Annotated in this window: 73 protein-coding genes, 1 tRNA gene and 2 pseudogenes; 41 read left to right on the top strand and 35 right to left on the bottom strand. The window is 41.7% G+C overall.

The window, feature by feature from the left end:
* Positions 1 to 536: 536 nt before the first annotated feature.
* From JMY00_RS07825 to JMY00_RS13735, 3 genes and pseudogenes are all read right to left on the bottom strand, one after another.
* On the bottom strand, positions 537 to 1,277 hold the full coding sequence (locus JMY00_RS07825) for a peptidase (protein WP_179799172.1): 741 nt from the start codon (positions 1,275 to 1,277) through the stop codon (positions 537 to 539).
* Positions 1,278 to 1,319: 42 nt separating this feature from the next.
* Positions 1,320 to 2,105 (bottom strand): transglutaminase family protein, encoded by a 786-nt coding sequence (locus JMY00_RS07820; protein WP_201579743.1) that lies wholly within the window; start codon positions 2,103 to 2,105, stop codon positions 1,320 to 1,322.
* Positions 2,106 to 2,959: 854 nt separating this feature from the next.
* Positions 2,960 to 4,252 (bottom strand): annotated as a pseudogene (locus tag JMY00_RS13735) (circularly permuted type 2 ATP-grasp protein); the annotation flags it as partial.
* A gap of 512 nt (positions 4,253 to 4,764) precedes the next feature.
* On the opposite strand from JMY00_RS13735, the gene JMY00_RS07810 reads away from it, so the two are divergent.
* Complete coding sequence (locus JMY00_RS07810) at positions 4,765 to 5,403, top strand: GDSL-type esterase/lipase family protein (protein ID WP_201579741.1); 639 nt, start codon at positions 4,765 to 4,767, stop codon at positions 5,401 to 5,403.
* A gap of 175 nt (positions 5,404 to 5,578) precedes the next feature.
* Here the strand turns inward: JMY00_RS07810 and JMY00_RS07805 are convergent, their stop codons facing one another.
* Positions 5,579 to 6,679 carry a DUF2855 family protein gene (locus JMY00_RS07805; protein ID WP_201579740.1) on the bottom strand — a complete coding sequence of 367 codons (1,101 nt, stop codon included), beginning with the start codon at positions 6,677 to 6,679 and terminating at the stop codon, positions 5,579 to 5,581.
* Between the two features lie 33 nt (positions 6,680 to 6,712).
* On the bottom strand, positions 6,713 to 8,152 hold the full coding sequence (locus JMY00_RS07800; protein WP_201579739.1) for an FAD/NAD(P)-binding protein: 1,440 nt from the start codon (positions 8,150 to 8,152) through the stop codon (positions 6,713 to 6,715).
* 119 nt (positions 8,153 to 8,271) lie between these two features.
* On the opposite strand from JMY00_RS07800, the gene JMY00_RS07795 reads away from it, so the two are divergent.
* The 4 genes from JMY00_RS07795 (at position 8,272) to rhuM (ending at position 9,984) form a co-directional block, all read left to right on the top strand.
* Positions 8,272 to 8,844: a TetR/AcrR family transcriptional regulator gene (locus tag JMY00_RS07795; RefSeq protein ID WP_201579738.1), complete on the top strand. Its 573-nt coding sequence runs from the start codon at positions 8,272 to 8,274 to the stop codon at positions 8,842 to 8,844.
* Positions 8,845 to 8,927: 83 nt separating this feature from the next.
* Positions 8,928 to 9,419 (top strand): zinc-dependent peptidase, encoded by a 492-nt coding sequence (locus JMY00_RS07790; protein ID WP_240990695.1) that lies wholly within the window; start codon positions 8,928 to 8,930, stop codon positions 9,417 to 9,419.
* Positions 9,416 to 9,676: a zinc-dependent peptidase gene (locus JMY00_RS13620; protein ID WP_240990694.1), complete on the top strand. Its 261-nt coding sequence runs from the start codon at positions 9,416 to 9,418 to the stop codon at positions 9,674 to 9,676. Before JMY00_RS07790 ends, JMY00_RS13620 begins: the two co-directional genes overlap by 4 nt.
* 74 nt (positions 9,677 to 9,750) lie before the next feature.
* On the top strand, positions 9,751 to 9,984 hold the full coding sequence (gene rhuM, locus JMY00_RS07785) for a RhuM family protein (RefSeq protein ID WP_346765007.1): 234 nt from the start codon (positions 9,751 to 9,753) through the stop codon (positions 9,982 to 9,984).
* Positions 9,985 to 10,122: 138 nt separating this feature from the next.
* Here the strand turns inward: rhuM and JMY00_RS07780 are convergent, their stop codons facing one another.
* Positions 10,123 to 10,791, bottom strand: coding sequence for a hypothetical protein (locus JMY00_RS07780; protein ID WP_201579737.1), 669 nt, complete (start codon positions 10,789 to 10,791; stop codon positions 10,123 to 10,125).
* Positions 10,792 to 10,993: 202 nt separating this feature from the next.
* Between JMY00_RS07780 and JMY00_RS07775 the strand changes: the two genes are divergently transcribed.
* Positions 10,994 to 11,485: a hypothetical protein gene (locus tag JMY00_RS07775; RefSeq protein WP_240990692.1), complete on the top strand. Its 492-nt coding sequence runs from the start codon at positions 10,994 to 10,996 to the stop codon at positions 11,483 to 11,485.
* Between the two features lie 1,305 nt (positions 11,486 to 12,790).
* Entirely contained in the window at positions 12,791 to 14,056 is a 1,266-nt protein-coding gene (locus JMY00_RS07770) for an integrase arm-type DNA-binding domain-containing protein (protein WP_201579736.1), read from the top strand.
* 54 nt (positions 14,057 to 14,110) lie between these two features.
* Here JMY00_RS07770 and JMY00_RS07765 read toward each other — a convergent pair whose 3' ends face one another.
* Entirely contained in the window at positions 14,111 to 14,908 is a 798-nt protein-coding gene (locus tag JMY00_RS07765; protein ID WP_201579735.1) for a helix-turn-helix domain-containing protein, read from the bottom strand.
* A gap of 226 nt (positions 14,909 to 15,134) precedes the next feature.
* On the opposite strand from JMY00_RS07765, the gene JMY00_RS07760 reads away from it, so the two are divergent.
* The 7 genes from JMY00_RS07760 to JMY00_RS07730 all read left to right on the top strand — a co-directional run bounded on the left by JMY00_RS07760 (position 15,135) and on the right by JMY00_RS07730 (position 25,850).
* The gene (locus tag JMY00_RS07760) at positions 15,135 to 16,124 is read left to right on the top strand and encodes a proline racemase family protein (RefSeq protein WP_201579734.1); all 990 of its coding nucleotides are present in this window, start codon (positions 15,135 to 15,137) and stop codon (positions 16,122 to 16,124) included.
* A 69-nt stretch (positions 16,125 to 16,193) separates the two neighbouring features.
* Entirely contained in the window at positions 16,194 to 17,456 is a 1,263-nt protein-coding gene (locus tag JMY00_RS07755; RefSeq protein WP_201579733.1) for an FAD-dependent oxidoreductase, read from the top strand.
* Positions 17,457 to 17,556: 100 nt separating this feature from the next.
* Positions 17,557 to 18,420: a 4-hydroxy-tetrahydrodipicolinate synthase gene (gene dapA / locus JMY00_RS07750; protein WP_201579732.1), complete on the top strand. Its 864-nt coding sequence runs from the start codon at positions 17,557 to 17,559 to the stop codon at positions 18,418 to 18,420.
* Positions 18,421 to 18,472: 52 nt separating this feature from the next.
* Entirely contained in the window at positions 18,473 to 19,960 is a 1,488-nt protein-coding gene (locus tag JMY00_RS07745; protein ID WP_201579731.1) for an aldehyde dehydrogenase, read from the top strand.
* Between the two features lie 67 nt (positions 19,961 to 20,027).
* Positions 20,028 to 21,485 carry an alanine/glycine:cation symporter family protein gene (locus JMY00_RS07740; protein ID WP_201579730.1) on the top strand — a complete coding sequence of 486 codons (1,458 nt, stop codon included), beginning with the start codon at positions 20,028 to 20,030 and terminating at the stop codon, positions 21,483 to 21,485.
* A 160-nt stretch (positions 21,486 to 21,645) separates the two neighbouring features.
* Positions 21,646 to 24,426, top strand: a complete 2,781-nt coding sequence (gene ppc / locus JMY00_RS07735) for a phosphoenolpyruvate carboxylase (RefSeq protein ID WP_201579729.1) — start codon at positions 21,646 to 21,648, stop codon at positions 24,424 to 24,426.
* A gap of 257 nt (positions 24,427 to 24,683) precedes the next feature.
* The gene (locus tag JMY00_RS07730) at positions 24,684 to 25,850 is read left to right on the top strand and encodes a TauD/TfdA family dioxygenase (protein ID WP_201579728.1); all 1,167 of its coding nucleotides are present in this window, start codon (positions 24,684 to 24,686) and stop codon (positions 25,848 to 25,850) included.
* 154 nt (positions 25,851 to 26,004) lie between these two features.
* Here the strand turns inward: JMY00_RS07730 and JMY00_RS07725 are convergent, their stop codons facing one another.
* Both JMY00_RS07725 and JMY00_RS07720 read right to left on the bottom strand, forming a co-directional pair.
* A complete protein-coding gene (locus tag JMY00_RS07725; RefSeq protein WP_201579727.1) occupies positions 26,005 to 26,457 on the bottom strand; it encodes a hypothetical protein in 453 nt (150 codons plus the stop codon).
* 162 nt (positions 26,458 to 26,619) lie between these two features.
* Positions 26,620 to 27,639 (bottom strand): hypothetical protein, encoded by a 1,020-nt coding sequence (locus JMY00_RS07720; RefSeq protein WP_201579726.1) that lies wholly within the window; start codon positions 27,637 to 27,639, stop codon positions 26,620 to 26,622.
* A 233-nt stretch (positions 27,640 to 27,872) separates the two neighbouring features.
* On the opposite strand from JMY00_RS07720, the gene JMY00_RS07715 reads away from it, so the two are divergent.
* The 12 genes and pseudogenes from JMY00_RS07715 (at position 27,873) to JMY00_RS07660 (ending at position 43,156) form a co-directional block, all read left to right on the top strand.
* On the top strand, positions 27,873 to 28,898 hold the full coding sequence (locus JMY00_RS07715; RefSeq protein ID WP_201579725.1) for a LysR family transcriptional regulator: 1,026 nt from the start codon (positions 27,873 to 27,875) through the stop codon (positions 28,896 to 28,898).
* Positions 28,899 to 29,281: 383 nt separating this feature from the next.
* A complete protein-coding gene (locus tag JMY00_RS07710) occupies positions 29,282 to 30,469 on the top strand; it encodes a divalent metal cation transporter (protein WP_227677034.1) in 1,188 nt (395 codons plus the stop codon).
* 373 nt (positions 30,470 to 30,842) lie between these two features.
* Positions 30,843 to 31,736 carry a methylisocitrate lyase gene (prpB, locus tag JMY00_RS07705; protein WP_201579724.1) on the top strand — a complete coding sequence of 298 codons (894 nt, stop codon included), beginning with the start codon at positions 30,843 to 30,845 and terminating at the stop codon, positions 31,734 to 31,736.
* Between the two features lie 100 nt (positions 31,737 to 31,836).
* The gene (locus tag JMY00_RS07700) at positions 31,837 to 32,493 is read left to right on the top strand and encodes a DUF2059 domain-containing protein (protein WP_201579723.1); all 657 of its coding nucleotides are present in this window, start codon (positions 31,837 to 31,839) and stop codon (positions 32,491 to 32,493) included.
* 92 nt (positions 32,494 to 32,585) lie between these two features.
* Positions 32,586 to 33,713, top strand: coding sequence for a 2-methylcitrate synthase (prpC, locus tag JMY00_RS07695; protein ID WP_102090708.1), 1,128 nt, complete (start codon positions 32,586 to 32,588; stop codon positions 33,711 to 33,713).
* Positions 33,714 to 34,017: 304 nt separating this feature from the next.
* A complete protein-coding gene (acnD, locus tag JMY00_RS07690) occupies positions 34,018 to 36,651 on the top strand; it encodes a Fe/S-dependent 2-methylisocitrate dehydratase AcnD (protein WP_201579747.1) in 2,634 nt (877 codons plus the stop codon).
* Between the two features lie 259 nt (positions 36,652 to 36,910).
* Positions 36,911 to 37,159, top strand: a pseudogene (locus JMY00_RS07685) (type II toxin-antitoxin system prevent-host-death family antitoxin); the annotation flags it as partial.
* A gap of 119 nt (positions 37,160 to 37,278) precedes the next feature.
* Positions 37,279 to 37,539, top strand: a complete 261-nt coding sequence (locus JMY00_RS07680) for a Txe/YoeB family addiction module toxin (protein WP_037025847.1) — start codon at positions 37,279 to 37,281, stop codon at positions 37,537 to 37,539.
* A gap of 80 nt (positions 37,540 to 37,619) precedes the next feature.
* Complete coding sequence (prpF, locus tag JMY00_RS07675; RefSeq protein ID WP_201579721.1) at positions 37,620 to 38,885, top strand: 2-methylaconitate cis-trans isomerase PrpF; 1,266 nt, start codon at positions 37,620 to 37,622, stop codon at positions 38,883 to 38,885.
* A gap of 38 nt (positions 38,886 to 38,923) precedes the next feature.
* Positions 38,924 to 40,777: an ABC transporter ATP-binding protein gene (locus JMY00_RS07670; protein ID WP_240990691.1), complete on the top strand. Its 1,854-nt coding sequence runs from the start codon at positions 38,924 to 38,926 to the stop codon at positions 40,775 to 40,777.
* 71 nt (positions 40,778 to 40,848) lie between these two features.
* Positions 40,849 to 41,475 carry a GNAT family N-acetyltransferase gene (locus tag JMY00_RS07665; RefSeq protein ID WP_201579720.1) on the top strand — a complete coding sequence of 209 codons (627 nt, stop codon included), beginning with the start codon at positions 40,849 to 40,851 and terminating at the stop codon, positions 41,473 to 41,475.
* A 154-nt stretch (positions 41,476 to 41,629) separates the two neighbouring features.
* Positions 41,630 to 43,156: a bifunctional 2-methylcitrate dehydratase/aconitate hydratase gene (locus tag JMY00_RS07660; RefSeq protein WP_201579719.1), complete on the top strand. Its 1,527-nt coding sequence runs from the start codon at positions 41,630 to 41,632 to the stop codon at positions 43,154 to 43,156.
* Positions 43,157 to 43,194: 38 nt separating this feature from the next.
* On the opposite strand, the gene JMY00_RS07655 is transcribed toward JMY00_RS07660, so the two are convergent.
* Entirely contained in the window at positions 43,195 to 43,986 is a 792-nt protein-coding gene (locus tag JMY00_RS07655; protein ID WP_240990690.1) for an SDR family oxidoreductase, read from the bottom strand.
* 220 nt (positions 43,987 to 44,206) lie between these two features.
* Between JMY00_RS07655 and JMY00_RS07650 the strand changes: the two genes are divergently transcribed.
* The 3 genes from JMY00_RS07650 to JMY00_RS07640 all read left to right on the top strand — a co-directional run bounded on the left by JMY00_RS07650 (position 44,207) and on the right by JMY00_RS07640 (position 48,713).
* Positions 44,207 to 45,607 carry a DUF2868 domain-containing protein gene (locus tag JMY00_RS07650; protein ID WP_201579718.1) on the top strand — a complete coding sequence of 467 codons (1,401 nt, stop codon included), beginning with the start codon at positions 44,207 to 44,209 and terminating at the stop codon, positions 45,605 to 45,607.
* 218 nt (positions 45,608 to 45,825) lie between these two features.
* Complete coding sequence (locus JMY00_RS07645; RefSeq protein WP_201579717.1) at positions 45,826 to 46,797, top strand: sterol desaturase family protein; 972 nt, start codon at positions 45,826 to 45,828, stop codon at positions 46,795 to 46,797.
* Positions 46,798 to 47,216: 419 nt separating this feature from the next.
* Positions 47,217 to 48,713: a DUF3482 domain-containing protein gene (locus tag JMY00_RS07640; protein ID WP_201579744.1), complete on the top strand. Its 1,497-nt coding sequence runs from the start codon at positions 47,217 to 47,219 to the stop codon at positions 48,711 to 48,713.
* Between the two features lie 25 nt (positions 48,714 to 48,738).
* Here the strand turns inward: JMY00_RS07640 and JMY00_RS07635 are convergent, their stop codons facing one another.
* The 3 genes from JMY00_RS07635 to JMY00_RS07625 form a co-directional block, all read right to left on the bottom strand.
* Complete coding sequence (locus tag JMY00_RS07635) at positions 48,739 to 49,767, bottom strand: ArsA family ATPase (protein ID WP_201579716.1); 1,029 nt, start codon at positions 49,765 to 49,767, stop codon at positions 48,739 to 48,741.
* Positions 49,768 to 49,840: 73 nt separating this feature from the next.
* A complete protein-coding gene (locus JMY00_RS07630) occupies positions 49,841 to 50,152 on the bottom strand; it encodes a cory-CC-star protein (protein ID WP_201579715.1) in 312 nt (103 codons plus the stop codon).
* 115 nt (positions 50,153 to 50,267) lie between these two features.
* Entirely contained in the window at positions 50,268 to 51,950 is a 1,683-nt protein-coding gene (locus tag JMY00_RS07625) for a carbon starvation protein A (protein WP_057760164.1), read from the bottom strand.
* A gap of 302 nt (positions 51,951 to 52,252) precedes the next feature.
* Here JMY00_RS07625 and JMY00_RS07620 point away from each other — a divergent pair, with 302 nt between their 5' ends.
* Positions 52,253 to 52,921, top strand: coding sequence for a hypothetical protein (locus tag JMY00_RS07620; RefSeq protein WP_201579714.1), 669 nt, complete (start codon positions 52,253 to 52,255; stop codon positions 52,919 to 52,921).
* Between the two features lie 102 nt (positions 52,922 to 53,023).
* Positions 53,024 to 53,587, top strand: a complete 564-nt coding sequence (locus tag JMY00_RS07615; protein ID WP_057760160.1) for a hypoxanthine-guanine phosphoribosyltransferase — start codon at positions 53,024 to 53,026, stop codon at positions 53,585 to 53,587.
* A 105-nt stretch (positions 53,588 to 53,692) separates the two neighbouring features.
* Here JMY00_RS07615 and recD read toward each other — a convergent pair whose 3' ends face one another.
* From recD to JMY00_RS07600, 3 genes are all read right to left on the bottom strand, one after another.
* On the bottom strand, positions 53,693 to 55,903 hold the full coding sequence (recD, locus tag JMY00_RS07610; protein ID WP_201579713.1) for an exodeoxyribonuclease V subunit alpha: 2,211 nt from the start codon (positions 55,901 to 55,903) through the stop codon (positions 53,693 to 53,695).
* A 74-nt stretch (positions 55,904 to 55,977) separates the two neighbouring features.
* Positions 55,978 to 60,501 carry a UvrD-helicase domain-containing protein gene (locus JMY00_RS07605; protein ID WP_201579712.1) on the bottom strand — a complete coding sequence of 1,508 codons (4,524 nt, stop codon included), beginning with the start codon at positions 60,499 to 60,501 and terminating at the stop codon, positions 55,978 to 55,980.
* A gap of 76 nt (positions 60,502 to 60,577) precedes the next feature.
* The gene (locus JMY00_RS07600) at positions 60,578 to 65,074 is read right to left on the bottom strand and encodes an exodeoxyribonuclease V subunit gamma (protein ID WP_201579711.1); all 4,497 of its coding nucleotides are present in this window, start codon (positions 65,072 to 65,074) and stop codon (positions 60,578 to 60,580) included.
* A 440-nt stretch (positions 65,075 to 65,514) separates the two neighbouring features.
* Between JMY00_RS07600 and JMY00_RS07595 the strand changes: the two genes are divergently transcribed.
* The 7 genes from JMY00_RS07595 (at position 65,515) to JMY00_RS07565 (ending at position 72,156) form a co-directional block, all read left to right on the top strand.
* The gene (locus JMY00_RS07595) at positions 65,515 to 66,042 is read left to right on the top strand and encodes a hypothetical protein (RefSeq protein WP_201579710.1); all 528 of its coding nucleotides are present in this window, start codon (positions 65,515 to 65,517) and stop codon (positions 66,040 to 66,042) included.
* Positions 66,043 to 66,108: 66 nt separating this feature from the next.
* Positions 66,109 to 66,915, top strand: a complete 807-nt coding sequence (locus JMY00_RS07590; RefSeq protein WP_201579709.1) for a hypothetical protein — start codon at positions 66,109 to 66,111, stop codon at positions 66,913 to 66,915.
* A 73-nt stretch (positions 66,916 to 66,988) separates the two neighbouring features.
* Positions 66,989 to 67,064: transfer RNA gene (locus tag JMY00_RS07585), tRNA-Arg, on the top strand.
* Positions 67,065 to 67,276: 212 nt separating this feature from the next.
* A complete protein-coding gene (locus JMY00_RS07580; protein ID WP_201579708.1) occupies positions 67,277 to 68,743 on the top strand; it encodes a tyrosine-type recombinase/integrase in 1,467 nt (488 codons plus the stop codon).
* 29 nt (positions 68,744 to 68,772) lie between these two features.
* Positions 68,773 to 69,867, top strand: a complete 1,095-nt coding sequence (locus JMY00_RS07575; protein ID WP_201579707.1) for a hypothetical protein — start codon at positions 68,773 to 68,775, stop codon at positions 69,865 to 69,867.
* A 121-nt stretch (positions 69,868 to 69,988) separates the two neighbouring features.
* Positions 69,989 to 70,270 (top strand): AlpA family phage regulatory protein, encoded by a 282-nt coding sequence (locus tag JMY00_RS07570; protein ID WP_201579706.1) that lies wholly within the window; start codon positions 69,989 to 69,991, stop codon positions 70,268 to 70,270.
* 2 nt (positions 70,271 to 70,272) lie between these two features.
* The gene (locus tag JMY00_RS07565) at positions 70,273 to 72,156 is read left to right on the top strand and encodes a DUF927 domain-containing protein (RefSeq protein WP_201579705.1); all 1,884 of its coding nucleotides are present in this window, start codon (positions 70,273 to 70,275) and stop codon (positions 72,154 to 72,156) included.
* Positions 72,157 to 72,360: 204 nt separating this feature from the next.
* Here the strand turns inward: JMY00_RS07565 and JMY00_RS07560 are convergent, their stop codons facing one another.
* The 13 genes from JMY00_RS07560 to JMY00_RS07500 all read right to left on the bottom strand — a co-directional run bounded on the left by JMY00_RS07560 (position 72,361) and on the right by JMY00_RS07500 (position 94,759).
* Positions 72,361 to 72,801, bottom strand: a complete 441-nt coding sequence (locus tag JMY00_RS07560) for a hypothetical protein (protein WP_201579704.1) — start codon at positions 72,799 to 72,801, stop codon at positions 72,361 to 72,363.
* Positions 72,802 to 72,990: 189 nt separating this feature from the next.
* Entirely contained in the window at positions 72,991 to 73,923 is a 933-nt protein-coding gene (locus JMY00_RS07555; RefSeq protein WP_201579703.1) for a hypothetical protein, read from the bottom strand.
* A gap of 103 nt (positions 73,924 to 74,026) precedes the next feature.
* On the bottom strand, positions 74,027 to 76,693 hold the full coding sequence (gene pglZ / locus JMY00_RS07550) for a BREX-1 system phosphatase PglZ type A (protein WP_201579702.1): 2,667 nt from the start codon (positions 76,691 to 76,693) through the stop codon (positions 74,027 to 74,029).
* Positions 76,693 to 80,376, bottom strand: coding sequence for a BREX-1 system adenine-specific DNA-methyltransferase PglX (gene pglX / locus JMY00_RS07545; RefSeq protein ID WP_201579701.1), 3,684 nt, complete (start codon positions 80,374 to 80,376; stop codon positions 76,693 to 76,695). Before pglX ends, pglZ begins: the two co-directional genes overlap by 1 nt.
* 23 nt (positions 80,377 to 80,399) lie before the next feature.
* A complete protein-coding gene (locus JMY00_RS07540; protein WP_201579700.1) occupies positions 80,400 to 82,181 on the bottom strand; it encodes a DUF262 domain-containing protein in 1,782 nt (593 codons plus the stop codon).
* A 28-nt stretch (positions 82,182 to 82,209) separates the two neighbouring features.
* Entirely contained in the window at positions 82,210 to 85,881 is a 3,672-nt protein-coding gene (gene brxC / locus JMY00_RS07535; RefSeq protein WP_201579699.1) for a BREX system P-loop protein BrxC, read from the bottom strand.
* Positions 85,882 to 85,921: 40 nt separating this feature from the next.
* A complete protein-coding gene (locus tag JMY00_RS07530; protein WP_201579698.1) occupies positions 85,922 to 86,500 on the bottom strand; it encodes a DUF1788 domain-containing protein in 579 nt (192 codons plus the stop codon).
* Positions 86,497 to 87,096, bottom strand: coding sequence for a DUF1819 family protein (locus JMY00_RS07525; protein ID WP_201579697.1), 600 nt, complete (start codon positions 87,094 to 87,096; stop codon positions 86,497 to 86,499). The genes JMY00_RS07530 and JMY00_RS07525 overlap by 4 nt, the downstream gene beginning before the upstream one ends.
* A 359-nt stretch (positions 87,097 to 87,455) precedes the next feature.
* Complete coding sequence (locus tag JMY00_RS07520) at positions 87,456 to 87,980, bottom strand: hypothetical protein (protein WP_201579696.1); 525 nt, start codon at positions 87,978 to 87,980, stop codon at positions 87,456 to 87,458.
* A 303-nt stretch (positions 87,981 to 88,283) separates the two neighbouring features.
* Entirely contained in the window at positions 88,284 to 91,436 is a 3,153-nt protein-coding gene (locus JMY00_RS07515; protein WP_201579695.1) for a tyrosine-type recombinase/integrase, read from the bottom strand.
* Complete coding sequence (locus tag JMY00_RS07510; RefSeq protein WP_201579694.1) at positions 91,429 to 93,741, bottom strand: hypothetical protein; 2,313 nt, start codon at positions 93,739 to 93,741, stop codon at positions 91,429 to 91,431. The genes JMY00_RS07515 and JMY00_RS07510 overlap by 8 nt, the downstream gene beginning before the upstream one ends.
* Entirely contained in the window at positions 93,728 to 94,297 is a 570-nt protein-coding gene (locus tag JMY00_RS07505) for a hypothetical protein (RefSeq protein ID WP_201557828.1), read from the bottom strand. The genes JMY00_RS07510 and JMY00_RS07505 overlap by 14 nt, the downstream gene beginning before the upstream one ends.
* A 243-nt stretch (positions 94,298 to 94,540) precedes the next feature.
* Positions 94,541 to 94,759, bottom strand: coding sequence for a helix-turn-helix transcriptional regulator (locus tag JMY00_RS07500; protein ID WP_165597235.1), 219 nt, complete (start codon positions 94,757 to 94,759; stop codon positions 94,541 to 94,543).
* 250 nt (positions 94,760 to 95,009) lie between these two features.
* Here JMY00_RS07500 and JMY00_RS07495 point away from each other — a divergent pair, with 250 nt between their 5' ends.
* The gene (locus JMY00_RS07495) at positions 95,010 to 95,330 is read left to right on the top strand and encodes a hypothetical protein (protein WP_201579693.1); all 321 of its coding nucleotides are present in this window, start codon (positions 95,010 to 95,012) and stop codon (positions 95,328 to 95,330) included.
* Positions 95,331 to 95,516: 186 nt separating this feature from the next.
* Here JMY00_RS07495 and JMY00_RS07490 read toward each other — a convergent pair whose 3' ends face one another.
* The 6 genes from JMY00_RS07490 to JMY00_RS07465 form a co-directional block, all read right to left on the bottom strand.
* Positions 95,517 to 96,143, bottom strand: coding sequence for a hypothetical protein (locus tag JMY00_RS07490; RefSeq protein ID WP_201579692.1), 627 nt, complete (start codon positions 96,141 to 96,143; stop codon positions 95,517 to 95,519).
* 18 nt (positions 96,144 to 96,161) lie between these two features.
* Positions 96,162 to 97,406, bottom strand: a complete 1,245-nt coding sequence (locus JMY00_RS07485; RefSeq protein ID WP_201579691.1) for a PD-(D/E)XK nuclease family protein — start codon at positions 97,404 to 97,406, stop codon at positions 96,162 to 96,164.
* A 42-nt stretch (positions 97,407 to 97,448) separates the two neighbouring features.
* Positions 97,449 to 97,895 carry a DUF1810 domain-containing protein gene (locus JMY00_RS07480; RefSeq protein ID WP_201579690.1) on the bottom strand — a complete coding sequence of 149 codons (447 nt, stop codon included), beginning with the start codon at positions 97,893 to 97,895 and terminating at the stop codon, positions 97,449 to 97,451.
* Positions 97,896 to 97,986: 91 nt separating this feature from the next.
* Positions 97,987 to 98,661, bottom strand: coding sequence for a hypothetical protein (locus JMY00_RS07475; RefSeq protein ID WP_201579689.1), 675 nt, complete (start codon positions 98,659 to 98,661; stop codon positions 97,987 to 97,989).
* A 27-nt stretch (positions 98,662 to 98,688) separates the two neighbouring features.
* On the bottom strand, positions 98,689 to 99,780 hold the full coding sequence (locus JMY00_RS07470) for a WYL domain-containing protein (protein ID WP_201579688.1): 1,092 nt from the start codon (positions 99,778 to 99,780) through the stop codon (positions 98,689 to 98,691).
* A 54-nt stretch (positions 99,781 to 99,834) separates the two neighbouring features.
* Positions 99,835 to 100,692, bottom strand: a complete 858-nt coding sequence (locus JMY00_RS07465) for a protein phosphatase 2C domain-containing protein (protein WP_201579687.1) — start codon at positions 100,690 to 100,692, stop codon at positions 99,835 to 99,837.
* Positions 100,693 to 100,877: 185 nt separating this feature from the next.
* Between JMY00_RS07465 and JMY00_RS07460 the strand changes: the two genes are divergently transcribed.
* Positions 100,878 to 102,359, top strand: coding sequence for a DUF262 domain-containing protein (locus tag JMY00_RS07460; protein ID WP_201579686.1), 1,482 nt, complete (start codon positions 100,878 to 100,880; stop codon positions 102,357 to 102,359).
* A gap of 14 nt (positions 102,360 to 102,373) precedes the next feature.
* Complete coding sequence (locus JMY00_RS07455; protein WP_277350414.1) at positions 102,374 to 104,629, top strand: DUF262 domain-containing HNH endonuclease family protein; 2,256 nt, start codon at positions 102,374 to 102,376, stop codon at positions 104,627 to 104,629.
* Positions 104,630 to 104,903: the final 274 nt, after the last annotated feature.

Raw genomic sequence — 104,903 nt, 5'->3', positions numbered from 1 at the left:
CGCTATGATCTTAGAATGAAGCTATTCGCCGGTGTTGTTAATTTCGAGCTTAACCTATGACTTTTGCAAGAGGTCTATTGACAATAATAAATGTTATGAGGCAAACTTAACGAGTTGTGAGATTTAGCGTTTCACCGTTTACGGTGAGGGGCGACGTTGCGTCGTCCACGAGTCAAGCCATTACATTTTACCCAAGGAAGACTGTTTCAGTCCTGCTAATACCTAGATAAAGGCCCTAGTGTCATTAGCTCGCTGGCGCAATCACGCAATCGTGATTGAGCTAATGCACTAGGGCCTTTATCTAGGTGCAGTCCAGTGAGTCTTCCATGTACCAGGTCATGAGGTAGATTACACAACAATTGAGTGTGACATCATTATGATGGCACTCAAGGCCTTTAAAGCAAAACCGGAGTAGGGCTGTTTATTCAGCGCTACTCCGGTTTTTTATTGCCTGATTATTAGTTGATAATAAAAAAGCCCTTTGTGATAGACAAAGGGCTTTTTAGTACAGAAAATATGATTTTATACGGAACTATTTATCCCCAATAACCATCAGGACATTTAGGCAATTCAACTAACGTGCGACGTAACGCATCTGACCATTGATGACGGATGGTATTAAAATATTCATCACGCTCATCAATACGTCGGCCGTTTGGCAGAGCTAGGCTGTCATTGTTATAAAGTACAAAATCTATCGGCATACCGACTGATAGGTTTGAGTGAATCGTGGAATCAAATGATAGCATCAGCGCACGTGCCGCGTGTCTTACATCCGTGTTATAGCTGACAGAACGATCCAAAATAGGCTTACCATATTTGCTTTCGCCTAACTGAAAGAAGGGCGTATCTTCAGTGGCTTTGATGCAATTGCCTTCAGGATAAATCAGGTATAGCTCAGGTGGCTGTCCTTTGATTTGACCACCAAGCATAAACGAGCTGGTAAAGGCACCATCGCGAGTAGAGTTAGCGACTGCTTTTGCATGATTCATAACATCACGCATACATTCACCAACCATTTGCGCCGCATCAAACAACGTCGCTACTGTATTGAGGTTACTCTCAGCACGCTGGTCAATGTCGCTTTGTAGTTTATTGAACACTGCCTGCGATGTCGCTAAGCTGCCAGCTGTCTGTAATACCATAAAGCGCTCACCCTCAACGCCGTATTGATACAACTTTCTGAATGTCGATATGTGATCAACACCGGCATTCGTGCGCGTGTCACTGGCAAAGACCATACCGTCTTTTAGACGAATGGCAGCACAATAAGTCATAAGATACCCTTGATGAATAAACGTAATAAAAAATAGCAAACGCTATGATAGCTTTTTGACTAATACCAAACTGTAAAGATTTTCATAACCACCACCCATACGCACGCCGCGAACAGGCGCCGTATCTAGATAGTCTCGCCCAATAGCCACATACACATGTGAGTTTGGGGTAAATGCCTGATTTGAGATATCAAAAGTATACCAGTAACCATCCAGCCAAACCTCAGCCCATGCGTGACTGGCCATGTGATTTTCGGTATCGTCATACAGATAACCAGACACATAACGGGCTGGAATTTGTTGATCGCGCAAGATACTTAAAAATACATGCGTATGGTCTTGGCACACACCGGCACTTGTCGCAAACGCTTCAGCAGCGGTCGTACCCACATGCGTGACGTCTTTAACAAAAGGCATTTTCATAATAAGGGCATTCGCCATCGCCTTTAGGCTGTCATGAGTAGGCGTTTTTAGATACGGCGCTGCGAATTCTCGCATCTCTTGTGAGCATTTGGTCAACGGGGTTTGTACGGTAAATAGCAAGTAGGGAACATGATCCATATCCTCTAAACGTTCGGTTTCGGTATTGATCTCAACGATACCTGACGCCTGCATTTGTAAGTTGTTATGTGCCTCGTTACGACTGAGCGTGAGCCATGCATTACCAAAGCCGTCCTTTTGGTTGGTCGCCACTTTAGGGAGCATCACATCCCATTTATGAATGGTCTGGTGCGGCATTTGCATGGGGGTCATGCGTATATACTGTACACTGCGCTGCGCCAGCTCATCGTAATAATAGTTGGTTTGGTGACTGATTTGAAGTTTCATGGCATTTTCCTTATAGCATCTTTCTATTTTCTGTTTATTCCATATGTCTCATGAGCCATTGTTATTGGTTTTTGGCTAGACACCTTCTATACACCTTGACGCAATATGAGATTGAACTCTTTGCTAATCAGCGCAAAATCACTAAATTTCTTTGACCTGATCATCTGGTTGGTCAAGCGGATAAGCTCACGCCAGCGCGTGTTCTCCGGCAACTCATTAATCCAGTGTCTGAATTCAAAACTGACCTCTGTTGAATCCTCTCCCAACAAGACGGCACGCTCAAGCTGCTCAAAGTGACGCCCTAATTGCCAGAAGCAAGTCACTGTCGGATTTTCTTGTTTCATCGCAGCGTTACACGCGTGTAGCTGCAAGGTGGCCGCTCGATACGTGCCAGCACTTGATAAACGCTTGATCAAGTTATATAGCTCAGCGGTATCTTTACCAATAACACCTTTGGCCTCTTGAACATTGTCCTCAATCGATTGCACGATATTGGGTATGATGTTTTGTTCCAAATCAGCCATCATTTGTGCCTTCATGGTGGTCAGTGACACTTCACCATCAACGGCAAACCCCAAGTGACTGATTAAATGCCTAATCTGTGATTTTTTAAGATCGCCTTTGATGAGTTGTTTCATAACATCGTCGTAGTAATACAGACGCTCACTATATCGGCCTAGCCATATTAAGTGACTGGCGGTAGAGAGTAGCAGTATCATGGGCGCATCATCTAAACTCTCGTAACCTGTTTCTAAGGGTTGGACGCGATCATAGTAGTTTGCGTGCCCTGAAGCATTGACCCCTATTGATGATAAAGGCGAGCACTTGTCGGTTTGCTGGCTGTCTAAATCACTGTCATCAATAATCCAAGTGTCTTTGATACCGCCGCCTTGTGACGAATTGACGACCAAAGAGCCTTCAACCATGGCCACTCGTGTCAGACCACCGGGTACAATATCTACTGTGCCATCACCATGACTAAGGATAAAGGGACGCAAGTCAATATGACGCGGTGCGATACCATCGCTTACGGCAGTAGGATTGGTAGATAATGAGATAGTCGGCTGGGCAATAAAGCCGGCTGGGTTTTCAAGCAAGCGCAGGCGATATTCTTCGATTTCTTTTTTGGTTGATGTCGGACCAATAAGCATCCCGTAGCCGCCTGAGCCCTGCGTTTCTTTTACTACCAGCTTGTCTAGATTATCGAGCACATATTTGAGATCGTCAGGCTTACGGCACTGGTATGTCTCGATATTAGGTAAGATAGGCTCTTCATTTAAATAGAATTTAATCATATCTGGTACAAAAGGATATAAACTCTTATCATCGGCCACGCCCGTACCTGGGGCGTTAACAATCACCACGTTACCAGCACGATAAGCACTCATTAGCCCTGATACACCCAATATGGAGTCAGATTTAAAGGCTAACGGATCAATATATGGATCATCAATGCGGCGGTAGATCACATCGACTTGTACCTTGCCGCGAATGCCTTGCATATAGACTTTGCTATCCTCAACGACCAAATCATACCCATGGACGAGTGGTACATTCATCTCATGTGCTAAGAAAGCATGCTCATAATAGGCACTATTAAAGCGACCTGGCGTTAAAATGACGACTTGTGGATCATATTTGGATGTTGAGCTAGCAAGACAGGCTTTGAGACGGTGGGGATAATCACTGATGCCCATAATAGGCGTGTCAGAAAATATATCAGCCAAGAGCGTTTCTGATATATTGCGACTCTCAAGCATATATGAGACGCCTGAGGGGGTACGCAGGTTATCCTCTAACACACAAAATTTACCTGTCTCGTCTCGAATCAAATCAATACCGCTGATGTGCGAATAAATAGGTTTGTCGAGCTCAATGCCCATCATCCATGGCTCATAGCAGCCACTGGCATAGACGTAGCTGGCAGGTACAATATCTGCCTTCATGATGGCTTGGTCATGGTAAATATCATGTAAGAATGCATTGAGAGCGGTGATACGCTGTTTACAGCCTGCTTCTATTTGTTTCCATTCGCTTGCGGCAATAATGCGTGGAATGATATCAAACGGAATCATACGCTCGATGTTTTTGGCATCGCTATAGACGGTAAAGGTGACCCCTTTACGATAAAAGATATTTTCGGCTTGTTCGTTTAGATAATTAAGGGCATCCATGTTGATGTTATCAAGCCAATGACCAACGGCTTTTGCAACGGGACGATACTTACCCTTACTTATCTGCAATTCATCAAAACTTTGTGGTTTTTGCTCAGGTTTTTCTAAAATGTCTTTTATTAAGGTATCTTCGGTCGGTGTTGCCGCTGGACTTTTAGTATTATCATTGGGCACTTTGATGGATTGACTCTGATTTTGATTTGCAGTTTTTTCTTTGTCTGGGTTTCCATCCTTAGACTGACTTTGAGATGCTGTTTTATTCATAAATACCTCACGTATCCTTGGTAAAGTTATACTTTATGATGAATACACTGTCTATGCTAAGTAGAGTAGCACTTGTACTGCGCCCAACAGGTAGTCTATCTCCTGTATGGACTATACAACGGTTACTGAGCAATATACAACAAGAGTTAAATAATAGATTTTTAAAAACTTGAACCTAATTCCAATAAGTTTAACTCAATAAAAACAGGAGGAGAGAAGACATGAAGCTACGTGGTAGGTTTTTAATGCTGGCAGGTATAGGGTTGTCAGCGGCTATCAGTGTGACTGGCTGCGGTAGCGAACCACAACAAGATATCTTGCCCGCTGGTAGCACAGTGGTCGCACTTGGCGACTCTCTAACCTATGGTTATGGCGCAAATCCTGAAACAGCGTATCCTACGGTGCTAGCAGAGCTAAGCAAATGGAACGTTGTTAATGCGGGGGTCAATGGTGATACTTCTGCAGATGTACTGACTCGAGTGAATGAGATCACTAAGCAAAACCCAGATTTAGTTTTACTGGGTGTGGGTGGTAATGATGTATTGCAGCGCATTGCGCCTGATACGACGCGGGCTAATATCATCGCGACTATAGACACCTTACAATCCAACAATATTGATGTTGTCCTAATCGCTGAGCCGCATCTTAGTACCAGTGCATTATTTGGAAAGGCAAGTGATAATCCATTGTATGAAGATATTGCGGAAGCTGAAGGCATACCTCTGTATTCTGATGGTTGGTCCACTGTACTATCAGATGAGGCTCTAAAGTCTGATAAAATTCATGCCAATGCTGCAGGCTATAGACAGTTCGCTGAAGGGTTGCATGATTATCTAAAAGACGAAGGGTGGGTACGCTAGACCGCAATGTAAACTACAGTTTTTAAGTTTAAAAGTTATGAGTAAGGTGTCTGTCTGTAGTCAGTGTATAACGTGCAAAAAAAGCAGAGAGCTTACTGAATAGGCTCTCTGCTTTTTAATTTTTATTTTGTTAATGACAAATAGTCGATAAATTTTATAGTCAGACTTTTATAGCCTAGTTTCTTTCATTGTCACCCATGACGACTACCAAACCTTCGTCAGCGGCTATCTTACCTTCGCAGATATCTTTATAAACCTCTAGTAAGTCACTGACTCCATCAAGCTCCTGAATCTTTAACCACGCACTAGTTTTTGCAGTGCTATTCATGATGTAGTGCATAGAGCGTTTATTGAACTCTTCAGGGCCCCATTCTTTCATACGTTGCTGTACATGACTGGGCGCAAAAAACTGCTGGCTACGTTCTTGAATGATACCTTCGGCATGACGTGGCTCGTCCCAGTGCGTAAGGCCGACATTGCTGGTATAGCGCATGTTATCGCCTAAGTGCTTATGTAGACGGCTGAGCACGTCAGTATTGGCCGACATATCGACAATAACTGTCGGCTTAGCTGCATCAATTTGCTCAAGCGTGTCATAGCTAAGCACACTGTCATAAGCGTCAATTGACTGAACAAAATCTACATGACGGTTTGATGTGAGGCCGATAACGTGCGGCGCGTCTTTATCATCAGCGAGGCCATAGGCTAGGCCGATACTGGTTTTACTAGAGGCACTGATAATCAACACTTGCTCTGCACCAAACCAATCATTACCCTTCAATAGATCATGTAAGCAAAATGAGGTCAGGTGCAATACGAACAACAGCATACGCTGATCGTCATGAGCGCGGTCATAGCCTCGTTCATGATTGACGCGCTGGTATAAATTATAACCGGGTGGTAGCTCGGCACGATGGACACTACCATCAAGTAAACTGGTTTGGGTGACTCGCTTGGGTGTTATGATTAATTCATTGGCGGGCGGGAAGTAACCGAATAAGCGCTCACCAACAGGTAATGTATCACTATTTGATTCGATCACATCGCCAAATCCCCAGACTGGAATGATGCCCCATTTTTCAGGCTCGTCACCATTTGGCGGAAAAAACTGCCAATAGCGTAATTGGTCACCCATGACTGCATAAGTAATGTTGTTGGCGGTAAAGGCAAAGCGGTCGACTTTGACACGTACTTCGCCATTGCCTAGGGTATGTGCAGGCGTCTCTTGCAGGCGAGCTTGGGTTAAGTTTGCTTTATTGGTCTGAAATTCTTGCATAATTATTTCCTTTTTTATTTTATAGTTATCAGATTAAGCATTAGCAGTTTTGGCTTGACGCGCTGCCGTAATTTGCATGATTTCACTCATGAGCTTAGGCATGTTTGCAGCGGCTTTTGGTCCTGCTTCTTTTAGACGCTTAAGAATAGCAAGCTCTTCAGGTGGCATGTCCTCGCTGGCTCGTACCAATTTGGTGAAGCCATCTAAGCGATTGTTGATCATCCATTCACGTAGCACAGGCTCCTTTGACCAACGCATCTGATTCTGCATTTGTTTAACAAGGCCAACCAAAAAGTCCGTATCATGATTTGGAATTGGCACCACTTGGCACAACTCATTTTTGACAATTTCGTCATCGTAATTGGCCTCGATGTGGGCGATAAATGCGGCACTAAATACAGGTTGATAGGTACGTACGGTTTGCACCACCACGGTATCACCTTTGAATACATCGTACGTCTCTGTCACTGGTACTGCCCGTGCAGAGCAGTCGATATGCATGGTGTTGGGGGTGGTAGAAATGCTGTCCTCACCAAAATAAATCTTGTCAGTATCTAAGCGGGTCACGCGACCTTTACGTACAATGTTTTTAACACGGCGTAACTGCTTGAGCTCTTCACTGCTAATGGTAGCGCCATGGAACATTTGCGGGCGTACATTTGGATCAATACGCATTAATACGCCGCCTTTTTCTAAACGATTAAACAGGTCTTCGATGTTTTTAGCTTCAGCAATCGCTTCTGCCTGAGTGGCCTGTGCTCCAATAGTATGGGTGAAAAAATCACGAGAGGGTTGGGTGTTTTTACGATCGATTAGCCAAGCATCTCTTGGCATAATCCATGTAATATGATCTGGGTCAATTTGGTTTTCTAGTAACCATAAAACCGCGTCAATACCTGTTTTACCACCACCGATAATCACGTAACCGTCACGAGGTTTACTTAAACTCGGTAAATCATTTAGCGGGCCAAACTTAACACCTTTAGCAATCTCAAAGTTTGGGGTATGGGTCGCTGGTACTGAGGTTTTGAAATAAGTACCGTCAATGATTTTCTTATTGACCTTAACCTCATAGCTAGTATCAGACAGCAACGATGAAAACTTGCCGTCGCCTTTGTACTCACACATCGGGAAGTATTTCACGCGGCCACTTGGTAAAAACGTGTGCTTCATGACTTTATCAAAGTACGACATGACTTCTGCACCTGATGCCAGCTCGGATAAGCCTTTATTTAAACCAATCTTATCAATCATACCGCCGCAAAGCTCACGTGAGCTAACACCATAAAAAGACGATGGCTGATGCAGTGTGACAAACGAATAGGCATCGTTCCAATGACCACCTGGCTTATGATGTTTATCGACGATAATGATATTAGCATCGGTCTCTGTAAGTAGTACGTCGGCAAAAGCCATGCCCACCGCGCCACTACCAATGATTAGATAATCCGTTTCTAGCTGTTGAATACTCATAGCGTCCTTACTCTTAAGTTGAGTTTCTATCAACACAATCAATTCATAATCGTTTGTGCATAACAGTGTTATATACTAGAATAACACTGTTATAATTGTCAAGACATAGTGAGAATCTAATGGATGCCAGAACCAAAATACTAAACGCTGCATCTGAGCTTTTCTTAGAAGGGGGTGGGGAAGCCTTGAGTGTACGCGCCATATCCAAGCGGGCAGGACTGTCCACCATCGGTATATACAGTCACTTCCAAGGTAAGCAAGGCATACTAGATGCGCTGTACATAGAAGGATTTAATCTCGTCCGTGAAGCCATGGATGTCATTCCAGAAGGTAAGGCAAACAAAGAGCAAGTGCTAGAGGCGTGCCTAGGGTATCTCAATGTAGGCGAGAAATATGAAGCGCATTATCGGCTGATTTTTGGGGAATCTGATGCAGGATATCAGCCCTCAATCGAGGCCATTGCAGCAAGAGATAGCGCCTTTGCAAAATTGGTACGGGTGGCGGGTTCATATCTACCAGATGGTGCTACTATTGAGGAGCGCAGGCAAATAGCGCTAGATATCTGGGCCATCGTGCATGGGTACGTCAGTATCAGTCACCATGTGGTGTTCGCCGATGGATTGGAATTGGATTGGAAGACCATGGCACTTCGTGTGGTTGAAGTACAGCTGGATGCCATAAAGTCTTCTTAATAACGATATTGGTATATTTGTGGCAAGTGAGTGCATGCTAGGCTGAGTTATTTCAATATCGTAAGGTTTAAGGATAGCAAATTATGTTTGGCATCATAAAAGACTGGCGTGAACAGCGCATACTAGACAACAGTGAATTTACTCAGGCTGACTGGATGCAAGCGGCTGAGCGTATCGTGATACTTGATAGATTAAATGTTGACGAGATGAAACATTTATTTGAGTTAGCAACATTATTTTTAGCTGATAAATCTATCACTGGTGCACAAGGCTTTGAAATTACGAATGCTGTCAGACAGTCGATTGCACTGCAAGCATGTTTGCCGATCTTAAACTTAGGCCTTGATTGGTATGCTGGTTGGTCATCCATCATCATTTATCCGGGCTCGTACAAAAGCAACAGCACCACGGTAGATGAGTTTGGTATCGTCCACGAAGGCAGTCAACACCGTAGCGGGGAAGCATGGCTGCGAGGGCCTGTTATTCTCTCATGGAAGGACGCCAAGCACTCAGGTCAGGCGAACGTGACGGGCATAACGTTGTCATTCATGAGTTTGTTCATAAGCTCGATATGATGAATGGCCGTGCCAATGGCTTTCCGCCGATGCAACCTGATATGGATCCTGCAAACTGGACACAGATTATGAGCCGCGATTTTGAGGACTTTCAGACACATCGCAAGTCAGGGCTTGATCGTTATGGCGCAACCAATCCTGCTGAGTTTTTTGCGGTACTCAGTGAAGTGTTTTTTGAAACGCCGCAAAAGCTGGTTGATGCTTATCCGGATATTTATGAGATGATGGTAAAATTCTTTCGTCAGACGCCGTTATAAATGATATTTATAGGGATTGTGATAGCACGCTGTATTTAAGACAGCACAAGCATATTGCAAATTCAGACTGTCCGGTGACTTTTTATGACTTAGACGTGATTATATCAGTCGGTTATCGCATCAAATCTCCTCAAGACGTGCAATTTAGGCGTTGGGCAACGCAGCGACTACGTGAATACTTAGTACAAGGCTATACGCTCAATCAACAGCGCTTCTATAAAAACTCAAGCGAGCTACAACAAGCGCTAAAATTAATCAAAAAAACCGCACAAAGTCCCGAGCTTAAAACTGACAAAGCTTGTCATTAAAAACCATACCAAAAACTATTTAACACAAGTTGCGATATATATATTTATTTGAATATATATAGCATTTATATCCAGATAGAGTAAGCTGTCACTTTAAACAAGCCTTATAAAAGTTGTCGGGCAATCTTTCTCTACACCTTAAACCGTCCATTGGTCATTAATGATAGCCACTAGGTAACGCTTGCCTTGATACTCATCAAATACCAAGCGTAGTACCCGCCAGTCCATACCATCATACTCATCCGTGCCTTTATAATAAAATTCTACAACATCTGATGTTTGGTATATTTCTTTTAAATTATTGATAGAATTACCATTATTTTTGAATTCATTGACATTGATACTAGCATTATTGAACTTTTTGCCATCCACCCAAGTATCCAGATAAGCAGGCAACGGCGTGACCAATAGATCGCCAGTACCGTCTTTTTCGCCCCAAGTAAATTGAATGTTAGACTGCTGTAAATACTGTGCAAATTGCCCGCGGCTAAAGACTTTATCTGACTCAGGCCGTACATAAGCGTACATCGAAAAACGAACGCCACGTGTTGGATGGATATCATTAGTGATTCTAGAAAAGTCCTTATTTGCCAGTGCGCGCTGTATACGTAACGCTTGCTGCCTAAGGGTTTTCTGGCTGATATCAGCATTACTAGGTGTTGATGAGCTACTGGTTGGCTGAGATACAATGGCTTCACTGGACTCAGAAGCAGACTGACAACCCGTAGCAGCTAGCGTGAATAACAGAAGGCTGCTAGAGACTAATGTTGCAGATTTTTCCTTAAAAAAAGCAGGTAATGTCATCATAAAATTATCCTTAGCACAGTTATTAGCGAAAGAAACATCACTATAAATTGTCATGGGAACTGGTAAAAAATACCATAAAAGCGCTATGTAATCGATATTTTAGTAAGTAAACCTGAATGATACGATAATACAGCAGAGTCCGAATATAGGTATGATGTAATAGTCGGTAACACTTATAGGACAAAAGCTCGCAGAGAATAAAATGCCAACATATAAATCGCTGACATTACTATTAACCATAGGACTGATGCCTGTCGGTCACGCTATAGCGGATGTATCAAAAGTAGATCAGAAACAAAATGCCATGGCTAATATGAAGATTGCGACCATCACGAAAATGTACCAACAAGATATTGATGATCAAGGTATGAGTAATCCTGTAGTGCTGCAGCAATACGCTGATGCTGACTTGCAAGCAGCCATGCAACTTGAGCAAGAATATTTTGAGAAAACTCAGACGTCCTGCAATATAGATTACGATGTACTTTGGAACTCGCAAGATCCTGACTATACGCAAGACAAAAAGTTTTCAATAACTGATCAAGGATTGGTTCAAGTTAGCTTGGCACAAGGTAGCGATATTTATTATGAGCTGTCATGTGACGATAATGATAAAAATTGCCAAGTTGCAGATGTGGTTTTAGATCAGGATGACAAAACGTTACGTCAGCATTTGCTTGAAACTTGTCGTTAGTAGAAGTCTATAACTCAAACTCATATTAAATCTGATCTAAGGTATAAGAATGACATGGTATAAATGGTTTTTCGCCTAACTACTAAAACCGTTGGTTTGTTTTCGCATAATGTATATTATGTTAAATGAAGTCTATTAAGTAGTAGGATCAGGATTATCAGATATTTCTAATGCTACTGGATATAAACATCCTACCAAACTGTTTAGCTCTCGCCGACTAACTCTGTCTTGTTAATTCAATCGAATCTTTTGGATGATAGTTCACACCTGCTAAAATTTACTTTCCATAATTTTCATGGGCGCATCATTTAATCATTTAATCATTTAATCATTTAATCAGTTAATTTTAATTTTTGCTGAATGGTAAAACTTAAACTCACTATATAACTGGTTATCAATGCTCTATGCTTCTCTAAATACTAATGGCTATGTCCAAATATGTTCTTATCTTTTTATTCGAGATGATCATGGCTGCTCGTCTATGATAGTTTATTTGTTATCTATGTCCGCTGGTTAAATCCTTAATATAGATATGCTAATAGCCTATTTTTGACAACCATCGTTTGTATGGCTAGACATCGCTCAATATCACCAACTTATATCTAATTGCAAAAATTTAGCTAAACGTCATCCTTGCCTCTAATCTTATACAGCTGTTAATTGCCATACCCAAGTCATTACGTATAACCTTGTAAATTTAAATAACAGACAAATTGTTAAATCATTAGAGCTGACTATATTTTCTTTTGCGTAGCGATAAATTTTATCTACCCACAAACAGCAGTCCTCTATTTATTGTTACCAAGGCAACTTTAGGATGAATGAGCTATCTATTGATATTTTTTAATATATTTAGTATTTCGTTATATATTTTCTATAAATCTCTTAAAGTTGATGCATTCCAAATTTGCATAGAGCAGTACTATGACCCTGATTTTTATATTCTGTGCGAGTACAGGAGCACGTGTTTTGTGGAAAATATGTTCAACTCCTTACCAAATCAATCATGAACACCATAATTGCATTTAATTATGTATCGAAATAACTAGTAAAAATGCCGTGTAACCCTTTCAGCGCATAACCTACTCAATATTTGGTCACTATGCTATAATTATCCCCAAGGTTCACTTGGGGATAATTAAGTGTTAAAACCATTACTCTATAAGGTTTTACTAAAAATACTAGCGAATATCAGTGTCCATGACAGTGTCCAATACTTCTATATTTTTTACAGAAGAGACTTTTTATAAGTCATTAATCATAAACCTATCATTAACCTTAATTATCATATGACGGATATACATTATGGCTATCGACACTGCAAACGATATCAATAGGCTCGAATGCCGAGACAAAGATTATTCTGTCAGCGTCTCAGGTGTGGCTGGCCTAAGTCTGCGTATTTATCCAAATGGCAAAAAGGAATACTACTTACGTTATTCCCATCCGCATATCGAGGGCAAACGCCCTAGGATGATGTTGGGTAAGATTGAGGATGTCAGTCTACATGAGGTTAAGTATAAAGCAGACACCATTCTTGATATGGTCGCCAAAGGCTCTGACCCTAAAGCTATCCAGCAAAAAGAGCAAACCAATAAATATACTCACCTAAAAAACGCACCATTTTCTGAGATTGCTCAAGCATGGCGAGAACACAAAACAGCAGGTCGCAATCAAAGTAAATCTAAAAAACTGTCATACAGTGAGTCAACCCTTAAGTTCTGGGATTTATGCCTAGGATATATGTGCCAAGAAATTGGTGATTTAAGAATGGACGATATCACCAGCGAGATGATACTAAGTGTGTGTGAGTCGATTCAAAACAATGAAAACCAAGCGACTTTCGTTGGTGCAAGCACTCGTCTGTATACTGAAAAGGTATTTTCATTCGCTGTTGCTCGAGGGTTGTGCGATAGAAATGTGGCAATTGATACCCGTGGTGAGCTTGCACCTGCCAATTCAGGCAATCACTTGCCTGCCATCACCAAGCCAGACCAATTTGCGACTCTCTTAAAGGATATGTCGAATTTTAGAGGTGCAAGTAAGATCACATTAGAGGCAATGAACTTATTACCTTACGTGTTTGTACGTAGCATCGATCTGCGCTCAATGCGTTGGAATGACATCGATTGGGACAACAATACATGGGCATTCTCCCCGACTAAGGGCGAAGGTCGTGACGATATGGTCTCGCACTTAGTTGTTCCCTTAGCCACGCAAGTAATTGCGCGATTACGAAACATCCAATCAATTACTGGGCATAAGGAACATGTATTTGCGTCGATGCGCGGTTCAAGCAATGCTTATATTAGTAAAGCGACGTTGGTGCAGATATTCCACCGGCTTGGATACAAAGACGTGCAATGTGCGCATGGATTTCGAGCATCGGCGAAAACCTTACTCATGGAACAGCCTGAGCTACGCTATTCAGATATCGTCACAGAATTACAGCTAGGTCACAGGATAAAAGACACACATGGCGGGGCTTACAACAGACTTGATGAAATCGATACTAGGGTGCAGATGATGCAAGATTGGGCAGATTATATAGATGAGCTTCGGAGTCGTTAGTTGGAGTCGTTAGAGAGTTATTTTAGAGTCAAGAACCATATTTTTTGCTTTTATTTATGGCTCTTTGAAATGTATTTTACGAAAGTTCACAGGAGACATGCCAGTAAACTGCTTAAACTGTCGACTAAAGGCACTATGATCACCATATCCACAATTTAAGGAGACTTGAGTCACTGTTAGCTTATGATTCGCTAATAGTCGAATGGCATGCTCTAGACGCATTTTTTGTACAAACTGAATGGGTGACATATTGAGTACTGCTTTGAAGGTACGCTCCAATTGCGATTGACTAAGATTTGCCAATTTCGCCAATTGACCAATATTAATCTTTTGATCAAGATTGTCTCGTACGTATTGATCTACGCTTGCCAATCGAGCGTGTTTGCGTAATATCCGCTCGTTATCTTCATCAATATCTACTGATATACCTACCATTGCTACAATATGATTTTTTACATCATAGACGGGGATTTTTTGCGTGATACACCATCCCAGCTGTCCTGATGCATAGCTATGAAGTTCTAGTTTATCAACAATTTCCCTACCTTCCCTTAACACTCTCAGATCCTGATTGAGATAATCCTTGCCTTGAGACTTCAAAAATACTTGCTCTGTAGTCAGTCCTATTAGTGCTTTTTTGTTTTTAAGCCCGCTGCGTCTAATGAGCGTTTTACTGACTAATCGATAGCATGCTTGGTCATCTTTAACAAAGAACACCACATTTTTCATAGTGTCAAACAGAGGCATCAATAACGATATATTGCCAACAAACTCATCAAAATTGGCTGGTTGATAAGTCTGTAGGTGTTTTGACAGTTGTTCTGTAGGTGTTTCTAATACTAACGGCCGCATCGGTATATTCCCATATAGCATCTCAAGCTTGTCGTTGAGCTTTTCAGGTATTTTAGGGTGCTACACAATATTTATACTCCTAAATATCCTTATAACCTGTACAGAAATGCGCATTTATTCATATAAAAACATCAAGACTGCTTTTCTGAAAAACGTCATTCTATATTTACGCCTTGTTCATTTATGAATAACGCTATTAACTCACGGATGAATCAGGTAGGCAATCATGTTTGATACGCTTTTCACTCTTAAGATTATTGATTCCCATACTGGCGGTGAACCTACTCGTATGGTGTATGAAGGATTTCCTGAGCTTAGTGGACTAACGATTCAAGAAAAACTTCAAGACTTCAAACAGAATTTCGATCATTTACGTCAAAGTATTATCCTAGAACCCCGTGGTAATGACGTGCTTGTCGGAGCGCTTTTGTGCCCGCCTTCCGATCCTCGTGCCACGGCTGGCGTGATCTTCTTTAATAATCATGGCTATTTAGGTATGTGTGGCCATGGCACTATCGGCGTTATTGCATCTCTAGCTTATCAACAAAAAATAACCGCTGGTGATCACTATCTAGAAACAAGCGTAGGCCTAGTTAAAGCAACCTTGCATGATGATGGTAGTTGTAGCGTCCAGAATGTACCCTCTTACCGCTACCAAAAACAAGTAGAAGTTCAAGTACCCAATATCGGTCCTGTCTATGGAGATATCGCTTGGGGTGGTAATTGGTTTTTCTTAGTCAACGATCATAAGCAAGCTATTGAAGCCAATAATGTTGAGGCGCTTACTCAATTTAGCATACAGATTAAAAAAGCACTTCATAAGTCTGGAATTATGGGTGCTAACAATGGCGAAATTGATCATATAGAACTGTTTAGCAAGAGCGATCTCGCCGGCACTAACAGCAAAAACTTCGTATTATGCCCTGGATCTGCCTACGATCGCTCTCCTTGTGGTACTGGAACCAGTGCCAAATTGGCTTGCTTAGCCGCAGATAATGTACTCGCACCTGGTGAGACTTGGTATCAGCAAAGCATCATTGGCAGTGTCTTTAGTGCCAGCTATCAGCCTATTGATGTGCTTAGTAATCATAGCCCTCTTCATAACTACCCTATCAATACTATTATCCCCACGATTCGAGGGTACGCCTACGTATGTGCAGAGACCTCTCTCATCGTTCAAGACAGCGATCCGTTCAAATGGGGTATTTCTTTATAGATACCAGTTTGTATGGCTTCTAGAACGCAACCAATCACTGCTCAGTAAGGTCAGAAAAGCGAGACTCTCATGGACACACAAGTGTTTGATATACATATCATCGGTGGTGGCATTATCGGGCTATGTGCTGCGGTTACTCTACAGTCTCGTGGGGTAAAAGTTGCGATTTTGGAAGCGGATAAAATCGGTCGCGGTGCAACTTATGGCAACGCAGGTCACATTGCCACTGAACAGGTTTTCCCTATTGCTGATGCCAGTATCTTACGACATGTTCCTGCCATGCTACTCAACCCTGAAGGGCCTCTGCGTATAGATTGGCGCTACCTTCCACGCTTAGCACCATGGGCATTCAAGTTATTACTTAATATGCGTACCGAACCATTTGCACGCAGTCACCAAGCGCTTTTGGCATTAAATGCACAGAGCCTTCAAGCTTGGCAAGATTTTGCCAAAGAGTGGCAGTTACATTCTTGGGTGCAAATACAAGGCTCTGTATTAACTGCAGAGACGCCCAACAGTCTAAAAGTGCTGACTGAACATGGTCAACGCTTAAATAGTTTAGGGGTTTCTAACAACCTACTCTCACAGTCAGCACTGACAGATCTTGAGCCTGCGTTAAAAGACAATCAACTGGGTGCTTTGTTTTTTCCAGAGACAGGTCATATCACCAATATAGAAGCCATTACCCATAAATTAAGTACTATTTTTAGATCGCTTGGTGGTCAAATTTATGAGAATTGCCGTGTTCTGAGCGCGGAAGTAATAACTGATGGTATTCGTTTGACGACGACACAAAAGCAGCTTCATGCCAGCAAAGTTATGCTCGCCGCAGGAGCTCATTCCAAAGCCTTAGCCAAACAGCTAACAGGCGTCTCAGTACCAATGGATACAGAGCGAGGCTATCACCTGATGCTTCCTAACGAAAGTCAGCGTTTCAACATCCCTATTTCTAGCATGGATCGCCGCTTTATTATGACACCAATGGAAAAAGGGCTGCGCTTGGCTGGTACTGTTGAGTATGCAGGACTTGAGGCGCCGGCAAATATGAACCGTGCGAATATGCTGTTGAAACAAGCTCAAGCAATGCTAAAGACCCCACTAGATAGTGATAGCAATACGCAATGGATGGGGTTTAGACCTTCTACAGCAGACTCGCTACCCATCATAGATAAACATAACTCAGTCTTTTTAAACTTTGGTCATCAGCATCTAGGTCTGACCCAAGCTGTGGTAAGCGCACAGATGATCGCGGCTTTGTATTTTGGCGATACTGCCATGGTAGATCCTACTGCCTATCGTCTAAATCGCTTCAAACGTAAGTCTTTTAAATAATAATCGAACATCTTATCTCTATGACAATTCATAGAACCAACAACGTCGCTAATAGCTCATGGCTTACTAACGGCTTTTACTTCCAAATAAGGATATTTATATGAACATTCATGGCGTTTTAGTCCCTATCGTTACTCCTTTCGATGTTAATGGAGATATTGATACTCAAAAGTTAACCAAACTGGTCAATGTATTCATAGAGAAAGGCGTTACCGGAATCGTAGCTTGCGGTACAACGGGGGAATACTACACGTTCTCGCCTGCAGAGCGTGAGCTGGTTTTGACCACTATCGCTGACGCTGCCAAAGGCAAAGTCACTCTGATTGCAGGTATCAACAGTTTATCGACTAATCATTCTATCGAACTTGCTCATCAAGCCAAAAATTTGGGCTACGACGGTTTAATGTTATCAGCCAATCCGTATAGCCTACCAGACCAAGACGGTATTATTGCGCACTTTGAAACCGTCGCTGATGCCACTGACCTGCCTATCATTATGTACAATTTTCCAGCACGCGTCGGTGTGAGCATTGAGTTTGAAACCGTCGCGCATTTATCCAAACATCCTCATATTGTAGGCGTCAAGGAGAGCAGTGGCGATTTTAGCCATGCATTACGTATGCTACAGGCTGATTTTGAAAACTTTGAAGTGGTCTGTGGTTGTGACGATCAACCAGTAGATTTCTTCTTTTGGGGTGCTAAGAGCTGGATCGCTGGTGCGGCTAACGTATTTCCAGCAGAACAAGTCGCATTGTTTGAAGCCACACAAAAAGGCGATTGGAACCGTGCTAAAGAGCTGATGACAGCCATGTATCCTGCTATCCACTCTATGGAGTCTGGAAACTATAACCAAAAAGCCAAAGCAGGCTGCATTAACGGGAGCATCAATGTTGGGTCAGTACGACTACCTTTGACTGATATGTCAAAAGAAGAGACTCAGTCATTTTTAGCACTTCTGTCTTGATACATCGCACCATTCTTATCGTTCCTACCATTGTATAGAAAAGGACAGTCTAATGAGTATGACCACAGCACAAGTCTTCGAACTCGCCAGCAACCAACAGCTTTGGGCAGGCCATTTAATAGATACCACAGCACCAGTACCTGAGACAACACTCCCTAACTACAGCCCTATTGATAATACCTGCATAGGTAGCATTGCTAATGGAAGTCGGCAAGATGTTAATACGGCGGTCGCGGCAGCCCGAGACGCTTTTGAACATGGCGAGTGGCGACGGATGTCTCCTGCAGAGCGCAAAGCTATCATGCAGCGCTGGTGTCAATTGATGCATGAGCATATGGATGAGTTAGCTGCCCTAGATTGCGTCGATGCAGGCAAGCCTATTACAGAATGTCTCAACACTGACCTGCCCGCTACGATTGAAACCTTTGAATGGTACGCCGAAACGGCTGATAAAGTTTTTGGCAAGGTTGCTCCTACTGGCGCAGATGCACTAGGCCTTGTGGTACAAGAGCCTATCGGTGTAGTGGGTGCAGTACTACCATGGAACTTCCCAGCACAAATGTATGCATGGAAAGTTGCACCCGCATTAATAACTGGCAATTCAGTCATTGTTAAACCTGCTGAATTGACTTCGCTCTCAGCATATCGATTAACACAATTGGCGTACGAGGCTGGCGTGCCAAAAGCGGCGTTGCAGTTAGTCTGTGGGCTTGGTGAAGAAGTAGGTGTGGCACTCGGTCAGCATATGGATGTTGATATGGTTTCTTTTACAGGATCAACCGAAGTCGGTCGACTGTTTTTACAGTACTCTGCACAAAGCAACCTCAAGGAAGTCGTCTTAGAGTGTGGTGGCAAAAGCCCTCAAATCGTCTTTGCAGATGCCATTATCAATGAACAAACCATAGAGCATATTTTATCCGCTGCCTTTTGGAATATGAGCGAAAACTGTAGCTGTGGTTCACGTCTACTTGTCCACTCTAGCCAAAAAGAAGCCTTGTTCACGCTATTAAAAGAAGGTCTTCAGTCTTGGAAGGTTGGTCATCCTTACGATCCCGAGGTCGCTATTGGCCCAATGATCGAAAAAGCACATTTTGAGAAAGTAATATCACATCTCAATACTGCAAAAACGGAGGGTGCTCGTTTGATCGCAGGTGGACGTATCCACGATGAACTCGGTAGTGGCTGGTATATTGAGCCTACCATCTTTGACAATGTCAGCCCAGACATGACGCTGTTTAAAGAAGAGGTTTTTGGCCCACTTTTAGCTGTCACTAGTTTTGAAACCGAAGAGGAAGCTATTCAGCTCGCCAATCAGAGTAATTACGGTCTTGCCGCTTCCTTCTATACACAAAACATCCATCGCGCATTCCGCGTGGCATCCGCTATTAAAGCTGGTACCGTCTCGATTAATGGTTTCTCTGAAGGCAACATTACGACACCTTTTGGTGGTTATAAACAATCTGGCTTCGGTGGTCGTGACAATGGCTTAGAGGCGTTGTCCCAGTATACCCAAACCAAAACTATCTGGTTGGTGAACTAAAAACTGACATTGTCCGCTATCCACGCCCAAGTCAGCATAACCAAAAACATTACAAGGAAGTAAAGTTATGGAAAATATCATCAATACTATCGTCGGGTATATTTGGAGTGACGCCCTAGTCTATCTTGCGTTAGGTGTCGGCATATATTTTACGATTATGACTCGTGCTGTACAAATCCGTTATTTCAAAGAAATGATTAGGCTGTTGTTCGACAAACAAAGCTCATCAGCTGGGATTAGCTCCTTCCAAGCTTTCTGTATGGCGCTATCAGGACGTATTGGTGTGGGTAATATTGCTGGGGTTGCAACAGCCATTGCAGCAGGTGGCCCTGGGGCAGTATTTTGGATGATTGTCATGGGTGTGTTAGGTGGTGCTAGCGCTTTTATTGAGTCTACCTTAGCGCAGGTATACAAACATAAGGTCGGTGATCAATATCGTGGCGGCTCCCCGTTCTATATTGAAAGAGGATTGAAGCTAAAACCTTTTGCTATCATCGTCGCTATCGTGACCTGTCTATCTTACGGCGTGTTAGTGCCTGGCGTTCAGGCCAATACCATTGCGGACTCTTTTAATACAGCATTTAATATACCGCCCGTTGTAACAGGGATTATCCTAGTCGTACTCTTAGGTATCATTATATTTGGCGGTGTAAAGCGTATTGCTAATTTTGCAGGAAAAGTCGTACCTGTCATGGCAATCGGTTATATCCTCATGATGGTAATTGTATTGGCATTTAACGCTCAAAATATCCCTGCAATGTTTGCACTTATCTTTAAAAGCGCTTTTGGTATGGATGCAGTGTTTGGTGGTATGGTTGGGACCGCAATCTCTTGGGGCGTACGCCGTGCTGTTTTCTCAAACGTTGCGGGTGCTGGTGAGGCGACCTTTAGCTCAGCGGCAGCCGAAGTATCACATCCTGCCAAACAAGGCTTAGTGCAAAGCTTCTCTATCTACATCGATACGGTGCTTGTCTGTACGGCAACAGCACTAATGATTCTATCAACTGGCATGTATAACGTAGTGACCCCTGAAGGTATAACCCTAGTTAATAATATGCCTGGTGTTGAAGCTGGTACGGCATTTACCCAAGCGGCTGTCTCTACTGTCTTTAGCCAGTATGGAAGTGGTTTTGTTGCGATTGCTATCTTTTTATTCGCCTTCACCTGCTTGGTTGCTTATTACTATATTGCCGAAACTACGTTGGTCTATTTGGACAATAAACTGCGCTACCCCATTCTCAAGCATGTACTCAAACTGGTCTTTTTAATCGTTTGTTTCACTGGTAGTGTCCAGTCAATCGGTATGATGTGGGCGTTAGGTGATATAGGGTTTGGCAGTATGTGCTACTTAAATTTCATTGCCATTTTACTTCTAAGTAAAGTTGCTCTAAAAGTTCTAAAAGACTACGACGAGCAGATGAAATTAGGTATAAACCCTGTCTTTGACCCTAGAAAGGCTGGAGTGGATAATGCGGACTTTTGGATAGAATATAGCAATGAGCATGGTCATAAAAAATCGCTTTAATAATAGTGCATTAGAGGTCTGCTAATATCTACTAGTAAAAAAGTTGTTATCAACATCAAGCAGGCCTCACCTATTTATGTTAAATTGCAAAAAACCATAAGGATATTACGTATAAGATAACCATAGTATTGTATCCATTCATTTGATAGGAAGGTTGAAGATGACACTAGATAACAACGTACTACGTAGACGCACCAGCTTATTGGGTTCATTATTAGGTGATGCTATTTCTCGCCAATCTGGTGAGCAGACGCTAGATACGATTGAGACGCTGCGCAAAGGCTTTATTCAACAGCGTCGTGAGCCGAATGAGGCACATAAACAGCAGCTTATCGATTTTATTGCTTCTTTGGACAATCAAACCTTAAAAAACGTCATACGCGGCTTTTCTATCTATTTTTTCCTAGCCAATCTAAGCGAAGAGAACTATTTGCGTGAGCAGCGTCATGAGCTGCGTATGCAATCTGAGCAAAGCTGGGAAGGATCATTTCGTCGTACCTTACTTGAGTGTCGTGAACGCAATATCGAGCCTGCTCAAATGCAAGAGCTGATTGATCAGCTAAAGTTTACACCTGTATTTACGGCGCATCCTACCGAAGCGCGTCGCCGTACAACGATGAATATCTTACAAAGTCTATTCACGCATAGCGACGCTTTAAACAACGTGTCTGAAAACAGCTTTGCTTATGAGCAAGCCAAAGAGCAAACGGCGCAAACGATTGACTTGTTATGGTCGTCTGACGAAGTACGCACTCGTAAGCCATTGGTATATGATGAGATTAACAATGGCTTGCATTACTTTAATGCCAGTTTGTTCAATGCCATTCCTAAAGTGTATCGTAATATCAAAAAAGCCATTGTCGATATCTATCCAGAGCTCACAGACTATCCACTGCCTGCGTTTATGAGCTTTGGTTCTTGGATTGGTGGCGATAGAGATGGCAATCCTTTTGTGACTTTTGAGACCACAGAGCGTGCCGTGTTGATGCATGCTGATACCGTGCTGCGTCACTACCAAGTATTGATCAAAAAACTGCGCCGACAGCTTATTCATAGCGACACTATCGTGACGGTATCTTCTGACGTATATAACAAAATAAAAAGCTACGATGAGCTCGATCAGCGGGTATTTGACTATAACCTCGATGACTATCGCAATGAGCCATATCGTCGACTACTCTCTATTATTCTGACTAAAGTCAAAGCCACCAATCGCCGCATTCAAAGCAAAGGCACGGATATCGAGGCCGAAAAAGATGCGTATACCAACCCAGAAGAATTACTAGAAGACCTACGCATTATCCGTCATAGCGTGAATACTCATGACACAGCACATGCAGATGGGTTATTACTCGATGTGATTCGTCTGGTCAAAACCTGTGGTTTCCATCTAGCTGCGCTCGATATCCGTCAGGAATCGTCTTATCATGGCGAAGTCATTGCTGATATTTTTGCCAGTGCCTCTAACCTGCCAGATTATCAAACGCTCAATGAAGTAGAGCGTCGAGAGTGGCTAACACGCTTGCTAGAAAAACCGGGCACACCACTCATCTATACTGACAACCTAGCAGACAAAACACGCGAGCAGTTGGCACTGATGAATTCAGTTGCCACCCTACGCAAACTGGTTGGCCAAGACACCTTTGGCAGTTACGTCATTTCAATGACTAATAATGCCAGTCAGCTACTAGAAGTATTGCTGCTCATGCGGTTTGCAGGCTTATGCAGAATTGATGACGAAGGTCAGTTGTCTGCTGACCTACCTGTCGCACCGTTGTTTGAGACCATCGAAGATCTCAAAAATATCGATAAAATCTTGCCTGCCGTGCTAGACAATCCGCTGTATCGTGGACTGCTACAGAACACGGACAACACGCAAGAGATTATGCTAGGTTATTCAGACTCATCAAAAGACGGCGGTATTATCACCTCTGCATGGCAGCTTTATAGTGCACAGCAAACCATTAATAACATTGCTGAGCAATATGGTATAAAAACACGCTTGTTCCATGGTCGAGGCGGCTCTGTGAGCCGTGGTGGTGGATCAACACACAAAGCCATTGCTGCACAGCCGGCAGGCACGCTGCATGGGCAGATTAAAGTAACCGAACAAGGCGAAGTGCTCTATGCCAAGTATGCCAATACAGATACCGCTGTGTTTGAGCTGACCATGGCTATTACAGGTACACTCAAAGCCTGCTCTACAAGGTTTGTGGTACAACCGACTGAGTTGCCAGAGTATGAAGCGCTGTTTGCACGCTTAGCAGATGCAGGTGAACAACGTTATCGAGAGCTGACCGATCATACCGAAGGGTTTTATAAATTCTACTCCGAGGTCACCCCAGTACAAGAAATATCTCTGTTAAACATTGGCTCACGTCCTGCCCATCGCAAAAAAGGCCTGCCAAGTAAGACCACCTTGCGAGCGATTCCTTGGGTATTTGGCTGGTCACTGGCACGCTTTACCTTACCTGCTTGGTATGGCGTCGGTAGTGCGCTAGATAGTGTCAAAAAAGACGAAGCATTGATGAAAGAGATGAATCAGCATTGGCCTTTCTTTAGCGTATTTACCAGTAATATCGAGATGGCCTTTACCAAAGCCAATATGAATATCGCTGAGGCTTATAGCCAACTGTGTGATGATGAGCCGTTACGCGAAAAAATCATGACATCGGTCACCGATGAATACGCGCTGACCAATTCAGGATTAAACTCTCTGCTTGAGCAAGACTCTTTATTGTCCAATCAGCAAAACCTTGCCTCATCCCTGCAATGGCGAGACGCTTATCTAGATCCTATTAACTATATCCAGATTGAGCTGTTAAAGCGTGCCAGACAACAGGACACCCCAAACGATTCGGCACATGGCGACCTTAATGTAGAAGATCCATTAATCCGTAGTATCAATGCGCTAGCTGCAGGGTTACGAAATACTGGTTAAGGTAGCTTTTCGATAATTAGCTTTCGGATAAATAAAAAGCTTATACCAATTGTCGCAAATATTAAGGCTTCGTTCGCGAAGCCTTAATATTATTCAAAACCCTTCAAAAAATATCTCGCCAGATATCAATCGCAGTTTAGTACTGCGTTTATTGATATTGCCTATTAAGTGATTCGTAATTCATTGTTTGAATAACCGATCCGAACAAGATATCGTAAAATATATTTTTACTTCATGTATATGTAGGGTCTGCTCCAATGGAAACGCCTCAAGCAACACCATCTCTAGACATTGCCGTAGCAACTGACAATCAAATAGAATCCGTTGCGCTCATTGACCGCGCTATTCAAATACGCTGGAATGATGGTATTGACAGTACGTATCACTATATCTGGCTGCGTGATAACTGCCCATCGGCTTTTCATCCGCACACTGGCGAGCGTAGCTTTGATTTGCTGAGTGTCTCAAAAGATATTCATCCACTCTCTGTCTCTTTTTATGATACAACGCTGACAATTGAATGGTCAGAACAGGCGCATATCAGCCACTTTGAACAAAGCTGGTTACGTGAGTCTGGGTATTCTAGTGCGTTGGCCAAGGATCATAGCAGTCCTTATGAAAGCTGGGATGGCACGTTTATTGACCACATTCCGATGTATGACCAACAGAGCATCATGAACAGTGAAAGCGCTTTATATGAGTGGATGAGTGCGCTAGATAAATATGGGCTTACTATTATTGATAATATGCCAGATGACTCTGATGCTGGCGTACAGACCGCTATGCGAGTCGATTATTTACGGCAGACCAATTTTGGCATGACCTTTGATGTGATATCAGAGAAGTCGCCGATTAATTTAGCTTATACCTCGCTCTCATTACCTTTGCATACCGACTTGCCAAATCAGGAGTTACCTCCAGGCTATCAATTTTTGCATTTTTTGAGTAATGAAAGCATAGGCGGCGAATCTACTTTCGTAGACGGATTAAAGGTGTTAGAAGGGTTACGAGAAGAACAGCCTGAGTATTTTCGCTTGCTGGCCGAATATGCCATCCCCTTTCGTTTTCATGACACTGCCCATGATATCCGTGAGCACCACCCTGTCATCAATCTAGACAACTTTGGCAATATTGTAGAAATCAAATACAACGCCCATCTTGCAGATGTTTTCGATTTGCCAAGTGACGTTATGTACGACTACTACCTTGCTTATCGAGAGCTAATGGCCCGACTAAAAGACAGTCGCTATAAGATTGAATTAAAATTAGCAGCGGGTCAAATGGTCGTTTTTGATAACCGCCGAGTCCTGCATGGGCGTAACGCATTTGATGAAAACGTCGGTGAACGTCGTCTCAAAGGCTGTTATGTTGACCGCTCAGAATTTAAAAGCCGTTTACGAACGCTTAAAAAGCAACTGGCTTAACACGACCTGCAAGCTAGCTAAAGCATGGAGCATTAAGCCCACAAAAAAAGCCCCATTACTCTTCTCTAAACATGAGAGAAGAATAATGGGGCTTAATGTTAGTCACTTACTGATTTATAGCTGTTAATATAATTTTATAGCGCTAATAGCAGCTCTAATAACTGGATTCACGATATAAGGTTTTATGTGCTTCTATCTTAAAATCTGCAGCGCTGACAGCAGGCGTAAGACCATATGTACTGTACTTAGCTTGTATGATCTTTTCTTCCTCACGAAACAGCACATTTTGCGCTTCTTGCTTGAAGTCATGATAGCTAATGGCGGTGTCATCTTCATGACCGTCAATAACTATAGGTCTGCTAGGTTGATTTTGGCTATTCGAATGCTGTTGTACAGTCTGATTAGCATTAGCTTCTTTAGTAATATTGCTGACTGTTAAACCGTTATTAGTCGTCGACGCTTGAGATAGCGTGGAAGAGATACGGTTAGACATATAGAAGGCAGATATTAGAACAATACAGATGACACTGATAATAGCAAAAACAAGACTACGTGGTCTGATGCTTTTTGGCTCGATATCATTATTCACGTTTTCTGATTCATTCATAGTTGCGTACCGTATAATTCATATCATCAATGGCACATAACCGCGCCTTTTACATAATGATACGAATTTTATATTGTGTTGCAACAATTTCTAGTACGAACGCCTCGAATAAATTGATAGACGGTTATCTAACTGTCTGAAATGGTATAAAACGTAAACCATTTAATCATTGGTTTCGCGGTATAAGGTGGTCTGTGACTCTTGTCTAAAGTCCTCATAAGTTATCGCAGCTTCCTCAGTAGCTATAACAGTGGCATCATTTTCTGGTGTAGGATCTTCAGAAGTTGACTCTGATTCATTAGCAGCTGGTGTGTCTGGTTTACTATTATCTGAAGTGTTTTGCTGAGTAGTGGCTGGTTGCGTACTTTTAGAGTCAACGCTAGCCGTAGTTGTTTGACTGTCTGTAGACAGTGCTGGCTCAGCACTAACAGCTGGTGTACTGTCTGTCTCTATATTACCGTCAGTGCTGTTGTCTATACTATCAACCACCGAAGTAGATAAGACTCCTGAAAAAACGAGTATTAATATAATAGCAATCAATACTACTGAACCAATTACCATAGCCATCATGATTGGTTTCTTGCTTTTGATCACTTTATTGTTTATGACTGGCTTTTCGATAACTGATTCAGACACATTCTCAATTTTCAAAGGGATGTTTAAAGAATCATCATCTGATATTTCATTTATGTTAGATTCACTATGGTCAACCGTAGAGTGCGACTCTGTTTGATTGCTACTATCTATATTGTTGCGATCTATATATTCTGAGGCTTCTGTATCTGAACTGACATCATTGACATCAATACTAATACTGTCGCTATCGTTAGCGATATTCAGCACATTATTTTCAGATATATTTTCAAATACTACATTTGTATCTGAAGCTTCAGAGGTAGTGTTTGCTGCTGTAACATTTTCTGTTTCTAGCAATAACTCTTGCTCACTGCTTTGATCTTCAAACAGTTGCAACTCTTCTGTGCTCAAGGGTTCGAAAGCGGCAAGGTTCTTTGCACTTTCTAGTGTTTCAAATTCAGCCTGATCGTTCTCTTCGGAGCCATGGACTCGATTGATAAAGCGTTCGTAGATGTCATTGTTATTACGCTTACGCGATTTTTGGTCAATAATTCTAGCCAATTTTTCATCAAAATCGGTGCCAGCGTCTTTTTTTTCGTCGCTCATAGAATAATACCAAACCAGTTTTTCTACTGGTGTTAAATGATTGCTAGAATGAATTTTCTTACTATATTGTAACAGTGTTATTAGCCAACAATATAGTTGCTCGACCTATTATCTTCAAGCACAATTTATGGGATAGCGCTAATATTGATAAGAACTATTCTAAATAATATGATAAACCAATCTTAAGAACTGTTCTATGTAGAGATAGCATAGACTATGACAGGCTCAATAGTATGGATTTAAAACAGCTTAATGCGTTTATCGCGGTTGCAGATTTGCGCAGCTTTAGCGCTGCCGCCACCAAGACAGGACTGTCACAGCCGAGCCTGAGTCGCTTGCTAAAACAGTTAGAGACTGACATGGGCGTGGTGCTTATTGATCGCTACCACAGACCACTACATCTGACAGAAGCGGGCAGTTTTTTCTACGATAAAATAAGCACCATACTGACCGAGATTGATACGGTGACCAGTATGACTCAGCGTCTATCAGCACCCAGCAGCGTTTTAAATATAGGTTTTGTGCCCTCAGTGCTATATGGCCTGTTGCCTGAAATCATTGCCACGCTTAAACAGTTCAGCCCTGATATCGATGTTAATTTAAAAGACATTAGCTCATATCAACAAATGGATGCCCTCAAGTCTGGTGAGATTGATGTTGGTTTTGGCCGATTTGCACACCAAGATCCATGGATTCAGCAGATTCTGCTACGTCATGAACGCTACGTGGTGGCATTACCAAAATCACACCCGCTTGCCAATGTACGTAAGCAACGCTTGATAGACCTAGCGAACAATCGCTTAATTTTATATCATCAAACACATTTGCCAGTCTCGTCCACGGTGACGACAGAAATAGCGACCCAAGCAAACGACAAGCTTTCTACAAGCAGAGTCAACCGTGCTGTTACTCACGAAGCAGCATCTAGCGAGCCTATTACTGAGCCTTTATTACATCTTTTTGCCCAGTATGGCATCTCACCTTTTATGACCACGACAGTCAGTGATTTGCAGGTAGCATTGGGACTGGTCGCGGCAGGAGAAGGTATTACATTGGTGCCTGCCAGCTTGCAAACCGTACGTACGGAACAGATCAGCTACCAACGTTTGGTTCATGAAAATGTCACCTCCCCTATTTATTTACACACCCTCAAAGACTTTGTACATCCCAAAATACCTGACTTGCTCACAGCCATTTATCACGTCTACGAACAGCGCGGCATTACTTATCGGCAGCAAAATTTTGTGTCACAGGCCTAAATGGGCAGATATCCGATGAATATTGTGTTATAAAGAACCGCCAAAAATAATTCATTTTAAATATTGATATTATTTTACAAGTATGCTAACCAATAAGAATAGCAATGCAAACAAATAGTAATAATAACTAGAATAATCATTCTCCTAGACAGTGTTGGTGTGATAAAGTCGATACGATGTAAATCGTTTTATATTTAGACGGTTTATAGGACGTTCTTTCATGATCATTGGCAAGCTGACACAGGTAAGTGATAATTTGCTGTTTTAACCATTTCGAGGTATTCATGTCCACACAACAACTCAACAACCCAAGTGCCCCTGACGATAGCGTTGCCTCGCAACAAGAGGGCTTTAGCTGGCGCATCTTTGGCCCAGGTATTTTGATGGCGACTGCTGCCATTGGTGGTTCGCATTTGATTTCGTCAACACAGGCCGGTGCTATCTATGGCTGGCAACTGGCCATTATGATTGTATTGGCCAACGTGTTTAAGTATCCGTTTTTTCGCTTCGCAACTGACTACGTCTACGATACTGGCGAGAGTTTGATTGCAGGCTATGCCAAACGCTCAAAGGTATATCTTTGGGTATATTTTATTCTTTCTATCTTGTCAGCGGTTATTAGTACGGGTGCGGTTTCACTTATTGCTGCCGTAATCTTGGGCTTTATGTTGCCAGCCTCACTTGGTCTGTCGACAATGGCGTTATCTCTCATTATCGTCGCAGTCTCTTGGTTCTTTTTGATTGCAGGGCATTATAAGTTGCTCGATGGTGTGACTAAGTGGATTATGATTGCGCTTACCACGGCTACTGTTGCTGCAGTTATCATTGCTGCTGGCAAGCCAACCGTTATGGCAGTAGATTTTGTGGCGGCCTCTCCTTGGAACCTGGCCACGTTGGGCTTCATCGTAGCACTCATGGGCTGGATGCCTGCACCGCTAGAGTTTGCTGCAATTACCTCTATGTGGACCTCTGCCAAAGTCAAAGCGGATCACACCACGCATAGCCAAGGCTTGTTAGATTTTAACGTTGGCTATGCAGTATCAGCGATATTGGCGTTGTTCTTCTTATCGTTAGGTGTGTTTGTCCAGTACGGATCAGGACAAGAGATTGAGTTGGTCGGCGGTGCTTATATCAACCAGTTAATCAATATGTATACCGCAACCATTGGTGAATGGTCGAGATTGCTGGTCGCTTTCGTCGCCTTTATGTGTATGTTTGGCACGACCATTACCTGTGCTGATGGTTATGGACGTGCTAATGCTGAATGCTGGCGCTTGCTAAAAGGTGAAAGCGAAATCAATAAAAAGCAGATCGCTTTTTGGACGACCTATGCCATCGGTGGTGGTCTAGTGATTATCACTTTCTTCACAGGACAACTAGGCGCTATGCTTAAGTTTGCCATGATATCGGCGTTCGTCTCTGCGCCTATTTTTGGTTGGTTAAACTACTCATTGGTTAAAAAGCATAAGAAACTGTCAGCAGGTATGAATGCTTTGTCTATCGCAGGCTTAATATTCTTGGCAGGCTTCGCGTTATTGTTCTTAGCCAATATGGCAGGTCTATTTGCTTAAGCTTTTTGCTTAATTTAAAACTCAGCACTTAACAATCTTATTTAAGCGGAACATAAGCCCTAATAGCCTAGCTGTTGGGGCTTTTTGATGAGTGTAATTATATCAATAAGGCAAGGCAGCCTTAGTAATTGTAACTAAATGTAAAAAATAGAAGATTCTAAAAGCTGTGATTTTAAGCAATATGAATACTTATCATAAGAAATTACCAATAAATGCATAATGCTATTTGAATTATGAATAATATTAAAAAAACTACATTTATTTATTATTAAAATTAAATATTAATTGAGAACTCAAACTTTTCAGGCATGAATAATTGAGTATAATCAGCTACAACAATTAGAATATTTTCCCTCCATGTAAGGACAGTCACATGATTTCATCTTCAGCAGGCGCGCGCTTTCGCAGTGCCCTCACTCAAAAAAACGATAATAACCAACCATTACAGATTGCAGGCGCTATCAATGCCTATACAGCGATGATGGCGACCCAAGTTGGTCACCAAGCGTTGTATCTCTCTGGTGCTGGCGTGGCCAATGCGTCATTTGGTTTACCTGATCTAGGCATGACCAGCCTTGATAACGTACTAGAAGATGCACGCCGTATCACCGATGCCGTTGATACACCATTATTGGTTGATATCGATACGGGCTTTGGTGGCGCGTTTAACATCGCTCAAACCATAAGAAAGATGGAAAAAGCAGGCGTCGCGGCGGTACATATCGAAGACCAAGTGGCACAAAAACGTTGTGGCCATCGCCCTAACAAGGAAATTGTTAGTATCTCAGAGATGGTTGATCGTCTAAAAGCGGCATTGGATGCCAAGACTGACCCTGACTTTGTAGTGATGGCTCGTACAGACGCCTTATCGGTAGAAGGTTTGGACGCTGCTGTGGAACGTGCCGTCGCATTTCAAGAAGCGGGTGCAGATATGATCTTTGCAGAAGCGCTGACCGATATCGAGATGTATCGTAAGTTCACTGATGTACTCGATATTCCAGTACTGGCAAACATGACAGAGTTTGGTCAGACAGATCTATATACCACTGACCAGTTGTATAGTGTGGGTGTCGAGATGGTGCTATATCCACTATCCGCTTTCCGCGCTATGAACAAAGCAGCATTGAACGTTTATCAGCACTTATTAGATGATGGCACGCAAGACAAAGTCGTCGATACTATGCAGACCCGTATGGAGCTCTATGATTTCTTGAACTATCATGAGTTTGAGCAGACACTAGACAAGCTATTTGCTGATAATAAGTAGTTAACGACTAATAATTACCAATTAGCAACGCCGAAACGATAAACCACCTCTGTGTGCTTTATCGTTTCAAAATCCGTCTTTATTTACCTTTAGGTTATTTATGCCATTTTCTACTGCTCATACGGTTGTCAAATCCTCACTACTTAGTAGCACGCTTGCGGCGCTGTTATTCATGACAGGCTGTGATAAAACACCAGAAAACGTCGACGATACTACCAGTGATACGAGCGAGACTGTGGTTAGCGAAAGCGAAGCTGCACCTTCAGAGACTGATGCTCAAAATGACTTGATCATGACGACGATTACATTAGATACCGTCAACAGCCTATTGTTTGCACCAATCATCAATAGCGGCGCGCTCAGTGAAGAGCAAGTCAGCTGCCTTGAGTCACGCGACAAAGATTTGGGTAAAACGGAAGTCGATCGTTTTTATAAGAGTCAGTTTACCGATGCAGAGTTAAAAGAGTTGGATGGCTTTTATACGTCGGATGTGGGTAAAAAATTACTTGCTTTTGGCAATGAGCAACTACGCGTCATGAATGGCGAAGAAGTAGCAACGCCAATGGCTGACCCTACTCCAGAAGAAATGACTGAGATTCAGACATTTATGGAGTCACCACTGGGTGCCAAGTATATGAAGATCAACAATGCTGAAGGCGAAGGCAGCGCGATGGAAGTCTTAAATGGCCCTATTGAAGCTGAATTTGATCGTTGTAAGGTCGATTTAGACGGTCCACAGCCTGAGCAGCCTGCATAACGCTAAACTAGCGCTATAGTCATTAACCAATAAATTTATTATCAGAAACATCATTTTTACTCAAAAAAGCTACCAACAAAAGGAATGTAAACATGGCAGCACAAAAAGAACTTTCAGGCGCAGGTCTACGTGGACAAGTCGCTGGTAAAACCTCTCTATCTACCGTTGGCAAATCAGGCTCTGGTCTGACCTATCGCGGTTATGATGTATCAGAGCTGGCAGATAAATGTATTTTTGAAGAAGTGGCTTATTTGCTGTTATACGGCAACTTACCTACTCAAAGCGAGCTTGATGCCTATCAAGCCAAACTAAAAAGCTTACGCGGCCTACCACAAGCGTTAAAAGACGTGCTTGAACGTATCCCAGCTGATGCGCATCCAATGGACGTGCTACGTACTGGCTGCTCCATGCTTGGCAACCTTGAGACCGAAACTGATTTTGCTCAGCAAAACGATCAAACTGACCGTATGCTGGCGGCCTTCCCATCGATTATCAATTATTGGTATCGCTTTACCCACGACAATGTACGTATCGAGACCGATACAGATGATGCCACGATTGGCGGACATTTCTTACATTTGCTCAAAGGCGAAAAACCAAACGAGCTACACGAAAAAGTAATGAACGTCTCGCTTATCCTTTATGCAGAGCATGAGTTTAACGCGTCGACCTTTACCGCTCGTGTGTGTGCATCTACCTTATCTGACATTCATTCTTGTATCACTGGTGCAATCGGTTCACTACGCGGTCCATTGCATGGCGGAGCAAATGAAGCGGCGATGGATATGATTGAAGGCTTTAGCTCACCTGATGAAGCTGAAGAAGAGATGATGGGTATGCTGGCTCGTAAAGACAAAATCATGGGCTTTGGTCATGCGATCTATAGCGAGTCAGATCCACGTAACGTGGTGATTAAAGGCTGGGCTGAGAAGCTAGCCGCTGACGTTGGTGACGAAGTGTTATATCCAGTATCAGTACGCTGTGAAGAAGTGATGTGGCGCGAGAAGAAACTGTTCTGTAATGCTGACTTTTTCCATGCTTCTGCTTATCACTTTATGGGTATCCCAACCAAACTGTTCACCCCTATCTTTGTCTGCTCACGCTTGACTGGTTGGGCAGCCCACGTGTTTGAACAACGTGCCAATAACCGTATCATTCGCCCAAGTGCAGAATATACCGGTGAAGAGTTGCGTCCAGTGCCAGATATGAGTGCTCGTTAAACGGCTGTTATTTAGCAATTATTAAGATGATTTGTGCTAAGTAATCTTATCAGCTAGCGGCAGTACTAGCTGATATAGGTATGATGATTGAGCCTTGCTATGAGTTTTTCAGGTTTAATCGTCATACGCTTATTACCCTTTATATAAACCATACCTTTTTAATATCGCTTCTTTAGCAAAGCCTACAAAAGCAAACGATGATTTTGCTAAAGGAATGAATTTTTACCTAATATCCACGCTTAACTACTTATTATAATTAGCCAACAGCCAAAGGTGACTTATGGACAACGCCCTAGTACAACCAATGAACGAACAATTCAAGAAGCCACTTCCCGGTACTGACCTTTATTACTTTGACACCCGCGAGGCCGTCGAGAGTATCGAAGCTGGCGCGTACGACAAGCTACCATTTTGCTCAAAAGTATTGTGTGAAAACCTAGTACGCCGTTGCCCACCAGAAGAGCTAACCGATGCGCTAAAACAGCATATCGAAGGCAAACAAGATCTAGATTTTCCTTGGTACCCTGCCCGCGTCGTTTGTCATGATATCTTGGGTCAGACCGCGTTTGTTGATTTGGCAGGTTTGCGTGATGCTATCGCTGAGCAAGGCGGTGATCCTTCTAAGGTAAACCCTATCGTGCCAACTCAGCTTATCGTTGACCATTCATTGGCCGTTGAGCATGCAGGCTTCGAAGACGACGCGTTTGAGAAGAACCGTGCGATTGAAGAGCGCCGCAACGATGACCGCTTTCACTTTATCAACTGGTGTCAGTATGCCTTTGACAATGTGAATGTCGTACCACCTGGTAACGGCATTATGCATCAGATTAACCTAGAAAAAATGTCACCTGTCGTACAGGTCGTGCACAATAAATCCGGTGAAGAAGTCGCGTTTGCCGATACGCTAGTTGGTACTGATAGCCATACGCCGATGGTCGATGCACTAGGTGTGATCTCAATCGGTGTGGGCGGTCTAGAAGCCGAAAGCGTGATGCTAGGCAACCCGTCGTATATGCGCCTACCTGATTACGTTGGTGTTAAATTAACGGGAAAATTGCAAAAAGGCATCACTGGTACGGATCTCGTACTGGCGATGACTGAGTTCTTACGCGACGCAGGTGTGGTCTCTACCTATATCGAATTCTTCGGTGACGGTGCACGTCAGCTAAGTGTCGGTGACCGCGCTTCTATCTCAAATATGACACCTGAATATGGTGCCACTGCCGCGATGTTCTATATTGATGAGCAAACCACTGACTATCTACGCCTGACTGGTCGCTCTGAGGAACAGATTAAACTGGTTGAGCAGTATGCCAAGCAAACAGGACTATGGGCTGACGGTATGGAAAAAGCCGAATACGCACGCGTCCTTGAGTTTGATTTGTCATCAGTGGTACGTAATATGGCAGGCCCATCGCGCCCACATGCCCGTGTATCGACTACGGACTTGGTTGCCAAAGGTATTGCTCATGGCGCTGACGAAAAATTGCCTGAACCAAAAAACGGTCTCATGCCAGATGGCGCAGTGATTATCGCTGCTATTACCAGCTGTACCAATACTTCAAACCCACGCAACATGGTGGCCGCAGGCCTTGTCGCCCGTAACGCCAATGCTAAAGGCCTATTACGTAAACCTTGGGTGAAGTCATCCTTAGCACCTGGCTCAAAAACTGTCAAAATGTACTTAGAAGAAGCAGGCCTGATGCCAGAATTGCAAGAAATCGGTTTTGACGTAGTCGGCTTTGCCTGTACGACGTGTAATGGTATGAGCGGTGCGCTAGACCCTGATATCGAAAAAGAAATCATCGACAATGATTTGTTCACTACGGCAGTACTGTCTGGTAACCGTAACTTTGACGGTCGTATCCATCCGTATGCTAAGCAAGCATTTTTGGCATCACCGCCGCTTGTTATTGCGTACGCCATCGCCGGTAATATTCGCTTTGATATTGAAAAAGACTCATTGGGCAAAGACCAAGACGGCAATGACGTCTATCTAAAAGACATCTGGTTTGATGATGAAGAAGTGGATGCCATTGTTGCTGCTGCTGTTAAGCCTGAACAATTCAATGCCGTATATATCCCAATGTTTGATGAAGCCAAAAAAGACACAGGTAAAGCGTTAAGCCCATTATATGACTGGCGTGAAATGACGACCTATATTCGCCGTCCGCCGTACTGGGAAGGCAAAATGGCCAAGAAAAATAAACTGACAGGCCTACGTCCGCTTGCAGTCCTTGGTGATAACATCACAACCGATCATATGTCACCATCAAACGCCATTCTTGGTTCATCAGCAGCTGGCGAGTACTTAGATACTATGGGCTTGCCTGCTGAAGATTACAACTCATACGCGACCCATCGCGGCGACCATTTAACCGCGCAACGTGCCACCTTTGCCAACCCTAAGCTATTGAACGAAATGGTACGCGATGAAGATGGCGAAGTTGTCCAAGGCTCACTGGCGCGCGTCGAACCAGAAGGTCAAGTCATGCGCATGTGGGAAGCGATTGAGACCTACATGAACCGTGAGCAGCCGCTTATCATCATCGCAGGTGATGGCTATGGTCAAGGCTCAAGCCGTGACTGGGCTGCCAAAGGTGTGCGTCTCGCTGGCGTAGAAGCCGTCGTCGCTGAGGACTTTGAACGTATTCATCGTCAAAACTTAGTCGGTATGGGCGCGCTGCCTCTACAGTTCGAAGAAGGCGCTACTCGCCATACATTAAATATCGATGGTACGGAGACCTTTGATGTAACGGGCGAAGTCTCTGCTGGCGGGTTAATGACGTTGGTAATCCATCGTGCTGATGGTAGTACCACTGAGACGCCAATCATCTGCCGTTTAGATACTGCTGACGAAGTAAAAATGTACAACGCAGGCGGTATGCTACAACGCTTTGCTAAAGAGTTTATCGAAGGTACGCTCGATATTGTCTAAGGTTATCCTGTAGTTTTTAGTGTGATAAGCAGCAAAGTATAAAAATCGCCGATGTTGTATAACTTGTTTATATGACATCGGCTTTTATTTGCTAATGTTAAAGCCTTAGTTCAAAAAATGGTTTGCAAGCTACACACTGAGCTTTCTTACTTATATCTTAATGTTGAAAAATAGCTAAATGTTGAGTTTACTTAACCAATGGCGTAATATGTACTATATATTGTACAAGTTATGAAAAATGTCATGAAAGGAGTAAGCCATGAGAGTCGTTAGTTTTTCAGAAGCCAGAAAGCATTTAAAGTCCGTCCTAGACACGGTAAACGATGATGCCAATGCCACTATCGTGACCCGCCGTGACGCTGATGATGCCGTTGTGATGTCGCTAGACTATTACAATAGCCTGATGGAGACTGTCTATCTACTAAAATCTCCTGCCAATGCAGCGCACTTAGCGGACTCTATTGCCCAATATAAAGCTGGCAAGACTGTTACGCGTGAGCTAATAGATACGGTAGAAGATAGTGATAAAGGTGATGGTAGCAGCGATAATAATGAGCATACGTATAGCGATATTGAAAGTGCTTGAACTCAAAGACTGTAATCCATCCAAAGGAAAAGGGTCTAACAATGAGTGAACAACTAGCATGGACAGATGCTGCGTGGAAAGACTACCTATACTGGCAAACGCAAGACAAAAAAACACTCAAACGTATTAACAAACTCATCACCGAATGTAAGCGTAATCCGTTTGAAGGCATTGGCAAACCTGAACCCCTAAAAGAAAATCTATCTGGATTTTGGTCAAGACGCATCGATGACGCCAATCGGTTGGTATATGCCGTCGATGATAACTATCTGACGATTATCTCTTGTCGCTATCATTATTAACGAGCGCTCTTAGTCGTTCATACTTACTTGCTAATGACACCGCACCCAATCTTATAACAATATAAAAAGGACTTAATACAGTGGCTCAAACCAATACTCAATCAAAAGCCTCTTTCGCCCCGCAACTATCCGTTCCTGCTACCTATATGCGCGGTGGTACTTCAAAAGGCACTTTTTTTAAATTATCTGATTTACCTGAGCGCTGCCAAGTCGCTGGCGAATCACGTGATAACTTCCTATTACGTGTCATCGGCAGCCCAGATCCTTACGGCAAGCAGATTGATGGTTTGGGCAATGGTAGCTCTAGCACGTCAAAAACGGTTATTTTATCGGCCTCTTCTAGCTCAGATCACGATGTGAATTATCTATTCGGACAAGTTAATATTGCCAAGCCAATGATTGACTGGGCGGGTAACTGTGGTAACTTAACCGCAGCCGTTGGTGCCTGTGCCATTAATATGGGTTTGGTCGATGCCGACAAGAGTGCTAACAGCATCGATGACAATGCAGATAGCGGTATTTGTGAAGTACGCATTTGGCAAGAAAATATCGGTAAAACGATTATTGCGCATGTTCCAGTCTATAAAGATGCAAATCATAAAGTACAGGTTCAAGAGACGGGCGACTTTGAATTAGACGGTGTCACCTTCCCAGCGGCTGAAGTCAAAATTGAGTTTATCGATCCTGTAGATGCCACCAGCGACATGTTCCCTACTGGCAACTTGGTCGATGACTTCGATGTAACGGACTGCGGCCTAAATGTCGATAGCGTCAAAGCCACCTTTATTAGCGCAGGTATACCAACCATCTTTATGAAAGCGGAAGACTTGGGCTTTACGGGTACTGAGTTGCAAGGCGACATTAACAGTGATGACGCGCTACTTGCCAAGCTTGAAAAAATCCGCGCTACAGGCGGTGTGGCGATGGGACTATTCAAAGACGTAAGTGAAGCACAAACCAGCCAACACATTCCCAAACTCGCATGGGTTGGTAACGCACAGAGCTATACCGCCTCTAGTGGTAAATCGGTCGATGGAAGCGAGATTGACTTAGTCGTACGTGCCATGAGCATGGGGCAATTGCATCATGCCATGATGGGCACAGCAGCCGTCGCCATTGCTGCCGCGGCAACCACACAAGGTACACTGGTCAACCAAGCAGCTGGTTGCGGTCAATCTGAGCAGCAACTTAGCGAGGTACGTTTTGGTCATCCATCAGGGACATTGCTCGTCGGTGGAAAAACAGAACAAGTCGATGGAAGCTGGCAAGCCAAAAAAGTGTCGATGAGCCGCTCAGCAAGGCGTATTATGGTTGGTGAAGTTTTTGTGCCAGCGGATGCGTTTTAAGCGTAGTTATGGCTTATTTTAATTTACGATAGAGTTTTATGCCAACATCTCCCCAGCCACGCCGTGTGCAATTAGACAAAAAGCCTCCAGTCGAAAAGAAAGAACGGCGGGCGCTGCTGTGGGATATTCTAAAAAAACTGGCGGTATTTGCTAAACCTTATCGCCTGCTTATCATTGCTACCTTAGTGCTGACGGCCTTAGGCTCCTTTACCGCACAGGTCAATGCATTTGTACTACGTTATACCGTCGATACGTTAACCGAAATTGCTACGCTTACTGATCCATGGCAGGCTGGTTTACGTATGCTAGGGATTATCAGCGCGGTCCTCCTGACCAAAGAGATCCTGTCGATATTCATCTCTTTTGGTCAGCGTTTTTTTGGTGAAAAGATTCGTATCAACTTATCTCGCGACCTGTCTCAAAAAATCATTGAGCGCATCCTTACTTACCGCATGGCGTTTTATACCAGTAGTGAAAATGACAGTGGTAAATTGCAAACCCGTATCGATTACGGGGTTAGCAGTTTAACCAGCCTCGTGCAAAACTTCTTTATCGACATGCTACCGCTATTTGCCAATGCAATTGTGGCACTTATCATCATGTTTTCGACCAATTTTTGGGTTGGCATGGTCGGTCTTATTATCATACCCATTTACTTTTTTATCAGTCAAAAGCAAGCACGCCGTCTGCAAGGGTTTCGTCGGCAGATACGTGGGTTTCGAGAAGCAAAAAGCGGCTTGGTGATCTCTTTGATTAATTCGATCAGTGTGGTGAAATCCTTTGTCCGTGAGTCCATTGAGGCTGATAAGCACTTAGCCATTCAAAAAGAAATGACTGACAACCAGCTGCGCATTCGTAGTATTGGCTTTATTTATGATGCCATCAAAACCTTTATCGAGCAGATTGGTGTGGTGGTTATCATCCTTCTCACCGCTTATTTTGTGCTAAAAGGCGAGATGACCATTGGCATGATTTTGTTTCATGTCATGCTGTTTCAAAACGTCGCCGCCCCTATCCGTCAATTACACCGCATCTACGACCAGATTAATAATGCATTGACCTATGCCGAAGGTTTTTTCGATATTTTAGAAGACGACAAACAAGTCGAAAACATCGATGGTATCAGTAGCGAAAACCTAAAGGGTCATATCGAGCTTAAAAACGTTGATTTTACCTATCCTAATGGTACGCAAGCGCTAAAAAACGTCAGCTTTACTATCAAGCCTAATCGTATCACCGCGTTGGTTGGCCTTTCTGGCGCTGGCAAGAGCACGATCATCAATCTATTGGTCAAGTTTTACGCGCCAGACGCTGGTACGATATGCCTAGATGGGCATGATTTGGCTGACTGTGATACCCACGAATTGCGTCAGCGCATCGGCCTAGTACTACAGAGTAATCATATTTTTTCGGGTACGATTAGTGAAAATATCCGCTATGGCGATATGAATGCCAGCATTGAGGACATCATCGTGGCTGCAAAAAAAGCCTCTATCCACGAGCAGATTATAGGATTAGCTGATGGCTATGAGAGCACTGCCAAGTCCTTATCAGGCGGTCAACAGCAGCGTATTGCGCTGGCAAGGATGTTTTTAAAAGACCCGCCTATTGTGTTTTTGGACGAGCCGACAGCCAGCCTCGATGCCATTGCCAGCCAACAGGTCAAAAAAAGCCTTGATCTGATCAAAAAAGACCGTACCGTCATTATGGTCTCGCACAATATCGCTCAAATTATCGATGCCGATGATCTCGTGGTGATAGAAAATGGCGAAGTGGTTGAGACAGGTACACATGAAGTACTTTATGCCCAACGCGGCAAATACTTTGAAATCTTTAGCGCTATGTCTGATAGCCTAAACTTAGACAAAATCAGCCAGACCCTAAACGGTTAGGAATGGTTAATGCTTGCCTAAATCGTTATAATGCCAATCTTTTACTGCCTATTGCCAGAAGCTAGCCCACTATGACTTGTGAATTTTCTTTAAAAACCTTTGACGAGCTGACCTCAGTTGATCTTTATCATATTTTAAAGGCGCGCTCGCAAGTGTTTGTCGTCGAACAAAACTGTGCCTATCAAGATATGGATGAAGTGGATTTTGATTGCTTGCACCTAATCGCTCATCAAAATGCAGCATTGGTTGGCTATTGTCGTATCATTCCACCTGAGTTTAATAAGCTAAAATCCAATCTATCAGTAGCTGATCCTGCGATTAAGACCAACCACACCGCGATGCCAGCCATCGGTAGAGTGCTTGTACTATCAGAGCATAGAGGTGATGGTCTGGCACGGCAGATAATGAATCAGGCTATTGCACAGTGCCGCAAAAAGTATGGTAAAAAGCGCCCGATTATTATCTCGGCACAGGTTTACTTGCTTAGCTTTTACGAGTCGTTAGGTTTTGTACCTGAAGGCGAGCACTACCTCGAGGACAATATCGAGCATGTAAAAATGGTGCTATACGTTGCAAAGAAAAATAAAATCAAAAAAGAGAGCACAGACACCGCGTCAACCACGACCAAAGTTTTAAGTTTCCTGCTGTTTATCATGGCCGCTTTGTTTGTTTTAGGTCTGTTGTACTTAATGATTTAGATCGCTGCTAACGTCTTAATTTTTAACATAATTCAAATTGGTTGTTCCATATTGAGTATGCTACTTTTAAATAATGATTCCTTTAAAAGGATGGCTGAGCCAATCAGCTCAGTCTCAGTCAAGGAAGTAGCACACTCAGGATGAGGTAACAACCATGTCAAATACCAATTCAAATAAAAATGACGCGACGGTAGAGAGTAACGTCCGTCCAGAATATGACAATGAAATTCAAAAAATCGCCGATTACGTTCTCAACTATTCAATAGACAGGCAATCCCCAAACCCTACTGATGCATGGAATACCGCGCGCCACTGTCTGATGGACACGCTTGGCTGCGGTCTATTGGCGCTGCGCTTCCCTGAGTGCACCAAGCACTTGGGGCCTGATTGCCCCGATCAAATAACGCCGCATGGCGCTCGTGTCCCTGGCACCTCCTATAGACTAGACCCCATCAAGGCCGCTTTTGATATTGGCTGTATGGTGCGCTGGCTTGACTATAACGATACGTGGCTTGCCGCCGAATGGGGCCATCCTTCTGATAATCTGGGTGGTATCTTGGCGGTCGCCGACTATATTAGTCAAAAAAATATCAGCCAAGGACAAGCACCACTGACCATGAGAGCAGTGCTTGAAGCCATGATCATGGCGCATGAAATTCAAGGTGTACTGGCACTAGAAAACTCATTCAACCGTGTGGGGCTCGATCATGTGTTCTTGGTCAAGTTAGCATCAACAGCCGTCGTTGCAAAACTTTATCAGCTACCCCGTGAGCGCATCATGGCAGCAATCTCACAAGCCATCGTCGATGGTCAGGCACTACGCACCTATCGTCATGCACCCAATGCTGGTAGCCGAAAATCATGGGCGGCAGGTGATGCAACCAGTCGTGCGGTACGTCTGGTAGATATAACAGCTCGCGGTGAAATGGGCATCCCTAGCGCACTGACCGCACCGCAGTGGGGATTTTATGATGTGCTATTCAGCCATACCAATAAGGATCTAGCCACAAAGCCTGAAAGCGATCGTCGCTTTAAATTCCAGCGAGATTTTGGTAGTTATGTGATGGAAAACATCTTATTTAAAATAAGTTTTCCTGCTGAATTTCATGCGCAAACTGCCTGTGAAGCCGCGGTCATTTTGCACCCACATGTGAAAGGTAGAATCGACGATATCGACAAAATCGTTCTAATCACACATGACTCAGCGATTCGCATCATCTCAAAAGAAGGCACGCTTGACAATCCAGCAGATAGAGATCATTGCTTGCAGTATATGGTGGCTGTGCCGTTGTTGACAGGCGATCTGATGGCAGAGAACTACGAAGATGACTATCACGAACAGCATTTGTCAATCGATGAGCTACGCAGCAAGATGGTTGTAGAAGAAAACGCGCAGTATTCAAAAGACTATCATGACCCAAGCAAGCGCTCTATTGCCAATGCCATTCAAGTATTTTTTACAGATGGCAGCAGTACAGAAAAAGTGGCTGTTGAATATCCTATCGGGCATAAACGCCGCCGCGCTGAGGGCATCCCTGTACTGGAAGCCAAGTTCCGCGCCAGTCTGGCCACTCGTTTTATTGAAAGTCGCTGTCAGCAGATAATTGAGCTGTGTGATGATCAACAAAAACTAGAACAGACACCTGTTAATGAGTTTATGTCGCTGTTTGAAGCGTATTAGATTGATGGCTTACTAATACGCTAGCGTCAGTTTAACGACTACCAAGGTATTGACTCTCCAGCCCAATCGACAAAACTGCCTGTCTGGGTAGCAGTCATACCTGAGAGTACTTCCAATAAGCAATCCGCGCTATACGCTGGCGAGAACAGATGCTCTTCAGCGACATTGCCTTGAAACGGTGCGGACAGCTGAGTGTTGACAGTGCCTGGTTGCATAACTACCACGCATACATCTTTAAGTGATCTGCTCCATTCGATACTTAGGTTTTTCATGCCCATATTGAGCGCCGCCTTGCTCATTCTATAGCTATACCAGCCGCCTAGCTGATTGTCAGTGATGCTACCGACGCGGGCTGATACGGTCGCAAAAATAGCAGGATGATTGGCGCTGCGAGTAGCCTTGGCTAGCAACGGTTTGATGTGTTTGGCTATCAGCAAACTGGCTAGCGCATTGATTTGCATATTTTGCAAAAAGAACTCCGTTTCCATCTGTCGCAAGGCCTTTTCTGGCTGCGCTGTCTCTGTATGTAGTAATCCCACACAGTTGATTACCCAATCCACATGACCGACTGTCTGTTTGATGGTATCGGCAGCTTTTTTGATGCTGTCCTCATTACTGACGTTCATCGGCAGCCAATGCAGGTTTTCTGCTTCAATGTTTGGCTCATTTCGATGATAAGTCGCAAATACTTGTGTGCGATGGCTTTGATGAGATTGACTGTCCGTCTGACTCACAGTCGTTTTTTGTATTAGCTGCTGTATCATGGCTTGACCAATGCCGCCTGTTCCGCCGATGATAAGATAGGTTTTATTATTCATTTCGTTATTCATATGGCACCTTCCTTTTTTTTGATATATCTCTTTGATACGCTTTTTGACACGATTGGGTTTCATTTATTCATTTTGGCTGACTTTATAAGCGTTTACTATGATAAAAATAATACAAGTCATCCTCATTCTATATACGCTACAATAATCTATAACGATTAAAGCGCCTGTTTTTAGATTGCTATTTATTATATTGACGCCTTCATACGGATATTATCGCATTATGCTATCACCCCAAGATCAACTGACCGAGCTGGTACGTGCTTTAGAGACCGATCAGCACGTCTTTGCCACTGACCCGTTATTAATCACGGAAAAGCTACAGGGCGAGGACGGTACGCCTATTCAAAAGCTGCATCGACGGGCATCACGTATAGATAGTAACGGGGCGCTTGCGCGTGTGCTAGGCAAGATTGACGGCCGTATAAAAGGCATTATGATCGTTATGAGCGTGGTGTGGTGTATCTCAGGGTTTTTGGGGTTATTTACGCTATTGCAGTCTAATGTTGTGAACTTCTTTTATGTGTTGGTCTGTCTACTTGGTTTTCATACCATTATGCTTGGTGGCTGGCTTGCCATGACACTCATCAATCGAGATCAGCAATCGCCCAGTTGGTTTGCGAGCTTTGTCAGTCCAAGTTATCTCATACGCGGTAAGGACGATGTTACCAAGGCGGCTGTCGATCTGTATGAACGCCAGTTGCAGCACAGCGGTATGCGCTGGTATTTGGGCAGATTTAGTCATCAGTTGTGGCTTGCGACATTGACCGGTATGCTGCTTGCGATTATATTTTTGCTGGTTGTACGTCAGTATAGCTTTAGCTGGGAGTCAACATTACTCTCTGATCAGGCACTGGTGAGCTTGACTCAAGTATTAGGCTGGCTACCGAGTATGGTAGGATTTGGTGTGCCAGACAGTACAGCGATCGCACAGAGCAGGCTTGTCACCGAGGCGATGCCGCTGTCTGTTGCAAGGCAATGGGCAGGGTTACTGGTTGGTAGCTTGCTAATGTACGGCATTGTACCGCGCGCGATAGCATGGGCGTTCTGTGCATTGATGTTCCGCCGCAAAAAAATGCGTTTGGATATCAAACAGCCCTATTATCAAAAAATCCTAAACTTCTGGCAGCGGCACGTGGTGGATGCTGATGACTTTACAGAGGCGCCAGCCCCTATTGCCCCAAAAGCAACGGTCAGTGTTGGCAAAAAATTGGTTGCCCTGCTTGAGTACCCTGCAGATCAGGAAAAGTGGTGGCAGTCGGGTTTAGACAACAGCCATCATGATTTTGGACAATCAAGCGAGATTGAGGATTTTGGCATCGTTGATGACCGTGATGATATGGCACGGCTTAAAAACTATTTAGATGCGCATCCTGTACAGGTCTTACTTGGCATTCATAGCAACGCACTGCCCGACCGCGGTACGCTACGAAAAATCGATCAAATCGCTACTCACGCCAAAGATGGGCTTATTGTACAGCTGCTTAGCGATACCAACTCTGCGGCTAGCTTGACTGATGCACGTACCGATGATGAGCCATTAGACAAACAAGCAGTTCGCTATCAGCAATGGCAAACAGCGCTCTCTGCACGAAAAATTGGCTTGGTTGATATAGATGCTTAATACATTCTAACTAATTTTTAATCTATTACTTGCAATCTATTTTTCATATATGAACTTATCATTATGACTCGCATGATATACAATAAATAAATATTATAGATCTATAATCTCAGATAGGCTTAAAGACTTATTGATATAACAGTTGTTAAGATATATTTTGATAGCTGTGACGTTATATCAAGATGACAAGGATGTTTTATAGTGGCTAGGAGCCCAAGATGGCAGCAGACAATTCCCTTATGACCCTAGGTCAGTATGGTCAACTATTGGATGGTTACCGAGAGGCGTTAAACCAAAGTATCTTAACGGCTGCGCCAGAGTCGTGGCAGCCAATGCTGGCAAGCATTCTGCCCGCGTATTGGCAAGAGTGGCTGCTACCGCTGGCTGGCGGTCCATTTTTCTTGTTATTTTTGGCAGAATGGCTGTATCAGTCCAAACGCGGCAATAGTAAAAGCTTTAGTTGGCGCCGTGCGATGACCAATTTTAGTTTGGGCGGCTCTTATCTAGGGTTTGAATTGATTGTCCAAGCGCTTATCGTCATACCTATCTGCTTATGGTTATATCAATATAGCTTATTTACTATTGAGGTGACATGGCTTACCGCCATCCCTATATTCGTTGCGGTTGAGTTTAGCTATTACTGGTTCCATCGTGCGTCACACCGTATGAATTGGTTTTGGTCAGCGCATGTCGTGCACCATTCAGATGACCATATGAATCTGTCCACCGCCATGCGTCAAAGCCTGCTGTACTCAGTGACGGGTTGGTGGCTATTCTTTGTCCCGCTGATGATGTTGGGCGTACATCCTGTCTGGGTATTTTTCTTTTATGCGTTAGATTTGATTTATCAATTCTTTATCCATACCGAAACCGTGGGAAAATTTCCCAAATGGGTTGAGTATGTCTTTGATACCCCATCCAATCACCGCGCCCATCATGGCACCAATAACGAATATATTGACCAAAATTACGGCGGTGTTCTCATTATTTTTGATCGCTGGTTTGGGACTTACGTAGAAGAAGATACGGTCAATAACCCAGTCAAATATGGTGCGGTTGGCGAAACCAGTCATGACAATATTATTAGTCTGATATTTGGGGTCTTTTACCGTATGTGGCAGCGGTTTTTTCGTGCCAAAGGGTTCAAGAAAAAGCTAAAGGTACTGCTGCGTCCACCTAGTGCTGTCTAATATAGTCAATTCTCTATAAATTGGATACGGTGTCAGTCTCGCTTAGCCTACTACTTGTATTGCTTTCACTCGTCTTCCTTGTATCCAAAGTATATTGAACCGACTAGAGCCTGATTATAAATGCGTGGACTACGATTTATGATATGACAATACGCATTCATAACCGATACCCAATCAGATTTGTTTTACAATAAATGGCTACTATGTGTTTTTGCCATCAATAAATATAAGACGTTACTATGAATAATGACAATAAAAATAATCATGAGAATAATAAGCCTGCAGGTCTCTTTGCGGACAAGGCTTATGAGCCAACCCCTGATGTCTCAAGTATTCCTTCAGATAACACCTCAAAATCCACAGTAGCTCAGTCAATAGCTACTCAGGATAATCAACCTGTATCAACCGAAGCATCAGCAATGACAGCATCAATGGCAAGGGTAACAAAGAAAACCATTGCCACTGGTGAACCGCTTAAATTGGCGGTCGTCGGTCATACCAATACAGGCAAAACCTCTATACTGCGCACATTACTGCGTGACGTATATTTTGGTGAAGTCAAAAACGAAGCTGCAACTACACGTCACGTCGAGCAAGCACAGCTGACAGACAGCCGAACTGGTGAGGTGCTGGTAGCGCTATACGATACACCTGGTCTGGAAGATGCTTCAGGGCTTATGGATTGGCTAGAGGACAATACCGCCAGTCGCCGTGATGGTATTGAGCGCTTGCAACAGTTTTTGGCGGCGGATGTCGCTCAAGGTGCAGACAGTTATGACTTGCCCTATGATTATAGTCAAGAAGCCAAAGTCATTCGTCAGCTACTGACAAGTGATATGGCCATTTACGTGGTAGATGCTCGTGAGCCTGTATTGGGTAAATATAAAGACGAGCTATCGATTTTGTCTTGGGCTGCGATTCCTGTGATGCCTGTTTTTAATTTTACCGACAGTCAGAATGCCAATATCGACGACTGGAAAACGATGCTGGCAAGACGCAATCTGCATATCTCAACGCGTTTTGATTCGGTCGCGTTTGAGTTTGAGGATGAGATGCGCCTATGGAAAAACCTAGCCACCATGCTCACCCACTCTGAGATGCTTGAGCAGCTGATGCAAAGTCGAACGGAAGACTGGGCGCAGCTCTATGATGAGGCCAATATAATCATCGCTGATTTTTTATTGAATGTTGCTGCCTTTGTACGCGAGATCAATGAAGATGACGACCCACTTCCTGTACTACAGCAAATGCAAGAAGCGGTCAGGCAAAGTGAGCGTGCGATGCAGCACAATCTCCTGAACCTATATAAGTTTTATGACAACGCGGTTGCAGCAACACCGCTTGAACTACAAGCCTATCAACAAGACCCTTTTGACCCTGAACTTCTCAAGAGCTACGGCATTCGCACCACTTCTGGTGCAGCAGCTGGTGCGCTTCTAGGATTAGGTATCGATGCAGCAGCCCTAGGTACTACATTAGGATTGGGCGCCGCAATAGGTGGTATCGCAGGCGGGTTGCTATCGAATACCAGCAGTATTGCCGATAGGATTACTGGGGTAAAACGCTTATATATCGATCCTGCAACATTGACGCTATTAGCAACACGAGCACTAGACTTGCTTACGGCCTTACGTCATCGTGGTCATGCTGCTACAGATGCCACTCAGTTATTATATAAAGGCGAAAACAGCAGTCTTGGAACGTCGCTAACTAACGACATTAACCATGAAGATGAAGACAATAATCCAATTACTGTATGGCCAACTCATAAATTACCAAGTGAGCTCAAAAAAGCTCGAGGTAAACCGCAATGGTCGTCGCTTAGTAGCGGTAAGTCCGAACAAGCTCAGTTATTACGCACAGACATGGCATGGTCACTATCAGGTAAACTGCAGTCGTATAAGCGTGAGTCATAAATTACTAGCGAACTATCTATACACTTTATGCACTTAACAACTTACTCAATGCATCAGTACCACGTACATCTGTCTGTTGCAGATAGATTGGATACAGCGGGTACTTGGTAAAGCTTTGTTCGATATCCTGCAGCAGATGCTGCTGACGCTCAGCACGGCGTCGCCAAAACTCATCCGACTGGTTGGTTGATATCAATTGATTGATGACGATTGCTGCTGGCATGAGCTTACTATCTTCTAATTGCTCGATAGCGCGCTTGGTCTCAGCCAATGGTAAGACGTCAGCGGTCATCACCAATACAATCGCTGTTTGTGTACGGTCATGTAATAGCAATCCTGCTTGGCGGAACAATTGCTTGCGCTTTTCTAATACTGAGACAGCTTGCTCCCAGCGATCTGATTTTTTGGCTGCAAACGGATTGGCCACATCGTTCTTTTGCGTGCTCTGTTTTTGATTGTTTTTCTGATTGTGACTGTCCAAGTGTGTCGCCACCGAACGTAGTTTGGCCTGTCGTCGCTGCTGTGCAAGCAGCCCATCCGTCCATGCTCCCATCATTTCTGGTAACACCAATAATCGCAAAGTATGACCTGTCGGTGCGGTATCAAAGATGATGTGTTCATACCCATCATCTGCCGCTTCGACTAAATGGTGACACATGGATTCGAGCATCGCAGCTTCTTGAGCGCCAGGTGCCGACTTAGATAGCCTCAGATGCTCACGAATTTTTGGCATCATATCTGGGTTGGCATAAGCTTTAATCGTACGTTCAACTTGAGCAAAATGTTCATCGACAATCACGTCAGGATTTAACTCAATCGCATCTAGATAAGGTGATATCACCGTTTTCTCATTATTGAGTCGTACATTCAATACATCGCCCAAACTATGCGCTGGATCGGTTGAGACAATTAAGGTTTTTTGCTGTTGGCTTGCATAGTAGCTGGCTAGAGCTGCTGCTGTGGTGGTCTTCCCTACACCACCTTTGCCGCCGATAAATATAATCGGTTGTGTCTCTAACTGCTCTACCAATCCATGTAAAGGGTGTAATGCCATATTGTTATCTCGTATTTTGTCTCATTATCTAATAAATGCTTAGCTACTTTTTTATATAGTCAATCCACTACTGTTAGCAGCACCCAACGTGGTCAAATGGACATCTATCCATTCCCATACGTGTATGCCACTCATGAAAGTTCTCTAAAAATAATGGCTGTAGCTCTAATGTATAAAAGCTGGCGGGATTATCAATCCCCAAGCTCTCAGCAAACATGAGCAACATAAAAAAATCTTCTTCATCACGTGCGGCGCGTGCCATCGTCTGACGATAAGGCGCATGATAAAACTCATTTAATCCACTCTTAAACCGTTGCCACCATGGTTGAGTATCCTCTAATGGTTGAACGTTTTCTATATCATTCGATGTGTTTTTATTTTCCATAATGTACTCGTATTTTACTTAATTATTATGACCTATCATGCCTATATGATACAAAAAACGCCAGCAATTGCTGCTAGCGTTTTTTATTAAACAGACACTCAATATGGTTTAATGTTTAAACCTCACCGCTTTTACCTTTATGTAGTGACCACTCTTTTCGTAGTACAGACAAACTCTCAAACGTCACTAAAATGGTCGCGATTAAGATAATAATATCCATAATAATAAGTAGCCAATTACCATCAGTAAAGAAGGTTTTGAGCTGAATCAATAGTGCAAAGACAGTCATAACCAACAAGAACGACAATGGTGCTAAGGTGTACCAAACTGGCTTGCCCTTACGTAACAAGATAATGGTAACGATCATCAAGGTTAAAGCAGCCATTAACTGGTTGGTTGTACCAAATAGCGGCCAAATAATCATACCGCCCGCGCCATCGATACCACCAGCACCGAACGCTAATAACAAACAGCTTCCGACAGCAAGTAACGTGGCAACGACACTCTTATTCAGTACGGGCAAATTATAAAATTCACCAAATTCTTGGAAGATATAACGTTGTAAACGTACGCCAGTATCCATCGTCGTACCAGCAAACAATGCAGCCATTACCGTGAGCATGGTCTGTGATAGCACCATGTCGATGCCAACGCCGGCATTCAATATGGTCGCACCGCCATCGATGAACGCACCGATAGAGCCATCACCGAACTTTTGGTAGACTGCTTGCCAATCACCAAGAGTCGCAAAACCTGCGGTTGCTGCAAGGATTGCTCCAAGCGCTAGCATACCCTCACCCAATGCACCGAAGTAACCAACGAAACGAACGTCTTCTTCTTTATCAATCTGCTTAGAAGTAGTCCCTGTGGCGACTAAACCATGGAAACCTGATATAGCACCACAAGCAATTGTCACAAACAACAATGGTAGAAGTGACGGTGTATCCGCTGGTAATGCAGTGTTAACTGCTGGCGCGACAATATTAGGCGTGCCAATGAAAATAGCAGCATATAGTAGAATCAAACCGACAAATAACTGTAAGCCATTAATATAATCACGCGGTTGAAGCAGCATCCATACGGGCAACAACGACGCAATCGCCGCATAGGCAAACAAGATCAAGATCCATACTGCGTTATCAGGCAAACCCATGACGGTTTCAGGTAGCACAATCGGGAACATAGGGCCGAGATAGATAAGCCCGTACAAGGCAGTTACCCCGATAATGGACACCCAGACCAAATTCATATTGTAGCGATAGATACACTGCCCGATGATAAAGGCAACCACTAAGGCACCCCAAACTGGCAATACCGCAGATGGCGTCTTGATCATCATATTGGCGATAGCTACGCCAAATACAGCATTGACCATCAATAGTAATAAGAAGATAACAACCATCATCAAGCTGCGAACACGTGTGCCCATGACAGTACCAGCGATAGAGCCAATCGACTGACCTCTATTACGCATACTTGCCCAAATAGCAGACATATCATGTACACCAGCCATAAAGATAGTACCTACCACTACCCAAATAATGGCAGGCACCCAGCCCCAAATAACTGCAATTGCAGGACCGATAATTGGTGCAGCCCCTGCCACTGACGTGAAGTGATGCCCCCACAATACATACTTATTGGTGGGAACATAATCGATCCCATCTTTCATCGTATGTGCGGGTGTAGGACGGCTGTTGTCCAATGCTAAAATTTTGGTGGCGATAAATTTTGAATAAAACACGTAGCCGCAGAGCATAGCGGCAACGGCGAATAGTAGTACAATAGCACTATTCATCTCATCTCTCCCTAGACAAGTAGTCAATAGCCTTATAAGTTCAAGCTTTTTGAATTAAAATATGAAAAATATGCTAAATTAGTGTGCGATGAGTGACTCAGCTCATCTATCGTTTAGGTAAATTCTAGCAATTTGCAAAATTATTACCAATCAACAAAGTCATTTATCTTATAACTAGGGCATGTCACTAATCAACATTTGGTGTGATGAGCCTGAGACTGAAACTTTGTTTAAATAATAACCGATTTGGTGATCAATGTAACGCAAGTAAGACATAAAAAACAACAAATAAAGGAAGTGCAATGGCACATTATTTTGGATTCGTACCCTCAGATAAACTAAAAGCTTTAATCAGTGAGGCCGAACAAGTCGTTGCTTCAAATGAGAATGTAGAGTACTACCCTTATCGCGATGCTCTTACGCATCAGACAGCGCGCGATCTTACTGATAATTTATTGGTTGGTTTGGTAGAGATTATTCCTAACCCTGAGCGCCAAGCCTCTATGCGCAAAATTGTTGGAACGATTGAACGCGCAACAGATACTCTACTCAATATCTTACTAGGTAAAGAAAATAACAAAGACGTGTTACCAAGCTTTCATTTTCTAAGGGATCATGCAACCTTTATTGATAATGAAGGTGTTAAACGTGTCGGCTTTAAACTGTCAGAAAAAGATGCCAATACCATCACTGAAGGGTTTGCTGCTATCACGCCTGAACATGTAGATAGAGCCAAATTTAAAACGGCACTTGAAACCATGAACGAAGAAACATTGACCCACTTTATCAGTCGTTATGCCGAGACATTAAAGCTAGGCATGATCAAACGTAAGTCAGTTCCAGTTGCCAAATCGGCAATTGATAAAGGCATGAGTATGGCACTTAATAAGCTATTACCTGACCTACCAAATGACTCATTGAATAGATTGGCCAATTATTACCGTCCATTTATTATAGAAAAGCCAGAATAACCCCAAAATTTGGATTAATTTTGTTCCAAAAATCATATGACGTTGGGCAAATTCACTAAAATTTGCTAAAATAAGCGGCACTTTTTACCAAAGGCGCACCCGATGACCCAAATCAGTAACCAAGAAATTGAAAAAACCCTACGTAACTCAGAGTGCCTTATCAGCAGTATCGAAGTAGCTGCTGCTTATGAGCGTTTGGCCGCTCAGCTCAATCTACATTATGCTGGTCTAAACCCAATTGTTATGGTCGTGATGAACGGCGGCTTGATCCCAGCTGGTCAACTACTGACACATCTTACGTTCTACCATCGCATGCATTATATCCATGCGACTCGTTATCGTGATAACGAAGGTACTAATGAGCTTGATTGGAAATTCAAGCCTGATGTTAGTATCGAAGGTGAGCACGTATTGTTAATCGACGACATCTTTGACGAAGGTATTACCCTAAAAGCAGTTGTTGAAGAATTAAGCAAAGAAAAGCCTCTATCACTTGAGTCTTGTGTCTTGCTTAACAAGCAACATGATCGCAAAGTTGCAGATTTCGACGTAGATTTTGTGGGTATTGATGTTGCAGATCGCTATGTTTACGGTTGTGGTATGGATTTCCATGGTTACTTGCGTCACCTGCCAGGTATCTATGCAATCAAAGAAGACAAAGTTTAATTCTAGACTTAATTGATTAAAATAGTTAAGTCCTAAAAAAGCATCCAATTTGGATGCTTTTTTATTGCGCTGACTTATTGCGCCGACAACAACTTGAATGAATCGTTAAAACTGTAATGCCAAACCAGTATGGCGTTCAGTTGGTGTTTGAACCGCTTTTTCTAAAGCGTGTTTGGTACTATATATCGTTACCTGCTTCTTAGCACGAGTCACTGCTGTATAGATAAGCTCTTTGCTTAGCAATCTTGCATGGCTGTTATCAAAAGTAATAGCAACATGATCAAATTCAGATCCTTGTGACTTATGAATAGTCATTGCATACGCGGTGGCTATCACCTCTTCATTGAGCAAATTAACAGCTATCCCTTGTGTCTTATTTTCAAAGAATACCTCTAATTGGCTTCTTTCATCTGATGTTTGTAAGCAGAAACCAATATCCCCATTAAATAGCCCAAGCTCATAGTTATTTTGTAGCACCATAACAGGACGTCCATGGAACCATGTATTTTGACCCAATGGTAACTTTAGCTCAGCGAGATGCCACTGAGTAAGGTAGTTATTGATATAGTGGTCGCCCCACTCACCATTATGGCCAGCAGTGAGGATTCTAAATTGATTAAATACCTCCATTAACGAAGAGGTAGTATTTTTAACGGATTCTGGCACGGATTTTTCTATTGGATTCTTTAGTAAACTTTTAACTTTATCTACGTATAATTGGTAATTATTTGAGATTTTTGAGATAATTTTTTCTTTGCTTAGGCTATTTTTTATCTTGTTATTTGATATGGACTCTGCTTGTAACGTATTAACATATTGAAAACTCAAAGCAGCGTCTTGCCTTAATAATTGCAAAATAGCTTGAAGATTTGTCTCTGCTTTATTGATTTGAGTGGCCAGTTTACCGATACCTGACTCGGCGCTAAATCGGCGGCTCTCGGTTAGTTCTGCATGTATGGGTTGCAGTAGCGGAATGCGACAGAGATCAGCCAATACTGCTCCTGCATCGACGGCTGCTAACTGATTAGCATCGCCTAATAGTATTAGCCTAGCACCTGGCTTTACTGCGCTCACAAGATAATTGGCTAACTCAACTCCGAGCATAGATGCTTCATCAACGATGATAATATCTTCACCGAGTGGGTTGTTGGTATCGTAGCGCGGTCTACCCGTTCGACCGATACCTAGCAGACGATGGATGGTTTTTGCCTCTTGCAACTGTAGCTCTACATTTGCGTCGTCTAAAGCCGCCTGTAGAGACTCCTGCATACGTTGGGCCGCCTTACCCGTTGGCGCTGCTAATGCTAGACTAGCACTGTCTGTGCTAAACCTAATATGTTCAGACTCATCCCCCCTACTCTCTGTCGCCTGTTGTAACGCGATAACCAATTGAGCTACAGTGTAGGTTTTACCTGTCCCTGGGCCACCAGTAATGATACTAAATGCATTATTGTTCGCTACATTGATAGCGGCTATCTGTTGGTCATTTAAGTTCTCAGGCATGGTAATGTCTAAAGGCACTATCTGCTGATTCAAAATATGATTGATATGCTGCGCTAAGTTAAATTCTGCTTGCCATGTGCGGTGTAGCCAAAATGTGATTTTCGAACCTTGGGTCTCTTTATTCTTAGTTATGTTATAAATAATTGGTTGATTATCTTTGCTTAGGCTATTTTGATTGTTGTTACAATTAGTGTTCGCATTAACATTAGCAAATAAAGCATGCTCATGGATTGAATGAACGAAAGTATTTAAGTCGCTATTTTTCAATCGATGATATAACGTAGTTATCGCATCAAAACGTTTGATCAACATCTCTTTTTCATGGTTACTCAGTGCTAGCTGCGCCCACAAGTAATCTCGCTGACCAAACAAAGTATCTAGTAATACAAATAGCGATGTCTCCGTTGTAGTATCATCGTTTGATTGCGTGTCTATTTGCGTTTTTATCTGAGTATCAATCAGCGCAAAAATTGGTGTTGCCAGTATCCCCAATAATTGCTGCTGCCATGCATATAACGTGACTACTTCCCCATTAATCTGACCTTGCATGGGAGCTCCATGATCGGCTGTATCGACAGTTAATACAGTATGGCCCTCTTCCAAATGAGCCGCTAAAATAACGAATAGAGCAGTAAATAAGTCATTGTTTTCCGACTTATTGATTTTTTTGCTCTCATCATTCGTCTTTGCATCTGCCGCGTCATATGCTACATGTGTTTGCTGACGACGCAACAAGATATAGTCGCTGATGTTACTGGCCCAGCTCTCTTGTAAGCTAATGGCTGACTTACTTTTATTGTTATTATTACTCATCGTATATTTATCTCTTTTTAATCTGATTAACTGCTATAACAATTTTTATCTATCTAATTGCTATATAAGGTTTATTAATCCGGCAGGCCAAACAAGGCATCTAGACCTTTAATGAATGCAATGGGAATATCCCAAGTAACCAGTCCATAACAACTTTTATCGCTCAAGTTATCGTGATTAGACTGAACCACATCTTGCGATGTAGGCATAGTAGCTGCCTGAGCATTCGGGTCATACACACCGCGTAAAAATACGTACTCTACAGCGCCTAAATATTTATCTTCGTTACCCGTATAATCACTGATTCTCATAGCAAGGAACCGATGCAATGCTACCTGATAGATTGCTGCTTGTAGCCAGTACCCCGCTTTAGACATTGCTTTCTTGAGGGTATCCTCATTGTAATCGCTTAGGCTATTTCCTAGAAAGTTACTCTTATAATCGACCACATAATACTTGCCAGCATGCTCATACACCAAGTCAATCTCACCACGCAAATAACGATACAGATGTGCTTTGTTTTGTGGCACTAGAGTGACGTGTTTATCTGTTTCGTCAGGTAAATACCGTTGGAAAAGCTTACTAATATCCTGTGCTTTAAAATTCTCTGACAGCCCCATGTTGAACTCTAACTCGGCAAATCGCTTACCTTTATCAAGAGCAATCAAGGGTTGATTGGAAGCCAACAGTGGCGCATGCAACACTTCTTCAATCCAATTAATTAATGCCTCATGCTTGGTTGTATCTATTGACTCAAGATCAAACCCATCACTATTTCTTTGTTTCTTGCCTTGTGATCTGCGGCTCTGTTGTTCAGCACTGCTATATATAAGCGGCAATTGATAGCTACTAATCGCTCTATCAATAACCTGAGGCCACTGGGCTTTATTAGTGAAATCAATTTGTTCAAATATCTCATGTAAAAACGTACCGGCATTGGCGCCTTTTACAAAGGTAAAACGGATATCATCTTCTAACTTGAGGCTTAGTTCACTGTCTTGTTCGAGAGACTCGTCGTTATTAAGTAAAGAGATATTCGAAGCTGAAGACTCCGTCATATCAATCTCTATCGCATCATCAATACGCTCATCCACTATCGCCATTGCTTGTGTAGATTCATCTAGCTGACGTGCCAAAGCGGTAAAGCTAGTCTTAGCCCAACCATAAAAATAATTGGTTTTCATCACCTCAGAAAATGGCGCGTACTCAATAGCTTCTGTCGTAGGCTTATGAGCATTTGATTTGGTAGTAGCCAGTTGAGCACTGTCATTTACGTCTGTTGAATTAGCAGTTTTGTTTGCGTAATTATTGTCATAGAACTCATTAACTTTATGCCCTCTGAGCATGCCTATGGTACCTTTGAGTCTATCAGGTAGCTCAAACTTGACATCCTCGGAGGCAAACCAATGGCACACTGGTCTTAAGTCACAATCGGTATTTCTATAGGCCTCTTTTAACACTACATAGAGCTGCTCACTAGCCCGAGTAAATGCTACATAGCCAAGGCGGCGCAGCTCATCAAAACCTTCTTGTGTTTCGATATCGGTGTAGTAGCCCTCGACAGTAGCAGATCCTTGCAATGGTGAGAAGCGGCGCTGATTTCCTGTTGATTGATTATCTGTCGACTGTTGTACTAACGCTGAAGGCGCTTGTTGCGCGTTATATAAGTACAGGCCATACTTCTCATTGGTGCCTGATTTTCTACTGGCATCATCCATCCCCAATACATAGACAATAGGGAACTCAAGCCCTTTTGACTTATGAATAGTCATCAATTGCACACCAGACTCTGTCGGTAGCGGATATTGCTTAGCCCAATCACTATTAGGCGCTGCATCTATATGCTGCCTGAACCACGCCAGTAGCTCATATTCGCCCATGCCTAGACCATACTGCGCCAAGATGTCCATTACATGACGCAAGTCCATGATATGACGGTCACCTTCTGGATGCGCAGCTAGGGCTTGCCATACGCCTTGTGGCTGTACAGGGCTTTTATCTAATAAATAATGTAGCGCTGATAAGATGCCAAAGTGTTGCCAACGCTGTGCCCCTTCTTTTAGATAGGTAATAAAGTCTTGATAGCTTTTTTTAGTATCAGTAGCTTCATTAGTTGAGAGGTCTTTCGAATTAGAACGGTTTGAATGGGCGCTTGGTGTACTGCTACCCTCGGTAATACCTGATTCATGATCCGTCATCATGGCTTTGATGTTTTTGATACTCAGGCCATATAGATGACTGGTCAATACCCGATTAATCATGTCATGACGATACGGGTATAGCATGGCACTCAGCAATGCTGCCACATCTTCTGCCATAATCGTCTCAAAGATGCTGACATCACTAGTGGTCAAGGTCGGCACATTAAGTTTTACCAGCTCGTCTTCAACTCGCTTTAAGTCCTTCTTAGCACGTGCCAACACCCCAATATCACTTGGCTGAATAGGCTTACCTTTAAGTGTCTGACCACTATTAAGCAAAGTGGCTATATGGCGAGCTGTTATTTCATGCTCATCATAATCAAACTTTTTTTCCTTGTCATAAGGCAGGTGCAATAAGCTCACGGGCTGATCAGAAAGCACCTCTGTCACCAGTACATCATCCAGACTATTTGACGCATTAAACCAAGACAGCTCATATTCCGGTTTTGCCGCTTTGATATGTTGGTAGTGAATACCAGTACCCAACTGCGACAGCTTATTCTCAGCAGTTGTTGCATCAGCCATACCAAACCAGCAGTTCAATGCGTTAATCACACCCGCATTAGAACGGCGATTGATATCAAGTGTCCAAAGCGTACTCTTGTCAAACTGGGCTTTCATATAATTATAGTTGGCCACATCGCCACCACGAAACCCATAAATAGCCTGTTTGGGATCGCCAACCAATAGCAGAAACTCATGATTGGCTTTTTTAGTGGTTGACTGCTTGTCATTGTCCGACTGTTTACGCTTATTCTTTGGCAAATAAATGCTTTCAATCATAATGGCTTGCTCGCCATTGATATCTTGCGACTCATCAATCAATGCCACAGGATAATGATGACGAATATAACGCGCCAGCTTATCTCCTTGGCGGCCAGTCAATGCTTGGTTTAAGCGTACCATCTGCAAACTAAAGGTCGTCTCGCCGCGCTCTTCTAAAATTACTGGTAGTCTATTACGCACAGCCAGCACAATATGACGGTTAAGATTGGCTAATACCAACAAAATATGCTGATTTAAACTATCAAGCATCTCTAAGATAGCCATTAACTTACTAATAGTCTCTAACTCAAAAAGCGTCTGATGCTCTTTTTCTTTATTCTTATTAAAGTTCTTAATTTTGCCATCTTCATCGGGATATCTAGAATCCTGCAATGATGTCAGAATCTTGTTTTCGCTCTCATTTAAATAGCTATTAAAGGTCATCTGATACTGCGATATCTTTTGATGCACCTCGATAATGGCATTAAACTGTTTGGTTAAATTAGAACCACCACGAAAACCTTGAGACTTTCTATAATCAGGATTTAAGTAAGGCTGGATATCAGCTAAATCTAACTGAGAAAACTCATTGATTAGCTCTTCGTATGCATCAAAGTCAAAGCTTTTCTCAATCCTTATTTCATCAATCGGCGCAGAGATAAAGTTGAGTGAGCGCGTCACATATTTCTTATGATCGCCCACTGCAGACAGTTTACCTTGCTGATCCATTAGCGCGTAAAGTTTAGGCTGCTCATAGTATAATCGGCTCTGAAACTGACGCAGCTCATCATGAACAATGCTATCTGTAACTTGTTCAATACTGCTGTCTTCAATAATCCCCATACCCTGCTGGTGACCAGTTTCGCTACTGTACTCCGTCAGCCATTTTTGCGCCAAGCTATCGAGCGTGCCTACAAACAGCTTATCCAATGTGGTTAGTACCAGTGCCGTACGCCTAATAGCTTCCGCCATGGGGTAACTGTACACATGATCTAGCAAATAACCGACGAGATGCAGGTTGATAGGATCTTGCATAATACCGTCTAAGCGCACATATTTGGCCTGATTAACCAGCCAATCTTCACGGTCTTTTTTTGCTTGTTTACGTTTCTCTGCCGCCGCTTGCTTATCAGCAGCAAGGTCTTGATTTAAATCGTCAATATCTGTCTCAACGTTTGCGTCTACGTCTGAATTACTGCCTGCTTGTGCGTCTTTATTACCCTCAGGCATGACTTGCAATATGTTGGGATAGAGACTCTCTTTATTGCCAGTATCAGCACTTAGGCTATTAACCCATTGTAATAATTGATAAAAATCTACCAAACGATCATGAATACGTTGACGCATTTCAGCAGCGGCGGCTCGTGTAAAAGTCGTGGCAATGATTTGCTCTGGTGCACGTCGCGCTTCGATCAGTAGGCGCAGCACGATACCGGTCAACGTCCAAGTTTTGCCCGTGCCCGCTGAGGCTTCAATCAGGTGTTTACCCGTTAGATCAACCTCAACTGCCGGTATGACATCATTTTTACGCTCAGGCACAGCAGATAAAGTCAGTTCATCTAAATATTCATCAAATAAATTCGGTTGTGTAGACAAGTCAATGGTACTGGTTGGATCGCTAAGGTCTGTCATATGGGCGCATACTTTTAATTATTATTTATCAAAACAAAATAGCAAAAACTAATTAGAGGCTGTTCTAAATAACTGGCTAACTATCTAAGTTAGTTAACGCATTAAACATCGGCGCGTATAATGGCTGGGCTAATGTAGTCAACGCTGCTGACAAAGCCTTAAATGCATCTTGGTCACGCAGTACATATTGCCAAATGGCATGCTGCGAGCAAGTATCGTATACCGTGTCTGAGTTGTAGTTGGGTCTTAACCAGTCTGAGAAGTCGGCACGTTTTGGCCAATAGCTATTACCGTCACCTTCTTCAGGCTTTAGATACTTATCAAGGTAGTTAAGTGCATATTCTGGTAATAACGTAATAGGCACTTGACCCGTTAACTTACCAAAAACAGCCCATTTTATCAGCTCAATCACAGCATCTTCATACACAATCGGGCTCAGTTTGAATGTGATGACCTTGTCATACTTTTTGACTTGTGAGCTGGGCTTATTAAAGCGCCAAATACTCACGCCATCATTTAATACTACTTGCTCGGCAGTGGTACGTCTAGCCACTTGCCAATACAAATGTGACAACCAAAACTTGAGTAAATGCCTAGGGCTGGCAGAATTGGGCAATATATTTAACCACTGCTTGGGTGATTGCTGAGCATAAGGCACGCCCGCCTGAATAATTGATATGGGTGCTAATATTGGTACTGAACCTTTGATCTTAATGATTTTTGGCAACAGCTTAAGCAGTGTCTCTATACCCTCTATATCTGTCTGATTGCTTGACTCGTTGTCAGTGCTACTAAGTATATTTTTTAGCTCTATCTGAACGGGATACTCAGCGGTTGGCGTCAGTAGCTGTAATACACTGCTACTATCTGCCTTACTCTCGTTGAGAATACTGCTTTCATCAAAGCCATTAGCAATTAGCTGCTCTTTGAACTCTAGACATTGCTGTTGCAGTTTCTTTTGTTGATTGGGTAGCGTGGTTTGGCGAGCAACACCAGCAGGCATAATTTTTTGATACATTAGGATTGGAGTGGTGGTTTTATCCGCTGCATCACTATCATTCTTCTTATTCTCATCAGTAACCAACTGTTTAATCAAATGATCTTTAATTTGATAGGTAGTTAAACTGTTTAGAAATAGCGGCTCTTGATGCGAAAGTGCTTCTTCACCTTGTACCACATGCACCTTTTGAGACCGTAAGAATGCTTTGGCAGGATGGCGCACTTGGTAAGCCAATGCCCCTTCAATATCTATCTCTCCGATGTTAAATATGCTATCAGATAGCACCTCTGTCATGTTATTGCCATTGCTAGTATCGACAACCGTATCTAGCGCCAACAGTTCAACCAATGCAGACAAGGTTTGATTGTCTACTTGCCCTAGCTGACCTAAGCCTTGGCCAAGCACCTGAGCGATTGACTCATACTGTACTTTTGTAGGTAAGCCGACCAGTTGCATAGGCTCACTAGATACTCGCCCTTTCAATGTATCAAACACCGCTTGCCAAAGCGGCGCAGGCGGAAACTGTTTTTTCTGAGCTAGCTTGGTTTTGCGCATGGCTGTATTTAATAAAGTATCCAGCTCATCAATCATATCGACATGGCTGGTATTCTGAGTATTGATAGTAATGTTGGCATTAGCATTGTCATCAATATCAGGAGACGCTTGCTCAGAAACATCAATGCCTTCGATTTCTGTCTCAAACAGACTCTCATGAAAAGGCAGTGCAGGATGCTCAGTCACTAGCCACTGCTTAATCAATTTAGGTAAGTAACGCTTAAGGCTTTCCGTGGTGGGATCAATATTCTCAGGTAATGTCTCAAGCGAGTTCACCTGCCATTGCACCTCGCCTTGTAGGAATTGCAATAGCTCACTCACTGGGTTGGCTGGCAAATGCTCATGGGTGTCCGTCAAGCTTTGGCCGTTGTAGAACATCCAACATGCACTGCGCGCGCACAGTAGCGCATCTAAAAATGCCCCGTTGTCATCATCTTCACTGACTCTGTCACCGCGGCGGGCATTGGTCGCTTTCATCAAATCATAGCGGTTGTCACGATCACGCCCAGGAAACTCAGAGAGATCCATATTGAGCATAACCACCAGCTCAAACGGCACGTTTCTTAGTGCACCAAATCGACCAAAGGTAATCACCCCCGTCGGCTCCGCACTGACCTGCTGACTCTCTAGCTCCGCTTCGATACTGTCTAGCATAAAGCTCAGCTTGAGCGGCAACTGCTCCACACCTGCCAGCCTCTGCTCTACTTCTTTGTTGTCGACATCACCACTAGCGTACTGCCTATAGTGACGATTGGCTCGCAGACTTGATTTAAAGCCATTCATCGCATTGTAAATGGCGCGCATGGTACGCGTTTGGTCCACATCGCCAAAGTAGCGATGGATAACTTGTGTCTCAATCTGATCGAGCCAGTCTTCCGCTTTCATTTTTTGTGTATGGTCATCACGACGTGCGACCAAACCAGTATAAATACGGCAAAGCGCTTCAACAATCAGCGCATCATTTAGGCTCACTTGTGGTAACGGCAAGGTCATTTCTGGTAACGCAGTGCTTGGCCATTCATCGCCATTTAGATCATATAAGCAGTCGCTCAACTCAGCCTCTGGCATGACCAGACCTAAAGTTAATCTGTCTAATGCCTGTGCAAAGCTAAAGCGATAGTCGTAATCATTGCTGTCTAAAGTTTGCTTAAGATGCAGCTCGTCAAAACCGCGAATAAAGCCCGCCTCTACCAATAAATCACAGCCACGGCTCATTTGCTCATGAGTCAGTCCAAAGCTTTCAAACAATGGCGGTAACATGAGCCAGTCTAAGACTTCAGCTGCTTCAAAACGAGCGCTATGACTACCCAATAGTTTGTAAAAACCGATAATGGCTTCCCATAACTGGCGAATATCGGCATCAACAACACCAGTCACTTTAGCAGGCAAAGTCAAACCGTCTTGACCTTTACCATTGACGAAAATAGAACCAATCAGTGCATGATGACGTTCAACATCGGGTAGCAGCACCACAATGTCAGAGATATGGCGTTTCTTTTCACCAAGTTTGATAGGTTCATTTAGCCAACGACCAATCATAATACGCAGCACTTCAAGCTGACGCTGCAAACTATGACACGAATGAATGCTTAGGCTATTATCTTGGGAAGAGATTGCCCAAAAACGGTCTTTCTCAAAACGCTTATTCTCTAACGCTTCATCTTCATACCAAGCCGTTGCTGGCTTATCTCCATCAAAGCTTGGCTCTAGTTGCTTGCTTACTGCTTGTGAGACTGTAGCAGCCGTTGCTTGCTGGGTCGATTGCTCATCAAGCATCAACACATCATTTTGCAAACGTTTTAATAAGCTCAGGTTACCTTGGGCATCTTGAGTACTGACAGCGTCATCAGCAGCATCTATGCTTTCATAATCGTAATGACCGAGCACATTATCTACACCTTTATCAAAGTTATCTTGCCATTCAACCAGTGCATCGTCGTACTGCTCATTACCCGACAAGTTGGCAAGCATGGCAAAAGCATCGCGCGATTGCTTGCCCAGACGTGACAACAAACTGTGACCGTAATCACGCAAAAACACACTCTCAGGGTTGATAATCTGCTGGCGTTGTAACCATGATTTATCAACGATATCTGCCCAAAACAGCTTTGATGGATTGTAATGCAATAGCGTGATATTCATGTATTGCGACAGACTCTGTAGAAAGTCTAACTCAGTCTGTGGCAGTTGCTGGATGGTAAAAATACGCAGTATGGTTGGTAACTGGTCACGCTCATTCGCCTTGTTATCTTTTAAGGCCGACCAGAACGCACGCTCCAGTGCCACGCGGTGTAGATGAACATCAGCAAATAAATGCGCCCACAAGAATCGTTGGGCGACTTCCAACTCAACATAATGCTCGACCAACCACTCAGGTGTGCCGCGCGCATACTTATCAAAGCGCAGGGATAAGGCGTCTTTATCCGCTATCAACTCACTTACGTTCAACGGCTTATTTTGCGACCATAATGCCAACCAATCCTCACGGTGAGTCAAATAGCGGTTAAACACCCTAGCCAAATCGCTTGCCAGCTGCCAAACACGAGCATCTTGTTGCGCCTTATCCTGTTGTAAGCTGTCTTGTTGAGCAATGGCCTGTGGGTCATCAATCAAAGACGCTAACAATGGATGAACTGGATGCTTTTCATCTGCAACGATTGTCTCTTGATAATAAGTCAAATACCCAAACAATCGCCACTGCATTACTGTCGGTGATAACACCGCCACTTCGGGTACATTTAGAGTTGTCGCTTCAGGGTTTTGCGCCAGTAAGTATGCATTATGACGGGTCAATACATCTTGCATCAGCGTCCATTGATACTGACCCCAAAATTTAGTACGCACCAAGGTACTAATACCAGCACGGCTAGCAATAGTTTTATCCAACCAATCACCCAATACCATTGACGGCACAATGACAATGAAGGGTTCAAAAACCGGCTGATCCTTGGACTGGTATTGTACAAGCAATTGATCAACGAGGTTTTCGGTACGGTGCGACTGAATAATAGTGAACATAGACAATAATCTGATTGCAATAAAGGTGAGATATTAGGATTAATAAAAAAGGCTTCACTTATAGATGAGATGTCTGTATCCAATGTCAAAAACGCTATAAAACGTCCATACAAAACAAAAGTCGTTACTCATCAATCCATGTTTGATGGTCGTTACTATGATGCATTTCTGCTAGCATGAGGGCCAGAAACAAAAACAATCATAGTAGCAAATTCTACATATCCATTGATAACGTTGACTTGCCAAATTTGCTATCAGTGTGCCATTGATGGTTATCGTTTACTAGTGTAAATGCCGATATTATAATAAGCTTGCGACATTTAGTGTCGTTTTATACTATCATTTATATTTACAATGAAATAATCTCATTGCGGTTTTTAAATTGGCCTTTACAACCTGTATCTAAATAACACTTTCTATTGACGGGATTACTTAATATTATGCCATTGCGTCCCATTGATGCTATTTTTGTCCATCCAAAACAACGCTTATACGTCGTGTATTATCGCGGTGAGTTGTGGCAACTGCCACGTATGAAAATCGATGACAGATCATGGAAAAACAGACGACCCTATACCGATGATAGTAGCTCACTTTATTTGAGCATCCATCAAGCTATCAGCGACCCTATCCTTGCGCAGAAATTGAGAACGCTAGATCTACCTGTAGCGGTACGTAGTAGCACGTTGCCACGTTTTGAAGCATGGTGGGAGGCACATGGGTTTAGATGGTTAAAAGACAGACTATTAACCGGTGAATCGCCGTTAGCAGCGCATCAAACTACTACACCTGCTGCCAAGGTATTAAACGACCAATCTGATCCTCTAACAGATTGCCAAACCAATGGCCATACTGATGAAAGTGGTGAGGTTAATGAAGAACAAGTATCTACCCCTTCTGCAGACACGGATATCTTTGCAGACATGTTGGCTGAATTAACCGATGAAGTACTAGAACAAAAGCTTTGAAAACTAGATACCACCCTGTATATAAACTTTGCTATGAATCAACTAATAATAAAAGAGCAGTAATATATGAAAGACTACAAACTACTGCTGGCTGGGCTAATCTTGCTACTGCTCACAATCTTTATCGCGGTCTTCATTTGGTTGTGGACCAGTAATCAAAAAAACACAGACCCATTGCCAATCATGGCAAGTGAAAGTGAAGCAGACCCTAGTACGAAAGGGGATGAATCAAGAGAGATTGCTGACAGTGTTTTATACATTCGAGCAGAGGAGAAGTTACAGATACCTTTGGACGATATCATTGTGAGCTTTGAATCTCGTTATCCGCACGTACAAGTGTTAGCGAGCTATGTCCCCTCTCACGACCTTCTTACAGTACCAAGTAGTGGTTCTACCAAAGACAAACTCTCTGACTTTGTCTTTGATACAGATATGATTATTACCAATGACGATAGCCTATCCACAGAACGGGTATCGCTCCTACAGTCAGAGTTACAACAGGCACAAGATAGAAATGATCAAAGACAAAAAAGTACTGAGGCCAGTGATATAAGTAATGCATCTGATAAAAATAGTGATAATAGTACGCATGATAAAGATAAAAAGATACACACTCTAAACCCCTTTAACTATGCGCTAAAAGATGAACAGGCGCTTGAAGGTGTCATCCTGACAGACGATACAACTGCTATTAACTTCCGTAATTTTTTACTATCGAGCACAGGTCAAGATATACTAAAAAAATATGATTATGAGAACATTAGTGGTTATAAGAACAGTGTAAATGACTTATTTAAACCAACCTCACAGGCAAAAAATGCATCAGGTGATCATGCTGTAGATGTCACTGACGCGCTTAGCAATGGTGAGTAAGAAGAAATTGTCTTTATTTATCTTTTGTTGATTGCTTTTATGACTGCTTTTTTCTACAATGTCACTCCATAATGCGCCTATAGCTCAACAGGATAGAGCAGTTGCCTCCTAAGCGATCGATCCGAGTTCGAGTCTTGGTGGGCGCACCAATCATTGTATTTAGACATAACCTCGCATTACCTCAAGCCCTTTAAACCCATTATACATATACATACTTGTCTTTATTGATTACTTGTCATTACCTGCTAGCACCTCTACAATGTTGTTAAATAAGTTGTTAAATGATAAACAACATCATTTTTTGTTGTTAATTATGCGATGAGATTGTTGTTAAACCTCTCAACGCCTTGAGGTATAAGCCATGACAAGAAGACAAGACTATCGATTAACTGACGCTGGCGTGAAAGCCATCGCCAAACAATCCACACCGACCAAAGTCACGCGCCATGGTGATGGCAACAATCTATACCTGATACAACATCCAAATGGCTCACTGTTTTGGCAGGTGACTTATCGCTATCAATCCGATAAAGATCTTAAGCCAAAGCAAAAAACTTATCAGATTGGTATTTATAAATCTGCCAAGCAAATCATTGGCTCTACATTTAAACCAGAGGTGTCACTAAAAGAGGCTCGGCTGGCACGCGATAAAGCTCAGGCGCTCCTCAGTGATGGCATTGACCCAACTAAACACAAAAATCATGAAAAAAATAATTTTGAGCAAAAAGACTTATTTAGAGTGATTGCCAAGAGCTATATTGACGAAAAATCTACCACTACCTCTAAGAATATTCAAAAACTTCACAACTACCTAAATAGGCATATTGCACCTCATATCGGTGACTATCCTATTGCCTCTATTACTGCACAAGACGTTATCAAAACAGGTCTAGAAATTCAAAACTACTTCGAAAAACAAGGCAAATGGACAGCCGATACTACAAGTAAGTGTGTTGAGCTAATTGGCTCAGTTTTTGAATATGCTATTAATACGTTAGGCTACGATATCATTAATGTCGCTCATGGTCGTAATAAAGCTTTAAGACCTCATCAGGCTAAGCGTATGAAAGCAGTCGAGCAGCATCAACTTTCTGAATTATTACGTAATATTGATAAATATGTTGCAGATCATCCGAATGCCCATGAACAAACCGTGGCTGGCATGCAGCTGATGACCTTCTGTTTTGTTAGAACGAAAGAGCTAAGGTTTTTTGAGTGGTCGGAGATTGATTATCATAAAAATGTGTGGCGTATACCGGCTCATAAGATGAAAATGCGTCAAGACCATATCATTCCGCTATCATCACAAGCGATGGCCATTATCGAGCGTATGCGACCTTTGACAGAAAAAACGGGTTACGTATTTTATAATTTCAGAAAGAATAAACCTTATAGTGAGGCTTGGTTTAATCAAGCTCTGAAACGCATGGGTTACACAGGTGATCCCTACCCTGAAATGACTGGGCATGGATTTAGACAGCTTGCCAGCACGGGATTGTATGAAATGCAATTCAGTGAAGATGTAATAGAAATACAGTTAGCCCATCTTAAGCAGTCTAGTGTCAAAAAGCGCTATGACTTGTCTGCACATTTAGCAGAACGACAGATGATGATGAATCAATGGGCAAATCATCTAGACGATCTGCGAGCTGGTAAGGCAATGAGCTTCGAATTGCTTACACCAGATGAAGTCAAGAAAGAAATGGATAGTCGTAATGAGCAAGCTACTGATATAGCGCTACATGATAAGGATATTTTAATAAAGAGTTTACAAGCGCAGGGCGTGTCGCCTGAGCTAATACATCAGCTAACTATACAATTAGCATAAAATAAATAATATCTATAAGGCTTTCTACTATGAGACTGTTTAAAAAAATAAGACACAATATCTCTATAAATAATGAAGAAGAATCTAATAGTAATTATATTCTAGCTACTGAATATTTAAAGGAATTAGCAGCACAACATAATCAAGACATTAGTTCAATTGCTAATTATTTATCAACGATTGACCCTTCTAAAGGTTTAAGAAATTTTTATCTATTAAGAGATAGCGAGTTTGTCTTTCTTGAGGATGAATCTGCATATCAATCTGTGCAGGTTAGAAAATTTCTTGACGATGCCACATATCATAAAGATCACAATCATACACTGAATGTGCATGACAACTTCAAACAAACTTATGCAGATTATTATCTAAAGCGAGCCGATACCGAAAATATCACAATAAATCAACTGAGCTTAGCACGCGCTAAAGATATACCTGCTAACGGTAGCCTAGCAAGCTATCTTTCTTTTTTTAACATTCCTCAAATTGCGGCACTATATTTAGGTATAGCTTTAGAAGATGTATATATAACTGACTCTTCATATGCTTATTACTCTAATAGAAATAGATATCCTGAAGAGTACTCTAAAAAATATATGCAAACAGTTAGTTGTATTGAGTCAGATTTTATATATGAAGGAATAGTAAAAAATAACTTTGTTAATGGGTTAAACGTTAATGATACCTTGGATCTTACTCAGACTACTATAGATCGTAATAGCTTAGAAAGATTATTATCTTATAAAGGCTATTCGTTAAATAACCTACTGAAACATCAGCCTTCTTTATTGAAAAATCTTGAAGAAAATACACTTCTTAGAGAAAACTTAGATAGTGCTAACAAGCAAATTTTTAGCCTAGAAAATGAAATTGATAGATTAAGAACAGATCTAGAAAAAAATAATGAGCTAGCTAATAGCAAAGAAGGACAAGGAGATAGCTTATTGATTCTAGGTGCAGTAATGGAGTGTATTAGAGACGTTGCTAAACCAAATTACACACAAAAAAAATTAATAGAGATAATATTAGACAAATACAAAACTACTGATAGTATATCTCAAAGCTCATTAAACAAGAAATTTCCAGAAGCAAAAAACTATTTAAAACAAAACCTTACGCCTTAAAAAATTTCTATAGAAATTATGATAATTTCTATAGAAATGACATGTAGGAACTCCACCTATAACATTACTCTACAGCACCAGCCATGACTGGCTACAACTCACAATGCTGTGGAGTAACATTATGAAATTGAAAAATAAATTCCTGCGAATGTCAGATCTCGCAAACCAGCCTGAACGCGAAGCTAAAACTTATATCACTCAGTCAGGTCAGCAACGTACTATTACAGCCAGACCCGCCTCAAGCGGTATCACTGGATTTTCCGCTAAACACCTTTACCATCTCATAAATGAAAGGAAGTTTCCTGCCCCAATAAAAATGGGACGTGCCAGCCTTTGGCGTGTGTCCGATATTAATGACTGGTTAGATAGTCATATTTCTTCATCCAACAATGAGGAAGCATAGTCATGAGTAAATACAATCAGATTTCTGATCCTAAGATAATTGATGAGCAATCAGCTATCTTAATAAAAAAGCCGGTCATCTTGCAGGATGACCAGCTCTCAGAAAATACCTCAGATGACATTGACGAGCCATCATCTGAAATTATAGCAGAAACTAAATCGAATGGACGATTCGTTTACGAAAATGGATTTTTTGAATTACGTTCAAACGGTTTATATTATGTACACCTCAATGATAAAAAATCTTCCAAACCTCCTAGACAGCATGACGTTTTTATTTGCTCACCCATAGAGGTTATTGCCAGAACGCGAGATGTTCATAGCACTTCATGGGGTGTATTAGTAAGGTGGTTTGATGCTGATAGAGTAATGCATCAACACTCTATAGCAAGTGGCTCATTTCTTGGCGATACACGCGAATACCGTAAATATTTGGCCAGTCAAGGTTTAATTATCACACCTAATATTAAACATCGTCAATATTTAGATATTTATCTACAGCAGCATCCTATTGAAACTAGAGCATTGTGTGTTGATAAATTGGGCTGGCATGGTGATCGATACGTACTACATAATCGCACGCTAGGTAAAAATGCTGATGAAATGACTGTCTATCAATCTGATAGCATAAATAGTAACGCACTCTCTCAGAGAGGTACAGTTGTTCAATGGCGTGATGAGATATGCAAACTAATTGCTGAACAAAGCCGTCTTGTATTCTCAATATGCTGTGCATTCGCAGGACAACTATTAGAGCCGTTAGGCTATGATGGAGGTGGATTTCACATGCTAGGCTCATCAAGTATAGGTAAATCTATTGCAATGTTCCTAGGAGCCAGTGTATGGGGGAAGCCTACAGTAATAGTTAGAACGTGGAGACAGACGGACAATGCACTCGAGGGTACAGCTAGAGAGCATAACGATAGCGTTTTACTGTTAGATGAAATAGGACAGCTCGAACCTAGCATCGCTGTCAAAACCGCTTATATGCTAGCTAATGGAGTTAGTAAATCCCGAAGGTCTGCCTCTGGAGACAACCAAAAATCTCATACTTGGCGCCTCATATTTCTATCCAATGGTGAGCAATCAATCAAACAACATGTTGCATATGAGTCTAAAGGTGTTACTGCAGGAATCGAAATACGCGTTGCGCATATTGAAGCTGACGCTGGTACAGGCAATGGAGTTTTTGATAGCCTTGTAATGGCAGACTCTGGTTCAGAACAGGCAGATAAAATTAAAGAACTCGCCTCTAAATACCACGGCACAGCAGGAATTGCTTGGCTTAATTATGTTACTGCTAATAAAGTAGAAACTACAGCTAAAGCTAAAAGTTTAATTAAAGGCTTTATGCTGCAATACGATGATCTATCATCACAGGCGCACAGGGTCGCTAAAAGATTTGCGCTTGTAGCTGCCGCAGGGGAGATGGCAACACAAGCTGGTATTACTGGTTGGCAAACTGGGCAAGCTACAGCAGCAGTCAAGGTATGTTTTAGTAACTGGCTTGACAACTATGGACACGATGGTGAGCATGAAGAGAGACAAATCATCAATAATGTTAAAGCATTTATTGAAAGACATGGTTCAAGCAGGTTTCAGCCTTGTTACAATAAAGGATCTACAATCTTTGAAGACAAGATTAGCAATTGTGCTGGCTACCATAATCGCGACACAAACGATTTCTACTTTTTTACTAGTGATTTTGAAAAAGATGTATGCTCACCATTTAGTAAGCGTAAGGTTTTGAAAGTAATAGAAGAAGCTGGACTTTTGATTGTGAATGAATTTGGTCGCAACACTTATAAAACTCCGACAACTTGTATTAAACAACGTCCCCGTGTTTATGGTATTAAAGGGTCAATACTGAACTATGAACCTGCTTAGAAATACCAATAAGGGTTTACTAATAAAAGTCCCAGTCATACCTTAACTTGAAACGACCAGGACTGCTTTAGAACCTTTAGCGACGGGTGTTGTCCCACTGTCCCTTTCGTCCCATGTTAAAAGCGGAGTGAACATTAAAAGACTAAAAGCTCTCTTATTCAGTGAATAAGAGAGCTTTTTAAATAGGATATTTAGTTATATATTTTAAGAACAATAATACGAGAAAATACCTCCGACCGCATCTCTGTCTATATGATTGATAAAGTTGTCATCCCAAGGATCATCTGGGTAAGCCATTGACGTTTTAAAACTAATTTTATCCCCATCAGCTGTCATAATGTGAGACTTGACTGGCTCCTTACAGTTTATTTCAACGTACTGGTTGAAGGCGCCTGTATATCCGGTTGAATACACCTGAAGCCACATCACCTCAGGCTTCAAAGCATTGTTTTCGGGTAATTGTATTCTTAATGGTTTAGCATACCAAGTCGTTGACTTCACGCCATCACCCAGAGGTTGATTAAATACCTCTACCTGCTGATTCTTAAAAAAATCATTGCCATTATTAATTTTAGCGTTTACCGAACTTAAAGATACAGCTGTTATTGCCAAGCAAGTTAACAATCCTCTTGAAAACTTCATCATAACTCCTCTATATGATTATATGTAAGATGCATTTTATAAATAAAGTATAAATTTAAACAACTTTATTCATTCAGCAAAAAACAACTCAATACAAACCTTGGGACAGATGGGACTAGTGGTACAACTTATACAGCATAAGGGCTGATACTTGTCCCGACTATCGAAAACCCTTGGGACAAATGGGACAAATTAAAAGTCATATTCAGACTTGTATTCTGAAAAATACTTATAGCTTGTCTGTTCTATTTTGTCTAAATCACTTTCACTAAATAGAATTTCGACATTATTCTTTGAGGGTGCTAATGAGGAAAACATACTATCATTCAGATTATCAGACGGTATGAAACAATTGTATAGATTTGATGATTCGCGACCATCCTCTTCAGTTAGCTTGGCATATATACACGCTTCACCATTTACACGAGCATATCTTGTATTATGGAAGCCATGATCTCCGAAATTGTCAGGATGGAGATTTGTAGGATAAACTACTCCGTTTTTAACATAGCTAAGCGTAAGCTCCGTAGGCTCATCTCCTTCTGAAGGGACAGTTCTCAAACTTATAACAACTTCTTCATTTTTTGATAAGATAATTCTATTTTTAGACTTTTGTACATCTTTCAAGTATTTAGTACTACAAAAGTAGTTACTCGAATTATTTTCACACTTAACTCTTTCTATCCATTCATCAGAATATCCTGTGTTGAGCTTAGATGGCACAAGGCTTGCGATCTTAAGATTTATTTTTTCCTCATCCATTGATGTCTGTGACAAAGCTTTAGAGTCCGGCTTAGTAGTTGGTAATTCAGTAGCAAAACTGCTATTCATAAATTCATCAAAAGCAGCTTGACCAGGATCTTTAGAGGCTACCTTTATGAATCCGTTGTCAGCTTGAATTGAGTTGTCATTATTTGTAGAGCTAGTAGCTACCATTCCCATATCTTTCTTCTGATCGCTAGTTACTTTATTAGCATCATCACTATTATGTGAGGCTTCTTTAGATTCAGAAATAGAGACTTTTGGATCATCAATTACGTCAGTTGATTTATCAAAACAGCCTGTAATCGCAATGCTGCCAAAAATGAGCGATGAGAAAATTTTAAAATGATCTAATAATTCCATTTTTTTAATTACCTTTAGTAGATTAGATAGCCAAACAAAAGTAAATCAATGTATCACAATTGAATTGTCTAAATCTATTAAAACAGTACCATTTTATCTATCCTCAGAAAAAATCATCCAAATGAGCCAAGTCAATTGTCACACTATACTGACTATAGTTAATCTGTGTTTTAGCATCTTCTAATATCAGGGTATATTGCGCATTGCGGTCAAACTGTGATCCGATTAAGCTAAGCCTAGCTTCGCGAGTACGCTCATCCATAATCTTGCTATTACTGTCAAAATTTATCGTCTCTCTACTAGAGATTTCTTTACCATCACTATCTACAATGAACACATTAATCTGACGAGAGACAAATTGCTCACCTACCGCATCCGTTTGAATAAATTTGATCTTATCGATATTACTGACTAGTTTAATTGGCTGGTTTGCCACAACGACACCCACTGGCTGATTCTCAAACTTAGTCGCCTGCTCCTTATCTAGCTCTCGAATATGGATAATAGGCACACATATCTCTTGCAGCATCGCACCACCATGAACGAATTTTGCACCACTAACAAAATGAAATCTTTGGCTGGCTTTTGGTATTAAAAACTCGGTCTGGTTCGACGAATCAATTAAGCCGTTGGCTGTATTGCTGATAGATCCTTTCCAATAAGCGTCGTCTGATGGCAAGTCATCACCAATCACGTAACGCTTTTTGGCCTCCATGACGCCACTAGGTTTTGTGGTTAGCTTGGTCTTGTTATCGGCAACAAGATCTTTTTGTTGGAAGAGAAACCCATGGTCAGCAGTTACTACGACGTGGCTGCCATTCAGACGATTGATGATGCGACCTACTAAGTTTTTTAACTCGTCAATGGTACTGCGGCAAGCTTCAAAGGTCTTTTCTTCAGTTGACGCGCTATCGCCAATAGCATCAATCGTGTCATGATAAATATAAACGACTCTTGCAGCACGGATTTTATCGCGACCCTCTTGATTACTCCAGCTCATAAGCTCTTTGGCACTTACTGCCATACCGTCCACTTTATTCAAGATTTTATTTCGGTTATCTAAACCTGCTGATGAGACGCCATCAACATAGACAGATTTACCCTTTTCGGGCTGATAGCTCAGAGAGTCATGAGGCAACAGTGCCGCCATACCTAGCTGAGTATAGCTCGGTAATACACCTAACTGTGTTGAGATACTGGCCTTGAAACGTTTTTCATTATTAATAATTGACCATAATTCAGATGCCACCTCATAACGCAAAGCATCAGAGATGATGACAAAGGCTCGTTGTAGCTGAGTGGTGTTCAATCGTGCTTGCACTTCATTACTATAAAAGTTGTACTGATTTGGGACGTCTGTTATCTGCCATTTATCTAATAGTTGCTCATGATCTAAATGATGATCCCAAGCCAGTCCTAACTCATAGAGATACCAGTTGGTATATATACTCTCGATCTCTTCATCTAGCCGTCTGAGCATATCAGAACCGATGCTTAGCGAGATAAGCACATGCTCATTGAATAAGCGATAGGCTTGATCAAACTGGTAAATATCACTGACGTAGGCATCATACATCGATTTGGCACTATCAAAATGAAAACCATCAACATACGTGTGACGAAGATAAATCAGCATTTCTGCACTACGTAACGCTTGGTAAGAGCTAGTATAAGCAGAATTAGACAAGCTCCAATGGCTTGCCAGCCTAGTTGAGACAATACTGTCAAACTCAACTCTATCGAGTGTTATGCTGCTGTCTAGTAGCGTTTCTACCAAGCCGCGAATGATATTTTGCTCAACCGTCTTAAAGGTTTCGCATCGAACCAGCTCAATAGGACGATACTGGCTGCTTTTAGCACTGATATCAAGTTGCTGGCCCAATTGATGAGATACAACCTCATAATCTGGGCAATACGTACGACTATCACGCCAGCTGACCATAAATGCCAGTGCAGTGGCTCGACCTGCATTGCCTCTTAAGACATTATTAGCGAGCCAGTCACGCTCGATGCCTTCTGTCTGAGTCCAGAAATCCGTGCAAAATAACTTCAATACAAAGTCTGAAAATGACGGCTGTTCTGTGACGTAGCCATAATTTTTATCAAGCTCTATCCAGAGTGCATCGACCAAATCAAACTTGGTCAATTGCTCCCATAAAGGCAATCCATTTGTATCATCCTCTAAGTGGCTTGCATACTCTTTTAACAAGCTAAATAAAATATCAGACAGATGGCTTGAGTCAGACTTAACAACTACAGCGATCATCTTACGATCAAGAGTCAGCGCATCGTCATTGTCTGCTACTCGTTTTTTCAATCCTGCTAAGCGCTGCTTATTGGCAAAGAATTTTTGGCGGTTTTGAATATATGAGCGCAGCGCCATGTTAGTAATGCCAAGTTCATTGAGTAGCATCGAGCTATGATCTGCAAAAAACTGCTCACTATACAGGCGTATATCAAGCAGCCAATCACGCTCAGGCTCAGATTCTACTTCCGGAAAATAAAGCAAAAATCGTCTTTTAGGCTCATCTATTTCAATACGCTTTTTGGTGGCCAATACGGATTCATCAGCCATATTTAGAACCGTTACCTCTGTTGAGAAGCTCTCATCACTATCAACGTTATCAGCATTAGCGTTAATGGCAGCGGTCAAAGGGTCATTGAGACTATCCAACTCTTCTATAAAACTTTGGTCAGGATCGTGCCAAAATACGATTCTGTTGTCTTTGAACTTGGCAACGATACCTTGAATGAGTTCACTAGCCTGCATCAGATAACCTCCGGCGCTGATCCAGTGATGGACTTCACATCAGAGAGCAGATCACCAAACTTGCCATAGTTTACTTTTACGCCATCATCTAAGTCTAAGGAGATGCGCATGTCTGCATAGTGCTTGAGCTTGTCATCGAACTCGCGCAATTCGACCTGTTGCTTCACTAAAGCGGCAAGCTCTTTTTTGAAGCGGTTGGCATCACTGGTAGAGTCGGCATTGTCTATTTGCTTATCTAGCTGTTCGGCATAGGCGTCATACTTACCCAGTAGCGGCGTGACATACTCTGTACGCATACGTGACAAGGTGCCTTCATTATAGCGATGCAAGTACACTAGGCACTCAAAAGCCTTGTTTTTACCTGAGCTAAATAGCCAGTATATCGGGCGCTTTTTATAAGTCTTTAGATGGTCTTTATAGAATTGGGTCGATAGGTAGCGACGTATGGTTTCAAGCGCGGATTCGGACTGCCCTTTTTTAGCGAGCGGTTTGATGGCATGCAAGCATAGCGACTCAGCGATAAAGTCTAAGTTCTCTTGCAGATGCTCAGAACCCCATACAACTTGTACAAACTCACGCAAACGGTCGGTGGCATCGTCTTTAAACCACTCTTGATCGGTCAATGGAATGATAGCGTTCTGGTCAGCGGGGAAGCTTTTGTAAGCGCCCTCAGCGACTAACTCATCAAAACCTTCATTGCCTGAATTTGCATAGACTAAACCTTCACGATCTAGTGAGTAACGACCTAGCATGCAACCAATTGAGTAGGATAGTAACTCAACTACAGCCATAGATTTAAACTTAAATTCTAGTTGTAACTCATTAGTGCCCTTACCAAAACGATATTGGGAATTAGATAAAATTGTAGGGAAAGCTGACTTTCTTATTATATTATGCTGTATGTCATAGATTTCACATAATTTCTCATCTATAGAATCTTCTATCGATCTGAGACTATCAGTTAAATATACACACTGCTTTTCAAACTCATACAAAGATAGTTTTATACTTGATTTTTCCATAGAAATTAAATAACTTCTCCTAAAATCCCAGGAAGACTCAAACAAATCCCAATCTTTTTTGCTGATCTCAATTGCCTTACTAACTAAGCTTATAATGCAACTATAGTCTGCAACTATATAAGGGAACTTCCTAACTTCTCCTGCTTGATAGTTAATAGTTGGACTTATTGCACCCAAAAAATGATCACTAAGACTACTATTTAGAAGAGCAAGTGGAATCTCAATTGAATCTCCTTTTTCACTGAAAACAGTTGGACATGCTGAATTAAAAACAAACCCAACATCGTTATATCTTAGTGAAAACCCTGATGTACCAATTCTTGACCAAGATGCACCTTCCAGAAAATAAAATTTCCTTGAAGGAAGGTTGTTACCACTCTTAGACAGCTTGGAATAAGAATCCTCATCAAATTTAATAACCCAATCAAAGTTCCCATACCATTTCCGAAATTCACCGCCTTTCGTATGAGGAACATATTTACCTCCAGAAGAAAAGACATCTTGTTTAGATGTGGCAAAAAACTTTATTTCTGAAAAATTAACTTCATGCCAAAATCTAATAAATTCATCATTATTACCTGTGTCGAGACCTACTCTAGGTTCGAAGAATTCTGTTAATTGTTTAGATTCATCATATATATTATAGAATTTCTGTTCTTGCCAGTATACGAAAGGACTCCCTGGAATTTTTTTAAACTCCTCTTGAATGAGATGTTCATACTGGAATTTTCGATGTAATAATGCTTGCTTCTTATCTTCTTCATTTCCATCTAGTAATCGGTAAAAAGTCGGCTGATAGCTTTGGATACTTTTATTTCTAATAATCCAAGCAGTCGTTTGAACAATCTCCCCACTAATTTGACTAAACGCTCTTGCACCTAAATGTGCCATAGTAATAATTGTACGCTCTGCCAGTAAACTCTCTCTCAGTTTTTCATAGCTTGATAGAAACATCCAAGACTGCATATTTATTTGTGCATTGAATCCATGTTCGGTAAGTAGTGAAAAACCACGCTCCATAAACATCGCAAATAGATCTGACTTGCTATGTGGATACTTTTTCTTAGCAAACTTTTTTAGCTCGCTATTCATTCCTTTGCCACCCATATACGGTGGATTAGCAATTACAGCATCATAACGAATGGACAATATAAGCGCCTGATGGATAGTTTCACTCAATTGCTTAGCGGCAGGTCGTTGAAATGAATCTCCAGACTCCGCTAGCTCAATCAAAGTCTCATGCATCTCTTTTAAGTCATTATACTCATCCGCTGGCACCTCAATCAGCGAACCAAACGTCTTCGCCTGACTAAAACGCGCAACTGTACGCTGCAATAACTGATAGCGATTGTCCGCCTCAAACGAGCTAAGATCTTGCGTCTCATCCGCGAACATATCTTGGGATGTGCCATTATCCCAACCACCAGACAAATTCAACTCACGCCACACTGCTGGCAAGTTGATATGATTGCCTTCTTGTAGTGCCAGTACATTGAGACTGACATGACGGGTAAAGATACGCTTATCATCAGCACGTGCCAGCATCATCAGTGCAAATCCTGATAACTGAGCCGCTCGATCATCGATATCTAGACCATATAGATTATTCTCTAGTATCTTCTGTGGTATCTCACGAGAGCGAAAGCCGCGCTCTTCATAGATTGCCTTTAACACGTTATAAGCTTCGATCAATATATGGCCCGACCCTACCGCTGGATCGAGTACCTTGATACTCTCAGGATCGATACTATCAGGAGTCATCGCTTGCAGTTGCTCATTGACCTTGGATGATTGCTCGGCAGGCTCGATATAGTGTTCCATCTGAGCTTTAATCGCTGACTCAGGATAGGTCTGTAGCCACTGACGGCCGACTGAGTTTTGTACCAAGTACTTTACAATCCAATTGGGCGTGAATAGCTGAGTGGCGGCTGGGATATCTTCGCTTTTGACTACCTTGCCCATGACCTCGTCTTTTTTCTCAGAGATATAGAACTGATACAGCCAACCAATCACCTCGACCTGTTCCCAATCCTCTTCAGGAATACCATCGACCAAGCCGCGCAGTATCGAATCGGTACGAGTAAGATTATCTGGTAATAGCAGCTCAGTCGCATCATCTAAGGCTTCAAACAAAAACGGCATGGCTTCATGCAGCTTATGACACTGCTTTAGCAAAAGCCGCCGATATAACGTCTCGTCTTTATTACCTGCCAGCTTTAACTCAATAATATAGTCACGGTCTAACGCTAACTCGTCAGCAGCATCCACAGCATGATCGATAATCTCAAATCCTGTAGGATTGTCTGGATGCGACAATACGCGAAAGCCATGACCAAGATAATCATGAATCTCCATATAACGAATCGCGCATAAGCGGTTAAACCAAGTATAAGCGCCTTGCTCTACCAGTTGCTCAAAGCCCATCTGCTCGCTGAGTGCCACCAAGCGTCGTCTAGGCTCAGCTAAAGCACTGTCGAAGTTATTGCCATTAATTTGTAGCACAGAGCCTTGCACGATGGCTTCTGCGATGTTTAGCTCGCCTGCTGTACTGCCTTTTGCTTCGGTTTGCGAGATACCAAAGCTATTTAGACGTTTGGCGACTGCCTCCATAAACTCACGGCGGGCTTTTGGCGCATATTTTTTTATATTACTGGTATTCATAGTGACTCTTGTGCCTCAGCTTCTTATACTTCAATATTGATAGTGCTATCTGTCATGCTCTGAGTCGAGCTTAGTGCTATTTTGATACGTGCTAGTAGCGTTTGATGGCGCTCATTGTAGAACGCCATAAACTCTATGAGCTCTTCAGGCAATGATGAGATTGCTTGAGATTGCAAATGAGCAGTCCTAGCATGAGTATCTGGCCATTGCTGGGTATACCACTCATGTGGCATTTTCTGTCGTTTCTGATTATTCATTGAGCCTTCAAGCAGCTGTAGATTTGGTAGCTTATTGGACGCTCCAATAAGTTCTTCTTGTAGTTCAGCTGGCACGCCTGCCTTACTGAGTTTATTTTTGGTAAATAGTCCCTTAGGATAGATGTGGTCGACATGAAAATGTCGTGAAAAATCAAAGCCCGGGAAAAGTAGAGTTAGCAAGGCAAATGTTCTAGGATTGCCATAATCAAGCTGAGCAATCTCGCTGATCTCTTCAGGGTCAAACCGTAGCGACTTACCCCTCTGCATCATAGTTACTTCAATTTTTTCTAAAGGGAATCCGTCATTACCAAATTGTTTAATATCAGATCGAATTGCAGTAAGCAATGTGTCTAATCCGCTTCCCCAAATGCCGGAAGCTTTAAGCAGTGATCGGATCAGCCAGTTGCGAATATTCTCTCTATCTTCCGCATATTCAGAACGCGTAAGATAAGACATCGTTAGATTACGATGATACAAGTAATACGCTATCGGCAATATAGCACTAGTTGCTCTTAGATTTTGTCCATTGAAGCCAAAACTTGCCAGTAGCTGCATTGTTAGCAATAGAGCTTCACGTATTGACTTCCAATTCTGCTCTAGGACAGCCATGTTGTCTTTGATAAAGTTCTCAACTTTGAATCCAACACTACCTATATCTGATAGCATCAACCCTGCTTTCAATACTAAATCCTTAGATACATTGAAGCCATCGCCTATACGCTTCATCTCATCTACTAAGAAATGGATTTCATCGCGAGCGTTCAAAGTGCCCCACTGTGCTACAGCAATTGAAAGCAGTAAGTCAGAATAAGACAGTGTAGTACCACCACTGTTCATTCTGATAAAAATATTCAGTACGCGCTCCAGACTTTGATCGCTTTCTTCATAAAAAGAAATTTTATCCTTATCATGAATAGTCCGATATAGGTGGCGCAGTGTTGAGCGAGCTTGTTTCTTTTGCTCAGGAGATAATGAAGTATCATCCGCGACTTCATCAATTAGCGAATCTTCTTCCTCCTCCATGATACGACCCACCCTAAACCAATAATCTCCTTGCTGTTCCTGACTAGCCTTATCCTCAGTGAGGAACTGAAAGTCATACTTGGATTCAGTTTCAAGTTTTGGCTCTGCTAGTAGATTCAGATACAGCTTGCGCACCGGAAAAGCATCATTATTACTCCACCACTTGCCATTGAGTTTCCAAGCATAAGAACCTCGAAGCCCGATATTCAATGCAGTGATTCGCTGTTGCCCATCTAATACAGCGACAAATTCTCTTTCTGGTAAGTTTGTGATACTTTCACAATGCGGGTTATCTCGTTCATGATAGTACTGCATAAACTTATAAAACTGATACTTACCACGATTCTCAGACTTTATCTTCCAAAATAGAAAAGTTCCAAACGGGTACTCTTGCAACAAGCTATCGAAAAGCATACAAATCTGCTCAGGCTGCCATACAAACTCACGTTGAATGGCAGGTAATAAATACTCCCCGTCAGCAACTTTATCTAGCAGTTTTCTTATCGTTCCACCAGCTTGATACATATCTATTCTCAATCTATATTATGAGTTATTATTTAATCCGTACTCGATCACCAGATTTTACCGCAGCTATTAGCTGCTCTCTTAACGCGTATAGATAATCATCTACTTCGGCAGTGCTTTCGATAAAGTCGCCCAATATTGAGTGCTTCATGACATTTTTAGGATCAATCGTAACGGTACGCTTGGCGACTGGAGCAGGGATAACGGGCTTAGGTACAGACTGCGGTACAGTCTTACCTGCTTTTTCGGCTTCTGCCTGTTGTCTTTCATACTCAAGAGCACGCTGACGCTGCTCATTTTCGACCTGCTTACGTTGCTGTTCGATAAAGTCATTTAATAACTCATTTGCATTTTCCTCATGATCTCCAGCTTCCGACTGTTCGCTGAAAATCTGCGGAATAGAGTTAGTCTTCTCTATGCGCTCTCGACATAACTGCAGGGGACGCAGCGCTTTATTACTAATATCCGCAGGTGCCGATGCTTCTGCTAGCGCTTGGTTAATACGCTCAATGCGCTCATCCACTCTAATAAGAGCGTGAGCGCGCTTGTTTTCTACCAAAGCCAAGTTAATCTTATTAACCTGCTCAATGAGTGGGCTGATACGGCGCATTTGACCGTAAGGCGCTGGCATGTCATAAATGCTTTTGAGCTCTTGTAGAGCCTTTGATGCTTGCGGATCTTTTTCAAGCGCGTGCAAATTCGCCTTAAAGCTCTCATTCAATGCAGTAGAGAGGGACTGCCATATGTGAAACTGACTATCATAAAAGTCATCGAGGTCTTCAAATTTTTCAACAAACGATTCCAATGCATCGGCATCTTGCAAAAATCGCTCAATAAATTCAAAGCTCGATTTTTTTTCTAGTATGCCCGCTACCAATACCAACCCATCATTAATCTGTGGCTTACCAGGAAAATGTCCTGTTTGCGATTTTGTGCGAAAAGATTTTAACGCTTCATTCCAGTTTTCTAATGCTTGTTTTATGAGTTCATACAGCTCTTTTTCACCAGAGCCAATAAAGGTCTTGGAAAATAGTTCTTTCACCAAATTAGAGGCTTTTTTAACCTGACTATCATTAACCTGACGAATTTTATTAACTCGTATGTCGCCACGCTTACGTACACTATTAAACGGCTCATACGCTCTATTAAGTGCTAAATCGCTACCTTGCAGACTAAACGCAAGCTTACCTGCCAATCCAAGCCGTGCGACTAACAGTAGTATCTCATTGACAGGCCAGCCATAAGGACGTTTGCCAAAGTGAGTCACGATATCACTTAAATAAACTGGCTCATTGCGCTCTATTCTGAACGAAACATACTGCTCTACTTCGCGAGTGGCGTCTGGGTTGCACTCATCTGCTTGAAGGTCAAGTCCTAGCTGGGCGACATTATCTGCTACTAATACTTTCTGTAGCTCAGGCAGCACTTCACCTGGTGTCACATTTAGCAAGTTTAGTTTGGCAAAAGTATTTTCAACGATGTACTTATAGGACTCTTCAACGATAACGCTTGGTGTCACTGATTTTTTTGGCATCTTAGTACCGATAGCATAGACACTAGCTTCTGCAAATAATGCTTCAAAACCCACCTTTAAGCGTTTTTCACGTGCCATGTTCTCCATTTGCTTTTCACGCAGTAGGTGCTCTTGCTCTGGCCGCTGTCCTGAATTTTGTTTTAAGAAGCGATCCGTCTTTATAAATACCGTCAGATCATCCCATAGACGCTGGTCTTCATCTAACTTGATTAGTACAGAGCCATTATCTTTCAGACTATGCTCAATACATGCCTGCTCATGAGAGAAGCTGTCGTAATGGCTATCTAGTGGCGATACGACTTTGATGACTAAATCTTCAAGGGTTGTACCATCTTTAGGATGACCATTACAAAATCGGCTAACCATAAAGTCTTGTTTATTTATAGGATAACGGTAGGTTCGGTTGTTCTTAAGAATGTCATTAAATACAATAGTCGAAAGTTTATTCGATACCTCAGACATCTCAAAATCTGTTTGACGGATCTCGTTTTCAATCTCTTTTTCTTCATTAGTCAAAAATATAAATACATCATTATTGCGTGCGATTAGCAGCTGTTTTTCTAACCTATTTAAGCTATCTTCAATTTGCTTACGTAACTTAATTTTATCAGCATCGATACGATCAATTGATAGGGTTACGAGGTTATCTAAAGTGCTTTTGACCACATCGACATAACGAATCAGAAATAAAGTTTTTAAGATATTTTGATCAAACTTAGTCAGTGATTCTGAGTCACAGGCTTGATCAATAGTACGCTTGATTGCTGGTTCTAGAAAACTCTCAATAGGTGCGTAGAAACTATGAAAAGGAACGAGCACATCAAGCTCATTATTCTTCATCTGCTTTGCTGCAGATTGAAACGCATCTAGTAAAGAGCGTTCACCCATGGCCAGATTCTTACCACTTGCCCCTTTAACCCTAATAGATTCAAAGACCTTTTGAACCAAATTATAGTGATAAGGGACAAAGGGATAGTTATCTACAAAGGATAAGCTATCGGTATAGCCTTTTAGATCAGCTGTGGTTGTCTTATCGAAAGTTAACTGATTGCGTAGGATATCGCCTTTTTCAGCGAATATATCTGTGAGCTGCTCATGAGCCTTATCTGTTTTAGATAACAGACGCTTTTGGATAACCTCAGAGGTGTTCGAACTAGACAACTGCAGACGAGTATTAAAGCGACCTTGAATCTTAGAGAAGTCTTGACCATCACCTTTGCTCATCCCGCCAATAGCAGCGTCAATATCTGCCTGTGATGTAACAACTACCCAAGCACGACCACCACAGTACGTCCCTAAGTCTTCAGTAATAGTCTGCAGCTTAAGCATCATTTGGGTGTTTTTACCAATAAACTGCCCCACTTCATCGACCATAAATAATAAATTGCGGTCGCCACTACTATCTAGGTAGTCATTTACCCACTTACAAAAATTTTGGATATCGAGTGGGAAGTTATTCTCTATTTGCTGTACCCAGTGTTTAGCAGACTCTTTGGACTGATCGCTGGCATGAGCCAAAGCTTCTGATAGCTCATCGCGGTAAAAGTCATAAGCATCACGCTCTTCTTCCCACGTAGATAAGGTTAACTCAGCGAACTTGGCCTTAAATGAATCGTATTGGTCACGCTTATCAAGCTCGCGTTCTAGATGTGCAATATGAGGAAAGTCAGCACAGTAACCCACACGCTCGTTGAATACTTTTAAGAATACTTTAAGAATAGCATTCTCACGATCTTCGGTGTTCGCTCTTGAATCAATATTGAACAAGATAACATCGGTATCTTTGCTAACAGACTTTTTAATATCTGCTAATAAAGCAGTATCTGTAATCTTGTCCTTAAAAAAATCAAAGGCTTGCCGGCCTTCACCATCTTTCTCTACTGACTTATTTTCTAATAAGTATGACAATATTTTTAGAAAATGTGACTTACCAGAGCCAAAGAACCCAGAAATCCAAACCCCGACTTTTCCAGACATAGCAGAACCACTATGATCTACAGAAGGCGCATAAGCGGAAAAAAACGCTCGAAAATGCCTATTAAGCTCTTGCGTTATGACGTACTCATCTAGCTCAACATAGATACTGTCGTTATCTTTTTGCTCAGCTTTGACAACGCCATTGATATCACGAGTCAGCTGTTTTGAAAAAATCTGTTCAATATTCATCTAGTAGGCTCTCTATTTTATTTCTTATCATTGATAAATTTTATTTGCCACTTTCAGACACTAATTTAAAAGCGCGATAGTAGTTTTTGGATTCAATCATGCCAAAAGGATATAAATCTCTTCCGCTGTATTCACCAGGATAAAACAAAACCAATGGGGTACTACCCATGATATCTTGTAATGCGCTAAGCAGCTCATGACCTCTAACCAAAGGCCATGCGCTTCCTAAGCCTGATAACAATACAAAATCCAGCTCAGAGGGTTGATATTTATTGGCAATAAATTTAGCCACCTTATCTTGGCTAAGTGGCCCTGCTAGCGTTTTACGTAAACTATCAACACCCACTTGCTGTTCACGTAAGCAGGCACGTTCAAATAAGCCGCGATCTTCAAGCATATCAATAAGCACTGTAAATATATTTAGATGAACAAAACGATAATCACGCTTATCTAACTTTTCAGTAATATGCTCAAGGTGGTCTCGTACCACCAATTCATACTTTGCTGGATAATCGAAGATCCAAAAACCAATCTCGTTACCCAAACCATCGTTTTTTAAGAATTTTGAGCTCTCTATACGTTCAAGAATTAAATCCAGCCGTCTCTTAAGCGCATTCATATCGTGCACTCCATAACATCGATCAAGTCTTCCCTATTGATGCTTATAAGACATTCTTTTACTTCTGGTAGCAGGTAAACAGGTTGGATCTGACGTTTACGACTAGTACTTAGATAGCCACTATCTACTAATGACTTAATCGCATTATTGCCCATTTTATTAATAGTGGACTCAAAGAATTTATTTAGCTCTGGATATACACGTATCTGTGTGTCATAAAACTCAGTCCAAGCATCAGACGCCAATGTAGGCTTGTAGGTTCTGCGCGCTTCAGCAAGACTTAATCGCATAAAGTCAGCTACTATCGGAGAGTTAATCAGCAATGCTGCCATTAATAGCTGAATATAGGCACGCTCAGTAGACTCAAGCAACGATGCTATAAAGTCGTCACCAAGCCCTCCAACACGATGGCGAATCGTTTTCGTATAGCGGCTTGCTGTCTGTGCTGATCTCTTTTGAAGGATGTTTTGCTCGATAACAAGTGATTTCCATTCATCATCAGATAAATCCTTTAATAGATAACCTGCAATGATTCGCGACTCAGTAATCAGCAAACTTGCTCCGATTAGATCACCAACGTAATCTTTTACATTCATATTCTAGTTACTCGCGATTGGTAGTACAGTCGAACCTGACAGTTTCAACTTTTAGATAACAAAAAAAACTCACGTAGGTAAGTCCCAAATAAGTGCTTGTGTCTTTCTTTTATCAGAGCACTAATTGTCGAGCATAGCCTACATCAATTGGTCAGCTCATACTACAGATTGAAGCAAATTATGTGAAAGCTTTTCAACTTATATTATTTTCATGCCTTACTCAAGTCACATTATTGACACACGTCATCATAATATAATATGAAAATACTTGAGCCTGTTTTAAATAAAAAAACACCCTAAACATTTCATTTAGGGTGGCTTCAAAAACTATAGGGGGATATTAAGAAAATATGGATGCTTTAGTAATACTCTCTTACCAATTCTTGCTCTGTCTTGTCAAACTTAAAACAGAAAGGTTTGCCTTGCTTATAATTATCAGACATTCTATAGGCATCAATATTTCCAGAGAAACAAAAACGGTCAGACCCAATATTGAAATCAAACTCAACAATAGCGCCCGCTTTGTTCACAGCAACTGGATTCCCATAAGAATCACTTGCAGGTGAAAGTGCATATCCAAAGGGATGCACGGTTTTTGTACTAGTATCAATCACAACTAAACGATAAGGTTTTTGACCAACAAACCCTGTTTCATTAGTCTCAAAAAGGTAAAGTATTTTATCACCATCGAAGTTGGGTTCACCAGTTTGTAGAACATTGGCATAGCTCTTTAGTCGATCATCTGTACAGAATTTTTCATTCTCATAATCAAAATCGCACTCAGATACAGTTACACCGTACTTTGTGACGGCAGCATTAGAGATAGAAGGAAAACCCCATACGAGTATTGATACTGCAAAAAGCAATTTTGTACTTCTTAACATTAAATTCATCCTAGTAATTATTTGGTAAGTTTTATCAATTTTAAAAGAGAGTTTTGATACTAATGCACACCTACAGGGTTTTAACGACTCTTTGATTAGAGACACTTAGATTATGTATGAGGTGATTGATGCTTATAGACATCATATCAACTCGTATAAGATGTGAAAAAACTTTACGACGAACGGTAGCTGTTTTATAGGTTCAATCAACTGATTTTAGAACTTAAAATAATAATTTAACCCTATAGAAGATACCTTTGTTTGTACCTGAAAGACAATTTTAAATAAAAAATCACTTTTGCCTTAATATTTAACTAATATCATCAGTAAGTAACCCAAATATTTAAGTACACCCGATGAAGCATAATAATTGCCTGTCATAGCTAAATTCTTATCAGACCGCTTACACTTTTTCTGTATTACCCTAACATCATGACCATGAAAACTCTCACGAGCACCAATACGTATCAATCTATCGAGCCCTAGCTCTTTTTTAATATCTCTTACTGCTTGCTCACTATGCGCTCTAATCTGCCAACAACTGGCATCAATCAGCTGACAACCTACTGTCACGAAATGCTGTAGCATCTCAATCTGGGCCTCTTTAATCCCAAAATGAATTGATGAAGTACTTAAGTTCTGTTTACCTGTAAATATTTTCACAAACGACTTCAGTCTAGCAGGCTCATCAATTGACATCTGATACGCACTATCAAGTGCCTTAACTAAAACCTCTTGGTTTTTATGTCCCGCTGGGGCACTCAAAAGCAACCTACCATCAGTAAAAATCTGACTGGCTCTATCGTAAATCTGTCTAGCTTCGTTTATAGCGATCCCATGCCTTAGTGCAACCTCTGGTAACCGCTCAGCTCTTTTATCAACGCTTATTTTTTGCAGCTCTTCTAACAGCGCAATGACATCGTAAACTTTAGGATGAATAAATATAGACGGCTGAATATCTACTGCGTCATTTTGTGTGTTTTGCTGGCAAGCTGTATTAGCTGGAGTGCTGTTATAAGAAAATAGAAACTCTTTGCCCGCAACCTTATTAATTAAATAGCCACGCATCTTATCGAGATGAACCTGTTTAGTGCTAGGACTATAAGCTCTGCCATCTTGTCTATTTACTGTCTGATAACCAATACCTGTCACCATCTCAAATACAGTTATAGGCATAGCAAGCTTGGCTTGACTCATTTGCCAGCCAGCCAGCAAATGAGCGGTATGGATGTAATATTCAAACGTAGTATCTGGCGTTAGATGACCAGCAAAGCTAGCCAGCCCAAACCACATTCCCTTTTCTTTATTATTAGCAAGCACGGCGCTAACAATAGCGGCGCTATGATCTTTATCATAATCCGTCATCACCTGCGCTAGTGGCGATCTGCTTAATACTAGTGCCAATTGACTAATCGCAGTATGCCGAAAGCTATGAAAGGTGAAATCATGCGTAACCAGCAATCTATCCCATATAATTTTCATCATATTACTGAAAAACATAGATGCTAGTGGTTGATCACCTGATCCTTGTGAGAATAAATAACGGCGCTTCAACCTTTTTTGTTGATAATAGAATGCGATGAACAGTTGTAATTCTTCAGTCTTGAAAAGCTTGTCTATCGGTATTGCTCTTTTGGCACTACTGCTCTTGAGCCTACGATACCGATTGGGTTTGAGAATTATTTTTGGCGCTTCAACCACTTGACCATTGATGACACCTATATCCGTAATGTCTCTAACCTTAATACCAATGATTTCATTAATACGCATGCCAGTGCGATAAGCGAGTGTTAGTACAATCAAGCAAAGCCGCTTTTGATCAACCTCCAACTCTGATAACTGCACATACTCTTTCATCACATGATAGACACGCGGTGATATCATATTGGCTTTAACTACTTGACGATTATTACCCCATGGAAAATAAACATAGGGAGCGTCAAAGTGCGTACGCTGATGATCATGAAATGCTTTCAGACGACCATAAGTAAATTTCTGGCTGTCTTTTAGGCGATCAAGATGAGATAGCGATTGAATAGCAGTATTGTTATCATTATCTATACCACTAGACGTATCATCTTCAAACTCTGACGACTTGCTCAGTACAGACAACTTACGACCATCTTTCATCTTACTCTGAATAATCTGCTCATAAACTTCTTCAAAGTCATTGCCCTGCCACTGATCAACATCCTCACCCATTGTCAGCATCAGCCAGTCGCGACCAATGCAGCCCACATATTTACTGATAGTATTTAGTCTAATGCTCTTATCACCGAGCAACGACAGAGTCCAACTAAGCAAGCGCTGCGCATTAGACTGGCTAGCATCTGTCTTTAATGTTGTGATAGTAGAGATAGCAGCAACTCTGGTCAGTTTGAGCGCGTCTTGCAGCTCTTTGATCAGGTTTTTGCTAAAGCTTGGATAAGCTGTGGTATTTCTCTTGTCTTGTGATTTCCCTGCCGTCTGATAACTGACATCAAACAACTCAGACCACTCAAGTGGCTCAAGATTTGGCTTAATGGTTTCTTGGTTATAATAAATAAGTTTCTCAGTCGGCAGCCCCGTGGTTTTTATATCACCTTGTTTTACCACAGTAAGCGCACCATCAATCAGGCTACCTTCTATTTGCCGCCAGTGATAGTTGGCATATTTGATGAGCAGTGAGTGCTGGGGGCGATCGATATCCTTATTAGTGAGTTTAAGCGTTTTTGAGATGTCGTTAATTATGGTATTAAATGGCTTTATCTTGGCCGTGTTTAACTCCTTATCCTTTAGAGCATATAAAAAACACAAACTCATATCATCAGGAATATAATCAACAAAACGGAGTAAGCTTTCACTCTCATCAGCCGCGCAGCCATAATTATCGTCACATACCCTAAGCGGTATCACAACCAATGACTCTGCCCTACTTTTTCCATCAGTTGCTGGCATGTCAATTTTATACATACGGCGCTCACCAAACAGCCAATCATAGAGCGCTCTTAGCACCTCAATATCGTTCATACCACCAGACATAATGCTGCAATACAGCAATCCCTCAACCAAGTCGTTTACTGAGAAACGCCGTTTTCGTTGCCAAACCTCTATCATTGTCGCGCTACTGTCTGCCACAGCACGTCCATTCACAAACCAATCATAGTTAATGGTCAAGCGCTCACGAGTTGCCAGTATCGGTACCACAGGCTCATTCAGATATATCTGATGGGTTTTATTATAATCACGAACAAACTCTAAAAACCCGCGCCGCGCCAATTGGAAGTTTTGAGCGGTGTCGAACGTCACTTCTAGTAACTGATTAATTGCTTCGTAGTGATGCTGCAGCTCACAAGGCGGCTGCATAGAATTTTGATTGATATATTCTTCGATTAATTTTTTAGCATCACGCTTAACACTTTTTTTGGATTCTTCTCTATTCAGCTGTCGCAGTTTATGAGCGCTAATATTATCCATATAGGCGAACCTCAATTTGTTTTAAGTGAAGATCTGTAGCAATCGTATCTAAATGGGGACTGAGCTGGTGCAGCTGACTGATAAAGCTTGATGACATCGGATGCATAAATTCTTGATCAGCATGCTCATGACCATAAAGGGTACAGATCAAATAGTCAGGCACGCGGCCTGTGAGCATAGATCTCAGCTGGTGACGCAGCCAGTTATCCTGATGACTAAAAAAGTCTTGCAACTGGTAGCGGATGCGGCTTGGTGTAATACTGGCAAAGCCTTTTGGATTTTTTTGGTAAATTTGAATGAGGGGTTGTTCTGATTGCAAGATGTCATTGATGGGATAAGGCGCTGCTGGACATAATGAATTATAGATGGCGGCAAATTGCTTAATATAAGTAATGTAGTTTTGTATAGCTATTATCAAAAACTTGCTAAGAGGAATGAGCCTGCCATCAGACTGCGCATGACGCTCTTCTTTGTCAGATACCCATAACATGCACCGATGAAAGTCAAACTGGTGTAGCAAGCCGGGTGCGTGCTTAACTGGGCGGATACCCGTTTGGATCATGACAATATGCCACAACCAAATACTATAGCTATTAAACTGCGCAATATAGCGATCCATGTGGGACTTTAGCTTGCCATTAAAGCTCTCGGCACTGACAGCCAGTTGATTAAAGAACTGCTGGCACATTGTGGTCTTTAGTGCCATATCACTACCAATGTGGCTTCTATGCCCATTCATCGGTACGCTACACTCATCTATTAAAAGTGCTTTTTGCTCATCATTGCAGTATTCAGTTATCAGCTCTACCGCTTTTATATAAGTTTGCTCTAGCTCTACCGTTTTAGTGCTAAGGTAATACAGCGCAGAGCTATGCCGTACATCAACACCTGTGATCAGGTCAGCATATAATGGCTTATTAAGCTCGTTTTTGATCAATACAAACAGGCCTGCTTCAATATACTGCGGACTCAGTGCTGGCAGGTTAAGCAGATCTTTAGCATAAGAGATAGCGTCTTTAACAGTATCGGATGAAACGGTAATTTTATCCTCAAGCATAGCTTGCAAAGGGTCAGGCAATGCGCGATAAAAGGTACTGCCATAGCTTTGTCTGTGGGCAAGCAGATGACTTCGAGTATTGGTCGTCACATCAATCGTGATGGCAATGCTACTAACTTTACGGACACGGTCATAGACCAAATACTGCCGTTGACTGTGACTACATTGCCAATCAGCAATGATGCTATCAATACTAAGTCCACTTAATAGTGACAGTAGTAAGACGGCATACCCAGTGCCACTTTCTTTATCAACACTCATAAAGCGTTGCCAAAGCGTGGCAAATAGCATCTGATATCCGGTAATGCTTAGCTGACGATGATTGGTTGGGAAATGAAATTGATTACGGCGGGCATGTTGATGGTTGTTCTTTAATCGCCATTGCTGCAGCTCAGAGGATTTAGCAATTTGTGTGGCTGGCTTAAAGTCATTGTCTAGCAAAGGTACTTCGTTGTCATCAGCAATATTTTCAGCGATTGCCACGTTACTTTGCTTGTTTGATTGTTTCGTATCAAACACTATTCTTTGTAGTGGCTCATTGTCAGTACTCACCAATGTCTTGATGACGGTTTGAGACGACTTTACGCGTTTAGTGCTCCCAGTATAAGTTTTGCCAACAAAGGTTTTATTATTAATTGCCACCTCATAAGCCAGCCTGATTTGACCGATTTTACTACCAAGATATTGGTTCGCTGTTTTACCTGTTGTCTCTTTCTGTTTAACGCTTGCTTCATATTGTCTGATATAAGATAAGCATAAGGACAAGCTATCGCACTGGGCGTGAATGCTAATTAACTGGTCGAGAATGCCACGTTGTGGATCAGAAGCTCTTAGGGCCATACGAACCCGTACGCCAAGCTTATCTATTTTGGCAAAGTGTTTATCATGGCGCACTGTGATCATAACCATAACCTTTAAGTAGCCACTCATAAACCGCCAAGCATTACTCTTAACGTCTATCGCACCATACTCCTGATAAAAGACTATCAGCATATAGGTAACCGCCCACACGCCTGTTTTGCCTTGCCGAGTGATTTGATTCATCACATCTACACAGTCTATCCCAGTAAAGTCTGCAGAATTAGATTCTGGTGTTGATTGTAATGAATCAATATCATCATCTGGCGCTAAACTTATTACATGGATCATAAGCTGAGACATTTGTATGTGATGTGGCGAATCTATTGGGATAAGCTTATCCAACACTCGCCTGTCGGTCACATCATTAAATAATTTAGTGTGCCCCATAAGATGTATCCATCCAATTCAGGTTTTTGGGCAGCCCCAGCATCGCCTCATCATTGGTTAATTTACACTGCTGATACTCATAAGCACTTTGGCTGATACCAGCAAACCTACAATAATTGTCTACCGTCAGGCGATCAATATTCATGAGTTCGCAAATAATGCTTTTTGGTGCACTATTACTGATTGCCTTAAAAAACTCAGGATGATGAGTCCCTCTTGCGAAAGCCAGTTCTACCACCTCACTCCAAGCCAAGCGCTTGATGTCTTGTAAGCTTTCAGCTGCAACTAGACAAGGCTGACGCAAACTCATCTCTTCTGTAAGAATCCTATCGATCCGTCTAAACTCATTAAAAAAACAATAAACTGAATCTTTACCAATGACCAAACGTAGTGGTGGTCGATAATAATCATCCAAGCTAGCCATATTTATACTAGCTATTCTTGGCTTAAATTGATGCCATATTAACAATGCCTTTTGCGCATCTTGATGAACAACCAAATTATATTTACTGAAAGTTATAAACTTCTGAGTAGGCTTTAGATGAATACTATTCATTTTAATATTATTAATAGTGAATTATACTAATTATGATATGTTATAACTTATCGATTGTAAAGCCTTTAATATTGCTGTTATATTTTTATCTTTGGATAACTCAAATACTGATTTATAACCATTTTTTAGACAAAAAAATACTCCCTAACCCATGATAAATAAAGGCTAAAGAGTATTTTAAAATTTCAATTTTAGTTGGGTGAGGAGGTCAACGTCTTATATCAGTCGACCTTCTTATCAAGCTTAGTTCTCTTCATTATCATCGGGAACATACTTTAAAACATCCCCTGGGGTGACTTTTAATACTTGGCACAACTTACTCAGGGTATCGAATTCTATGCGAGTTGTCTCATCGTTATAAATTCTATGAAGCGTTGACTTGCTGATGTCTGTCATTCTTACTAAATCTGCAACTCGCAATCTTCTTTCCGCTAAAAGCACTGGTAGATTACATGAAATCACAATAAAATCCTTATTGGTAAGTAAAAAATACTTGCCAGTGACTACTTTTCTGTTAAAATAATACTCGTTGGCAATAACTAAGTTTCCGTCAAAAACTATTTTGTGCTGACTAACGCTCTATTATGTCATAGACTCATCTTGCTGCTCAATAACTGGCTAACTATGATGGGTGCGACTTGTTCAATAGATATAGTCACTATAAAAATGTGACACTAATCATAGTCATTCTGCCATTAAAAAGGAGTATGTTGTGGGCATCAGGATTGAATGGAGCATGACACAAAATTCTTGGGACAAACGGGTCTGTGAAGATTATTGGGCCTACAATCATAAAATCAGCTATGTAGATTATGTACGTATGCTTTGTCAAAAATATAATATTAGCTCGCAAACATTGTTTGAAACTATAAGCCAATGCTATGCTTGCTTAGATGATGTTTGCTGTGAATATTGTGGGAGCGCCTGTCCAATTGAAGTACCTGCTGATATCGCCTATATGCGAGCAAAAGAGAGTTGGTTTTGTGCAGTATGTGAACATGCTATGTGGAGAAGTGACTTTGTTAGCAAATAAATAATCAAATCTACTTTCAGCTAAAAAACTGAGGTTTTTATCTGACATAATCAATCCCTCTCACTCAAAACACTAACTCTATTCGTATTCATGGCGATTTGGTTTTCGTTAACTTTATCATCAGTCAACAAGGCATCTGTATAGCCAAATATATTTCCATTTATGTCGTGATATCACATAGCCTATTCAATCCTCAATATATATCACTTTTAAATGAAACGAGTTAGGCTCATTAGTCATACTGGAACAATAATAAATGGACGCATCGTCAGCAGATGACCATTCTTCAATAGCATCTGATATATAAGCCAAGGATTCCATTGGTAAACTTTGCATGCTCTGCATACCAACAAAAACCCCTTTAGTATCATGAGTTTTTTCAAGTTGGCCAATTAGCTTGTATGTAGCTGTTTTTACCACATCTAACTCAACCTCACCTGTAGCGCTTGTGTGAACAAACTGGAATGAATTGCCACGCTCAAGTAAGTTTATAATATCTACCGCATCTATGCCGATAATAGTGCTTGCAGAAGTTACATCAAGCAGTTCAACGACATCATTTATTTCCTCAGGATGACACTTAATAACTGCTTCTACGATATCTAAGCTTTCATGGTCATGATCATCTGTTTGTAAGCCTACTAAAATATCAGCCTTTACTTTCTGTTTTAGCTCAAATAGTGCCTGCTCATTCCATTCATCGTTCATAATAAAACAACCAATGATAGCTGGTAGAAAATACTCTATTTTTGGTCGATATAAAGCGGCACAGGGGGTGTCATCTATTTGCGAGTTGTCGAGCTGATACTTCATGATTATACTCATTGATAATTAGAACTTTTCATTCAATAAATGGTTATCATTTAAAATCTGAAACACTGTGTCCATTTCTTCCAAAATTTTATCTGCCATCGTGCTTTCATCTATCATTAACCATGCCTCACTCGAACCTTTCCAATCCTGCGGATCAAAGTAATAGTAAGCAGGCCATTGAGCAGAAGAGCTCACTTTTTCATCAGTCAGCATCGTATTCAGTACCGTTTTCATATTTTCTGTATGTGGACACGCTTTCGCGGCTTCTACAGAAGTGAACTTAATTCCTAAAATTGGACGATCAAACCCTGCATTATCAAACTCGAAGCAAACCCAACCCATATCGTAGCCAGGAATTATGAATCTAACCTGTTCGTATCTTCTGCCCTCGCCGATATAACTAATATCTAATTCGTAATCAGTTTTTTTATATTTTGCTAACAAATCTATTTTTAACTTAGCTATCAGCTCTTTCTTCATTCGATCTACAGTGTTAGATACCTTGATACTGGCATCAATAGTGGCTGCACTCTGTTTAATGATATCTAAAATTGCGTTGTCTTCATTCATATCTTCTATTCCCATAAACTGTTTTTGAATAAACTTAGTTAGCTGTGCAATAAATTCACTGACACTATGATTTTGGCATTCTACTTGACACGCTTTGAGCCAACCAACCAGATCGCTAAACCTGAGATGACTATATTGATTACCGATTATCCAATCTTCTAAAGTTGTAGTATCAACGCTATATTCGCTTGGTACGTCATTATTTTCGTTTAGATAAACAAGATGCCAATGCTTGTGTTTTCTATTTTCAAGTTCAGTAGCATAATCTTTCATTTGGTCAAGCTGATCTGCTGCATAAGGTTTATTTTCGATACAAATACCATAGCTGTCATCACCTACCTGACATCTTAAGTAAATATCCATACGACGCTGGGTGTTACTTTTTCCCGTTATCTCTTCAAGAAAAACTTCTGTTTTCTCAAGGTTATTAAGGAAAATCTGCCAGTTATCATCTTTACATATAACAGGTAAACAATGCTCAACAAACAACCTTAAAAAGCTTTCTTGCTGAGCATGACTTCCTTTAGGATCAAGCAGAGCCGCCAAAATACGACTAAGCCCTAATTCATCGGTATTAATATAATCAAAAGTACTAAAATCTGGTGAAAGCTGGCGGCTATAGAGTGCTTGCGCCGTCTCTAGTGCATTAATCTTTTGGCTCACATCATTGATTAAACTTTGCACGGTACTCATACTCATATTTCCTTTTAAAACCTCGTTCGGTTATGTTCGGCGTTATTGCTGGTCATTGATTTGCTTTAGCATCTTGATAGTGTTTATATCGTAACTGTCAGCGAAGAACTGGTATAAAAGCTGCTCAAATACACATTTGTTACCAGCGGCAAAGGCAAATAATGTTAGCGAAGATTGCAGCTTCAGATTGTCTGGTGAACCAAAGATATCTAAAGCACTTTTATCAGGATGCAATAGTAGTAATTCAGCACACTCTATTAACCGTACTCCAAGCACTTCATGCTGCAAATACGCTTTTGCTTGCTCCAGACTACCTATTGCAAATCGTCGAGACATTTTACTGTGCCCTAACCCTTTCACCTGTGGAAAGATAAACCACATCCAATGCGTGCGCTTACGACCTTTGGTCAGCTCTTCAATCACTTGTGAATAGATAGCATCTTGAGCTTGAATAAAATCATCAAATAAATCTTTATCTGTCGTTGTCATCTTCTGCATTCCTTACGATTTACATAATGAGCGTTTGCCTACCTGCCACACTCACAACGTAGCTCAAACTATATTTGTATTTAATGCTAGGCTAACCTGCCACATATATCGCGCCCATCCAGCAATGGTCAGGTTTATCAATCATCCTATTGCCGTAAAATACTTCTGAATCATCAGAAATCCGACTTTCAACAGCAGTTGTGATACTAAAAAACTCATCAAGAGATAGCTTATGATCGCTTTCAATATCAAGCATCATATACTGGATACTAAGACCTTCAGGAATTTGATTGAGCAGATGATTAACGGCACTTTTTACTTGTTCTGAGTCTGGCTTACCGGTTACCCTAGCTTGTATAAATTTAGCAGTCTTTTCAGCTCCGCAGGATCTTTTGATATCATTAACATCTATACCAACCTTATCCCAATCAGATAATACTGATTCAAAAACTGTCATCACCTGTCCAACTTCTCCCGCTTTGCAAATAATTATCCCGTCTATTACTTCGAATCTATCAATATGCTTATCTGTGGTTTGTAGTGCAAACAATGTGCAGCCGACTTGTTGCTTTAACGCTAGCAGTGACTGCTCATTCCAGCCATCTTCGATAACGATAAACCCAACCTCAGACAAGCGGTAGCTATCTGATTGTGGCGTATATAAAGTAGCTAAAGGTATGGGCTCTATCTGAAGCTCACTATTACGTTCTTCGTTGATATCGTTTTTTATAGTCTGTTTATCTGTAAAAATACTATCTGCTGTCATACTCGGCTCCTCTTTAAAGTGAAATCATTAATTACGGTTATAAAGCTGCATCCCACTTTCTAGGCGCTCGAGAATAACTATCTTTAACTCTAATGGTTCAGTGACGACGGACAATTGCGACATACTTACCAGCCAATCTTGCAGACGCGTAGTATTAGCAACTGTAGCGCTGACTTGATTCCAAGTGTCATCAATAGCCGTAATACTCTGATCTGTCGATAATGGACGCTCGTATAAATGCTGACAGGCATACTTTTGTACTTTTAAAACCAGTTTAATACGGATATTATCAGTCGGCTCTAACCTACCCAACTTATGCAAACTCTTTAACGAAAAAGTGTCTCGCCTTACCCAGTCAGGTATTGGCTTATCTATGGCTACTACCTCGGTAATACGATTGACCGCAAAATTGCGATGCTCCTGTAGCAGTTTATTATCATCGATATAATCATCAGTAGGATTAAAGCCTGTGAGATAGATCATATTGTCAATAAAGATCATTCCTTTAGGATACACCACTCTTTGAACTGGTTTTTCTTCCCATTTATTTTGATAACTTATTCGTAATTGACGATTCTGTAGCAGAGCCTGATGAATACTTCCAATCACTTCACTATCAAGCTTTGGCGCTTGCACAATACTAGGTAAGGTGATGAGATGATCTTGCCATTGTCCTAGCGGACTTTGATGAAATTTATCTTTATCCTGTCGACGTAATTGAGTGAGATTGTCTGTGATCTCTTGTTTAAAAGATACTGGTAAGTAGTTTGCGGTATATTTATCCAGCATCTCCCAAAAGAACACGGTTTGCTCGTTAATAACATCGATGCTAAAGCTGGGTTCAATATAAAACCGTGCTGTCTTGCCACTGATATTATTACCCCATGCTGGCACTCGGACTAAGGCGTCACTATAGAAAATATCGTTAAAGATTTGATTTAAGCCAATCAGATCGTTCTCTAAGTTTTTACGCTCATTTGTATAATTATCAGCATCATCACCGTAGTTTTGCATAAGCTCAGTGAGTGACACAGCATCAGTTTCACTCCGAGGAAGGATTTGATATAAAGCAAAGAGACGTGCTGACTTTGTATAGCTGGCGATTGGATATGTAGGCATAGTAGCTTCTTTATTAGACTGATGAAATGACAAACTCATTATTAAAATACAGGCTCAATCAAAACGAACCAAAATGGCTGTGCCATTGTCATAAGCATTGCCATCGGAGTCATAAACTTGGTTCTTGAGACTGATTAACCAAGCTTGTAAATCGGTTTCAGCATTGACAAGTTGCCAATGACGACTCGGCACCAAGTCATGAATACCATCCGTACAAACCAAAAGACAGTCGCCGCTATTAACATTAATCCTTCGAGAGATGCTCTCTGGTATTTCACTGCTGATATAACTGTCATCAGTGGTCAGTGCAAAGCCTTCAGTAATACTATATAGACTCCCTGCCATACCTTCTCGGTTATAGTCAGAAAACTCCACTTGGCGACCTTGCTCTTGTACCTGCTGATCAATGAGTTCGTTCAATAGGTTATGATCTCGAGTCAGGCACTGCCATTGTGATGCACCTTTAGGTAGCCAATAAATACGACTGTCGCCCACATGCGTTATCGTTGCCTTTATGGTTCCATCACCCTTTAACTCACAGGCAACCATCGCAAGAGTTGCCGCCGCGCCATTACGCTTAGCTGAATGCTTGGTTTGATTAATCAGCTGATGAATATCATCTGAAGTAACACTCTTCTGATCGTTCCATAACCGTCTGATTGCCTTTATCACCGCTTTTGAGCAGTGCTGTGAGTGATTAGAGCTTGCGACGCCATCTGACACTGCTAAGCAGAAGGGTACTGCAACTGGAGTCACTGCCATCACTCCTAAGTCTTCTTGATACCAATTGTCTAAAAAGAAAAAAGCATCTTGCTGCAGGTCATTACTGGCAGTACCTTGAAAAGTGATTGCACAAGCTTGTGCGATAGAGGAAGTATCTTTTAAAGGACAATTATTTCTAGCGGCAGTCATGATGGTAAGCCTATATGTTTATCATAAAGGCCAGTATAGCGATCAACCTGTAACTTTATTTTCTAGGTTGCCCGCTATACTAGACTAGCAACGACAAATATCTTACTTCAGCAAATGAAAACTAGGTTATATAAAGAACTAATGTTTATTATATAATTCTGTAAATTTAAGGATAATTACTAATTATGAGTGAATCAATAACGCTCCAGAACAAGACGATAATCTCAGTAAAGCAGTTACTGAGTGAATGTCTACTAACTATTCCTGAGTATCAGCGCCCTTACAAATGGAATCAGCACAATATCGCAAGCTTATTCAATGATATTAAGACGCAATGTGACAAGCCCGCCTATCGCCTTGGCTCTATCGTGCTGCATAAGTCTCAAGATAAAGATGATAAAGACGTACTCAATATTGTCGATGGTCAACAACGCACCCTAACGCTAATGCTTACCGTCATGGCGATTATCAAAAACTATCATCCTGATCATTCAACCAAACCCAAAGAAGTAAAAGCTATCGGAAAAATACTAGGTGAGCTAGCTAATACCGTGCCAGCCTTAGCTAAAAAACAAGAGTTTGCTAGCGATATATCCATTTATAATTTGCACTCGAACTTTCAAGAGATACAACGCATTATAAGCCGTGGCGAGCTCAGCATCGAACATATTGACTTTCTGCTAAATCAGTGTGAGGTGGTCATCTTTATATTGGAAGATGAATCAGAAGCCTTTCAGTTTTTTGACTCACAGAACTCTCGCGGTAAAGAGTTGTATCCTCATGACTTATTAAAGGCTTTTCATTTACGTGAATTCAGCGCCTATGATAAACGGCTCAATCCAAATATTAAAGCGCAAACTGTCGCTCATTGGGAAAGCTTGGCAGATGACGAATTGCACAGGCTGTTTAATCAGCATTTATTTAGGATTAAGCGCTGGATAGATCATAAACCAGCCCGCAACTTTACCAGTCGTCATGTAGATATTTTTAAAGGGGTGTCTCTACATAAACAAAATTTACCGCACTATGCAAAAGCTATGATGATCACGCATCATTTTATCGATGATTATAATAGCAATATGCAACGTCATATTGATGCTCAAGCAATGAACTACCCATTTCAGCTAGACCAAAAAATAATCAACGGTCGTCGTTTTTTTGAAATGGTTGAATATTACGATACGCTTATTGATCGTACGAAAACGATTGATAGTGCGCACGCATCAGAGAATAAAAACAGCCATTCCTCTGTAACTATCTATGACCAAACCTTAAATGAACGAGCATCGAACATTATTAAGGTATTAGATGCTTATAGTGATAAGTGGCGTCAGGGTGACAAATATACTCGTAACTTATTTGATAATACTTTGATCTACTATATTGATAAATTTGGTATGCAAGACTTATCACAGGTTGTAGAGATCATGTTTATTTGGGCATACAAAATACGCTTAAGACAATTTGCGGTAAAACTCGCAACGATGGACAATCATGCAGTTGACGGTATGTTATTCAAACGTATCAAAGACGCTACATTGCCTAAAGAAGTATGGATCGCTGGTGTTCAACCTCTAAGAGGCAATGACATAAAAGAGTCTAATAAAAAAGCTGATAACGACATATACCAATTATTTGATCACCTCAACTATTTGACTGATAAATAGAGAAAAATAAAATTATGAAAAACTATAATCCGAGCGCAACCGAGCAAGTGATACTACTAACACCAAAGGGGCTGCTTAACGGCACCGAGCACTATCTGATTCCGATGTATCAGCGTAATTATGCTTGGGGCAATAGTGAGATTGAACAGCTTATTGTCGATATTATGGACGCTCAAATTGATGCGAAAAGTTCAAAGGAACATAAGAACTATTATCTAGGTACACTGGTAGTATTTGAAAGACCACAACTATCTTCAAAACGTACAGTGTTTGAAGTTATTGACGGTCAACAACGCTTTACTACTCTGAGCTTATTAATCATATATCTAAAGAATTACTTTACAACTATAGATAGCGACTATGATATGTCATGGTATACAGAACAAAACATTGAGTTTGAAAGCCGTCCGAAATCTACTCAGACGTTAGAGTTACTACTGAATGACAATCTAGAAACCTATGAGCACCTTCATGAAGCTAAGCTAAATCCCGCTATTATCAACGGCTATACGTCTATTAGAGAAGTAATGGAAAGTAAATTTATTTCCCCTAATAATGATAACCAACAACCCACTACAACCCTTCAAGAGTTTTGTGATTATCTATTTCAATATGTACAGATTGCTCGTGTACCTGTGCCTGACGAAACGGATTTAAATCATTATTTCGAAGTTATGAATAACCGAGGTGAGCAATTAGAGAAGCATGAAATTATTAAAGCACGTTTGTTGTCAGTCATTGAAAAGGCAAACGAAAGTGAGATAGCGCTTGCGGACAAACAACCAGTTAAAGCTTTGATTCATGATGTTTGGGAAGCCTGTGCCAATATGAATAAATACGTACAGTATGGCTTCAATACTACTTTACGCTTTAAGTTGTTTTCAGAGAATTTAACTCTTTTGCGGCCTAAAGATTTTGATGAACTGCTTAGGATATATAAAGACTCTGATAATCCTAACAATTCCCAGCCAGATAATGAACAGTATTCTGACTGTAACAATGATGCTCAAAACAATAAATTGAAGCCACTTCCTTCTCTTTTCCACATCCTTGAAAATGGTTTTGCCAGTCCACCTAACCCTAGCAATACCGCGGATAAAGAAGAAGATGACGGTAATAGTGAGACTTACTATAGCTTAGTGAATTTCTCAAGCTTTCTTTTACATGCTTTGAGAATCATGGTTAACGTGCAGTCCTCATATAAAAAAGACATCGCACTTGATGACAAACAGCTGCTAACCCAGTTTGAAACCTTTATCTTAAAACCATCCAACTTAGAAAATGCTCACACTTCAAATACTGAGCAAAGTATAGAAACTAACAATCAGATAACGCCTTTGTCTCAAGTAAAGACCTTTATATACTCATTACTTAAAAGCAAATTTATCTTTGATCACTTTATAATAAAGCGCAACACTCAAGACAGTAAAGGACAATGGACGCTTAATAAGCTAATCAAGAATGAAGATAAAAAAAACAGCTACTACAAAAATAGCTTTGAGACTGACACTGACAAACTAGTGATGTTGCAAAGTGCTTTTCATGTCTCAACTCCTACTACGAACTATAAGCACTGGCTTAATGCCGTTTTATATTATGCTTGTAAGCATTATAAACATGGTGAAATGGGGCTTAATAGCGTAGCGTATCTTGACCATTTAGAAGAGATAGCTCGCGCCTTTATGTTAAAGCGTTATTTGACTGATGAACCTGATGATTATCATAAAATCATTTATCAAACCTCAGACTTCAATAAGCTATTGACTGAACATACCCATGACAACTTGAGTACTGATAATCTACGTATACAAATTAAGCAGTATCTCAGGTATGGCAATATCCGCAACATTTTTGTATTTAATTATTTAGATTATCTGCTTTGGTTAAACGGTAACTATCCTAAGTTTACCTTTACCGCTAGAAGCTCTGTAGAACACTTTTATCCACAAAATAAGCGAAACGACAGTATATTTTTGGAAGATAAAGACGCAAAAGATTCACTGTTGCACTCTTTTGGTAATTTATGTTTGATTAGCCATAGCCTTAATTCACGTGTGAGTAATGATATGCCTGATGTTAAGGTAAAGTATTTCTCACAAAATGGAAATATGCAAAGTGGGCAAATCGATAGCTTAAAGCTACTGAAAATGATTGATTGCATACAAGGTAAACCAGATGCGTGGGATAAAAAAATAATTGCTCAGCATGAAACTGAAATGTTAAATATTATGCTGCAAGGGCTAAATTTAGCAGGTGTATCTTATGAGTAACGTGGACGATATAGAAATATTCACTCAAAACCGTGTCATACGCTTTTTTACCGATACGCTAGGCTATCGCTATCTATGCAACTGGCAGTAAAAACATAGAGCGCGACACCTTGGAGCAATGGTTGAAAAAGTACGATTTTAGTATGCCCTGATCACACGTGCTATCAGTATCTTGAAAAAGGCAACCTTTTTAAGAAAGCGCGACACCTTGGAGCAATGGTTGAAAAAGTACGATTTTAGTATGCCCTGATCACACGTGCTATCAGTATCTTGA

This window comes from Psychrobacter sp. Pi2-52, assembly GCF_904846705.1.
Taxonomy (GTDB): domain Bacteria; phylum Pseudomonadota; class Gammaproteobacteria; order Pseudomonadales; family Moraxellaceae; genus Psychrobacter.
Note: the sequence above shows the minus strand (reverse complement) of the source record. Positions and strands in the feature narration are given on the sequence as shown.

Excerpts from the sequence above, each read along its gene's own strand:
- prpC (WP_102090708.1), top strand. The coding sequence starts at position 32,586 with ATGGCAGCACAAAAAGAACTTTCAGGCGCAGGTCTACGTGGACAAGTC.
- JMY00_RS07825 (WP_179799172.1), bottom strand. The coding sequence starts at position 1,277 with ATGACTTATTGTGCTGCCATTCGTCTAAAAGACGGTATGGTCTTTGCC.
- JMY00_RS07630 (WP_201579715.1), bottom strand. The coding sequence starts at position 50,152 with ATGGAAAATAAAAACACATCGAATGATATAGAAAACGTTCAACCATTA.
- dapA (WP_201579732.1), top strand. The coding sequence starts at position 17,557 with ATGAACATTCATGGCGTTTTAGTCCCTATCGTTACTCCTTTCGATGTT.
- JMY00_RS07740 (WP_201579730.1), top strand. The coding sequence starts at position 20,028 with ATGGAAAATATCATCAATACTATCGTCGGGTATATTTGGAGTGACGCC.
- JMY00_RS07530 (WP_201579698.1), bottom strand. The coding sequence starts at position 86,500 with ATGAATGCGCTTAAGAGACGGCTGGATTTAATTCTTGAACGTATAGAG.
- JMY00_RS07605 (WP_201579712.1), bottom strand. The coding sequence starts at position 60,501 with ATGACAGACCTTAGCGATCCAACCAGTACCATTGACTTGTCTACACAA.
- pglZ (WP_201579702.1), bottom strand. The coding sequence starts at position 76,693 with ATGCAGGCTAGTGAACTCATTCAAGGTATCGTTGCCAAGTTCAAAGAC.
- recD (WP_201579713.1), bottom strand. The coding sequence starts at position 55,903 with ATGAGTAATAATAACAATAAAAGTAAGTCAGCCATTAGCTTACAAGAG.
- JMY00_RS07710 (WP_227677034.1), top strand. The coding sequence starts at position 29,282 with ATGGCGACTGCTGCCATTGGTGGTTCGCATTTGATTTCGTCAACACAG.
- JMY00_RS07475 (WP_201579689.1), bottom strand. The coding sequence starts at position 98,661 with ATGACAGCAGATAGTATTTTTACAGATAAACAGACTATAAAAAACGAT.
- JMY00_RS13620 (WP_240990694.1), top strand. The coding sequence starts at position 9,416 with ATGATGAATGGCCGTGCCAATGGCTTTCCGCCGATGCAACCTGATATG.
- JMY00_RS07515 (WP_201579695.1), bottom strand. The coding sequence starts at position 91,436 with ATGGATAATATTAGCGCTCATAAACTGCGACAGCTGAATAGAGAAGAA.
- JMY00_RS07455 (WP_277350414.1), top strand. The coding sequence starts at position 102,374 with ATGAAAAACTATAATCCGAGCGCAACCGAGCAAGTGATACTACTAACA.
- JMY00_RS07590 (WP_201579709.1), top strand. The coding sequence starts at position 66,109 with ATGAAAGACTACAAACTACTGCTGGCTGGGCTAATCTTGCTACTGCTC.
- JMY00_RS07525 (WP_201579697.1), bottom strand. The coding sequence starts at position 87,096 with ATGAATGTAAAAGATTACGTTGGTGATCTAATCGGAGCAAGTTTGCTG.
- JMY00_RS07810 (WP_201579741.1), top strand. The coding sequence starts at position 4,765 with ATGAAGCTACGTGGTAGGTTTTTAATGCTGGCAGGTATAGGGTTGTCA.
- JMY00_RS07625 (WP_057760164.1), bottom strand. The coding sequence starts at position 51,950 with ATGAATAGTGCTATTGTACTACTATTCGCCGTTGCCGCTATGCTCTGC.
- ppc (WP_201579729.1), top strand. The coding sequence starts at position 21,646 with ATGACACTAGATAACAACGTACTACGTAGACGCACCAGCTTATTGGGT.
- JMY00_RS07645 (WP_201579717.1), top strand. The coding sequence starts at position 45,826 with ATGGCAGCAGACAATTCCCTTATGACCCTAGGTCAGTATGGTCAACTA.
- JMY00_RS07470 (WP_201579688.1), bottom strand. The coding sequence starts at position 99,780 with ATGCCTACATATCCAATCGCCAGCTATACAAAGTCAGCACGTCTCTTT.
- JMY00_RS07465 (WP_201579687.1), bottom strand. The coding sequence starts at position 100,692 with ATGACTGCCGCTAGAAATAATTGTCCTTTAAAAGATACTTCCTCTATC.
- JMY00_RS07460 (WP_201579686.1), top strand. The coding sequence starts at position 100,878 with ATGAGTGAATCAATAACGCTCCAGAACAAGACGATAATCTCAGTAAAG.
- JMY00_RS07560 (WP_201579704.1), bottom strand. The coding sequence starts at position 72,801 with ATGATGAAGTTTTCAAGAGGATTGTTAACTTGCTTGGCAATAACAGCT.
- JMY00_RS07755 (WP_201579733.1), top strand. The coding sequence starts at position 16,194 with ATGGACACACAAGTGTTTGATATACATATCATCGGTGGTGGCATTATC.
- JMY00_RS07490 (WP_201579692.1), bottom strand. The coding sequence starts at position 96,143 with ATGAAGTATCAGCTCGACAACTCGCAAATAGATGACACCCCCTGTGCC.
- prpB (WP_201579724.1), top strand. The coding sequence starts at position 30,843 with ATGATTTCATCTTCAGCAGGCGCGCGCTTTCGCAGTGCCCTCACTCAA.
- JMY00_RS07725 (WP_201579727.1), bottom strand. The coding sequence starts at position 26,457 with ATGAATGAATCAGAAAACGTGAATAATGATATCGAGCCAAAAAGCATC.
- JMY00_RS07805 (WP_201579740.1), bottom strand. The coding sequence starts at position 6,679 with ATGCAAGAATTTCAGACCAATAAAGCAAACTTAACCCAAGCTCGCCTG.
- JMY00_RS07520 (WP_201579696.1), bottom strand. The coding sequence starts at position 87,980 with ATGTTAAGAAGTACAAAATTGCTTTTTGCAGTATCAATACTCGTATGG.
- JMY00_RS07655 (WP_240990690.1), bottom strand. The coding sequence starts at position 43,986 with ATGAATAACGAAATGAATAATAAAACCTATCTTATCATCGGCGGAACA.
- JMY00_RS07505 (WP_201557828.1), bottom strand. The coding sequence starts at position 94,297 with ATGAATAGTATTCATCTAAAGCCTACTCAGAAGTTTATAACTTTCAGT.
- JMY00_RS07770 (WP_201579736.1), top strand. The coding sequence starts at position 12,791 with ATGGCTATCGACACTGCAAACGATATCAATAGGCTCGAATGCCGAGAC.
- JMY00_RS07565 (WP_201579705.1), top strand. The coding sequence starts at position 70,273 with ATGAGTAAATACAATCAGATTTCTGATCCTAAGATAATTGATGAGCAA.
- JMY00_RS07580 (WP_201579708.1), top strand. The coding sequence starts at position 67,277 with ATGACAAGAAGACAAGACTATCGATTAACTGACGCTGGCGTGAAAGCC.
- JMY00_RS07660 (WP_201579719.1), top strand. The coding sequence starts at position 41,630 with ATGTCAAATACCAATTCAAATAAAAATGACGCGACGGTAGAGAGTAAC.
- JMY00_RS07575 (WP_201579707.1), top strand. The coding sequence starts at position 68,773 with ATGAGACTGTTTAAAAAAATAAGACACAATATCTCTATAAATAATGAA.
- JMY00_RS07595 (WP_201579710.1), top strand. The coding sequence starts at position 65,515 with ATGCCATTGCGTCCCATTGATGCTATTTTTGTCCATCCAAAACAACGC.
- JMY00_RS07795 (WP_201579738.1), top strand. The coding sequence starts at position 8,272 with ATGGATGCCAGAACCAAAATACTAAACGCTGCATCTGAGCTTTTCTTA.
- pglX (WP_201579701.1), bottom strand. The coding sequence starts at position 80,376 with ATGAATACCAGTAATATAAAAAAATATGCGCCAAAAGCCCGCCGTGAG.
- JMY00_RS07820 (WP_201579743.1), bottom strand. The coding sequence starts at position 2,105 with ATGAAACTTCAAATCAGTCACCAAACCAACTATTATTACGATGAGCTG.
- JMY00_RS07670 (WP_240990691.1), top strand. The coding sequence starts at position 38,924 with ATGCCAACATCTCCCCAGCCACGCCGTGTGCAATTAGACAAAAAGCCT.
- JMY00_RS07570 (WP_201579706.1), top strand. The coding sequence starts at position 69,989 with ATGAAATTGAAAAATAAATTCCTGCGAATGTCAGATCTCGCAAACCAG.
- JMY00_RS07600 (WP_201579711.1), bottom strand. The coding sequence starts at position 65,074 with ATGTTCACTATTATTCAGTCGCACCGTACCGAAAACCTCGTTGATCAA.
- JMY00_RS07790 (WP_240990695.1), top strand. The coding sequence starts at position 8,928 with ATGTTTGGCATCATAAAAGACTGGCGTGAACAGCGCATACTAGACAAC.
- JMY00_RS07745 (WP_201579731.1), top strand. The coding sequence starts at position 18,473 with ATGAGTATGACCACAGCACAAGTCTTCGAACTCGCCAGCAACCAACAG.
- JMY00_RS07615 (WP_057760160.1), top strand. The coding sequence starts at position 53,024 with ATGACCCAAATCAGTAACCAAGAAATTGAAAAAACCCTACGTAACTCA.
- JMY00_RS07680 (WP_037025847.1), top strand. The coding sequence starts at position 37,279 with ATGAGTGAACAACTAGCATGGACAGATGCTGCGTGGAAAGACTACCTA.
- JMY00_RS07765 (WP_201579735.1), bottom strand. The coding sequence starts at position 14,908 with ATGCGGCCGTTAGTATTAGAAACACCTACAGAACAACTGTCAAAACAC.
- JMY00_RS07665 (WP_201579720.1), top strand. The coding sequence starts at position 40,849 with ATGACTTGTGAATTTTCTTTAAAAACCTTTGACGAGCTGACCTCAGTT.
- brxC (WP_201579699.1), bottom strand. The coding sequence starts at position 85,881 with ATGAATATTGAACAGATTTTTTCAAAACAGCTGACTCGTGATATCAAT.
- JMY00_RS07650 (WP_201579718.1), top strand. The coding sequence starts at position 44,207 with ATGCTATCACCCCAAGATCAACTGACCGAGCTGGTACGTGCTTTAGAG.
- JMY00_RS07700 (WP_201579723.1), top strand. The coding sequence starts at position 31,837 with ATGCCATTTTCTACTGCTCATACGGTTGTCAAATCCTCACTACTTAGT.
- JMY00_RS07775 (WP_240990692.1), top strand. The coding sequence starts at position 10,994 with ATGCCAACATATAAATCGCTGACATTACTATTAACCATAGGACTGATG.
- JMY00_RS07760 (WP_201579734.1), top strand. The coding sequence starts at position 15,135 with ATGTTTGATACGCTTTTCACTCTTAAGATTATTGATTCCCATACTGGC.
- JMY00_RS07540 (WP_201579700.1), bottom strand. The coding sequence starts at position 82,181 with ATGTATCAAGCTGGTGGAACGATAAGAAAACTGCTAGATAAAGTTGCT.
- JMY00_RS07480 (WP_201579690.1), bottom strand. The coding sequence starts at position 97,895 with ATGACAACGACAGATAAAGATTTATTTGATGATTTTATTCAAGCTCAA.
- JMY00_RS07780 (WP_201579737.1), bottom strand. The coding sequence starts at position 10,791 with ATGATGACATTACCTGCTTTTTTTAAGGAAAAATCTGCAACATTAGTC.
- JMY00_RS07620 (WP_201579714.1), top strand. The coding sequence starts at position 52,253 with ATGGCACATTATTTTGGATTCGTACCCTCAGATAAACTAAAAGCTTTA.
- JMY00_RS07510 (WP_201579694.1), bottom strand. The coding sequence starts at position 93,741 with ATGGGGCACACTAAATTATTTAATGATGTGACCGACAGGCGAGTGTTG.
- JMY00_RS07730 (WP_201579728.1), top strand. The coding sequence starts at position 24,684 with ATGGAAACGCCTCAAGCAACACCATCTCTAGACATTGCCGTAGCAACT.
- JMY00_RS07715 (WP_201579725.1), top strand. The coding sequence starts at position 27,873 with ATGGATTTAAAACAGCTTAATGCGTTTATCGCGGTTGCAGATTTGCGC.
- JMY00_RS07800 (WP_201579739.1), bottom strand. The coding sequence starts at position 8,152 with ATGAGTATTCAACAGCTAGAAACGGATTATCTAATCATTGGTAGTGGC.
- JMY00_RS07640 (WP_201579744.1), top strand. The coding sequence starts at position 47,217 with ATGACAGCATCAATGGCAAGGGTAACAAAGAAAACCATTGCCACTGGT.
- JMY00_RS07635 (WP_201579716.1), bottom strand. The coding sequence starts at position 49,767 with ATGGCATTACACCCTTTACATGGATTGGTAGAGCAGTTAGAGACACAA.
- JMY00_RS07485 (WP_201579691.1), bottom strand. The coding sequence starts at position 97,406 with ATGAGTACCGTGCAAAGTTTAATCAATGATGTGAGCCAAAAGATTAAT.
- acnD (WP_201579747.1), top strand. The coding sequence starts at position 34,018 with ATGAACGAACAATTCAAGAAGCCACTTCCCGGTACTGACCTTTATTAC.
- JMY00_RS07555 (WP_201579703.1), bottom strand. The coding sequence starts at position 73,923 with ATGGAATTATTAGATCATTTTAAAATTTTCTCATCGCTCATTTTTGGC.
- JMY00_RS07720 (WP_201579726.1), bottom strand. The coding sequence starts at position 27,639 with ATGAGCGACGAAAAAAAAGACGCTGGCACCGATTTTGATGAAAAATTG.